The sequence below is a fragment of the Paracoccus lichenicola genome (assembly GCF_009708075.1).
In the GTDB taxonomy this organism is placed as follows: Bacteria; Pseudomonadota; Alphaproteobacteria; order Rhodobacterales; family Rhodobacteraceae; genus Paracoccus; species Paracoccus lichenicola.
The window spans coordinates 443,881-532,558 of record NZ_WMBT01000002.1; the positions used below are offsets into that span (position 1 = coordinate 443,881).

At 67.0% G+C, this 88,678-nt stretch carries 74 protein-coding genes, 1 tRNA gene and 1 CRISPR repeat array (1 of these 76 cut by a window edge); of the genes, 41 read left to right on the plus strand and 34 right to left on the minus strand.

Features of this window, described 5'->3' with window-relative positions:
• Positions 1-496 carry the 5' portion of an AGE family epimerase/isomerase gene (locus GIY56_RS05680; RefSeq protein WP_154763815.1) on the minus strand. Its footprint begins 737 nt before the window's first position, so only the first 496 of its 1,233 coding nucleotides appear in the window; it begins with the start codon at positions 494-496; its stop codon lies beyond the left edge, outside the window.
• 245 nt (positions 497-741) lie between these two features.
• Between GIY56_RS05680 and GIY56_RS05685 the strand changes: the two genes are divergently transcribed.
• Both GIY56_RS05685 and GIY56_RS05690 read left to right on the plus strand, forming a co-directional pair.
• A complete protein-coding gene (locus tag GIY56_RS05685) occupies positions 742-1,743 on the plus strand; it encodes a TerC family protein (protein WP_328288452.1) in 1,002 nt (333 codons plus the stop codon).
• Between the two features lie 135 nt (positions 1,744-1,878).
• A complete protein-coding gene (locus GIY56_RS05690) occupies positions 1,879-3,150 on the plus strand; it encodes a hemolysin family protein (RefSeq protein WP_154763817.1) in 1,272 nt (423 codons plus the stop codon).
• 4 nt (positions 3,151-3,154) lie between these two features.
• Here GIY56_RS05690 and GIY56_RS05695 read toward each other — a convergent pair whose 3' ends face one another.
• On the minus strand, positions 3,155-4,435 hold the full coding sequence (locus tag GIY56_RS05695) for a solute carrier family 23 protein (protein ID WP_154763818.1): 1,281 nt from the start codon (positions 4,433-4,435) through the stop codon (positions 3,155-3,157).
• A 129-nt stretch (positions 4,436-4,564) separates the two neighbouring features.
• Here GIY56_RS05695 and GIY56_RS05700 point away from each other — a divergent pair, with 129 nt between their 5' ends.
• Positions 4,565-5,764 (plus strand): acyl-CoA dehydrogenase, encoded by a 1,200-nt coding sequence (locus GIY56_RS05700; RefSeq protein WP_154763819.1) that lies wholly within the window; start codon positions 4,565-4,567, stop codon positions 5,762-5,764.
• Positions 5,757-6,902, plus strand: a complete 1,146-nt coding sequence (locus GIY56_RS05705) for a CaiB/BaiF CoA transferase family protein (RefSeq protein WP_154763820.1) — start codon at positions 5,757-5,759, stop codon at positions 6,900-6,902. Before GIY56_RS05700 ends, GIY56_RS05705 begins: the two co-directional genes overlap by 8 nt.
• A gap of 51 nt (positions 6,903-6,953) precedes the next feature.
• Here the strand turns inward: GIY56_RS05705 and GIY56_RS05710 are convergent, their stop codons facing one another.
• Together GIY56_RS05710 and GIY56_RS05715 are read right to left on the minus strand one after the other, a co-directional pair.
• Positions 6,954-7,700, minus strand: a complete 747-nt coding sequence (locus GIY56_RS05710) for a Bax inhibitor-1/YccA family protein (RefSeq protein WP_154763821.1) — start codon at positions 7,698-7,700, stop codon at positions 6,954-6,956.
• A 116-nt stretch (positions 7,701-7,816) separates the two neighbouring features.
• The gene (locus GIY56_RS05715; RefSeq protein ID WP_154763822.1) at positions 7,817-8,773 is read right to left on the minus strand and encodes an NADPH:quinone oxidoreductase family protein; all 957 of its coding nucleotides are present in this window, start codon (positions 8,771-8,773) and stop codon (positions 7,817-7,819) included.
• Positions 8,774-8,952: 179 nt separating this feature from the next.
• Here GIY56_RS05715 and GIY56_RS05720 point away from each other — a divergent pair, with 179 nt between their 5' ends.
• The 6 genes from GIY56_RS05720 (at position 8,953) to GIY56_RS05745 (ending at position 17,580) form a co-directional block, all read left to right on the plus strand.
• Complete coding sequence (locus tag GIY56_RS05720) at positions 8,953-9,312, plus strand: helix-turn-helix domain-containing protein (RefSeq protein ID WP_154763823.1); 360 nt, start codon at positions 8,953-8,955, stop codon at positions 9,310-9,312.
• A gap of 123 nt (positions 9,313-9,435) precedes the next feature.
• Entirely contained in the window at positions 9,436-10,224 is a 789-nt protein-coding gene (locus GIY56_RS05725; RefSeq protein WP_154763824.1) for an inositol monophosphatase family protein, read from the plus strand.
• Positions 10,221-11,612, plus strand: coding sequence for a magnesium transporter (gene mgtE, locus GIY56_RS05730; RefSeq protein ID WP_154763825.1), 1,392 nt, complete (start codon positions 10,221-10,223; stop codon positions 11,610-11,612). Before GIY56_RS05725 ends, mgtE begins: the two co-directional genes overlap by 4 nt.
• The gene (locus tag GIY56_RS05735) at positions 11,609-12,151 is read left to right on the plus strand and encodes a 5-formyltetrahydrofolate cyclo-ligase (protein WP_328288453.1); all 543 of its coding nucleotides are present in this window, start codon (positions 11,609-11,611) and stop codon (positions 12,149-12,151) included. Before mgtE ends, GIY56_RS05735 begins: the two co-directional genes overlap by 4 nt.
• A 456-nt stretch (positions 12,152-12,607) precedes the next feature.
• Entirely contained in the window at positions 12,608-16,195 is a 3,588-nt protein-coding gene (locus GIY56_RS05740) for a vitamin B12-dependent ribonucleotide reductase (protein ID WP_154763826.1), read from the plus strand.
• Between the two features lie 326 nt (positions 16,196-16,521).
• Positions 16,522-17,580: a glycosyltransferase family protein gene (locus GIY56_RS05745; protein WP_154763827.1), complete on the plus strand. Its 1,059-nt coding sequence runs from the start codon at positions 16,522-16,524 to the stop codon at positions 17,578-17,580.
• Positions 17,581-18,156: 576 nt separating this feature from the next.
• Positions 18,157-26,421: direct repeats of the CRISPR family, unit length 29 nt; unit sequence CGGTTCATCCCCGCGGGTGCGGGGAACAG.
• A gap of 56 nt (positions 26,422-26,477) precedes the next feature.
• Here GIY56_RS05745 and cas2e read toward each other — a convergent pair.
• From cas2e to GIY56_RS05790, 9 genes are all read right to left on the minus strand, one after another.
• Positions 26,478-26,768, minus strand: coding sequence for a type I-E CRISPR-associated endoribonuclease Cas2e (gene cas2e, locus GIY56_RS05750; RefSeq protein WP_154763828.1), 291 nt, complete (start codon positions 26,766-26,768; stop codon positions 26,478-26,480).
• A complete protein-coding gene (cas1e, locus tag GIY56_RS05755) occupies positions 26,765-27,700 on the minus strand; it encodes a type I-E CRISPR-associated endonuclease Cas1e (protein ID WP_154763829.1) in 936 nt (311 codons plus the stop codon). Before cas1e ends, cas2e begins: the two co-directional genes overlap by 4 nt.
• On the minus strand, positions 27,697-28,404 hold the full coding sequence (gene cas6e, locus GIY56_RS05760; protein ID WP_154763830.1) for a type I-E CRISPR-associated protein Cas6/Cse3/CasE: 708 nt from the start codon (positions 28,402-28,404) through the stop codon (positions 27,697-27,699). Before cas6e ends, cas1e begins: the two co-directional genes overlap by 4 nt.
• Positions 28,401-29,081, minus strand: coding sequence for a type I-E CRISPR-associated protein Cas5/CasD (cas5e, locus tag GIY56_RS05765; RefSeq protein WP_196053552.1), 681 nt, complete (start codon positions 29,079-29,081; stop codon positions 28,401-28,403). Before cas5e ends, cas6e begins: the two co-directional genes overlap by 4 nt.
• A complete protein-coding gene (gene cas7e, locus GIY56_RS05770) occupies positions 29,074-30,150 on the minus strand; it encodes a type I-E CRISPR-associated protein Cas7/Cse4/CasC (protein WP_154763832.1) in 1,077 nt (358 codons plus the stop codon). Before cas7e ends, cas5e begins: the two co-directional genes overlap by 8 nt.
• Entirely contained in the window at positions 30,147-30,668 is a 522-nt protein-coding gene (gene casB, locus GIY56_RS05775; protein WP_154763833.1) for a type I-E CRISPR-associated protein Cse2/CasB, read from the minus strand. Before casB ends, cas7e begins: the two co-directional genes overlap by 4 nt.
• The gene (gene casA / locus GIY56_RS05780) at positions 30,665-32,155 is read right to left on the minus strand and encodes a type I-E CRISPR-associated protein Cse1/CasA (protein ID WP_154763834.1); all 1,491 of its coding nucleotides are present in this window, start codon (positions 32,153-32,155) and stop codon (positions 30,665-30,667) included. Before casA ends, casB begins: the two co-directional genes overlap by 4 nt.
• A 259-nt stretch (positions 32,156-32,414) precedes the next feature.
• Positions 32,415-34,940, minus strand: coding sequence for a CRISPR-associated helicase Cas3' (gene cas3, locus GIY56_RS05785; protein WP_154763835.1), 2,526 nt, complete (start codon positions 34,938-34,940; stop codon positions 32,415-32,417).
• 680 nt (positions 34,941-35,620) lie between these two features.
• Positions 35,621-35,695: transfer RNA gene (locus GIY56_RS05790), tRNA-Glu, on the minus strand.
• A gap of 195 nt (positions 35,696-35,890) precedes the next feature.
• Between GIY56_RS05790 and gatC the strand changes: the two genes are divergently transcribed.
• The 4 genes from gatC to GIY56_RS05810 are packed head-to-tail and all read left to right on the plus strand — an operon-like array spanning position 35,891 to position 38,751.
• Positions 35,891-36,178, plus strand: coding sequence for an Asp-tRNA(Asn)/Glu-tRNA(Gln) amidotransferase subunit GatC (gene gatC / locus GIY56_RS05795; RefSeq protein WP_154763836.1), 288 nt, complete (start codon positions 35,891-35,893; stop codon positions 36,176-36,178).
• Entirely contained in the window at positions 36,175-37,656 is a 1,482-nt protein-coding gene (gene gatA / locus GIY56_RS05800) for an Asp-tRNA(Asn)/Glu-tRNA(Gln) amidotransferase subunit GatA (protein ID WP_154763837.1), read from the plus strand. The genes gatC and gatA overlap by 4 nt, the downstream gene beginning before the upstream one ends.
• A 10-nt stretch (positions 37,657-37,666) precedes the next feature.
• Positions 37,667-38,083 carry a hypothetical protein gene (locus tag GIY56_RS05805; RefSeq protein WP_154763838.1) on the plus strand — a complete coding sequence of 139 codons (417 nt, stop codon included), beginning with the start codon at positions 37,667-37,669 and terminating at the stop codon, positions 38,081-38,083.
• Complete coding sequence (locus tag GIY56_RS05810; protein ID WP_328288454.1) at positions 38,080-38,751, plus strand: N-acetylmuramoyl-L-alanine amidase; 672 nt, start codon at positions 38,080-38,082, stop codon at positions 38,749-38,751. The genes GIY56_RS05805 and GIY56_RS05810 overlap by 4 nt, the downstream gene beginning before the upstream one ends.
• On the opposite strand, the gene GIY56_RS05815 is transcribed toward GIY56_RS05810, so the two are convergent.
• Positions 38,724-39,143 (minus strand): acyl-CoA thioesterase, encoded by a 420-nt coding sequence (locus GIY56_RS05815; RefSeq protein ID WP_154763839.1) that lies wholly within the window; start codon positions 39,141-39,143, stop codon positions 38,724-38,726. The genes GIY56_RS05810 and GIY56_RS05815 overlap by 28 nt on opposite strands.
• A gap of 197 nt (positions 39,144-39,340) precedes the next feature.
• Between GIY56_RS05815 and GIY56_RS05820 the strand changes: the two genes are divergently transcribed.
• From GIY56_RS05820 to GIY56_RS05850, 7 genes are read left to right on the plus strand one after another with little or no spacing between them, the layout of a single operon-like run.
• Positions 39,341-41,617, plus strand: coding sequence for a bifunctional salicylyl-CoA 5-hydroxylase/oxidoreductase (locus tag GIY56_RS05820; protein ID WP_154763840.1), 2,277 nt, complete (start codon positions 39,341-39,343; stop codon positions 41,615-41,617).
• Positions 41,614-42,339, plus strand: a complete 726-nt coding sequence (locus GIY56_RS05825; protein ID WP_154763841.1) for an SDR family NAD(P)-dependent oxidoreductase — start codon at positions 41,614-41,616, stop codon at positions 42,337-42,339. Before GIY56_RS05820 ends, GIY56_RS05825 begins: the two co-directional genes overlap by 4 nt.
• Positions 42,336-42,761 (plus strand): RidA family protein, encoded by a 426-nt coding sequence (locus tag GIY56_RS05830; protein WP_154763842.1) that lies wholly within the window; start codon positions 42,336-42,338, stop codon positions 42,759-42,761. Before GIY56_RS05825 ends, GIY56_RS05830 begins: the two co-directional genes overlap by 4 nt.
• Positions 42,754-43,128, plus strand: a complete 375-nt coding sequence (locus GIY56_RS05835) for an acyl-CoA thioesterase (RefSeq protein WP_154763843.1) — start codon at positions 42,754-42,756, stop codon at positions 43,126-43,128. Before GIY56_RS05830 ends, GIY56_RS05835 begins: the two co-directional genes overlap by 8 nt.
• A gap of 26 nt (positions 43,129-43,154) precedes the next feature.
• On the plus strand, positions 43,155-43,577 hold the full coding sequence (locus GIY56_RS05840; protein ID WP_154763844.1) for a cupin domain-containing protein: 423 nt from the start codon (positions 43,155-43,157) through the stop codon (positions 43,575-43,577).
• Positions 43,578-43,587: 10 nt separating this feature from the next.
• Positions 43,588-44,427, plus strand: a complete 840-nt coding sequence (locus GIY56_RS05845) for a fumarylacetoacetate hydrolase family protein (RefSeq protein ID WP_154763845.1) — start codon at positions 43,588-43,590, stop codon at positions 44,425-44,427.
• Entirely contained in the window at positions 44,424-45,212 is a 789-nt protein-coding gene (locus tag GIY56_RS05850; RefSeq protein WP_230312295.1) for an SDR family NAD(P)-dependent oxidoreductase, read from the plus strand. The genes GIY56_RS05845 and GIY56_RS05850 overlap by 4 nt, the downstream gene beginning before the upstream one ends.
• A 16-nt stretch (positions 45,213-45,228) precedes the next feature.
• On the opposite strand, the gene GIY56_RS05855 is transcribed toward GIY56_RS05850, so the two are convergent.
• Positions 45,229-45,711 (minus strand): MarR family winged helix-turn-helix transcriptional regulator, encoded by a 483-nt coding sequence (locus tag GIY56_RS05855; RefSeq protein WP_328288455.1) that lies wholly within the window; start codon positions 45,709-45,711, stop codon positions 45,229-45,231.
• Positions 45,712-45,950: 239 nt separating this feature from the next.
• On the opposite strand from GIY56_RS05855, the gene GIY56_RS18465 reads away from it, so the two are divergent.
• Entirely contained in the window at positions 45,951-46,124 is a 174-nt protein-coding gene (locus tag GIY56_RS18465; RefSeq protein WP_154763846.1) for a hypothetical protein, read from the plus strand.
• A 191-nt stretch (positions 46,125-46,315) separates the two neighbouring features.
• On the opposite strand, the gene GIY56_RS18350 is transcribed toward GIY56_RS18465, so the two are convergent.
• Positions 46,316-46,711, minus strand: coding sequence for a DUF2147 domain-containing protein (locus tag GIY56_RS18350; protein WP_196053554.1), 396 nt, complete (start codon positions 46,709-46,711; stop codon positions 46,316-46,318).
• 268 nt (positions 46,712-46,979) lie between these two features.
• Here GIY56_RS18350 and GIY56_RS05870 point away from each other — a divergent pair, with 268 nt between their 5' ends.
• The 3 genes from GIY56_RS05870 (at position 46,980) to GIY56_RS05880 (ending at position 48,567) form a co-directional block, all read left to right on the plus strand.
• Positions 46,980-47,108, plus strand: coding sequence for a PNPOx family protein (locus tag GIY56_RS05870; RefSeq protein WP_196053555.1), 129 nt, complete (start codon positions 46,980-46,982; stop codon positions 47,106-47,108).
• A gap of 68 nt (positions 47,109-47,176) precedes the next feature.
• Positions 47,177-47,611 carry a DUF1810 domain-containing protein gene (locus GIY56_RS05875; protein WP_154763848.1) on the plus strand — a complete coding sequence of 145 codons (435 nt, stop codon included), beginning with the start codon at positions 47,177-47,179 and terminating at the stop codon, positions 47,609-47,611.
• A 62-nt stretch (positions 47,612-47,673) separates the two neighbouring features.
• A complete protein-coding gene (locus GIY56_RS05880) occupies positions 47,674-48,567 on the plus strand; it encodes a DMT family transporter (RefSeq protein ID WP_230312296.1) in 894 nt (297 codons plus the stop codon).
• A 241-nt stretch (positions 48,568-48,808) separates the two neighbouring features.
• Here GIY56_RS05880 and GIY56_RS05885 read toward each other — a convergent pair whose 3' ends face one another.
• The 8 genes from GIY56_RS05885 to GIY56_RS05920 all read right to left on the minus strand — a co-directional run bounded on the left by GIY56_RS05885 (position 48,809) and on the right by GIY56_RS05920 (position 57,475).
• The gene (locus tag GIY56_RS05885) at positions 48,809-49,756 is read right to left on the minus strand and encodes an ABC transporter substrate-binding protein (RefSeq protein WP_154763849.1); all 948 of its coding nucleotides are present in this window, start codon (positions 49,754-49,756) and stop codon (positions 48,809-48,811) included.
• Positions 49,757-49,781: 25 nt separating this feature from the next.
• Positions 49,782-50,771, minus strand: a complete 990-nt coding sequence (locus tag GIY56_RS05890) for an ABC transporter permease (protein ID WP_154763850.1) — start codon at positions 50,769-50,771, stop codon at positions 49,782-49,784.
• Positions 50,768-52,255 (minus strand): sugar ABC transporter ATP-binding protein, encoded by a 1,488-nt coding sequence (locus tag GIY56_RS05895; protein ID WP_328288456.1) that lies wholly within the window; start codon positions 52,253-52,255, stop codon positions 50,768-50,770. Before GIY56_RS05895 ends, GIY56_RS05890 begins: the two co-directional genes overlap by 4 nt.
• Complete coding sequence (locus GIY56_RS05900; protein ID WP_230312298.1) at positions 52,252-53,394, minus strand: Gfo/Idh/MocA family protein; 1,143 nt, start codon at positions 53,392-53,394, stop codon at positions 52,252-52,254. The genes GIY56_RS05895 and GIY56_RS05900 overlap by 4 nt, the downstream gene beginning before the upstream one ends.
• Positions 53,394-54,449, minus strand: a complete 1,056-nt coding sequence (locus tag GIY56_RS05905; protein WP_154763852.1) for a sugar phosphate isomerase/epimerase family protein — start codon at positions 54,447-54,449, stop codon at positions 53,394-53,396. The genes GIY56_RS05900 and GIY56_RS05905 overlap by 1 nt, the downstream gene beginning before the upstream one ends.
• A 12-nt stretch (positions 54,450-54,461) precedes the next feature.
• Entirely contained in the window at positions 54,462-55,766 is a 1,305-nt protein-coding gene (xylA, locus tag GIY56_RS05910; RefSeq protein WP_154763853.1) for a xylose isomerase, read from the minus strand.
• Positions 55,763-56,749 carry a LacI family DNA-binding transcriptional regulator gene (locus GIY56_RS05915; RefSeq protein WP_154763854.1) on the minus strand — a complete coding sequence of 329 codons (987 nt, stop codon included), beginning with the start codon at positions 56,747-56,749 and terminating at the stop codon, positions 55,763-55,765. Before GIY56_RS05915 ends, xylA begins: the two co-directional genes overlap by 4 nt.
• Before the next feature lie 78 nt (positions 56,750-56,827).
• Positions 56,828-57,475 (minus strand): GntR family transcriptional regulator, encoded by a 648-nt coding sequence (locus tag GIY56_RS05920; RefSeq protein WP_154763855.1) that lies wholly within the window; start codon positions 57,473-57,475, stop codon positions 56,828-56,830.
• A gap of 260 nt (positions 57,476-57,735) precedes the next feature.
• Between GIY56_RS05920 and GIY56_RS05925 the strand changes: the two genes are divergently transcribed.
• The 8 genes from GIY56_RS05925 to GIY56_RS05960 all read left to right on the plus strand — a co-directional run bounded on the left by GIY56_RS05925 (position 57,736) and on the right by GIY56_RS05960 (position 67,754).
• Positions 57,736-58,968: an NRAMP family divalent metal transporter gene (locus GIY56_RS05925; protein ID WP_154763856.1), complete on the plus strand. Its 1,233-nt coding sequence runs from the start codon at positions 57,736-57,738 to the stop codon at positions 58,966-58,968.
• A gap of 10 nt (positions 58,969-58,978) precedes the next feature.
• The gene (locus tag GIY56_RS05930; RefSeq protein WP_328288457.1) at positions 58,979-59,746 is read left to right on the plus strand and encodes a LamB/YcsF family protein; all 768 of its coding nucleotides are present in this window, start codon (positions 58,979-58,981) and stop codon (positions 59,744-59,746) included.
• A 61-nt stretch (positions 59,747-59,807) separates the two neighbouring features.
• Positions 59,808-61,349: a 5-oxoprolinase subunit B/C family protein gene (locus GIY56_RS05935; protein WP_154763858.1), complete on the plus strand. Its 1,542-nt coding sequence runs from the start codon at positions 59,808-59,810 to the stop codon at positions 61,347-61,349.
• Positions 61,346-63,112: an acetyl/propionyl/methylcrotonyl-CoA carboxylase subunit alpha gene (locus GIY56_RS05940; RefSeq protein ID WP_230312300.1), complete on the plus strand. Its 1,767-nt coding sequence runs from the start codon at positions 61,346-61,348 to the stop codon at positions 63,110-63,112. The genes GIY56_RS05935 and GIY56_RS05940 overlap by 4 nt, the downstream gene beginning before the upstream one ends.
• Before the next feature lie 236 nt (positions 63,113-63,348).
• Positions 63,349-64,065, plus strand: coding sequence for a septum site-determining protein MinC (minC, locus tag GIY56_RS05945; protein ID WP_154763859.1), 717 nt, complete (start codon positions 63,349-63,351; stop codon positions 64,063-64,065).
• Positions 64,062-64,910 (plus strand): septum site-determining protein MinD, encoded by an 849-nt coding sequence (gene minD / locus GIY56_RS05950; protein WP_154763860.1) that lies wholly within the window; start codon positions 64,062-64,064, stop codon positions 64,908-64,910. The genes minC and minD overlap by 4 nt, the downstream gene beginning before the upstream one ends.
• Positions 64,907-65,182, plus strand: coding sequence for a cell division topological specificity factor MinE (gene minE / locus GIY56_RS05955; protein WP_196053556.1), 276 nt, complete (start codon positions 64,907-64,909; stop codon positions 65,180-65,182). Before minD ends, minE begins: the two co-directional genes overlap by 4 nt.
• A gap of 283 nt (positions 65,183-65,465) precedes the next feature.
• Entirely contained in the window at positions 65,466-67,754 is a 2,289-nt protein-coding gene (locus tag GIY56_RS05960; protein ID WP_154763861.1) for an arginine/lysine/ornithine decarboxylase, read from the plus strand.
• A 75-nt stretch (positions 67,755-67,829) separates the two neighbouring features.
• On the opposite strand, the gene GIY56_RS05965 is transcribed toward GIY56_RS05960, so the two are convergent.
• Both GIY56_RS05965 and GIY56_RS05970 read right to left on the minus strand, forming a co-directional pair.
• Positions 67,830-68,873: an ATP-grasp domain-containing protein gene (locus GIY56_RS05965; RefSeq protein ID WP_154763862.1), complete on the minus strand. Its 1,044-nt coding sequence runs from the start codon at positions 68,871-68,873 to the stop codon at positions 67,830-67,832.
• Between the two features lie 6 nt (positions 68,874-68,879).
• The gene (locus GIY56_RS05970; RefSeq protein ID WP_196053557.1) at positions 68,880-70,265 is read right to left on the minus strand and encodes an oligosaccharide flippase family protein; all 1,386 of its coding nucleotides are present in this window, start codon (positions 70,263-70,265) and stop codon (positions 68,880-68,882) included.
• Positions 70,266-70,562: 297 nt separating this feature from the next.
• Here GIY56_RS05970 and GIY56_RS05975 point away from each other — a divergent pair, with 297 nt between their 5' ends.
• Positions 70,563-71,645: a cellulase family glycosylhydrolase gene (locus tag GIY56_RS05975; protein WP_196053558.1), complete on the plus strand. Its 1,083-nt coding sequence runs from the start codon at positions 70,563-70,565 to the stop codon at positions 71,643-71,645.
• A gap of 66 nt (positions 71,646-71,711) precedes the next feature.
• Here GIY56_RS05975 and GIY56_RS05980 read toward each other — a convergent pair whose 3' ends face one another.
• Positions 71,712-72,470 (minus strand): multidrug transporter, encoded by a 759-nt coding sequence (locus tag GIY56_RS05980; protein ID WP_154763865.1) that lies wholly within the window; start codon positions 72,468-72,470, stop codon positions 71,712-71,714.
• Positions 72,471-72,907: 437 nt separating this feature from the next.
• Here GIY56_RS05980 and GIY56_RS05985 point away from each other — a divergent pair, with 437 nt between their 5' ends.
• Positions 72,908-73,603, plus strand: coding sequence for a sugar transferase (locus GIY56_RS05985; protein ID WP_154763866.1), 696 nt, complete (start codon positions 72,908-72,910; stop codon positions 73,601-73,603).
• 34 nt (positions 73,604-73,637) lie between these two features.
• Here GIY56_RS05985 and GIY56_RS18840 read toward each other — a convergent pair whose 3' ends face one another.
• The 5 genes from GIY56_RS18840 to GIY56_RS06010 are packed head-to-tail and all read right to left on the minus strand — an operon-like array spanning position 73,638 to position 79,163.
• The gene (locus GIY56_RS18840; RefSeq protein ID WP_154763867.1) at positions 73,638-75,020 is read right to left on the minus strand and encodes an O-antigen ligase family protein; all 1,383 of its coding nucleotides are present in this window, start codon (positions 75,018-75,020) and stop codon (positions 73,638-73,640) included.
• Positions 75,020-75,820, minus strand: a complete 801-nt coding sequence (locus GIY56_RS05995; RefSeq protein WP_154763868.1) for a glycosyltransferase — start codon at positions 75,818-75,820, stop codon at positions 75,020-75,022. Before GIY56_RS05995 ends, GIY56_RS18840 begins: the two co-directional genes overlap by 1 nt.
• 1 nt (position 75,821) lies before the next feature.
• Entirely contained in the window at positions 75,822-76,841 is a 1,020-nt protein-coding gene (locus GIY56_RS06000) for a hypothetical protein (RefSeq protein WP_154763869.1), read from the minus strand.
• Positions 76,838-78,055 carry a polysaccharide biosynthesis/export family protein gene (locus tag GIY56_RS06005; protein WP_196053559.1) on the minus strand — a complete coding sequence of 406 codons (1,218 nt, stop codon included), beginning with the start codon at positions 78,053-78,055 and terminating at the stop codon, positions 76,838-76,840. Before GIY56_RS06005 ends, GIY56_RS06000 begins: the two co-directional genes overlap by 4 nt.
• 49 nt (positions 78,056-78,104) lie before the next feature.
• On the minus strand, positions 78,105-79,163 hold the full coding sequence (locus GIY56_RS06010; RefSeq protein ID WP_154763871.1) for a glycosyltransferase family 2 protein: 1,059 nt from the start codon (positions 79,161-79,163) through the stop codon (positions 78,105-78,107).
• 268 nt (positions 79,164-79,431) lie between these two features.
• On the opposite strand from GIY56_RS06010, the gene GIY56_RS06015 reads away from it, so the two are divergent.
• A complete protein-coding gene (locus GIY56_RS06015) occupies positions 79,432-80,367 on the plus strand; it encodes a glycosyltransferase family 2 protein (protein WP_196053561.1) in 936 nt (311 codons plus the stop codon).
• The gene (locus GIY56_RS06020) at positions 80,360-81,520 is read left to right on the plus strand and encodes a glycosyltransferase family 4 protein (RefSeq protein WP_154763873.1); all 1,161 of its coding nucleotides are present in this window, start codon (positions 80,360-80,362) and stop codon (positions 81,518-81,520) included. The genes GIY56_RS06015 and GIY56_RS06020 overlap by 8 nt, the downstream gene beginning before the upstream one ends.
• A 40-nt stretch (positions 81,521-81,560) precedes the next feature.
• Here the strand turns inward: GIY56_RS06020 and GIY56_RS06025 are convergent, their stop codons facing one another.
• Both GIY56_RS06025 and GIY56_RS06030 read right to left on the minus strand, forming a co-directional pair.
• Positions 81,561-82,946: a family 1 glycosylhydrolase gene (locus GIY56_RS06025; RefSeq protein ID WP_154763874.1), complete on the minus strand. Its 1,386-nt coding sequence runs from the start codon at positions 82,944-82,946 to the stop codon at positions 81,561-81,563.
• 460 nt (positions 82,947-83,406) lie between these two features.
• Entirely contained in the window at positions 83,407-84,441 is a 1,035-nt protein-coding gene (locus tag GIY56_RS06030) for a LacI family DNA-binding transcriptional regulator (RefSeq protein WP_154763875.1), read from the minus strand.
• Between the two features lie 142 nt (positions 84,442-84,583).
• Here GIY56_RS06030 and GIY56_RS06035 point away from each other — a divergent pair, with 142 nt between their 5' ends.
• The 4 genes from GIY56_RS06035 (at position 84,584) to GIY56_RS06050 (ending at position 88,535) form a co-directional block, all read left to right on the plus strand.
• Positions 84,584-85,558: a sugar ABC transporter substrate-binding protein gene (locus GIY56_RS06035; protein ID WP_154763876.1), complete on the plus strand. Its 975-nt coding sequence runs from the start codon at positions 84,584-84,586 to the stop codon at positions 85,556-85,558.
• Positions 85,559-85,663: 105 nt separating this feature from the next.
• Positions 85,664-86,707, plus strand: a complete 1,044-nt coding sequence (locus tag GIY56_RS06040) for an ABC transporter permease (protein WP_154763877.1) — start codon at positions 85,664-85,666, stop codon at positions 86,705-86,707.
• Positions 86,708-86,717: 10 nt separating this feature from the next.
• A complete protein-coding gene (locus tag GIY56_RS06045) occupies positions 86,718-87,713 on the plus strand; it encodes an ABC transporter permease (RefSeq protein ID WP_154763878.1) in 996 nt (331 codons plus the stop codon).
• 3 nt (positions 87,714-87,716) lie between these two features.
• A complete protein-coding gene (locus GIY56_RS06050) occupies positions 87,717-88,535 on the plus strand; it encodes an ATP-binding cassette domain-containing protein (protein WP_154763879.1) in 819 nt (272 codons plus the stop codon).
• Positions 88,536-88,678: the final 143 nt, after the last annotated feature.

Sequence of the window (88,678 nt, forward strand, 5' to 3'; positions counted from 1 at the left end):
GCAGCAGCCCGGCGGATTCGTCCCAGAACCGGTCCTCCAGCACCTGCGCGATGTCGGAAAGCAGCCGGTCGGCATCGGGATGGCCCGCCAGTTTCGCGCTGGAGGCCGCCAGCAGCACGAAGACATGGCCGTAAGCCAGCTTGGTGCCATCCGCCACCGCCCCGTCCCGCAGCGACCAGACATAGCCGCCATGCCGCGCGTCGCGATGCCCGCGCCACAGCAGGTCCATCCCCCGGTCGATGATCCCCGCCCGGTCCGCCCGCCCCGCCATCTGCCCGAGCGCATGGGAATGGACCAGCCGCGTCGTCACATGCAGTTCCAGCGGCGCGTCCGGCACGGGCCGGCCTGCCGGATCCAGCATCCGCAACCTCCCGCCCCCGGCGCTTGCGTCGAAGAAGTCCAGCGCGCGCCGGGCATCGCGGACCAGGAAACGGCGATGCGCCGGATCGTCCAGCCAATGCCCCGCGTCTTCCGCACCCAGACCTGCCCGTTCCATGATCACCCCCTTGCGGCTGAACGATGAAGGTGCCGATCCCGCGCCCGATCCGCAATCTTTTTGCCGCCCTCCCCCTTGCATCCGGCGCGGCGATTTGCCACGTCTGGACTCAGCGGGACCGGGCCCCTCTGGCGACAAGGCTTGTCGCGATGTCGGAACCGCATCGAGCGTGCCTCGATGCAAAGTGGCCCTTGTCCGACAAAGCCCTTGGCATTGATGCACATCCAGCAACGATGAGGGCAAACGTGGAACTGCTTCTTCTGTTATTCTTGGGCAAGCCGCTGTGGATGTGGCTGCTGTTCGTCGCCATCGTGATCGCGCTTCTGGTCTTTGACCTGGGCGTGCTGCACAAGGACGACCATGCGATCGGCGTGGCCGAAAGCCTCAAGCTGTCGGCCATGTACCTGACGATGGGCGTGCTGTTTTCGGGATTTGTCTGGTGGCAGATCGGGGCCGAGGAAAGCAAGCTCTACCTGACGGCCTTCGTGGTCGAAAAGACCCTGGCGATGGACAACGTCTTCGTCATCGCCATGATCTTCACCTATTTCGCGATCCCGCCGAAATACCAGCACCGGGTGCTGTTCTGGGGCATCCTGGGCGTGATCGTGCTGCGCGGCCTGATGATCGGCCTGGGCGCGACCCTGGTCGCCCAGTATTCCTGGATCCTGTATGTCTTCGCGCTGTTCCTGATCTTCACCGGCATCAAGATGATGATGGTGGGCGACAAGCCGCTGGACATTTCCCAGAACCCCGTCCTGCGCTTCATGAAGCGGCGCATGAACGTGACCGAGGAAATCCACGGCCACGACTTCTGGGTGAAAAAGCCCGACCCGGCGACGGGCAAGCTGACGCGCTATGCCACGCCGCTGTTCCTGGCCCTGGTGATGGTCGAGATCGTGGACGTGATCTTCGCGGTGGATTCGGTGCCCGCGGTCTTCGCGATCACGGCGGATCCGTTCATCGTCTATACCTCGAACATCTTCGCCATCCTGGGCCTGCGGGCGCTGTATTTCGCGCTGGCGGCGATCATCCACCGCTTCCATTATCTGAAATACGCGCTGTCGGTCCTGCTGATCTTCATCGGGTCCAAGATCTTCGTGGCCGACCTGCTGGGTTGGGAGAAATTCCCCGCCTCGTGGTCGCTGGCGATCACCTTCGCGATCCTGGGCGCGGGCGTGGCCTATTCGTTGTGGAAAACGAAGGACAACCGGCCCGAGCCGCAGATCGCCCGCGCCCCCCACGAATAAGCCGAAAACCGGCAAGGCGCCCCGCAACGGGCGCCTTGTCCCCGATTCTGTCCCGCAGGCGGCCTTCATGCCTTTGCACCGGCGCGCGCTTCGTGCAGACTGTGAACAGCCCGACTTGCTGGACAAAGTGAACTGATGCTTCTGGAAATCCTCATCGTCCTGCTTTTGACGATGTTCAACGGCGTCCTGGCCATGTCGGAACTGGCCATCGTGTCCGCCCGGCCCGCCCGGTTGAAGGTCATGGCCGCCGAAGGCAGCCGGGGGGCGGAAATCGCCCTGGACCTGGGGACCGAACCGGGCCGGTTCCTGTCCAGCGTGCAGATCGGCATCACCCTGGTCGGGGTGCTGTCGGGGGCGATCTCGGGGGCAACGCTGGGCGCGCGACTGTCGGCGGCGCTGATCGCCAACGGACTTTCGCCCGCGCTGGCCCAAGCCCTGGGCGTCGGCGGCGTGGTCGTGCTGATTACCTATCTGTCGCTGATCATCGGCGAACTGGTTCCCAAGCAGATCGCCCTGCGCGCGCCCGAAGGCGTGGCCGCCCGCATCGCGCCGCTGATCCTGTTCATCTCGCGCATCGCCGCGCCCATCGTCTGGATCCTGGACAAGTCGGGCAACGTGGTGCTGCGCCTGCTGGGCCAGTCGGGCGAATCCGACCGCGGCATCTCGGACGAGGAGATCCGGGTGATGCTGTCGGATGCCCGCACCGCCGGCGTGATCGAACCCGCCGAGACCGAGATGATCGCGGGCGTCATGCGCATCGCCGACCGATCCGCGCGCGGGCTGATGACGCCGCGCCACGAAGTCGAGGCGGTGGATGTCAACGATGCGGCGGCCGAGGTGCTGCAGAAATTCCGCGACAGCCGCCGCTCGCGCCTGCTGGTGCGCGAAGGCTCGGACGACGACATCATCGGCGTTCTCAGCCTGCGCGACCTGTTGTCCGAGGATGTCACTGACCTGCGCCCCCTGGTGCAAGAGGTTCCCGTGATCCGCGAGGGCCTGCCCGCCCTGAACGTGATCGAGGAATTGAAGGCCAGCCCCGCCCACATGCTGCTGGTTTACGACGAATACGGCCATTTCGAGGGCGTGATCACCGCCATGGACCTGCTGGAGGCGATCGCGGGCGACTTCCCCGAACCCGGCGACGACGAACCCAAGGCCGTGCAGCGCGAGGATGGCAGCTGGCTGGTCGCGGGCTGGATGCCCGCGGACGAGTTCGCCGAGATGATCGGCATCAGCCTGCCCGAGGATCGCGGCTATGAATCGGTCGCGGGCCTCGTGCTGGACCGCGCGGGCGTGCTGCCCGACGTGGGCGCGCGCGTCACGGTGTCCGGCTGGCAGATCGAGGTCGTGGACCTTGACGGGCGCCGCATCGACAAGCTGCTGGTCTCGCAGCTTGCCGAAGGCTGAGGGGTCAGGCCGTCCGGCGCCCGATCCCCAGCACCTGCCAGATCACCAGCGCGGCCAGCGTGGACGTGCCGATGCCACCCAGGGCAAAGCCGCCGATGGTGACGGTGAAATCGCCCGCCCCCAGGATCAGCGCGACCCCCACGGTGAACAGGTTGCGCGGGTCGGAAAAGTCCACGCGGTTGTCCACCCAGATCCGCGCCATGGCGCTGGCGATCAGGCCGAAGACCGACACGGCCAGACCCGCCAGCACCGGCGCGGGGATGGTTTGCAGGATCGCGCCGAACTTTGGCGACAGGCCCAGCAGGATCGCGATGACGGCGGCCATCGGAAAGATCAGCGTCGAATAGACCCGTGTCATCGCCATCACGCCGATGTTCTCGGCATAGGTCGTGACCCCGGTCCCGCCGCCTGCCCCGGCGATCATGGTGGCAAGCCCGTCGCCCAGAAAGCCGCGCCCGATATAGCGGTCCATGTTCCGCCCGGTGATCGCGCCAAGCGCCTTGATGTGGCCCAGGTTCTCGGCCACCAGGACGACGGCCACGGGGGCGATCATGCTGATCGCCGTCCAGTCGAAGCGCGGCGCGGTGAAGCTGGGGATGCCGAACCAGGCCGCCTGCCCCACGCGGGAAAAGTCGATGCCCGGCACGATGCCCGCGCCGTTGCCAAGGACCAGCACCAGCCCGTAACCGAAGGCCAGCGCGATCAGCACCGCGATCCGCCGCGTCGTGCGGGTGCCATAGGCCGACACCATCGCCATGCACAGCACGGTCGCCAGCGCGATGGCCAGATGCGCCATGGAACCCTTCAACTGGTTCACCGCCACGGGCGCCAGGTTCAGCCCGATGGAGACGCCGATGGCCCCGGTGACGGCGGGCGGCATCAGACGCTCCACCCATCCGGTCCCGGCGGCCATCACCGCCAGACCGATCAGCGCATAGACCAGCCCCGCCGCGATGATCCCGCCCAAGGCCACGCCGATGTTCGGATTGGCCCCGCCGCCCGCGAAACCCGTCGCGGCCATCACCACCGCGATGAAGGCGAAGGACGATCCCAGGTAACTGGGCACCCGGCCGCCGGTGATGGCGAAGAACAGCAGCGTGCCGATGCCCGAAAAGAACACCGCCACGTTCGGGTCGAACCCCATGATCAGCGGCGCCAGGATCGTGGATCCCGACATCGCCAGCAGGTGCTGCACGCTCATCGGGATGGCGGCGGCCAGGGGAAGCTTCTCGTCGGGAAGCACCGTTGCGCCGGTGGCCGGGCGCCAGGTCGGAAAATAGCCCATCGTCTTCTCATGTCGTGATTCTGGCGGCAGGCTTAGCCGATTGACGGACCAAGACCAATCGCCTGCGATTGGGTCTTTCGGGGGCGGCCTTCCTGCCGCTAATGTCGCCGCGACCTGACGGAGGAGCAGATGTCCACCACATCCCACAAGGGCGCGGCTTTCGACTGGGCCGATCCCTTCCTGCTGAACGACCAGTTGACCGAAGAAGAACGCATGATCCGCGACGCTGCCGCGGCCTTTGCCGCCGACCGGCTGGCCCCGCGCGTCACCGACGCCTATCTGAACGAGACGACTGACCCCGAGATCTTCCGCGAGATGGGCGCGGCGGGGTTGCTGGGCGTGACGGTGGACGATGCCTATGGCGGCGTCGGCGCGTCTTATGTGGCCTATGGCTTGGTCGCGCGGGAAATCGAGCGGGTTGATTCGGGCTATCGCTCCATGGCCTCGGTCCAGTCGTCGCTGGTGATGTTCCCGATCGAGGCCTATGGCAGCGAGGAGCAGAAGCGCCGTTACCTGCCCAAGCTCGCGACGGGTGAGTTCATCGGCTGCTTCGGCCTGACCGAGCCGGATGCGGGGTCGGACCCGGCAGGCATGAAGACCCGCGCGCGCAAGGTTGACGGCGGCTATGTGCTGAACGGCGCGAAGACGTGGATCAGCAACTCGCCCATCGCCGACGTGTTCGTGGTCTGGGCCAAGTCCGACGCCCATGGCGGCAAGGTGCGCGGCTTCGTGCTGGACAAGGGCACCAAGGGCCTGTCCGCGCCCAAGATCGAGGGCAAGCTGTCGCTGCGGGCATCCATCACCGGCGAGATCGTGATGGAGGATGTGGAGGTGAGCGAAGACGCCCTGCTGCCCGGCGTCGAGGGCATGGGCGGGCCGTTCGGCTGCCTCAACCGCGCGCGCTATGGCATTTCCTGGGGCGCGATGGGGGCTGCGGAAGACTGCTGGTTCCGCGCCCGCCAATACGGGTTGGACCGCCACCAGTTCGGCCGTCCCCTGGCCGCCACGCAGCTGTTCCAGAAGAAGCTGGCCGACATGCAGACGGAAATCGCCCTGGGCCTGCAAGCCAGCCTGCGGGTCGGGCGGCTGTTCGACGAGGGCCGGTTCGCCCCCGAGATGATTTCCATCGTCAAGCGCAACAACTGCGGCAAGGCGCTGGAGATCGCGCGCATGGCCCGCGACATGCACGGCGGCAATGGCATTTCCAGCCAATACCACGTGATCCGCCACGCCCAGAACCTGGAAACCGTGAACACCTATGAAGGCACGCACGATGTCCACGCCCTGATCCTGGGCCGCGCGCAGACGGGGATACAGGCCTTTGGCTGAGCCGCCGCTGAAGGGCCTGCGCGTCGTCGAACTGGCGCGCATCCTGGCCGGACCCTGGATCGGCCAGACCCTGGCAGACTTGGGGGCCGAGGTGATCAAGGTGGAATCGCCCGAGGGCGACGACACCCGCCGCTGGGGTCCGCCCTTCATCAACCGGCCCCGCGCGGACGGGACGACCGAACGGGTCGCCGCCTATTTCCACGCGGCGAACCGGGGCAAGACATCCGTGGTCTGCGACTTCAACGATCCGGCCGACCTGGACCGGCTGCGCACGCTGATCGACGGGGCCGATGTGGTGGTCGAGAACTTCAAGGTGGGGGGCCTGCGCCGCTTCGGGCTGGACTATGACAGCCTGTCGGCGCGCAATCCCCGGCTGGTCTATGCCTCGATCACCGGCTTCGGTCAGGACGGGCCGCGCGCCAGCCAGCCGGGCTACGACTTCCTGATCCAGGGCATGTCGGGGATCATGGACCTGACCGGCGCGCCTGACGGAGAGCCGCAGAAGGTCGGCGTGGCCTGGATCGACATCTTCACCGGACTGTATGGCGTGATCGCGGTGCAGGCGGCGCTGGCCGAACGCGAACGGTCCGGGCGCGGGCAGCATCTGGATTTGTCGCTGCTGGATTGCGGAGTGGCGGTACTGGCCAACCAGGCCACGAACTTCCTCCTGGGCGGCACGGTGCCGCATCGGCTGGGCAATGCGCATCCCAACATCGTGCCCTATCAGCTGTTCCCCGCATCCGACGGCCACCTGATCGTGGCCTGCGGCAACGACCGGCAATTCGCGGCGTTGTGCCGGGTGCTGGACCTGCCCGACCTGCCGGGCAATCCCGATTACGCCACCAACCCCGCCCGCGTGGCCCATCGCGGCCGGCTGGTGCCGATGCTGGCCGCGGCCACCGCGCGCCGCACCCGCGCCGACCTGATCGCCGCGATGGAGGCCGCGGGCGTTCCCGCCGGTCCCGTCAACGACGTGGCCGAGGCATTGGCCGAACCCCAGGTCGCCGCGCGCGGGTTGCGGATCGCGCCCGAAGGCATCGCGGGCCTGCGCACGCCCATCCGCTTTGGCCGCAGCGCGCTGGCCCATGACCGCGCGGCGCCTGCGTTGGGGGATGGGGACTGGCGCTTCACGCAATGAAAAACCCCCGCCGGTCGGGCGGGGGTCAAGACTGTCAGGCTGTCGCGGCAATCACTCGCGGTTGCCCATGAATTGCAGCAGGAACATGAACAGGTTCAGGAAGTCCAGATACAGCTGCAAGGCGCCCATGATGGCGGTCTTGCCGATGAAGTCGGCGTCCGAACCGGCCATGCGCAGATAGGTGTTCTTGATGTTCTGCGTGTCATAGGCGGTCAGGCCCGCGAAGATCAGGACGCCCAGGATCGAGACCACGAACTGGATCGCCTCAGATTGCATGAAGATGTTCACGATGGACGCCACGATCAGGCCGATCACGCCCATGATCAGGAAGCTGCCCCACCCCGAGATGTCCTTCTTCGTGGTATAGCCCCACAGCGACAGGCCCGCGAAGGCAATGGCCGTCACCAGGAAGGTCTGCACGATCGAGGTGCCGGTATAGACCAGGAAGATCGAGCTGAGCGACAGGCCCATCAGCGCGGCAAAGCCGTAGAACAGCATCGTCGCCGCCGAAACCGACAGCCGGTTGATCGCGGCGCCAAAGGCAAAGACCACCAGCAGCGGCGCGAACATGATCACCCATTTCAGGGGCGAGGCATAGATCGCCGTGCCAAGCTGGGTCAGTTGCCCCGACGCATCCACGGCGGCGGCGCTGATGCCATAGGCCGCGACGGCGGTTACACCCATGCCGACCGCCATCAGCCCATAAACCTTGTTCATGTAGGCCCGCAGCCCTTCGTCGATCACCGCAGGGCGGGTGCCGACGCGCTGCGTGGTGCGGTAAGTGTTGTAATCTGCCATCGATCTCTCCCTATGAGACAGGCCGGCGTTTGCCGGTTTATGGCCATCATATTGGCACGATACCGCCCCGATTCAATGCCGGTAAAGAGCCAGGCCGGTACAGTTTTACGCAGATGTTACAAGGTGACGACGATCTTGCCGACCGACCTGCGGCTGCGCAGCAGATCGAAGGCATCCGCGATGCGGTCCAGCGGCATCGCCTCGCCCACCACGGGGGCCAGGCGGCCATCGGCGAACATGCGGAACAGGTCGGCCATGCTGTCCGACATGGCGCGGGGGTCCAGCTTGGCGTAGCCGCCCCAGTAGAAACCGTGGATCGAGATGTTCTTGACCAGCGCGTGATTGAGCGGCAGCACCGGCGGCTTGCCCCCCGCAAAGCCGATCACCAGGAAATGCCCGCCTGCGTTCATGGCGCGGAACGCCGCCTCGCCCGCGCTGTCGCCCACCGCGTCATAGACGACATCGACGCCGCCCCCATCGCGCAGCGCGGTTTTCAGGTCGGGGCAATCCGCGCTGTCGATCACAAGCTGGGCGCCCGCCGCACGCACCACGTCCAGCCGGTCCCGGCCGCGCGCCACGCCGATCACGCGGGCACCCATGGCCCGCCCGATCTCGACCGCGGTCAGCCCGACGCCACCCGCCGCGCCCAGGACGGCCAGCGTCTCGCCCGCGCGCAAACCCGCGCGCCCGGCCAAGGCCAGGTGGCTGGTGCCATAGGCGATCTGGAAGCCCGCCGCCTGCTCGAAGCTCATCGCGGGCGGCAGGACCGTGCAGGCCCCGACGGGAACGCAGATCCGTTCGGCCATGGTCCCGGCGGCCAGGACGGCCACGCGGTCGCCCGGGCGAAAGCCGCTGCCTTCGGGCGCGGCGACCACCTCGCCCGCGCCCTCAAGCCCGGGGGCGAAGGGCGGATCCTGGCGTTCCTGGTATTCGCCCCGGGCCTTCAGCAGATCGGCGAAATTCAGCGCCGCCGCCCGCATCCGCACCAGGATTTGCCCCGGTCCGGGCTGCGGCACGGGGACCTCGCGCAGGACGGGATCCCCGCCCAGCCGTTCCACCAGGGCGATTCGCATCGTCCGGCCGTCCTCTGATCGGAATGTTTTCCCCAAGTCTCTCATCCCCTTATCCATTGGCCCCGTCCGCCTTGCAGGACCTGTCTTTTTGGTCAGAACCACCGCCATTAACCAGGTTAACACTCGAAAATTGAGAAAGGTTAAGATAGTGCTTCCTTAGATTGCATGAGGTGGTAACGATGAAACACGGTGTAGACGTTCATGTTGGCAAGCGCATCCGGCATCGTCGCTGGATGATCGGGATGACCCAACAGCAACTGGCCGACAAGGTCGGCATCAAGTTCCAGCAGATCCAGAAATACGAAACCGGCATGAACCGCGTCTCGGCGTCCCGGCTGTGGGACATCGCGCGCGCGGTGGATGTGCCGGTCTCGTTCTTCTTCGAGGGCCTGCACGAAACCGATGCGCCGTCCGAGGTCGCGGGCGATTTCCTGGCCGACAAGGAGGCGCTGCAACTGGTGCGCGCCTATTACACGATGCCGGTGGCGCAACGCCGCCAGATCTTCGAGCTGGCCCGCGTGCTGTCGGACGCCGCGTGACCTGCTGACGGCGCGGGCGATCCCCGCGCCGCCGCATCTTCGACGCATCACCCCCTTCGCCGCCACTGGCAGGACGCCCCTGTTCGGGTTAGTCCTGCCCTTGGATCGGAACAGGGGGCAGCGATGCGGGACGCGCAGGACATCATCGACACGGCGCACCATATGGCCGACGCCGCCCGCGCGGCCATCCTGCCCTTTTTCCGCACCGACCTGGCGGCGGACAACAAGTGGCAGACCGGATTTGATCCCGTGACCGAGGCAGACCGCGCCGCCGAACGCGCCATGCGCGACGTGCTGGCCCGCCGCCGCCCCGACGACGCCATCCTGGGCGAGGAATACGGGGCCACCCCTGGCACCAGCGGGCTGACCTGGATCCTGGACCCCATCGACGGCACTCGCGCCTTCCTGTGCGGCGCGGCCAGTTGGGGGGTGCTGATCGGGGTGTCGGACGGGCAGGACATCATCTATGGCCTGATCGACCAGCCTTACACCCGCGAACGGTTCGAGGGCGGCTTGGGCCAGGCGCGGCTTTTGTCGGATGCCGGGGAACGCCCCCTGGCGGTGCGCGACGCGCCCCTGTCCCGGGCCACGCTGCTGACCACCTATCCCGAGGTCGGCACCCATGACGAAGGCGCGGCCTTCCGGCGCGTCGCGGCGCAGGTGCGGCTGACCCGATATGGCCTGGACTGCTATGCCTACGGCCTGCTGTCCCTGGGCCAGGTGGATCTGGTGATCGAGGCCGGGCTGCAATCCTATGACATCGCCGGGCCGCTGGCCGTGGTCCGCGCGGCGGGGGGCATCGTCACCGACTGGCATGGCAGGCCTGCGCAGGGGGGCGGCCAGGTGATCGCCGCCGCCACCCCTGCCCTGCACAGCGCCGCGCTTGCCCTGCTGAACGGGGGCGCCGCATGACCGACCAGACCCCCATCCCCGACGACCAGGCCGCCGACGACGAGGACTTCCTGCCCCGGCGCGAGTTGCTGGACCGGATCGACGCGGCCATCCAGGCGGGCGACGCCGCCCTTCTGAACACGCTGCTGGACCCGATGCACGGCGCCGACATCGCCGACATCATCGAGCGCCTGACCCCGGCCGAACGCCGCGCCTTCCTGACCCTCTATTCCGGAGAGATCGACGGCGAGATCCTGTCCGAGATCGACGATTCGATCCGCGACGAGGTGATCGAGCAGCTGCCCCCCGAGGTCGTGGCCGAGGCCGTCCGCGAGATGGACAGCGACGACGTGGTGGACCTGGTCGAGGACATGGACGAACCGGAACGCCAGGAAATCCTGGCCGCCCTGGACGCCACCGACCGCGCCGCCGTCCAGCAGTCGCTGGCCTATCCCGAGAACTCTGCCGGGCGCCTGATGCAGTCCGAGGTCGTGACCGCCCCCGAGCACTGGACCGTGGGCGAGGCCGTGGCCTTTCTGCAATCCGAGGAATGGCTGCCCGAGCAGTTCTATCACATTGTCCTGGTCGATCCGCGCCGCCATCCGCTGGGCTATGTGACGCTGGGCCGGTTGCTGGCGTCCAGCCACGCCACCCCCCTGCACGACATCACCGAGGACAGCTTTCGCACCATCAGCGCCTTCGCCGACGAAGGCGACGTGGCCTATGTCTTCAACCAGTATCACCTGATTTCCGCCCCCGTTGTGGACCGCGACGACCGGCTGGTGGGCATCATCACCATCGACGACGCCATGTCCGTCCTGGACGAGGAACACGAGGAGGACATCCTGCGCCTGGCGGGCGTGGGCGACGAAAGCCACGTGTCCGACGGCCCGCTGGCCACCGCGCGGCAGCGCCTGCCCTGGCTGGTCGTCAACCTGTTCACCGCGTCCCTGTCGGCCATCGTGATTTCCCGGTTCGAGGATACGATCGCGGCGCTGGTGGCCTTGGCCGCCTTGATGCCCATCGTCGCCTCGACCGGGGGGATCGCGGGCACGCAGTCGCTGGCGGTGGCGGTGCGGGCGCTGGCCACGCGCGAACTGGGCCGGGCCAACGCGCGGCGGGTGGTCATGCGCGAACTGGTGGCGGGGATGCTGAACGGCGTGTGCCTGGCGCTGATCCTGGGGGTCGCGGGTTGGCTGATCTTCGGCGACGTCCGGCTGGGCATGGTCCTGGGGGCGGCGATGATCGTGAACCAGATCGTCGCGGCCCTGGGGGGCGTGCTGGTGCCGCTGACGCTGAACAAGCTGGGCCTGGACCCGGCGCTTGCGTCGGGCACATTCGTCACGACGATGACCGACGTGATGGGCTTCTTCGCCTTCCTGGGCCTTGCCACGCTGGTGCTGCTGTGAGCGAGGACAAGGCTGCATTGCGCAGCCGCGCCCTGGCCGCCCGCGCGGCGGGGGGCGACGGGGACGCGCTGACCCGCCACCTGGCCGCCGCCCTGGCGCCGCATCGGGGCAAGATCCTGGCGGGCTATTGGCCGATGCGCGGCGAACCCGATCCCCGGCCCGCGATGGCGGCCCATGACGGTCCGGTCTGCCTGCCGGTGGTGCCAGGCAAGGCCGTGCCGCTGGTCTTCCGTCGCTGGGACGGCGAAGCCTTGGTGCCCGGTCCCTTCGGCACGTCCCATCCCCCTGATTCGCAGCCCGTCCTGCGGCCCGACGTGCTGATCGTGCCGCTTGCGGGTTTCGACCGGGGGGGCAACCGCATCGGCTATGGCGGCGGCTATTACGACCGGACCCTGCAATTGCTGCGCGAAACAGGGGACGCGACCGCCATCGGCCTGGCCTTCGCGGTCCAGGAACTGCCCGCGATCCCCGCAGATCCCTTCGACCAGCCGCTGGATCTGATCGTCACCGACCGGGGTCTCATCCGCCCCCTGCGCTGATCCCGGGCGGCTTGTGGCAGATTTGCATCGGCTGTGCAAAAGCGGTGGACGAGTTGGGGACAAGCCTGTGGATAAACCGGGGACCGACCTCGCCAAGCCCCTGCCCCGGCCCGCGGAATCGCCCCCACGGCCCTGTTGACGACCGCGCCCCGCCCCTGTCTGTGAGCGAATCTTCCGGTCCCCGAAAGACCCCCGAGTCAAGCCGGATCGTGCAAGTTATCCCCAGATAAAAGACGTTGCATTGCTTGCCGAGCAGGATCAATCTTGTGATCTGCGGCGTTGGTCATACCAGATGTGGTGGCAGGTGGGTCCATAACCACCAAGACCCGTCGCTTCGTGATTTCGACCTGTCGGGCGGTGCCGCCGCCCGGACCCATCGTTGCGGCGATGGGGCGGCCGCTTGCCGCCTGGCGCAAGTCGCGGTTCGGGGACGACGAAAAGGAAAGGGCCACGGGCATGAAGATCGAACGGCGTTTTACCACCCCTCAGGGGGGCGCATACGGCGACATCGCCTTCGCGACGACCACCAGCGAGATCCGCAACCCCGACGGCACCGTCGTTTTCCGCAACACCTCGGTCGAGGTGCCGCAGGGCTGGAGCCAGGTCGCCAGCGACGTGATCGCCCAGAAGTATTTCCGCAAGGCCGGGGTGCCTGCCGCCCTCAAGCGCGTCAAGGAAAAGGACGTTCCCGAATTCCTGTGGCGCAGCGTTCCCGATGAAACTGCCCTTGCCGAACTGCCCGAAGACCGGCGCTACGGCGGCGAGACCAGCGCGCGGCAGGTGTTCGACCGCATGGCCGGGGCCTGGACCTATTGGGGATGGAAGGGCGGGTATTTTTCCACCGAAGAAGACGCCCGCGCCTATCACGACGAGATGCGCTTCATGCTGGCCCGCCAGATGGCCGCGCCGAACAGCCCGCAATGGTTCAACACCGGGCTGCACTGGGCCTATGGCATCGACGGCCCGTCGCAGGGGCACTTCTACGTGGACCACAAGACCGGCAAGCTGGTGAAATCCGACAGCGCCTATGAACATCCGCAACCCCACGCCTGCTTCATCCAGTCGGTCAGCGACGACCTGGTGAACGAGGGCGGCATCATGGATCTGTGGGTCCGGGAAGCGCGGCTCTTCAAGTATGGATCCGGCACCGGCACAAACTTTTCCTCGCTGCGCGGCGAAGGGGAACGGCTGTCGGGCGGCGGCAAGTCCTCGGGGTTGATGGGCTTCCTGAAGATCGGCGACCGGGCGGCGGGCGCGATCAAGTCGGGCGGCACCACGCGCCGCGCGGCCAAGATGGTGATCTGCGACATGGATCACCCCGACATCGAGGCCTTCATCAACTGGAAGGTCATCGAGGAACAGAAGGTGGCAAGCTTGGTCGCCGGGTCCAAGGCGCATGAAACGAACCTGAACGCCATCTTCGCCGCGATCCGCGACGGCGACGGCGAGACCGATCCCGCCCGAAACGACGGCCTGAAAGCCGCCATCCGCGCCGCCAAGCGCGCGATGATCCCGGAAACCTACATCAACCGCGTGCTGCAATACGCGCGCCAGGGCTTCGACAGCATCGAGTTCCCGACCTATGACACCGACTGGGACAGTGAGGCCTATGTCAGCGTGTCGGGCCAGAACTCGAACAACTCGGTCCGGGTGACGGATGCCTTCCTACAAGCGGTGCGCGACGACGCCCCGTGGGAGCTGCTGCGCCGCACGGATGGAAAGGTCGCCAAGACCATCAGCGCCCGCGAGTTGTGGGACCAGGTGGGCCACGCCGCCTGGGCCTGCGCCGATCCCGGCATCCAGTTCCACGACACGGTGAACGCCTGGCACACCTGCCCCGAGGACGGGCCGATCCGCGGCAGCAACCCGTGCAGCGAATACATGTTCCTGGACGACACGGCCTGCAACCTGGCCTCCATGAACCTGCTCACGTTCTTCGCGGATGGCCGGTTCGACGCCGACGCCTATGTCCACGCCACGCGGCTGTGGACGGTGACGCTGGAGATCAGCGTGCTGATGGCGCAGTTCCCGTCCAAGGAGATCGCGCAGCGCTCCTACGACTTCCGCACGCTGGGCCTGGGTTACGCCAATATCGGCGGCCTTCTGATGAACATGGGCCTGGGCTATGACAGCGACGGGGGCCGCGCGCTGTGCGGCGCCTTGACCGCGATCATGACAGGCGTGGCCTATGCGACCAGCGCGCGGATGGCGGCGGAACTGGGGGCCTTCCCCGGCTATGCGAAGAATGCCCAGCACATGCTGCGCGTGATCCGCAACCACCGCGCGGCGGCGCACGGCACCGGCGCCTATCAGGGCGTGAACGTCGCCCCCGTGGCGCTTGACGCCGACAACTGCCCCGACGCCCGCCTGGTCGCCATCGCGCGCCAGGCCTGGGACGAGGCGCTGGCCCTGGGCGAGGATCACGGCTTCCGCAACGCCCAGACCACGGTGATCGCGCCGACCGGCACCATCGGCCTGGTCATGGACTGCGACACCACCGGGATCGAGCCGGACTTCGCGCTTGTGAAGTTCAAGAAGCTGGCGGGCGGCGGTTACTTCAAGATCATCAACCAGTCGGTCCCCGCCGCGCTGACCAAGCTGGGCTACACGCCCGCGCAGGTCGAGGAGATCGTGGCCTACGCCGTGGGCCATGCCACCTTGGGCAACTGCCCGGGCATCAACCACACCGCCCTGACCGGCCACGGCTTCGGCCTGGCGGAAATCGAGAAGATCGAGGCCTCGCTGGCCACGGCCTTCGACATCCGCTTCGTCTTCAACCAGTGGACCCTGGGCGAGGATTTCTGCAAGGGCACCTTGGGCATCCCCGCCGACAAGCTGGCCGACCCGACTTTCGACCTGCTGCGCCACCTGGGCTTCACCCGCGCCCAGATCGACGCGGCCAACGACCATGTCTGCGGCACCATGACCCTGGAAGGCGCACCCTATCTGCGTGCGGAACACCTGTCCGTCTTCGACTGTGCCAACGCCTGCGGCAAGACGGGCAAGCGTTACCTGTCGGTCGAAAGCCATATCCGCATGATGGCGGCGGCGCAAAGCTTCATCTCGGGCGCGATTTCCAAGACCATCAACATGCCCAACAGCGCCACCATCGCCGACGCGCTTGCGGCCTACGAGCTGTCCTGGTCGTTGGGCATCAAGGCCAATGCGCTCTATCGCGACGGTTCCAAGCTGTCGCAGCCGCTGGCCTCGGCCCTGGTCGAGGATGACGAGGAGGCCGAGGAGATCCTGGCGACCGGCAATCCGCAGGAAAAGGCCGCCGTGATCGCCGAGAAGATCGTCGAGCGGATCATCGTCAAGGAGGTCGTGCGCAGCCACCGCGAGAAACTGCCGCAGCGCCGCAAGGGCTATACCCAGAAAGCTGTCGTGGGCGGGCACAAGGTCTATCTGCGCACCGGCGAATACGACGACGGGGCCTTGGGCGAAATCTTCATCGACATGCACAAGGAAGGCGCGGGCTTCCGGGCGATGATGAACAACTTCGCCATCGCCGTGTCGGTGGGCCTGCAATACGGCGTGCCGCTGGAGGAATTCGTGGACGCCTTCACCTTTACCCGGTTCGAGCCCGCGGGCATGGTGCAGGGCAACGACAGCATCAAGAACGCCACCTCGATCCTGGACTACGTCTTCCGCGAACTGGCCGTGTCCTATCTGGACCGCACCGACCTGGCGCATGTCAAACCCGAAGGCGCCCGCTTCGACGACATGGGCGGCGGCGAACGCGAGGGGCTGAACCTGGCCCCGGTCAGCGAGCAGTCGGAACTGAAGTCGCTGACCATGCTGAAGCAGATCAGCAGCGCGGGCTATCTGCGCAAGCGTTTGCCGCAGGATCTGATGGTGTTGCAGACAGGGGTGTCGGCCGCGGCGATCCTGTCGGCCGAGCCTGCGGCGATCGACCTGCGCGCCAAGGCCCGGATGCAAGGATACGAAGGCGATCCTTGCGGCGAATGCGGGAACTATACGCTGGTGCGGAACGGGACCTGCATGAAGTGCAATACGTGCGGGGGGACAAGCGGGTGTAGTTGAGGGGCCTCCCGCAAGCCAGGGCCGGTGATGTCGGCCAAACCTCGGCGCACGGGAATCGGCGATCTGTTCCCAAGGACGCGGATCTTCTTGCATCGCCCTGACGTGTCGTGAACCGCTTCTTGGCGAACATGCAGCGGCGCCATGACCGGCCGTTATGCCCACGCAGCATCTTGCCTTGCGGCACGATTGCTGAAAAAAGCGGGCTTGTAATGCCCGCGAACGGATTTTCGCCAGGGCGCTGACTTTAATTAGTAACCTTGTTCCATGTTGAGAAAGTAATGAGTTTCCCGAAGATCGCACTTATCTACGTTATCGATCCCCCCGCATTGACCATCGAAGCGATCCTGCTGTCGGCTTCGATTTGCCGGCACCTTCCGAATGCCGACATCATCGCATACTGCCCCGAGGAAAAGATCGACCGGCTACCTCCGCAACTGCGCGAGTATCTGGAACGCACCGGAACGCGCATCGCGACGATGCCCACCGAGGGCGCGTTCGCCCCTCGCTACAAGCAGGGCAACAAGCTGCTGGCGGCGGCGCAGCCCCGTGTCCATGATTTCACCATCTTCCTGGATACCGACATCGTCGTCTGGCAGCCGTTCGACCTGGCCGGAATGGTCGAAGCCGGCACGGTTTCAGCCGCGCCCGAGGGACGCTATACCTGGGGCAAGAAGGCGGGCTACTGGGAAACGGCCTATGGCGTCTTCGGCCTGCCTGTTCCCGAGGATCGCGTGAAGCTGGCCCGCACCGGCGTCATGTCGCCGCCCTACTTCAATGCAGGCGTGGTGGGTTTCCCGACCGGCTTCGGCAAGCTCTGGCTTGAAACGGCGCAGGAACTGGACCGCGACATCCATGCCGTCTCGGGCCGCCGTCCCTGGCTGGACCAGATCGCCCTGCCCATCGCCATGCGGCGGGCAGGCCTGGACCACAAGCACCTGGATGACCGGTTCAACCTGTCAACCTCGCACACGCCCGTCTCGGAAACCATGCCGGTGAACCGCAAGGCGAAGAAGCAAAGAGAGATCGACCGGCTGAATGCCATGGATCCCTTCCTGATCCACTATCATGCGATCGGTTCCTTGAAGGACCTGCGCTATGCCGGTTATGCGGACGACCTCCTGCAGGAGTTCACCATCTTCCGGTCCTTGGAAGAGCTGGACTGGAAGAAGCACATCGACTTCGATCCCAAGGCGGTGATGGCCGAATTCTGGGCGCTGAAGAAGATCCCCAGCAAGGAGCGCACGGCAGACCAGCGCAAGCAGTTCGCGGTGGTCCACAAGCGCAAGGAACAGTTCAAGGCAGCCGGCCGCCATCCCGACAAATTCGCCAATGTCTGGCCTGCCTCGATCATACCGGGCACGGAATCCCGCCGGAAGATCGGATAGGCACCCCTGTCCCGTCCGATCCATTTTGCTATCTGCATGTCCCGCCCGGACGGATACCGAGATGGACACCTTCCGCAAAAGGCGGTCTATCGGATCAATCCAGCGCCCGTGCTTCGAGTTGGTTCGTCCGGCCGGTCCGCGGATCAGCGATGCGGTCGAGACCGGCCTTGGCCTGACCGGCCGCGGCGGAGTCCTGCAGTTTACCCGGCAGAAGACGGGCGAGCCGGCATCTGTGCCTTGGACGTGCCCTCTGCCCACCTGTGCAGCGCGGATGATCATCCCCGCGGGTGCGGGGGAATAGTTACAGCAGTGCCAAAGGCCGGGTTTGCAAGGCGGTTCATCCCTGCGGGTGCGGGGAACAGGATTGCCACTCGGCATGGCTGTCCTTGATCGTCGGTTCACCCCCGCGGGTGCGGGGAACAGGGCAACTCGCACGGGTGCGTGCATCTGGGATGCGGTTCACCCCCGCGGGTGCGGGGAACAGAACTGACCGTGGCGACCGCCGTGGAAATAATGCGGTTCACCCCGCGGGTGCGGGGAACAGAATTACCCACGCTAGATGAACTGCGTCAACTGCGGTTCACCCCCGCGGGTGCGGGGAACAGTAATAATCATTAACCCTCTTTTTCTCGACAGCCGGTTCACCCCCGCGGGTGCGGGGAACAGTTGATCAAACGGCTCTCCATCCCGGCTGGCGCCGGTTCACCCCCGCGGGTGCGGGGAACAGACCGAAATGTTCCGTGCTGCGTTTGGTCAATACGGTTCACCCCCGCGGGTGCGGGGAACAGCCAACCTTGCCGCTTCCATTCAGGACATCGACCGGTTCATCCCCGCGGGTGCGGGGAACAGTGCCTCCAGGGTCATCGCCAGACGGATGATAGCGGTTCATCCCCGCGGGTGCGGGGAACAGCCCCACAAGGCGCAACCCGTCCGCCTCGGGATCGGTTCATCCCCGCGGGTGCGGGGAACAGGGGTCGATCTTGACCCCCACCGCATCCACGCGCGGTTCATCCCCGCGGGTGCGGGGAACAGGACGGGCGGGTGGGAAGCCCGCCATACCACATCGGTTCATCCCCGCGGGTGCGGGGAACAGGCCCACAAGCGCCGTGACCCGATAGCGATAGCCGGTTCATCCCCGCGGGTGCGGGGAACAGACGCGCAGGCCCGCGTCAAGCTCTTTCGTCTTCGGTTCATCCCCGCGGGTGCGGGGAACAGATGCGGTCAGGACGGGCGGCGTTGAAGCCGCGCGGTTCATCCCCGCGGGTGCGGGGAACAGTTATGGTCGCAACCCGGGGGTCTGACCTATGGCGGTTCATCCCCGCGGGTGCGGGGAACAGGTGCCCATGGCCGACCTGAACCCCCATCACCGCGGTTCATCCCCGCGGGTGCGAGGAACAGTTGCACGCGTAAAAGGCGAAAAATTCATTTACCGGTTCATCCCCGCGGGTGCGGGGAACAGACCTGCCGAGATGATGACCGAGCCGGGCGTGACGGTTCATCCCCGTGGGTGCGGGGAACAGATGGCCTGCCCCGCCTGGAACGCCGGTTCGGCCGGTTCATCCCCGCGGGTGCGGGGAACAGTGCGTGTGCAGCCACAGGCCCAGGTCGTCCATCGGTTCATCCCCGCGGGTGCGGGGAACAGCCATTCGCCTTGGCCTTTCTGCGGGCCTGCCGCGGTTCATCCCCGCGGGTGCGGGGAACAGCGCGCCGCCGCCCTTCGGCAGTGCATGGCAGACGGTTCATCCCCGCGGGTGCGGGGAACAGACCTCCTCCTGCTCGGCCATGACGGCCCTGATCGGTTCATCCCCGCGGGTGCGGGGAACAGAAGCGCCCGCATCGCGGTGAGCGTGAACTGTTCGGTTCATCCCCGCGGGTGCGGGGAACAGGACTATCTGATCGCCACCGCTTCCAATGAAGCCGGTTCATCCCCGCGGGTGCGGGGAACAGCTTACGCGTTCATCTTTGCTTTCCTGTGCGATCGGTTCATCCCCGCGGGTGCGGGGAACAGAGCGACTCGCCGATCTCGCTGATCACCTTGGCCGGTTCATCCCCGCGGGTGCGGGGAACAGGCTAACATGACCGTCCTCTACCGTCTGACCGTCGGTTCATCCCCGCGGGTGCGGGGAACAGCTGACCAGATCGAACCGCAGGTCCGACTCAGACGGTTCATCCCCGCGGGTGCGGGGAACAGATCCTGGAAATCACGCGGGCCGATGCGCAAGCCGGTTCATCCCCGCGGGTGCGGGGAACAGTCGTAGCGGGTGCCGTCTGCCCGCCATTGTGCCGGTTCATCCCCGCGGGTGCGGGGAACAGTTTCCATTCCTCCACAAAGGCAGCTTCGATGCCGGTTCATCCCCGCGGGTGCGGGGAACAGGCGAGATACCCGCCCGCGCCGTCGCTTGCCACCGGTTCATCCCCGCGGGTGCGGGGAACAGCGGTCGTGCCGGCCGTTGAACGAAAACACGAACGGTTCATCCCCGCGGGTGCGGGGAACAGCAGGTCAGGGACCATGGCGGGCGCGCCGTCTGCGGTTCATCCCCGCGGGTGCGGGGAACAGGGCATGATCGTCGTCATGCTCGGCCGTCCAGCCGGTTCATCCCCGCGGGTGCGGGGAACAGATCCACTCGGCGACCTGGGGAATGAACGACAGCGGTTCATCCCCGCGGGTGCGGGGAACAGAACGCCTCGGCAGACATTCCGCGCGGGACTGCCGGTTCATCCCCGCGGGTGCGGGGAACAGACCGCCCGCCTGCCCCATCCATCAGGGGATAGCGGTTCATCCCCGCGGGTGCGGGGAACAGGAAGGCCAGAACGTCGGCAAGCTGCCGATCACCGGTTCATCCCCGCGGGTGCGGGGAACAGTATTCCGAGCGGAACGCGATGGATGGGGCCAGCGGTTCATCCCCGCGGGTGCGGGGAACAGATTGAAGAAGGCCGGACGTTGGCGCGTCCGGCCGGTTCATCCCCGCGGGTGCGGGGAACAGAACCGGCACCTGGGTCGCAGGCGCGCCCTCACCGGTTCATCCCCGCGGGTGCGGGGAACAGACACGAAATGAATTGCCCGTTTTCAACGAATGCGGTTCATCCCCGCGGGTGCGGGGAACAGATACCACATGGAATAGGTGTTGGCCCCGACGTCGGTTCATCCCCGCGGGTGCGGGGAACAGCCACATGCGGCCCCATTGCACGGTGATCGCGCCGGTTCATCCCCGCGGGTGCGGGGAACAGCCAATATCGTCTCGATCTATTCCACGCCATACCGGTTCATCCCCGCGGGTGCGGGGAACAGATGAAATCTTGCCACTCAACGTTAGGCGTTTTCGGTTCATCCCCGCGGGTGCGGGGAACAGTTGTATCGAATTCCGAATTCGACTTTAGGAGCCGGTTCATCCCCGCGGGTGCGGGGAACAGTGCATCAGCCGTTCCATGTTCATGGCCGCTTTCGGTTCATCCCCGCGGGTGCGGGGAACAGTGGTCCGGGGGCGTCCCCCGTTCCTCACTCAGCGGTTCATCCCCGCGGGTGCGGGGAACAGGTTCAGGCCGTGGTGCTGGTGTCCGTGTACGCCGGTTCATCCCCGCGGGTGCGGGGAACAGGTCTTGATGCGCTTGGCGTCAGACACTTTTCGCGGTTCATCCCCGCGGGTGCGGGGAACAGAGGATTTGATCAGCACCCCGCCGCGCATCAAGCGGTTCATCCCCGCGGGTGCGGGGAACAGTCGATATTGGCAAGGGAGACGGTGATACCGTTCGGTTCATCCCCGCGGGTGCGGGGAACAGAAGGGCGATCACGGCGATGGTGAAGGCCACTGAGGTTCATCCCCGCGGGTGCGGGGAACAGGGCCCCCGTTAGTAAGCGCGGCGCCCAGGCCGCGGTTCATCCCCGCGGGTGCGGGGAACAGGGGCGGCGCGGGGGGCGGTCATTGTGCCTCCGCGGTTCATCCCCGCGGGTGCGGGGAACAGGTGCTGCAACCTGTAGATTAGCGGCGTTAACTCGGTTCATCCCCGCGGGTGCGGGGAACAGGACGAGATGGGCGGCCGCAAGAACCGCGTCGGCGGTTCATCCCCGCGGGTGCGGGGAACAGTGAGCGAGGCTGAACTGGATCAAGCGGGAGTGCGGTTCATCCCCGCGGGTGCGGGGAACAGGGCACCACCTGAGAGGTTCGCAATGGCTCTGCCGGTTCATCCCCGCGGGTGCGGGGAACAGTGGCCTTTTCGCTTCAATGTGTTTTTCAAAGGCGGTTCATCCCCGCGGGTGCGGGGAACAGCCTCGATGCGCTGCGGAACAACCCGCTGCGGCCGGTTCATCCCCGCGGGTGCGGGGAACAGGCTCGCGAAGCTTAGCGAAGGCAGCGGTTTTCCGGTTCATCCCCGCGGGTGCGGGGAACAGGTAACGATCAAGAAACATTTCACGCATACGGCCAGTTCATCCCCGCGGGTGCGGGGAACAGCGTCAGATCGTGCCCATTCGCGCGTCCACCATCGGTTCATCCCCGCGGGTGCGGGGAACAGTTGCGGTATTCCCTGTCGCTGGGCGGGTCGAACGGTTCATCCCCGCGGGTGCGGGGAACAGTTGACCCACTGGACCACTTCGTAGATGTCCCCCGGTTCATCCCCGCGGGTGCGGGGAACAGGGTATAGACGGTGATGGTGTTCATCAGATGCGCGGTTCATCCCCGCGGGTGCGGGGAACAGGAGGTGGAAGCGAAGCTGGCCCGCTCGAACATCGGTTCATCCCCGCGGGTGCGGGGAACAGTCAGGCTCCGTGACGGACGAACAGGTGACGCGCGGTTCATCCCCGCGGGTGCGGGGAACAGCTGCGCGGCTCGGGATCGACGGTTCTGGACGACGGTTCATCCCCGCGGGTGCGGGGAACAGCCGGGCTTGTCCGAGTCATGTCCTGCGCGCATCGGTTCATCCCCGCGGGTGCGGGGAACAGCCGCAAAGCGAGGGCTGTATTGCGTAATTCTTCGGTTCATCCCCGCGGGTGCGGGGAACAGGAGGGAACGGCGTGCGGCACACGGCCAGGATACGGTTCATCCCCGCGGGTGCGGGGAACAGCATCGCAAACCCCTGCGGACGGTCCTCTGCGCCGGTTCATCCCCGCGGGTGCGGGGAACAGGTCCGGCCTGGACAGTTTCACAGGGGCCGCGTCGGTTCATCCCCGCGGGTGCGGGGAACAGACTAGGTGCCATTGCACTACGAATATGGCTGACGGTTCATCCCCGCGGGTGCGGGGAACAGATCCGATCCGGTCACGGGGGCATGATGAGGCGCGGTTCATCCCCGCGGGTGCGGGGAACAGGAGGCGGTCGTTCAGTATCAGATGCTATAAAACGGTTCATCCCCGCGGGTGCGGGGAACAGTTGTCCGTCATGAAGTATTCTGCCGACACGATCGGTTCATCCCCGCGGGTGCGGGGAACAGCCCATCAATGGTGATCCCCACGTCCTGCACCGCGGTTCATCCCCGCGGGTGCGGGGAACAGGCCCGAGTGGCACCGGCGCCGATGAATGATGGCGGTTCATCCCCGCGGGTGCGGGGAACAGGCACCCGTTCAGCGTGCCAGCGGTTTCCACGGCGGTTCATCCCCGCGGGTGCGGGGAACAGGACCGCGCCCTGATGCACGAATCACTCAAGGCCGGTTCATCCCCGCGGGTGCGGGGAACAGAAGGCGCTGTGGCTGTGGGGGCGTCTCAAGGACGGTTCATCCCCGCGGGTGCGGGGAACAGGGGGCCGTCCTATTGGAATGACGCCTCGGTGGCGGTTCATCCCCGCGGGTGCGGGGAACAGTCCTTTGTATCCTCATCCGGGTTTTTCGGACGCGGTTCATCCCCGCGGGTGCGGGGAACAGGCGCGGGGGGTTCATGCCAGCAGATGCGCAAGCGGTTCATCCCCGCGGGTGCGGGGAACAGGACGGCAAGCCCAAGCACGGCTGGCAGGCCCGCGGTTCATCCCCGCGGGTGCGGGGAACAGAGCCTATATTCCTGCGCCGCTTCCTCATCCGACGGTTCATCCCCGCGGGTGCGGGGAACAGTAAGAAGCGCGTGAGAAAAGCAATCCGGGAGGCGGTTCATCCCCGCGGGTGCGGGGAACAGTCCCTTGAAGTGATGCCCCGCGTGACGGTCAACGGTTCATCCCCGCGGGTGCGGGGAACAGGTCATTCTCCTTGAAGCGCCGCCCAGGATGCCCGGTTCATCCCCGCGGGTGCGGGGAACAGATATCCCCGTCATGCACACGGGCAACCTTGCGCGGTTCATCCCCGCGGGTGCGGGGAACAGACGGTATGCTCTGCCCATCGAATAGCAGACGCCGGTTCATCCCCGCGGGTGCGGGGAACAGTCGTTAGTCTGCACGAGGGCGAGGCCATCACGCGGTTCATCCCCGCGGGTGCGGGGAACAGCCGGTTCAGGTTGTCCCGCACCCACGCCTCGGCGGTTCATCCCCGCGGGTGCGGGGAACAGTGGGGCGTTGTCGTCAAGCTGCCCATTGACGCCGGTTCATCCCCGCGGGTGCGGGGAACAGGTGTAGGCCGGACGCTGCACCCCGGCGCGGGACGGTTCATCCCCGCGGGTGCGGGGAACAGATTGGGAGTTACGCCGTAGCGTGGCCCTGCCCCGGTTCATCCCCGCGGGTGCGGGGAACAGCTGCTCAATTCCTCGACCTGCTTTTCATACACCGGTTCATCCCCGCGGGTGCGGGGAACAGGTCACATACGGATACGGGGCCGTTTCCGTCGCCGGTTCATCCCCGCGGGTGCGGGGAACAGTTCTCGGTGTCGGTCTGGTAGCGGTCTGCCAGCGGTTCATCCCCGCGGGTGCGGGGAACAGCGGTTCATCTCGCCTTGCGAAATGACGCCCTGCGGTTCATCCCCGCGGGTGCGGGGAACAGCAGCGATGCACCGACCTACCAGATCGGCCACCCGGTTCATCCCCGCGGGTGCGGGGAACAGTCGCTGCTGTCTTCGGAATAACCCTGATTTTCCGGTTCATCCCCGCGGGTGCGGGGAACAGCCCAATTCCCGCAGCCGCTCAAGGCTCATCGCCGGTTCATCCCCGCGGGTGCGGGGAACAGTTTGTATTGACGTGGACAAATGTCCATGACACCGGTTCATCCCCGCGGGTGCGGGGAACAGGGGACGGGCACGGCCAAGCTGGTCCTGGTCGCCGGTTCATCCCCGCGGGTGCGGGGAACAGGAGGCTGACGCCCTCGCCGCAATGCAACATCGCGGTTCATCCCCGCGGGTGCGGGGAACAGGCCAATATCGACATGGCCAGGAAAACTGCTGCCGGTTCATCCCCGCGGGTGCGGGGAACAGCTCACGCGGACGGCAAGAAACGTGCGGCCCTGCGGTTCATCCCCGCGGGTGCGGGGAACAGTCGGTCATCCCGATGGCCTCGCGCAGCTGCGCCGGTTCATCCCCGCGGGTGCGGGGAACAGCATTTGCATGCCTGCTTCAGCTGGCGGCGGACCGGTTCATCCCCGCGGGTGCGGGGAACAGTCGCGCAGGGTCAGGTCGCTGCGCAGCTTGGCCGGTTCATCCCCGCGGGTGCGGGGAACAGATCGGTTCGCCCGCAGGTCGGTCGTGTGTGGACGGTTCATCCCCGCGGGTGCGGGGAACAGGTAACCCCTGCGCTTCAATTCAGCGACCAAGGCGGTTCATCCCCGCGGGTGCGGGGAACAGTCGTGGCCGGTCCTGGAAAGCGCCTCGACCTGCGGTTCATCCCCGCGGGTGCGGGGAACAGTCTGAAACGCGGCCAGTAAGGGTTTCTATCGACGGTTCATCCCCGCGGGTGCGGGGAACAGTCGGCTTGCCGACATAGATACGCGCATTGACGCGGTTCATCCCCGCGGGTGCGGGGAACAGCAACTGGCAAACAGAGGAACCCTCATGTCCAGCGGTTCATCCCCGCGGGTGCGGGGAACAGTAACGTCTCGCCTCCAGAACGTCAGTTTCCAGCGGTTCATCCCCGCGGGTGCGGGGAACAGGGCATTGGCGCGGTCAGGCTGTCCGCAGGTGTCGGTTCATCCCCGCGGGTGCGGGGAACAGGCCATCGCGGGCCGCTACGTCCGCAACACCGGCGGTTCATCCCCGCGGGTGCGGGGAACAGGAAAAATCTGCGAATTGGAAGTCCATCGGTGACGGTTCATCCCCGCGGGTGCGGGGAACAGTCAGCCACCAGATTGCGGCTCTGCGTCTCCATCGGTTCATCCCCGCGGGTGCGGGGAACAGGGAAGATGCGGGACAGCCATCCCATGATCAGGCGGTTCATCCCCGCGGGTGCGGGGAACAGGTTGTCCAAGCCATCGAGGACGGCAAGTCCATCGGTTCATCCCCGCGGGTGCGGGGAACAGGCTTTGACCATCTGAACGATGGACTAGGCTACCGGTTCATCCCCGCGGGTGCGGGGAACAGAGCCGGGCAAGACGGACTACCTGAACGCCCGGCGGTTCATCCCCGCGGGTGCGGGGAACAGTCCTCACCGAAGCTGGCCATATCTAACGTCTGCGGTTCATCCCCGCGGGTGCGGGGAACAGGCCGCGCGGGAGGAGGGCGCGCGGATGCCTATGCGGTTCATCCCCGCGGGTGCGGGGAACAGGTTATAGACCAGCGGGGGACCGGCAGTCAGCCCGGTTCATCCCCGCGGGTGCGGGGAACAGTTTTGTCTATGCCGGAAATGCAGCGTCGGCAGCGGTTCATCCCCGCGGGTGCGGGGAACAGTGCGCCGACCGGAACAAGGGCCTGAAACCCGTCGGTTCATCCCCGCGGGTGCGGGGAACAGCGAATGAAGCCTTGGAAGAAGGTGAAAAACGTCGGTTCATCCCCGCGGGTGCGGGGAACAGTCTTGTTGCAGCTTATTGATCCACCAACGAAAACTCAATCGGCTCCAGCGTACCGATCATTTCGAGGAATTCGGGGGGTAAAACGACACCAGCTTCAGCCCGTCAAAATCGACAGGCATCCTGCGGTTCTTGCCGGTCGTGGCGAAGTCGTAGCCCTGATCGTTGGGGGCGCTCCAGATCATCACGGCGTCGCCCCCATCAATGCCGCCGGTGACCTGCGACCAGATCATCTCGCGCGTGCGGGCGGAATAGTCGCCGACATAGACGCCGGCGCGGACCTCGACCAGCCAGGCGGCGAGGCGGCCCCGCAGGCGCGGCGGGGCGTTCGTCACGACGACCACGATCATCCGCGGTGTCCGTCGTCGCCTGACCGGTCCTCGTCGAAGGCCGGGCCGATGGCATCGGCGGGCGGTTCGGGGCGCGGAAGCTCTCCGGCTTCCAGCACTTCCTCGATCCGGGGGATGATCTTGCCCAGAAGACCGGTTCTGCGGAAGGCGTCGCGGCAGGCCAGGCGGACGGCGCGGTCGGGCGCCATGTCCAGCTTGCCGCGCGCGGCAAGGCCGGCGATGCGGAACGCCTCGGGGACGACGGTGTCGATCTTCCACAGGTCGGCGATGTCGTAGACGAAGGACAGGGGCTTGCCGCTGTGCAGAAAGCCGATGGCCGGGGCGTAGCCCGCAGCCAGGACGGCGGCCTCGGTCAGGCCGTGCAGGCAGGCGGTCGCGGCGGACAGGCAACGGTTGGGGATGTCGCCGGCCTCCCAATCGCGGGGGTCATAGCTGCGGCGGGTCCAGGCGACGCCATGGGTCTGCGCCAGAAGCTCGTAGGACTTGCGCACGCGCACGCCCTCGATCCCGCGAAGCTGGTCGATGGACCGGCGCTGCGGCGCATCCTCGCCAAAGCGCAGGGCGTACATCTTGCGCACGACGCGCAACCGGGCGGCATCGTCCAGGGCCAGGCGGGCCTGCCACAACAGCCGGTCGGCGCGCGCACCGCCCGGCTGGCCCGCGGAATACAGGCGCACGCCCGCCTCGCCCACCCAGGTGATCAGGGTGCCGGTGCGCGCGGCCAACGCGATCGCCGCATGAGAGATGCGGGCGCCGGGTTCCAGCATCACCCCGGCCAAGCCGCCCACGGGGATCTGCGTCCGGGTGCCGTCGGCATTGACGGCGACAAAGGCGCCGTCGGCCACGTCAAGCTGCGCGCGTTCCACGAAGACCAGGGACGAGCGGTCCTTGATCGGGATGGGACGCGGCGGCGGCAGGCCCGGCAGGCTCATGCAGGACGTGCCCGGCGGATCATCATCAGCCCGTGGCCGAAGGATTTCGCGCGCCCGAACCCCTGCGCCATGCGGTCCAGAAACAGCGCGGGATCCTCAAGGCGGATCACCCCCGACAAATCCAGCACCCCAAATTGCGGCTGCCCCCGGCGCGGACCGCGATGATCGGGCAGCGCGACCACGGAGTAATCCGCCACCTCGGCGAGTTCGACGGCGAAACCGGCGCGCGTCCCCTGCCCCTCCAGCCAGGCGCGGCCCGCGGTTCCGGCGGCGGCCATGCGCGCCTCGGCCCGCGCGCCCTTGGGCAGGTCGCGGATGGCGTGCATGACCACGTCGTCATGCTTGCGGCGCTCCTTGCCCGATGCGGTCGTCTCGCCGGTCTTGCGGGTGCGGGTGGCGTTGGCGCGCAGCACGAAGTCCAGCCGGTCGCCGGGGGCAAGGGCGGGCGCGAAGTCCTTGACCTCGGGTTGGTCGAAGAAGGGGGAATCAGCCGGGCGGCGGCGCGACAGGACGAAGAAACGGCCGTTCCCCTCGGACCGCCACAGGAAATCGCGCGGGGCATCGGGATCGCCCGCGAAGGCCGACCACAGCAGGCGGTGATGGGCGTCCTGCGCGCGGCCGCGTTCCTCGGGGTCGATCAGGCGCTTGAGGGCCTCGACCGAGGGGGCGCGCGACAGCGTCAGGCGCGACAGATAGAGGCTCATGCAGACCTCGGCAGGTGGGTGACATGGACCTCGCGGCTGGTGAAGTGCCACCGGCTGCGGTCCAGCGGCACGTCGTTTCGCCGCTCGGTCCGGGCATCGGGGGACGGCGCGTCGGAATGGATCGCGAAAGCGGGTGGCACAGGCCGGAATTCCGGCATCTGCGCGGCCTCCAGGGCAGTCACGGCATCGTCGGCCTGCACCAGCCGGGGCGCGGGCGGGGCGGAAAGCGGGCAGGACTTGCGCCCCAGATAAAGCGTGAAGACCGGCCGCAGCAGCGCGTCGCGAAAGGGCGCCATGTCCAACCCCCAGACGGCGACCGAATACAGCACGCCGCATCGGTAATCGCGCTGCGTCAGCGTCGTGTTGACCGCCCGCCCTGCCTTGTGCAGGGCCGCGGCGCGGCTGTCGGGACGCCTTGCCGCAGCCGTGGGCACCGTCTGCACCGTGTGGTAATCGCGCAGCGGCTGGCCGATGTCGTGGACCGCCACGGCGACATGCAGGGGCGCCAGCGCCGCCTGCCCCCGGGCATCGTCGCGGCGGATGCCGCGCGCCGCCGCCAGCAGCCCCAGGATCGCCGACCGGCCCGGCCATGTCAGCGTGCCGCGCCGTTCATGCCCCGCCAGATCGCCGTTCGAGGCCAGGGTCGCCGCCAGAGTGAAGACCAGATGTTCAGGCATTCTGCCGTTCCAGCGCCGAGGCCGCGAAATCCTCGATTGCCGCAAGCGTGCCCTGCCCCTTCGGCACGTCCATGGTTTCCACCGCATCCGCCGCAGGGCCATAGGCGCGGTCGATGTCGGCCGCGGTCCTTTCAAGGGCGCGGGCCGATGCGTCGAACAGATCGTCGCCGCGCACCGGCGTGAAGAAAGCCCCCGTCAGATCGCGCGGGGCGGCCCCCCCGATCTCGGCCCGGACATAGCCCGCGCGGGGGTGGTGGGCATGGCTGTTCTGCTTGCCGGAAGGGGTGGCCGTGGCGATGGCGCGGACCAGCGACCGCAAACCCCGCGCGGCCAGTTCCTTGTCCCCGCCCAGGTTTTCCACCAGCAGGTCGCAGTTCACGCAGGCGTAAAGATAGTAAACACCCGACCCGAAGCCGTGTTCGCCCAGATGGGCGCCGCCCGTGTCCTCGCGCCTTTGCAGGTCATCGACGGCGGTGAAATAGTCGTCCTCGGCCTGGGCGCGGTGGGTGGTGATCGCGTGCGAGATCTGGACGGCGGCGTCGCGGTTGAAATCGGGATTGTCGGCCAGCATCCGTCCGAACATCGCGATGTCCACGGCGCCGTCGGCGGTGCGCAGAACGGTCCTGGCAAGTTCCTTGTCCGTCGGCAGCGCCTCGCCCGCCAATGCCTTGTCGGCCAGATCCAGCGCGAAGGCGCGTTCGTCAGGCGAGATGAAGGCCAGCGTCGTGCCCTGGACCGCCTCGGGGCGCTTCTTGTCCTGCGGTTCGATCTTGCCGAAGACCTTGGCGATCTCCTCGGCCTTGGTGCGGGCCTGTGCGGCGTCCATGCCTCCGGCCAGCAGGCGGTCCAGCAGCACCTTGGCCATCAGCTTCGTCCGCTGGCCCATATGCCCGGCCAGACCTTGCCGGAACGGTTCGGATACACGCAGGGCGCGCTTGATCGACTGGCTGGACAGGCGCAGCCGGGGGGCGCCGCCCACAGTGGCCTGCTTGGGGCGGCCTTGGTCGTCGCGGTTCGGGTTCGACGGCGGATAGGCGGTCAGCAGATGCAGTTGCAGAAAGGTCGTCATTGCGCAATGTCCTCGGTCTTGCCTTCGGCTGCGGCGTTGTCGCGCGCGGCGTTGAAATAGTCGAAATACCAGTTGCGGCGGATGTCCTCGCCCCGCTCGGGGTCGTCCCAGTTCAGCACGTCGCGGCCCAGCGTGGCGACGTTGCAGCCGCCCTCGGTCAGAACAATGGCGCGGCGCAGGGCGCGCGGCAGTTCGTCCGCCTCGGACCGGACCAGCCGTTCGAAACGCGCCCGCGACATGGCAGGGGGATCGCCGCTGCCAAGGACGCGCGCAAGGCTGCGCAGGTCGTTCCTTTCGACATGCGCCAGCACCTGCACCACGCGGATCAGCCCCTTGGGCCGGTGGCGCAGCCAGGGCGCGCGGGCCACCAGATCGTGAACCTGCGGCTGAGCCAGCGCCTCCAGCGCATCCGCCCGCCTCAGCCGGGCGCGCAGGGCGCGGGCGGCCGAGGTGTCGTCGGCAGGCCGCAGCGCCTCGCGCCACCACCCCGACAGCGTCTTTCCGATGTCTTCCGTCATGCCGCCTTCGCCTTCGCCTCCAACCCCAACTCGCCATAAAGCTTCGCGCCCGTCTTGCCCTGTCCGCGGAACATCGCGATCAGCAGGTTCCGTTCGCGCAGGATGGCTTCCACGTCCTTGATCGGCATCCCCGCCAGTCCCGGCATCGCCGCGTCGTCGAAAATCGCCAATGCCGTCTTGTGCATCTCGGCCAGCCAGCGGGCCATCGTGTCGTCATGGCCGGTCTCGCCCGCCAGCCGCTCGAACGGACCTTGCGTGCGCAGAAAGAACTCCTCGCGCAGCGCGTCCAGCGCGGTGCCGCCACTCGCCAACATCTTCAGAGCAGTAGCCAGCGTCTCGCCGCACATCTTGGCCGCAGCGATCATCCGCTGGATGCAGGTCAGTGCCTCGCCTTCCGGGATCAGCGGCTGGCGCGACAGGGTGAAATCACGGGGCTTCATGTTGTCCATCGCCCAACCGGCGACGATCACGCTGGCGCCTTCGGTGCTGTAGGCGCGGTCGGCATAGCCCGTCAGCGCAGCGGCCTGGCGGCGCAGATCGCTGGTTGACGCCGCATTGATCCCCAGCCAGTTGCGATAGCCAAAGGCGCCCGCGCGCGGGTGCTGGGGCAGCAGTTCCGCGCCGTCCTTCACGCGGTAATAAGGCGTCAGCGGGTGTTCCCACCCCGCATAGTTCGCGCCATAGGGCTTTTGCAGGACGCCCGTGACCTGATCGCCGTAGAAAATCAGGCGCAGGCGGCGGGGCATTCCGAAAAACGTCTCGGCCAGGTTGCCGTCCTCAGGCGGGTAGAGGGGATCGGGTCGGGGGGCGTCCTGCATCCAGGGCAGCGCCTCGGGCCCCTGCGGACGGCCAAGCGGGACATTCGCCCAGACCAGCGGCCACAGCCCCGGTTCGGGCGGCTCGACCAGCGTGATCATCGGCCCCCCGCCCCGCATCGAGGTGCGGTTGCCCGCGCCCCCCGCCGGAGCCTGCGATTGCAGCGTGTAAAGCGCCATCGCCGCCAGCGCGGGATCCAGGCGCGGATAGCGCCCGCGCCGCACCATCAGATCGGCATTGTTCTTGGCGGTGTTGCCGCCAGCCGAATCGATGAACAGCATGTCGGGCGAATTGATGTCCACCTTGGCATTCGCCGTCTCGAATCGCTCTCGGTCTTGCAGGAAGCGCGGCCCGTCCCCGCCAAGGTCGAAGGCCGGGGCCAAGGGCGCCAGGGCCGCGCGCAGCCGTTCGGGATCAGGTTTCCGGTCGGCCCAGTCCTCGACCTCCTCGACCGGGTCGGCCAGATGGACCAGGCCGATCAGCAGCTCCAGGCAGGCGATGTTCAGGTCGGCGCGCGGCCAGTCGGGGAACAGAACATCGGGTTCAGCGATCTGATCGGGGCGGATGATCCGGCGGCCATGGGTGCTGGACACGGGAATCCAGGCGTCGGAAATAAGATTGAGGGGCAATAGACATACTCCATGAAGGACAAAAGAAAAGGCCCGCGCCAAAGCACGGACCTTGCCCTCATCAGGAGAACGGCATAAGCTGTTCCTGTCCGGATGAGGGCTTATTCAGGTATTTTCAGCACTGGATTTGCCTCACTCCTTTGCTGCGCCAACAGCGGGTTGATGTTCGGGCCTACCAGCCTCGGGATTTGCAGTCCCGAGGCTCTTTCAATCTGCTATAAGGGTTGGCGCCCTGTCAAGAGCCATCTTTCTGTAGTCACTTATCCCCACCCTGCGGGGAACGTTCGAAGCCCTTCTGTAGTCACGGGCCATCCCCGTGCGAGGATCTTCCAAACAATAGCCCCAAATCCGTATCGTAGGCTAGCCCTTTGAAGATAGCGCTATCATCGCCCACGACACACAGCGTCACCGAAGCCTTGCGCCAGTCCGGCCAGTCCTTGCGGAAACCGGCCAGTTCCGGACCCTCCTGATCCGGCAGATCCAGCCCGGCCAGCCTCTTGGCGCTGGCGGACACCTCGCTCAGCGCCTCGGCTTCGGCGGTGGCGTGGGCATCGGCCGGATCCGCGTCTCCCGACCAGAACCGCAGCCGACCGCCCTCGCGGCGCAGCAGCAGCAGGGTCCGCGTCGGCTGCCCCAGCCGGGTCGGGTATTCGGCATCGTCGGAACCGCCGCCGCCGTCGCGATAGCCTTCCTCGATCCGTATCGTCGCCTGGCGCGCGTGGCTGCTGCGGGCGTGGCCTTCGCCGATGGTTTCCAGTTCGGCACCCTCCAGCGCGGGGGGCACCGGGCGGGCGTCGGGACCATGTACGGTCTCGATCAGGGCGCGCAGGTTGTCGGGCGCGCGGATGGCGCCCGTCTCGGTCAGAACCGCAGCGGTGCGCCATTGATCCGCCAGGGGATAGACCCAGGCCCCGCGATCAAGGACGCCGTGCAGCCAGCGGTCATCCGTGACCGTCTCGGGATCGGGCGCCACGACATGCAGCACCGGCCCCGGCACAGGTCGCAGGTTTGCCGGACGCAGATCCATGTGCCGCCACAGCCGCCCGGCCCGCTGGATCAGCGAGGCGATGGGGGCAAGGTCCGACACCATCACGTCGAAGTCGAGATCGAGCGAGGATTCCAGCACCTGAGTCCCCACCAGCACCCGCCCCTCGCGGCCCGTGCCGTCGCGGCCGAAACGGGCCATCATCCCCGCCTCGACCCGCTTGCGGTCGGCCAGCGTGAAGCGCGCGTGCAGAAGATCGGCGTCAATGCCCCGTGCCCGAAGTGCGGCCACGGCGGCGATCGCATCGTCCACGGCATTGCGCACCCAGACGCAGGCCGCGCCAGCGGCAGCATGGCGGGCCAGCAGGTCCAGCGCGGCATCCGCATCGGGCAGGCGGTTGACCGCGACATCGCCCTTGGTCATTTCCGGCGGGTCGAAGCTGCGGACCGATGCGCCTGCGGGGATCGACAGGCTGGGATAGGCGGGATCGCGATCCTCGGCAAAGGGTTGCCCGGTCCCTTCGGCAAAGGCGCGCGACAGCCGCGCCCGCAGATCCAGCGGCAGCGTCGCCGTCAGCAGGATGGCCGAGCCGCCCTGCATCGCATGAAGCCGCAGCAGGGTGGCCAGTTCGTGGGCCATGTAAGGCTCGCCCAGTTCATGCGCTTCGTCCACGATCAGGATCTTGCGCGACAGGCCCCAGTTGCGCAGCGTGGCAAACCGCGTGGGCAGCACCGCCAGCAGCGCTTGGTCGATGGTGCCCACGCCCACATCCGCCAGCAATGCGCGCCGCCTGCTGGCCGCCAGCCAGTCGCCGCAGACCGGATCGTCCGAACCGGGGGCCGTGTTGCGCACGTCCCGGAATTCGACCGACAGCCCCGCCCGGCCATGGGCCAGCGTCAGCGAGGGCACGTCTTGGAACAGGCCGCCGACGACCTTGCGCGCGCGGCGGAACATCGCGTCCGCCGTCGCCATGGTCGGCAGCGCGACATAAAGCCCCTGCCCCTTGCCCGCGCACAGCATCCGTTGCGCCAGGATGAAGGCGGCCTCGGACTTGCCGGCGCCGGTCTCGTCCTCGATGATCGCCAGCATCGGTCCGGGCGGCAGTTCTATGTCGCGCGCGGCCTTCTGCATGGGGCGCAGCCTGAAATCGAACAGCGGATCGGCCTTCGGAGAAGGCGGCAGCAAGCCGGCGGCGCGCAGGGCATCCGGTGCACGTTGTCGGGCATCGGCAAGGTATTCGGCCAGCGTCGGACCAGCGTTCCGCGGCGCGAACCATTCCGCGTTTGATCCGACCCAATCGGCAACCGTCGTGACCCCGGCCAGAAACCATGTCAGGGTCTTCGCCTCGCGCTGGCGCATCCCTTCCAGCGTGGCCCCCGGCCACAGATCGAGGCAGGCGCGCACGAAAGCCGTCGCATCCGCGCGCGCCTCGGCGCCGGCGCGGTCGCGCATCTGCCTCCAGTCATGGTCCATCGCTCTTGGCGGCCTGCCATGATGGCCGGCAGTGGCGGCCACGAGGGGGCGCAACGCATGAAAGCCGCCGCCCAGCCGATCTGCCAACAATCCCTCGATCTCGGGATCACGCAGCCAGGCTTCGGTCACTTCCCAGTGCCGTCTGTCCTGAACCGTGCCGTTCAAAAGCATGTCGCGGAACACGCGTCCGATCTTGCCCAGATCGTGCAACGCGATCAGCAGGCAGAACAGGTCGCGCCGAGGGTGATCGGCCAGCAGAACCTCGGCCACGGCCGCCACGTCCAGCATGTGATAGACTGCAGGATGCGCGGGCAGCCCCGGTTCGACAGGGCTTTTCCCCGGCCAGCGTTCGATCTGCGCAAGCTGCATGACATTTGTTCCTCTGACCTTGCAGAGCTTGCAACAGACGATCCATGATGGGCAAGAACAGGCCGCGCGGTTGCCGATCTCTTGCCATGCAAGCCATAGGGGCGTCGTCGCCCGGGTCCACATGGCAATGGGCGATGGCGGCCGGACGCGATGCTGCTCTTTGATGACGCACCCCAGCATGAAGCGATCACGCAGGCTCGGGGCATGGCTTGTGACGTGCCCATCGCGGGCCGTCGGCGTGAGCGGATGCCGGCGGCTCATCCCCAGGGCAGCATCAACAGCCTGCACGCCGATGGAAGGCGTTCGGCGGATACGCCCGGCACCCTGCATATCCAGATGGTTCCCCCGCTGTGTCAGCCAGGAGGCCGCGACCATGAACCGCTGGAAAACGGAAGCGCATGGGAGATGTCTGTCTGCTGGAATTGCCGCACTGTTCGTCCACGGATTGCGCAAGGCATGTGCCCACCGATCGGCGGAGGCTGGCGCAACTCTGCACGAGATCATGGTCGAGCGGGCATGAAACGCTGGCCGAAGTCAAGCGATACACCAAAAAGGTGCAGCTGCCCTGACCGGCAACGCGCTGGATCGGCTCGCCTGATCCGGGGTTTTGGCCAACCTCCCGAACAGGTTAGCCAGAGTTATGTAGAAAGACTTTAAAAAAAGTGGCTTTCTGGATTTCGTGGCAGCCCGTAGGGGAGTCGAACCCCTCTTTTCAGGTTGAAAACCTGACGTCCTAACCGATAGACGAACGGGCCACTTTCCGGCGCTGCCGGTCTTTCCCGGCGGCGTGGGGCGGTGTTTAGGCAAAGCCGCAGGGGGGCGCAAGGGGAAAAATCCACCCTTCGGACAAAATTTTCGGCAAGGCGGATGCGGGTCGGCCCTGCCCTGCCGCGCGGTTCTTGCAGGGGCGCGCCGGGGGCTGTAAACCCCGGCCAACGAAAGGAAACGTCATGTCGATCACCGAGGATCAGGCCCGCAAGGTCGCCCATCTGGCGCGCATCGCGGTCGATGACGCCGCTTTGCCGGCGCTTGCCCGCGAACTGAACGGCATCCTGCATTTCATGGAACAGTTGTCCGAGGTCGATGTGACCGGCGTCGAACCCATGACCGGCGTCACCCCCATGCGCCTCAAGCGGCGCGAGGATGTCGTGACCACCGGCGGCATGGCCGACAGGATCCTGTCCAACGCCCCCGACGCCCGCGAGGGCTTCTTTGCCGTCCCGAAGGTGGTGGAATGAGCAACCTGAACAGCCTGACCATCGCGGACGCGCGCGACGCCCTGCGCAAGGGCGACACCACGGCCGTCGAGCTGACCGAAGCCTGCCTGACCGCCATCGAGGGGGCGGGCGCGCTTAACGCCTTTGTCCACAAGACGCCCGAAATGGCGCGCGCCATGGCCCGGGCCGCCGATGCCCGTATCCAGGCGGGGGACGCGACCGCGCTGACCGGGATCCCCCTGGGCGTCAAGGATCTGTTCTGCGTGAAGGGCGTGCCCAGCCAGGCGGCCAGCCGGATCCTGGAAGGCTTCCGCCCGGAATACGAATCGACCGTCACGCGGAACCTGTGGGACGCGGGCGCGGTGATGCTGGGCAAGCTGAACCAGGACGAATTCGCCATGGGGTCCGCCAACGAAACAAGCTGCTATGGCCCGGCGGTGAACCCGTGGAAGGTCGATGACCGGCCCCTGACCCCGGGCGGAAGCTCGGGCGGGTCGGCGGCGGCGGTGGCGGCGGACCTGTGCCTGGCCGCGACCGCGACGGATACCGGCGGGTCGATCCGCCAGCCTGCGGCCTTTACCGGCATCGTGGGGCTGAAGCCCACCTATGGCCGGGTCAGCCGCTGGGGGGTGATCGCCTATGCCTCGTCCCTCGACCAGGCCGGGCCGCTGACCAAGACGGTGCGCGACGCGGCGATCATGCTGGGGGCCATGGCATCCGTCGATCCGCAGGATTCGACCAGCGCCGACGTGGCCGTTCCCGACTATGAATCCCTGCTGACCGGCGACATTCGCGGCAAGCGCATCGGCATCCCGCGCGAATACCGCGTGGACGGGATGCCGCCCGAGATCGACGCCCTGTGGCACAAGGGCGCGGACATGCTGCGCGACGCGGGGGCCGTCATCGTGGACATCAGCCTGCCGCACACGAAATACGCGCTGCCCGCCTATTACGTGATCGCCCCGGCCGAGGCGTCGTCGAACCTCGCCCGCTATGACGGGGTGCGCTATGGCCACCGCGCCAAGCTGGGCCAGGGCGACGGCATCACCGAGATGTATGAAAAGACCCGGGCCGAGGGTTTCGGCCCCGAGGTTCAGCGCCGCATCATGATCGGCACCTATGTCCTGTCGGCAGGATTCTATGACGCCTATTACAACCGCGCCCGCAAGGTCCGCGCGCTGATCAAGCGCGACTTCGACATGGCCTTCGCGGACGGCATCGACGCGATCCTGGCGCCGACGACTCCGTCCGCCGCCTTTGGCCTGGGGGCCATGGACGGCGGCGATCCGGTGCAGATGTATCTGAACGACGTGTTCACCGTGACGCTGAACCTGGCCGGGCTGCCGGGGATCGCGGTGCCGGTGGGGCTGGACAGGCAGGGGCTGCCGCTGGGCCTGCAACTGTTCGGGCGTCCCTTCGAGGAAGGCGAATTGCTGAACCACGCGCTTGTCCTTGAACGCGCTGCAGGATTTGTGGCCAAGCCCGATCGCTGGTGGTAGGGTCGCAAGCATGGCAGGTCATGGAGGCACGATGCGCGGCTGTCTGATCCTTTCGGTGCTGGCGCTTGCCGGCTGTGGCGAACACCTGGGCTGGAACCCGAACTACAATTTCGGCCCGACACGTTATGGCCAATACCGCGCCACGCGGGAAGCCGCGCTGGTCACGAACGTCGAATCGCCCAAGACCATTCCCGTGGCCCGGCCCTTCTATGCGCCGACGGGCGCGGACATCGCCGGGCGCAGCCCGGTGCCGATCCCGCCCACCATGGGGGTGGACCGCGTGCGGGTGGTCAAGAAGGTCCAGACGGTCCCCGTCCGGCCCGCCCCGGTCGTGACGATCCCCGCCATGCGCACCGTCCGCGATCCGAACGCGCCGGTCCTGATCGTGCCCCCCTCCATGCGCAGGGGCGACCAGCCGCCGCTGTGACCGGGGGTTTTCCCAGTCCCAACCATGGCGACCGCCGGGGCCAGCGCCCCGAACTGGTCGTGCTGCACTATACCGGCATGGCCGACACGGCCGAGGCGCGCGCGCGCCTGTGCGATCCCGGGGCCGAGGTCAGCGCCCATTGGCTGGTCCACGAGGATGGCCGCCTCGATCCCCTGGTCCCCGAGGATCGCCGCGCCTGGCACGCGGGCGCGGGATCCTGGCAGGGGCGCGACGACGTGAACTCGCGCAGCATCGGGATCGAGATCGCCAATCCCGGCGACCGCCCCTTCCCGTCCCGCCAGATGGATGCGGTGGCGGGGCTGCTGCGCGGCATCATGTCCCGCTGGCGGATCGGACCCGAGGGCGTGATCGGCCATTCGGACATGGCCCCCGACCGCAAGATCGACCCCGGTCCCCGCTTCGACTGGCAGCGCCTGGCCTGCGAGGGGCTGGCGCTGGCCGGCGGCCCAGGTGCGGATGCCCCGCTGGAGACCAGCCTGACCCGCATCGGCTATCCCCTTGTGGACCCGGCCACGCGCCTTGCCGCCTTCCGGCTGCGCTTCCGCCCCTGGGCGCAGGGTCCCGAGACCGAGGCCGACCGGCGCACCGCCGCCTTTGTCGCGGCGGCTGTCCGGTCGCGCTATTCGGCGGCGACCGGTTCCAGGTAACGTTCCAGGCCCGCGCGGATGTCGTCGGGCCAGGGCGTGGACTTGTGGTTTTCCAGAGAGGTCAGGACGATCTTCTGGCGGATGGTCCAGATCACGTCCGGGCCGACAGTCACCACCGTTTCCAGATCCAGCGAGGACCGCCCCACGTTGCGCACATGGACGTTGAAGGTCAGCACGTCGCCATAGACGGCGGGCTTGGTGAACAGGATGTTCATCGACAGCGTGGGCAGACCCAGCTTGCGCTCGAACATGATCTCTTTCCAGGTGATGCCGAAGGACGCGAACATCGCCTCGTTCACATCGACCAGCATCGACAGGTAGGCGGGGTGATAGGCGATGCCGGTCAGGTCGCAATCGCCGAAGCGCAGCGGCTTGGACAGGGTAAAGGGCATGGGGCGGTCCTTTGCGGGCAGTGGCGGCAGGCGCAAGCGCCATTGGTTTACGCTTGAAGCATATCGCTGCACGGTTTCCTGTCAACAACGGCAACTGACGGGCAACCAGTCGCAGAATACTGTTGACAGACGCGTGCCGCCATAATTTTATACCTAAAGCATCTGCCCCCGCCGCATCGATACAAGGAAGCCTGGACATGAAGATCGCCGTTCTCGGGGCTGGCCCTGCCGGCCTTTACTTCGCCATCACCATGAAGCTGCGCGACGCGGGCCACGACATCACCGTCTATGAACGCAACCGACCCGACGACACCTTCGGATGGGGCGTGGTGCTGTCGGACGAGACGATGAACAACTTTGCCGGCAACGATCCCGTCAGCGAGGCGATGATCCGCGACAGCTTCGCTTATTGGGACGACGTGAAGGTCGTGCGGGGCGACGACTCCATGACCTCGGGCGGGCACGGATTCGCGGGCATCGGGCGGATGAAGCTGCTGGTTCTGTTGCAGCAGCGCGCCCGGGATCTGGGGGTGGACCTGCGCTTCCAGGCGGATCTGGACGGGGCGGCGCTTGAGAACCTGCGCGCCACGCATGACCTGGTGGTGGCCGCCGACGGGCTGAACTCGCGCACGCGGCAGACCCATGCCGACCGCTTCGGCGCGCGGATCGACATGCGGCACAACCATTTCGTCTGGCTGGGCACCCGGCAGAAATTCGACGACGCCTTCACCTTCATCTTCGAGAAGACCGAGCACGGCTGGATCTGGGCGCACGCCTATCAGTTCGACGCCGACACCGCGACCTTCATCGTGGAATGCGGGCCGGAAACATTCGACGCCTTCGGGTTCGCCAACCTGTCCCAAGCCGACAGCATGGCGCTGTGCGAAAGGATCTTCGCGCGCCACCTGGGCGGCCACAAGCTGATGTCGAACGCCAACCACATCCGCGGTTCCGCCTGGATCCGCTTTCCGCGCGTGACTTGCGAAAACTGGCATTTCGACAATGTGGTGCTGTTGGGCGATGCCTCGGCCACGGCGCATTTTTCCATCGGCTCGGGCACCAAGCTGGGCATGGAAAGCGCCATCGCCCTGGCCGACGAGTTGAACGCGGGCAAGCCGCTGGACCAGGCCCTGGCCGATTACCAAACGGCGCGGCAGTTGCAGGTGCTGCGCGTGACATCCGCCGCGCGCAATTCGACCGAATGGTTCGAGGAGGTCGAGCGGTATCTGGACCTGGACCTGACCCAGTTCACCTATGCGCTGCTGACCCGCAGCCAGCGCATCGGGCATGAAAACCTGCGCCTGCGCGACCCCGAATGGCTGGCCCAGGCCGAGGCCTGGTTCCAGGCCAAGGCGGGCAGCCAGTCCACCCGCCGCCCGATGTTCGCGCCCTTCCAGCTGCGCGACATGCGGCTGACGAACCGCGTCGTCGTCTCGCCCATGGCGCAATACAAGGCGCAGGGCGGCCATCCGACCGACTGGCACTTCGTCCACTACGCCGAACGCGCCAAGGGCGGCGCGGGGCTGGTGTTCACGGAAATGCTCTGTGTCAGCCCCGAAGGCCGGATCACGCCGGGCTGCCCCTGCATCGGTCCCGATCAGGAAGCCGCGTGGCGTCGCCTGACCGACTTCGTCCATGCCGAGACGGATGCGAAGATCTGCGCCCAGATCGGCCATGCGGGGCGCAAGGGATCCACGCGCATCGCCTGGGAAGGCATCGACAAGCCGCTGGCGGACGGCAACTGGCCGCTGATGTCGGCATCCGCCCTGCCCTATCTGCCGGAAAGCCAGACGCCCAAGGCGATGGACCGCGCCGACATGGATGCCGTGAAGGCGCAGTTCGTCGAGGCGGTGAAGACCGCCGACCGCGCGGGCTTCGACATGCTGGAAATGCACGCGGCGCACGGCTATCTGCTGGCCTCCTTCATCTCTCCGGTGACGAACCGCCGGAGCGACGACTACGGCGGCAGCCTGGAAAACCGCCTGCGCTATCCGCTGGAGGTCTTTGCCGCCATGCGCGCCGCCTGGCCGGACGCCAAGCCGATGACGGTGCGGATCTCGGCCCATGACTGGGTGGATGGCGGCGTCACTCCGGCGGACGCCGTGCAGGTCGCCCACGCCTTTCACGACGCCGGGGCGGACGCGATCAACGTGTCCTCGGGCCAGACGGACAAGGCGGAACAGCCGGTTTACGGGCGCATGTTCCAGGCGCCCTTCAGCGACCGCATCCGCAACGACCTGGGCGTGCCGACGCTGGTGGCGGGCAACATCTATGAACCCGACCACGTCAATTCGATCCTGATGGCGGGACGGGCGGATCTGGTGCTGCTGGCGCGACCGCATCTGGCCGACCCCTATTGGACGCTGCACGCGGCGGTGGAGCTGGGCGATACCGAACAGGCCTGGCCCGCACCCTATGAAGGCGGGCGGCGGCAGGCCAACACCCTGGCCGAACGCGCAAGGGCCATGGCATGACGCTGGCGGGCCGCAAGGCGCTGGTCACGGGCGGCGGGTCAGGCACGGGCGCGGTCATCGCGCGCAGGCTGGCGGACGCAGGGGCCGAGGTCACGGTCTGCGGCCGCCGTCCCATCGACGCGGCCCCCGGCATCCGCGCGCAGATCTGCGACATCACCGATGAGGGTGCCGTGCAGGCGCTGTTCGCGACCGGTCCCTTCGACATCGTGGTGGCAAATGCCGGGGCGTCCGACAGCGCGCCGCTGACCCGCACCACGCTGGACCAGTTCCGCGCGATGATCGACGCGAACCTGACCGGCAGCTTCCTGACGATCCGAGAGGCCCTGCGCACCATGGAGGGCGATTGGGGCCGCGTGATCGCCATTGCCTCGACCGCGAGCCTGAAAGGCTATGCCTATGTCGCGCCCTATGCGGCGGCCAAGCACGGCGTCCTGGGCCTGGTCCGGTCGGCAGCGTTGGAGGTCGCGCGGAAGGGCATCACCGTGAACGCAGTCTGCCCCGGCTTCCTGGACACCGAAATGACCCGGCGGTCCATCGACACCATCGTCGCCAGGACCGGGCGCAGCCCCGATGAGGCCCGCGCGTCCCTGGCCGCGACCAACCCCATGGGGCGCCTGGTCCCGCCCGCCGACGTGGCCGAGGCGGTGCTTTGGCTTTGCGCGCCCGGATCAAGCATGGTCACGGGCCAGGCGATTTCCATTTCCGGCGGAGAAACACCATGAACCTGCAAAATCCCCCCCGCTCTCCGCATTCCTTCCTCAATCCCGAAGGCTGGGTGCCGGCCAAGGGCTATGCCAACGGCGTGATGGCCCAGGGCAAGGTGATCTTCACCGGCGGGTTGATCGGCTGGAACGGCCAGCAGCAGTTCGAGCATGTGGATCTGGTCGGCCAGTTCGAACAGACGCTGCGCAACATCGTCGCTGTCCTGGAAACGGCGGGCGCGCGGCCCGAACATCTGGTGCGCCTGACCTGGTACATCACCGACAAGGCGGAATACCTGTCCAACCTCAAAGAGATCGGCGCCGCCTATCGCCGCGTGATCGGCCGCCATTTCCCGGCCATGGCCGTGGTGCAGGTCGTGGCCCTGATCGAGGACGCCGCCAAGGTCGAGATCGAGGCGACGGCGGTGATCCCCCATGACTGACTGGCCCACGCCCGACGACCGCCCCGTCATCCTGACCGTCGCCCGCCCCGCGGACGCGGGCATGGGCATGACCGTCTTCGGCGGCTGGATCATGGCGCAGTTCGACCATGCCGCAGGCCGCGCGGGCCGCAGCGTGGCGGGTCCCTGCCTGATCCGGGCGGTGCACGAGATGGTGTTCCACGCGCCCCTGCCCGTGGGGTCCGACCTTGCCGTTCATGCCCGCGTGGCCCGGATTGGCCGGACATCCTTCACGCTGGACCTGGCGGGGATCGCGGACCCCGACGGCGCGCGCGTCCTTGTCGCCACCGCCCGCGTCGTCATGGTCGCCACCGACAAGGCGGGCAGCCCGCGCGCGCTTGCCGCCTGAACGAAACCCAAGGGAAAGGAAACATCATGGAAAAGGTCGTCCCCGTCGTCACCCGCGCCAGCGAGCTTGGCGAACAGACCGCGCAATCGGGCGATTGCGTGCGCAAGTCGGGCGTCAGCCCGCAGCACACCCCCGCCACCAAGATCTGGTTCGGGCGGGTCAGCAACGAACCCGGCCACCGCTCGCCCCCGCACCACCATGAGCATTGCGAGACCGGCGGCTATGTCCTCAAGGGCCACGGGCGCATCTATTTCGGCGAGGATTACCGGGAGTTCGTGGACATGCATGAAGGCGACTTCGTCTTCGTGCCGCCCTTCATGAAGCATGTCGAGGTGAACATGAGCACGACCGACGAACTGGTCTGGCTGACCTGCCGCACGCCCGACAACCTGGTCACGAACTTCGACGACGTGCCCGACAGCCAGCTTCAGGGCTATCGCCGCGCATAGGGACGGATCCATGAAACTTCTCCGTTACGGCGCCTCCGGCGCCGAAAGGCCCGGCCTGCTGGATGCCCAAGGCCAGATCCGCGACTTGTCGGCCTATGTGCCCGACATCGCGGGCGACGCGCTGGCGCCCAATGCCCTGGCGCGGCTGGCCACGCTGGACCCCGCCGACCTGCCGCCGGTCACGCCCGACCGCCTCGGCCCGCCGGTCGCGGGCGTGGGCAAGTTCCTGTGCGTCGGTCTCAACTATGCCGACCACGCGCGCGAAACGGGCAAGGAACCGCCCGCCGAACCCGTCCTGTTCGCCAAGGCCGTCAGCGCCATCTGCGGACCCTACGACGACGTGCAGATCCCGCGCGGGTCCGACCGCACCGACTGGGAGGTCGAGCTGGGCATCGTCATCGGCACCCGCGCGAAATACGTGGATCAGGCGCGGGCGCTGGATCATGTCGCGGGCTATCTGCTGGTCAACGATGTCAGCGAACGCCGCTTCCAGTCCGAACGCGGCGGGCAATGGACCAAGGGCAAAAGCCACGACACCTTCGGCCCGATCGGTCCCTGGCTGGTCACCAAGGACGAGATCGGCGATCCCCAGGCCATCGACCTGTGGCTGGACGTGGACGGCCAGCGCCGCCAGACCGGCAACACCCGCACGATGATCTTCGGCGTGGCGCATCTGGTCAGCTATGTCAGCCAGTTCATGACGCTGCTGCCCGGCGACATCATCGCCACCGGCACGCCGCCGGGCGTGGGCCTCGGCATGACGCCGCCCACCTTCCTGCGCGAAGGCCAGGTCGTCACCCTCGGCGCGGCGGGTCTGGGCGAACAGCGTCAAAGGATGGTGCAGGCATGAACGCGCAAGACACGCTGCGGGCGATGACCGACCTGACGGGCAAGACCGTCATCGTCACCGGCGGCGGGCGGGGCCAAGGCGCCGCCCACGCCGAACTGCTGGCCGCCGCCGGCGCCCATGTCCTGATCTGCGACGTGCTGGAAGCCGAGGGCGAGGCCCTGGCCGAACGCTTGGGCGAGAAGGCGCGCTTCCTGCGCCTGGACGTGACGGATGCCGAGGCCTGGGACGGCGCGGTCAGGACCGCCGTGGACTGGACCGGGCGGCTGGACGTGCTGGTCAACAACGCGGGCATCATCAACCGCAAGATCATCCGCGACATGACGCCGGACGAATGGCGCCGCGTGATCGACGTGAACCTGACCGGCGCCTTTCTGGGCATCCGCGCCGCAGCCCCCGCGATGCGCCAGGGCGGCAGCATCGTCAACATCGCGTCGAACAGCGCGTTCTCGGGGCACTACGACCCGGCCTATACGGCCAGCAAATGGGCCTTGCGCGGGCTGACCCGGACGGCGGCAATGGAATATGCCGAAAGCGGCATCCGCGTGAACGCCATCTGCCCCGGCCTGATCGTGACGGACCTGAACCGCAACTCGCCCCATCTGGGACCGATGATCGGCATCACCCCCATGGCACGGGCGGGCGAGGCCGATGAGGTCGCGCAACTGGTGCTGTTCCTGGCCTCCGACGCATCAAGCTTCATCACGGGCGAGGATGTCGTGATCGACGGCGGCTTCACCGCAGGCGCCGCCTATCGCCGCGTGGCGCGCGAGACCGGCATCCTCTAGCAGCGAAGGCCCGCCCCTATCGGCGGGCCTTGTGCCGGATGTCCAGCATGATCGAGATGCCGCGCGCCGCGTCCGCCTCGGTCACGTCGGCGAACAACTCGTTGATCCATCCCAGATGGCGGGCCGTCATCTCGCGCATCAGTGCCGCGCCCGTGTCAGAGATGCGGACCCGGAAGGCGCGGCGGTCGTTTTCCACCGTCTCGCGTTCGGCCATGCCGTCGGCCACCAGCCGGTCCACGATGCCGGTGACATTGCCGTTCGACACCATCAGCTGCTGCGACAGTTCCGTCATCCGCAACCCGTCCGGCGCGGCCAGCAGCGCGGCCAGCACGTCAAAGCGCGGCAGCGTCATGTCGTATCCCTGCCGCAGCCGTTCGCGCAGGTCGCTTTCCACATGGCGCACCGCCTTCAGCATCTGCAGCCACAACCGCAGGCGCTGACGCGCCGTTGCCGTGTCGGCCTGCGCACCAGGGGCCGCGCCCAACTCGTCCGGTTCCACCTGCCCTGCCCCTCGGTAAGCCGATCCAACGAAATTCGATCAAGAAATCATTTTGAACCCGAAATAATCCTTGACCAGATGCGGCCCCTTGTCAACCTGCGGACCAGGGCGGCGTCCATCATCGCGGCCCTGGCCGCCGCCCCGTCGCGGGCCTCCAGCGCGGCCACGATATAGTCTGCGGGCATAGCTAAGGGTTACATCCGCCTTGAAGATGTCGCTTCCGCCCGAGCGCGGGCAACGTGGCCGAGTTCCACTTGCCCTCGACCAGCGCCCCTCGTCGGTCAGGCAGCGCAGCGCTTCGCGCACCGAAGGTGACCGTGTCGGACGCGCAGAACCCCAAGCGCGACCTGTCCCGCATCGTCCTGCCCCCTGCCGTGTTCCTGCATGAGAAAGAAAAGGTGGACCGCCCCTGACCAAATGCGCTCACCCATATCCTGGACACCACCATCAACGAACACTTCGGCAACCCGGCCTCGACCATCGGGCTGATCGTGCAGGGCAGCACCCGTGACGGCGTGATCCGCGCGCTGAACAATGGCATCGCGTGGCAGCGGCGATGGCCGTCGCCAGATCGAAGGCCGTGCAGCGGTGATTGCCGATCCGCCTACTGCACCCGCTGCCAGGTGCCCGCGTTGCGGCAGATCATCATGATGCAGCCGCCCACGTCCAGCAGGTCGCCCCGCAGCGTCAGGCGGGCGGTATAGCTGCGCCCGGTCTCGGGGTTGATGATCCGGCCCTTGCCATAGCTTCCCCCGCCGGTCGCCACCACATCGGCCAGGATGGCCGCGCCCAGATCGCCGGCCTGGACCGCCTGGCCCTGCGCGTCGAAGGTCCGCACCACCGTTCCGCACAACCCGCCCCCGCAAGGCAGGATCTCGACATGCCCGAAGCCGCCATCGCGCCCTGGCTGGGTGCGCCAGATCCCGGCCAGGGGATCGGCGGCCAGGGCGGGCTGACCCAGAAAGGCAAGGGCGGCAAGGGCAAGCAGGGCGGTCTTCATCCCCCAAGCATAATGCGGGCGGGCCTTGCTGGCAAAGGAACAATCTTTCCATGCATCCCGCTTATGGACATCATTCCGACAATGCATTCGGTCGATACGCCGACGCGGTGTTTCGTGCCTGAAGGACCGACAGGAACCGCGCCCATGAACCGGCCTTTTTCCGGCAGCGGCCTTTCCGCCGCCCTGACCGAATCCGACCCTTCCCGCCTGACCGAGACGGCCAAGTTCCGCCGCCTGCTGACGGCCGCTCGCCTGCCTGTCCTGCCGCGTGCTGACCCAAGGCGACAGCGGCAGCCACCGCATCTTCGTGGGCAGGATCGAGGAAGCCCGCCTCGCCCCCGGCGGCGCGCTGGTTCATGCGCGCTCGCGGTTCCACAGGTTGCAGGCGGCGCAATAGCGTCGGCGGGGACGCGTTGACCCCATGCCCCGGCCATGATTGGCTGGCGGCATCGAAAGGACATCGCCATGGCCCGCCATTCCCCCGATCCTGACCGGCTTGACCGCTTCACCGAGGCGCAGGACGGTCCCTACGACATCGCGCTGGCGGAACTGCGGCAAGGGCGCAAGCAAAGCCACTGGATGTGGTTCATCTTCCCGCAACTGCGCGGGCTTGGCCGGTCGGCGATGTCGCACCACTACGGCATCGCGGATCTCGACGAGGCGCGGCGCTATCTGGCGCATCCCGTCCTCGGCCCGCGCCTGATCGCCTGCGCCGAGGCCGTGCTGGCCCATGGCAACCTTCCGGCCGAGCGGATCATGGGCGGGATCGACGCGGAAAAGCTGCGATCCTCGGCCACGCTGTTTGCGGCGGTCGAGAATGCCCCGCCCGTGTTCCGCCGCATCCTGGACACCTTCTACGATGGCCGTCCCTGCCCCGTCACGGTGGACAGGCTGTCCTGAGGCCCTTTCGTCTGCCCGGCGTCCGGCCTATGGTCCGACCGCTTGGGGCGAAGGGGGAAACCATGTCGGGCAAGATCGGGATTGCCGCCTCGGGCGGGCGCTCGGACTTTGGCCAGGGCCTGGCCTGGATGGCGCTGGCGATGGCGTCCTTTATCGCCATGTCGGTGGGGTCGCGCGAACTGGCCGCCACGCTGTCGATCCGGCAGGTGCTGTTCTTCCGGGCGCTGGTGGGGCTGTTCGTGATCCTGGCCGTCGGACGCAGCCTCTTTCCCGAGGTGCGCCGCGCCGCCCGGTTCCGCCTGCACCTGTGGCGCAACCTGGTCCATTTCACCGCGCAGTATTTCTGGACGGTCGGCGTGGTGCTGCTGCCGCTGGCCTCGGTCTTCGCGCTGGAATTCACCATGCCGATCTGGGTGACGCTGTTCGCCTGGTTGCTGCTGAAGGAACGGCTGAGCGGGCCGCGCCTGCTGGCCAGCGCGGGCGGGTTCCTGGGCGTCATGGTGATCGTGCGCCCGGGCTTCGGCATGGTCGATCCCGCCGCCATCCTGGTGCTGGTCGCGGCGGCGGGCTATGGCCTGTCGATGATCCTGGTCAAGCAGCTGACGCATCATGCCTCGCCCGGGGCCATCGTGGTCTGGATGATCCTGATCCAGTTGCCGCTGGGGCTGATCGCCGCGCTGACCGACTGGCGGCCCGTGGCGCTGACGGATGTGCCCTGGATGCTGCTGGCGGGCATGGGGGCGCTGTCGGCGCATTACGGCATGGCGCAGGCGCTGCGGCGGCTGGACGCCTCGGTCCTGGTGCCCATCGACTTCCTGCGCGTGCCGCTGGCGGCGCTGGTGGGTTACGCCCTTTACGCCGAGGCGATCGACCTGTGGGTGTTTTTGGGCGGCGGCATCATCCTGTTGTCGAACTTCCAGGCGATGATGGCGGAACGGCGCAGGGCTGTCGCGTGAGGGTCAAGGCCGGATTGGCGAAGGCCATCGCCTTCGCCACGTCGCGCCATATCAACCTGAACCGCCGGGCCTCGAAGGCCCGGCCAGCGCCCGCCCCGCCCCCGGCGGGCGCTTCTCGCCCCCCTGGGTCGGGCGCTGGCCTCTCGTGGTCGCGGGGCTGCACCGTCTTTGGTTGCACCGTCGCGTGGCGGTCGGGGGAAATGCTCGGCGCATTTCCTGATCCCGCCCGGCCAGCTTTGGATTAGAACGGACTGTCGGGATAGTAATAGCTTTCCGCATTCTCGGGCGTCACCAGCACCGAGCCGATGATGAAATCGCCCGACACCGGCGCTTGCGACACAAGGCCCACTGCCGTGATCTCGATGGCGGTGGCGATCATCGCGGGGGGATAGGTGACGTTGGCGGGGATCATCGCGTCGCCGTCCATGGTGCGCTTGATCATCTCCTTCATGCCCGCGCCGCCCAGGACGAACTTGATGTCGTCGCGGCCCGCCGCCTCGATGGCGCCCAGGACGCCCACGGCCATGTCGTCGTCGGACGCCCAGACCGCGTCGATCTGCGGATGCTTGGACAGGAAGTCCTGCATCACGGTGAAGGCCTTGTCGCGGTTCCAGTCGCCGTGTTCCATGCCCAGGATCTCGATGTTCTTGCCCTCGATGGCGGCCTGAAAGCCCTCGACGCGTTCGTTGTCGATGGTGGTGGGGATGCCGCGCAGCACGACGATCTTGCCGCCCTCGGGCAGGGCGCTGGCCATGTATTCGCCCGCCACGCGCCCGAAGCCGGGGTTGTCGCCCGCGACATACAGATCCTCGATCCCCTCCTGCGACAGGCCGCGATCAACCACGGTGATCCAGGCGCCGGAGGCCTTGACGTTCTGGACCGGGCCGGTCAGCGGTTCGGATTCGAAGGGCAGCACCACGAGCGCGTCGATGTTGCGGGTGGCCACCATGTCCTCGATGTCGTTGACCTGCTTGGCCGGGTCGGACGCGGTCGCCAGCACGAAGTCCAGCTGCGGATAGGTTTTCTCCAGCCGGTCCACGGCGGCTTGCGCGAAATAGTTCATGCCGCCCGCCCAGCCATGGGTCGCCGCCGGGATCGACACGCCGATCACCTTGGTTTCACCGTCCTGCGCGAACGCGGGCGCGCCCAGTGCCACGGCCAAGGCCAGTCCCGATACGAAATGCTTCATGGTTTCCCTCCCATATGAACCCGGCTCACGCGCGGGCCTTGCCTTCGCGCTGCAACACCACAGCGAGAACGATGATGGCCCCCTGAATCGCGCCGTTCAGGTAAGGCGATACGAAATCCGTCAGGTTCAGCAGGTTGCCGATCAGCGTCAGGATCAGCACGCCGATCACCGTGCCCCAGACCCGCCCGAAGCCGCCCTTCAGCACCGTGCCGCCGATGATCACGGCGGCGATGGCCTCCAGTTCCCACAGCATCCCCGTCGCGGATGAGGCCGACCCGAGGCGCGGCACGTACATGATGGTGGCGATGCCGACCAGCAGGCCAAGCGCGGCATAGGTCGTCAGCCGCACCCGGTCCACGCGGACCGAGGAATACTTGGCGACCTGTTCGTTCGACCCGATGGCCGCGCAATGGCGGCCGAACGCGGTGGACCGCATGACGATCTCTCCGATCACGACCACCACGGCAAAGACGATGATCGGCCAGGTGATGCCGAAGATGCCGCCGTAATAGACCGGCTGGTAGAGGCTGCGCAGGGTGAAATCCAGCGACAGCGTGCCCCCGTCGGCCAGCCATGTGACCAGGCTGCGATAGATGCCCATGGATCCCAGCGTGACGATAAAGGCCTCGATCCCCAGGCGTGTGATGAGGATGCCGTTCAGCAGCCCCGCCGCCAGTCCTGCCAGCAGGGCCACGGCCATGCCGACCAGGATCACGGTGACGCCCGCGCCCATCGTGGGCACGAGGCTGTTCATCACCAGGATCATCAGCCCGGCGATGAAGGCCGCCATGGATCCGACCGACAGGTCCAGGCCCCCCGCCGTGATCACGAAGGTCATGCCCACGGCGATGATGCCGATGAAGGCCGAGCGGGCCAGCACGTTGGTCACGTTGTCCCAGCCGAGGAAATTGGGGTTCATCAGCGCGCCCGCGACGACCAGCAGGACCAGGGCCAGGATCGGGCCGATCACGGTCATGCGGATGCGGCGGGGGGCGGTGGCGGTCGCGTCGCTCATGCGGGTTCCCCTTGCGTGGCCACGCCCATGGCCAGCTTGACGATGGCGTCCTCGGTCGCATCCGCGCCCAGTTCGCCCGTGATGCGGCCATGGCGCATGACCAGGATGCGGTCGGAGAGGCCGATCACCTCTTGCATTTCCGAGGAGATCACCACGATGGCGCGGCCCTCGGACGCAAGGCGGCGGATCAGGACATACATCTGCTGCTTGGTGCCGATGTCGATGCCGCGTGTCGGCTCGTCGATGACGATGATCCGCGGATCGGCCAGCAGGGTCTTGGCCAGCAGCAGCTTCTGCTGGTTGCCGCCCGACAGGTTGCCCACAAGCGCGCCGCGATGGCCGCGGATGTCGAAGTCGGCAATCGCCTGGTCCAGCGCGCGGTCCTCGGCCCCGGTGTCGATCAAACCCCGGTCGAACTTTGCAAGCGCCTGCAAGGTCAGGTTCTCGCGCAGCCCCTTGCCCAGCAGCAGGCCCCGCGTCTTGCGGTCCTCGGTCAGGTAGCAGAGGCCCAGTTCCTGCGCCTGCCAGGGGTGGTCGATGCGGGCGGGTCGGCCGAAGATGCGGACCTCGCCCGTGGCGGGGCGCAACCCGCACAGCCCCTCGAAGGTCTCGGTGCGGCCCGATCCGATCAGGCCCGCGACGCCCAGGATCTCGCCCCGGTGCAGGGTGAAGCCGATGTCGCGGGAAAAGCCGGGGACGGTCAGGTTCCTGACCTCAAGCGCGACCTCTCCGGGCGTCCCGGTCTTGGCGGGGAACAAATCCGACATCTCGCGGCCCACCATGGCGTTCGCCATCGCGTGCTGGTCCATGGCCGCCGCCTCGCCCGTCCAGACCACGCGGCCGTCGCGCATGACCGTCAGGTCGTCAGCGATCTGTTCCACCTCGTCCAGCTTGTGGGACGTGAACAGCACCGCCGTCCCCGCCTGCCGCAGCGCGCGGACCTGGCGCAGCAGGATCGCGGTTTCCGCGCGCGTCAGCACGGCGGTCGGTTCGTCCATGACCAGCACGCGGGTTTCGCGCAGCAGGGCCTTGGCGATTTCCACCATCTGCTTGTCGCTGTTGGACAGCGAGGACACCACGCGGTCGGGCGCCACGCGGCATTCCAGCCGGTCCAGAAGCTCGCGCGTCCGGGCGCGCATGGCGGGCTTGTCGAGAAACGGGCCGTGCTTCACCTCGCGGCCCAGGAAGATGTTCTGTTCCACCGTCAGCTGTTCGGCCAGGTTGAATTCCTGGTGGATCATGGAAATCCCCTGCGCCTCGGCCTGGCCCATGTCGGCGAAGCTGACCGGCCGGCCGTCCAGAGCCACCTGCCCCGACGAGGGCGGCTGGTATCCCGCCAGGATCTTCATGGTGGTCGATTTGCCCGCGCCGTTTTCCCCGATCAGCGCATGGACCCGGCCGGGGCGCAGCGCGATGTCCACGTCGTGCAGCACCTCGATCGGGCCGAAGCTGCGGCTGACGTTTTTCAGGGCAAGGACGCTCACGGCGTCACCCAGGCGGCATCGTCGCGGGACGAGCGGATGCAGGCGTCGATGAAGCGCATCCCGGCAAGGCCTTCCTCAAGCCCCGGCAGCAGGTCCAGATCCGGCGCGCGTTGACTGGCTTGCGCGGCCCGGATCGCCCGCGCGGCGCCGGTGTAGATGTTGGCGAATCCTTCCAGATACCCTTCCGGGTGGCCGCCCGGCGTGCGGCTGACGGCGTTGGCCGCATCCCCTGCCCCCGCGCCCTTGCGGGTCAGCAGGCGCTTGGGTTCACCAAAGGGCGTGTACCACAGGTAGTTCGGATCCTCCTGCCCCCATTCCAACCCGCCTTTTTCGCCGTAAACCCGCAGGCGCAACCCGTTCTCGTTGCCGGGCGCCACCTGCGAACACCACAGCATCCCGCGCGCGCCGTTGTTCAGGCGCAGCAGGATATGGGCGTTGTCGTCCACCCGCCGCCCCGGAACGAAGCTGTGCAGGTCCGCCGACAGGCTTTCGACCGTCAGGCCGGTGACGAAGCAGGCGAGGTTATGGGCGTGCGTTCCGATATCCCCGATGGACCCGCCCGCGCCGCTGCGTTCGGGATCGGTGCGCCATTCGGCCTGCTTGTTGGTGCCCGTGGCCTCGGCCGCCTCGGTCAGCCAGTCCTGCGCGTATTCGACCTGCACGATGCGGATCCGGCCCAGATCCCCCGCCGCGATCATGGCGCGCGCCTGCCGGATCATCGGATAGCCGGTGTAATTGTGCGTCAGGATGAACAGCGCGTCCGAGGCCCGGATCGCGGCTTCCAGTTCAGCCGCCTGCGCCATGGTCGCGGTCAGCGGCTTGTCGCAGATCACGTGGATGCCGCGCCGCAGGAAGGCCGCGGCGGCAGGACCATGGACGTGGTTCGGGGTGACGATGGCGACGGCTTCGATCCCGTCGGGACGCGCGGCCTCGGCCCCGGCCATCTCCTCGAAGCTGCCATAGCAGCGGTCGGGGTCCAGACCCAACGCCACGCCGCTGTCGCGCGACCGCTCGGGCGTCGAGGACAGGGCGCCTGCGACCAGATCATATTCCCCGTCGATGCGCGCGGCGATGCGGTGGACCGCGCCGATGAAGGCGTCCTTGCCGCCGCCGACCATGCCCAGCCTGATGCGCGCCATCACGAGATCCCCAGCATCCGGCGGTTCGCGGCATCATCCGTGCCGCCGCCCGCGAAGTCGTCGAAGGCGGTTTCCGTCACGCGGATGATGTGGCTGCGCACGAATTCGGCGCCTTCCCGCGCGCCATCCTCGGGGTGCTTGAGGCAGCATTCCCATTCGACCACCGCCCAGCCGTCGAAATCGTTGGCCGCCATCTTGGAAAAGATCGCGCCGAAATCGACCTGCCCGTCGCCCAGCGACCGGAACCGCCCGGCGCGGTCCACCCAAGGCTGGAACCCGCCATAGACGCCCTTGCGCCCGGTCGGGTTGAACTCGGCATCCTTGACGTGGAACATGCGGATGCGGTCCTTGTAGATGTCGATGTTGTCCAGGTAATCCAGGCATTGCAGGACGTAATGCGACGGGTCGTACAGCATGTTGGCCCGCGCGTGGCCCCCCACGCGGTCTAGGAACATCTCGAACGTGTCGCCGTCGTGCAGATCCTCGCCGGGGTGGATCTCATAGCAGATGTCCACGCCGCAATCCTCGGCATGATCCAGGATCGGGCGCCAGCGGCGGGCGAGTTCGTCAAAGGCGGTTTCCACCAGGCCCGCCGGGCGCTGCGGCCAGGGATAGACGAAGGGCCAGGCGAGCGCGCCGGAAAAGCTGCCCATGGCGGTCAGGCCCAGGTTGCGGCTGGCGGTCAGCGCCTTTGTCACCTGATCCACCGCCCATTCCTGCCGCGCCTTGGGGTTGCCGCGGCACTCCGGCACGGTGAAGCCGTCGAAGGCCTCGTCATAGGCGGGATGCACGGCGACAAGCTGGCCTTGCAGGTGGGTGGACAGTTCGGTGATCTGGACACCGTTGGCGGCAGCCACCCCCGCGATCTCGTCACAGTAATCGCGGCTTTCCGCCGCGCGGCCCAGGTCGAACAGCCGCCCGTCCCAGCTTGGCACCTGCACGCCCGCATAGCCGCAATCGGCCGCCCATCGGGTGATGCCGTCCCAGGTGTCGAAGGGCGCGGCATCGCCCGCGAACTGCGCCAGGAACAGCCCCGGCCCCTTGATGGTCTTCATGGCCGTCCCCCTTCAGACATAGCGATTGACCAGGTTTTCCAGGATTTCCTGCCGTCCCGACACCGGCTGCGGGTCCAACCCCGCTGCTGTCGCCCGGTCCGCGATCCCGTCCAGCGTCGCGCCGGGCGCCAGCATCGCCTGCGCCTCGGCGCGCTGCCAGCCGGCGTAGCGGTCGCGGCGCGCGGCCTCCAGCCGGTCGTCCTCCAGCATCCTGGCCGCCGCCTTCAGGCCCCGCGCGCAGACATCCATCGCGCCCGCATGGGCCATGACCAGATCCAGCGGGTCCAGCGACTGCCGCCGGATCTTGGCGTCGAAATTGGTGCCGCCGGTGGTGAATCCGCCGCCCCGCAGGATCTCGTAATAGGCCAGCATCACATCGGGGACGTTGTTGGGGAACTGGTCGGTGTCCCAGCCGGATTGCGGGTCGTTGCGGTTCATGTCGATGGACCCGAAGATGCCAAGGGCATTGGCAAGCGCGATCTCGTGCTCGAACGAATGGCCCGCCAGGATCGCGTGGCCCTGCTCGATATTGACCTTCACTTCCTTTTCCAGGCCATGGCGCATCAGGAAAGCGTAAACCGTCGCCACGTCGAAATCGTATTGGTGCTTGGTCGGCTCCTGCGGCTTCGGCTCGATCAGGATGGTGCCCTTGAAACCGATCTTGTGCTTGTAATCCACCACCATCGACAGGAAGCGGCCCATCTGGTCCAGTTCGCGCAACATGTCGGTGTTCAGCAGCGTCTCGTACCCCTCGCGCCCGCCCCACAACACGTAATTCTCGCCCCCCAGCCGGTGCGTCACGTCCAGGCAGTCGCGCACGGTGGCGGCGGCATGGGCGAAGACATCGGGGTCGGGGTTGGTCGCCGCGCCAGCCATGTAGCGGCGGTTGGTGAACAGGTTGGCCGTGCCCCACAGCAGGCGCGGGCCGCCGTTCTCCATCTTGGCCCCTATCAGGTCGGCGATGCGGTTCAGCCGGTCGCGGCTCTCCGACAGGCTGGCGCCTTCGGGCCGCACGTCGTGGTCGTGGAAACAGAAGAACGGCGCGCCCAGGATGCGGAAGAAGTCGAAGGCGGCATCGACCCGCTGTTCGGCAAGGTCCATCGTGTCGGCGGGGAACCAGGGGCGGTCGAAGGTGCGCCCGCCGAAGGGGTCGCCGCCCTCCCAGCCGAAGCCATGCCACCAGGCCACGGCAAAGCGCAACTGATCCTCGGCCCGCTTGCCCATGACCATCTCGCCAGGGTCGTAATGGCGAAAGGCCGGGCCGTCGGCGTCGGGATCGAAGGACAGCGGCGGGATGGCGTCGAAATAGCCGGTCATGCAGACACTCCGGGCAGGTTTTCCTTGAAGAAGATGGCGGGCGTGATCACGGCGACCGGCGGCTCCTCGCCATCGGCGATGGCGCGCATCGCGTCGAGCGCCCGGGCGGCCTCCTCGGACGGTTTCTGGTCGATGACCACGTCGATCAGGTCGCGCTCCAGCGCGGCGCGGGAATGGGGCGTCAGTTCGTGCAGGACGACGAAGGGGCGGGCTTCGCCCAGGGTCTCCATCAGGGCGATCAGGCCGCGATTGCCCGCGCCGATGGAATAGATCGCGGTGATCCCGTCATCGGCGCGCAGGGCCGTAGCCAAGGCATCGCGCATCCGGTCGGGGTGGTCATGGACCTCGACCGGGGGCAGCAGGGTGAGGCGCGAAGCCTCCAGGATCTCGGCCGCGCCGTCCAGGCGCTCGCGGTGATCGCGCAAGGACAGCGAACCTAGCACCGGCAGGACCCGCCCCGCCCCCCGGCCATGGGCCAGCCGCACCAGCCGCCCGGCCGTGCGTCCCGCGACGGCGTTGTCGATGCCGACATAGCTGCGCCGAGGCCCGGCGATGTCGGACACCAGCGTGATGGCGGGGATCCCCCGGTCAGCCAGATCGGCGATGACCTGCGCCAGCCCCTCGGATTCCGCGCCGACCAGGGCCACGCAGTCCCAATCGCCCGCATCCCGCTGGCCAGGATCGCAGAGCGTCACGGAAACCCGGTCCGCCGCCCGCGCCTCGGCCTGGGCCAGCAGGGCACGGCCCAAGGCCGAGAAGAAGCCGTGGTCGCCCCGCGGCAGGAACACCGCGAAACGATAGCTGCGGCGGCGCGACAGGTTCGCCGCATGGATGTCGCGGCGATAACCCAGGTCCTGGATGGCGCGCTGGACACGCTGGATCGACTTCGCGGCCACCCCACCGCGTTCGTTCAGAACCCGGTCGGCCGTCGAATAGCTGACGCCAGCCGCCCGCGCCACATCGTGCAGCGTGGGGTTTCGCATGGACGGATCTCCTCCTGCCGCCAGCATTTGGCGGAAAAAGAAATACGTCAATCATTTTCTTGCGGCCTCTCCGAAGGGCTAGCCCAGGCGGGCGAAGGCGGCCAGCACCACGCGTTCGGATTCGTCCAGGTATTGCGCCAGCAGCGCCGCCGCCCGGGCCTGCTCGCCCCCCGCCAGCAGATCCAGGATCTGGCCGTTCCGGTCGATATAGGGTTCGTGCAGCCGTTCGGGGCTGTCCAGCAGACCGAAGGCCAGGCGCAGTTCCGCGATGATCTGCGCAAAGAAGGCCTGCAACCGGGCGCTGTCGGTCAGGGCGACGATGGCCGCGTGAAATTCCATGTTGGCGCTGCCCACGCCGCGCCAGTCCTGCGCCTCGCGCGCGGCGCGGGCCTTTTCGACGGCAAGGCGCATGAGGGCCACGGCCTCGTGCCGGGGCCAGGCATGGGACAAGGCGGGCACCTCGATCAGGCGGCGGACGCGGTAGATGTCCACGATGCCCGCCATCGAGGGCACGGCCACGAAGACGCCCCGGTTGGGTTCGTGGCGCAGCAGGCCTTCGCGCGTCAGCAGCCGGAACACCTCGCGCAGGGTGTTGCGCGACACGCCCAGATCGGCGGCCAGCCGGGTTTCCGACAAACGCTGACCCGGCGGCAAGGCGCCGCCGATGATGTCGTTGCGCAAACGCGAGGCCGTTTCCTCGGCCAGGCCCGGCGGATCGGTGGTCATGTCTGGTTTCCTGTGTTCCGGGCGGCAGAATGGACGGCGCCTTGGCCCAAGGCAAGCGAATCGCCCCTGTGGGAACAGGGATCGAAGGAACAAACCCCTGCCCCGATGCCCATCAGAGCGGCTGATGATCCCCGCTCATCAGCTATTTTGTTCAACAATCAATATCACCCTGTCACATAATTGTTGACAGACTGCGCGGCGACCTTCACCCTTTCCCCATTCCGAAATCGCCGCCCTCCCCTGCAGCAGGAGCATGACTGATGAGTGCAACAGCCGTTCCCACGGCCGCCAATGCCACCCTGCGGGGCGGGTTCCTGGCGGCGATCTTCCTGATGGCGACATCGGCCATCGGGCCGGGCTTCATCACCCAGACCGCGACCTTCACCGCCAAGCTGGGTGCGGCCTTCGCCTTCGCGATCCTGGCCTCGATCCTGATCGACTTCGTGGTGCAGCTGAACATCTGGCGCATCACCGCGCTGACGCGGCGGAACGCGTCGGAAACCGCCAATGCCGCAATCCCCGGTTCGGGCTATCTGCTGGCGGTGCTGGTGATGGTCGGCGGACTGGCCTTCAACGTGGGCAACATCGCGGGCGCAGGCCTGGGGATGAACGCCATGTTCGGCCTGGACCCCAAGATCGGCGGCGCGATCTCGGCCCTGCTGGCGATCGGCGTGTTCCTGTCGAAACGCGCGGGGCTGCTGCTGGACCGGTCGCTGATCGGGCTTGGCATCCTGATGATCGCCATGACGCTGATCGTGGCCGTCACCTCGAACCCGCCGGTGGGCGAGGCGCTGCGCCAGACGATCTTTCCGGCCATGATCGACTTTCCGACCATCACCACCATCGTGGGCGGCACGGTCGGCGGATACATCACCTATTCCGGCGCGCACCGCCTTCTGGACAAGGGCCTGGTGGGCGAGGAGAACCTGGCCGCCGTCACCAAGGCCTCGCTGACCGGGATCGCGGTCACGGGCGTGATGCGCTTCGTGCTGTTCCTGGCGATCCTGGGCGTCGTGGCGTCGGGCGTGACGCTGGATCTGTCCAGCCAGGCGGCGAACCCCGCGGGCCAGGCCTTCGCCTTTGCCTTGGGCGACTTGGGGATGCGGATCTTCGGCGTGGTCCTGTGGGCCGCGGCCATCACCTCGGTCATCGGGGCGGCCTATACCTCGGTCAGCTTTCTGGTGGCCTTCATGCCCATGCCCGAACGCAGCCGCAACATCGCCACCGTGATCTTCATCGCCGTGTCGCTGGCGGTCTTCCTGTCCATCGGCACCGCGCCCGCCGCCCTGCTGGTCTTCGTGGGCGGCTTCAACGGCTTGATCCTGCCCATCGGGTTGACGATCTTCACCTATGTGGGCTTCGCGCGGCCCGACCTGATGGGCGGGCACCGTTACAACCGGCCGCTTCTGATCCTCAGCGCCATCGTCTGCGCGCTGACCTGGTACATGGGCTATCGTTCCATCGGCCCGATCTTTGCCTTCCTGGGCCTGTAAGGGGGATCCCGTGCGAACCATCGACCTGAACAGCGACCTGGGCGAGGGCTATGGCGCCTGGACCATGGGCGACGACGCCGCCATGCTGGGCATCGTCAGTTCCGCCAACATCGCCTGCGGCTTTCACGCGGGCGATCCGCTGACCATCCGCGCGACCGTCACGCAAGCGGCGGCGCGGGGCGTGGCGGTGGGGGCGCATGTGTCCTATCCCGACCGCGTGGGCTTCGGGCGGCGTCCGATGGACGTGACTTCGGCGGAACTGACCGCCGACGTGATCTATCAGATCGGCGCCTTGCAGGGCATCGCGAAGGCGGCAGGGACGCGCGTGAGCTATGTGAAGCCGCACGGGGCGCTCTACAACACCATCGCCACCGACGCGCGGCAGGCCGATGCGGTGATCGCGGCGATCAAGGAGATCGATCCCTCGCTGGTGCTGATGGCGCTTGCCGGGGCGCCGATCCTGTCCCGCGCGGCGGATGCCGGGCTTGCCACCGTGGCCGAGGCTTTCGGCGACCGCGCCTATACGCCGGACGGGCAACTGGTGTCCCGCCGCGACAAGGGCGCGGTGCTGCACGACGCCGATGCCGTCGCCGCCCGGATGCTGCGGCTGGCCACCGAAGGCGTGATCGAGGCCATCGACGGCACCCCCCTGCGCCTGAAGGCGCAAAGCATCTGCGTGCATGGCGACAGCGCGGGCGCAGTGGACATGGCGCGGCGCATCCGCGAGGACCTGGTCGCAGGCGGCGTCGCCGTCGCCCCCTTCGCGGGGGCCGCGTGATGCGTGCCGAACTGGACACCGCCCGGACCGACATTCCCGACAGCCGGTGGCAGTTGTGACGATGCGCTTTCTGCCCGTCGGCCCGCGCACGCTGCTGGTGGAACTGGCCGATCTGGACGAGACGTTGGCGCTGTTCGACGCGCTGCTGGCCGATCCCCTGCCGGGCGTCACCGAGATCATCCCCGCCGCCCGCACGCTGATGGTCCGCGTGGCCCCCGGCCTTGCCGCCGATGGCGCGCTGGCCGGGGCGATCCAGGCCCGCCAACCCGCGCCGGGCACGGTTCGTCAGGCAGGCCCGCTGGAAACCGTCGAGATCCCCATGACCTATGATGGCGCGGATCTGGCCGATGTCGCCGCCTACATGAGCCTGACCGTGGCCGAGGTCATCGCCGCCCACCAGGCCGCGACCTGGCAGGTGGCCTTTTGCGGCTTCGCGCCCGGCTTCGCCTACATGACCGGTGACGACCCGCGCTTCGATGTGCCCCGCCGTCCCGCGCCGCGCACGCGGATCCCGGCGGGGTCGGTGGCGCTGGCCGCGCGCTTCTGCGGCATCTATCCGCAGGACACGCCGGGCGGCTGGCAACTGATCGGCACGACGCGGGTGCCGATGTGGGATTTGTCGCGCGACCCGCCTGCGCTTCTGCATCCCGGCGTCAGGGCGCGATTTGTCGAGGGGGTGGCGCAGATCCATCCCTCGGTTGCCATTCCCCAACCGCAGGGCCAGCCTGCGCTGACGGTGGTGCAAACCGCCTTTCCCATCGTCTTCCAGGATGAAGGGCGTCCGGGACAGGGCGGGCAAGGCGTCTCGGCATCCGGCGCGCTGGACAGGGGGGCAATGCGCCGGGCGAACCGCGCGGTTGGCAATCCGTCCGACGCGCCGGTCCTGGAAATCACCCTCGGTCCCGTGCGGCTGCGGGCGGACCGGCCGGTGACGCTGGCCCTGACCGGCGCGGGGCAGGCCACGGTTGCGGGGCACGCCATGCCCACGGCCTTCGCGCTCGATGCGGGGGACGAGGTGCTGATCCCGCCCCCCGCCGCCGGGATGCGCAGCTATCTGGCGCTGCGCGGCGGCTTTGACGTGGCCCCGGTGCTGGGATCGGCGGCGACCGACACCCTGGCCTTCGTCGGTCCCGATTCGCTGACCAGCGGCGCCCTCCTTTACGCCGCGAACAACCCTGCGACAGCCATTGCAGCGCCCGAGGATCAGCCCGCCTTGCCGAAACCGGGTGATGTCGTGGACCTGCCCGTCACCCTCGGCCCCCGCGCCGACTGGTTCTCGGACAACATGATTGCGCACTTCCTGTCCCAGGACTGGCTGGTCACGCCGCAATCGTCCCGCGTGGGCATCCGGCTGGAAGGCGCACCCGTCACCCGCGAGGACGCCCGCGAACTGCCGTCCGAGGGCACGGAGACCGGCGCCATCCAGATCCCCCATTCCGGCCAGCCGGTGCTGTTCCTGGCCGACCACCCGCTGACCGGCGGCTATCCGGTGATCGCCACGCTGCGCCCCGAGGCGCTGGATCTGGCGGGCCAGATCCCCCCCGGCGCGCGCATCCGCTTCACCGCCGCCGCCCCCTTCCAGGACATCGAGGCAAAGCCATGACCCTTTTCGCCACCGGCCCGACCCTGCCCCTGAACCGCCTGCTGATCGCCAACAGGGGAGAGATCGCCGTCCGCATCATCCGCGCCTGCCGGGACGAGGGGATCGAGACGGTGGCCGTCTATGCCGACGCCGACCGCGACGCCCCCTTCGTCGCCATGGCCAACCAGGCCTTCGCGCTTGGCGGCGATAGCCCGGCGGACACCTATCTGGACGGGCAAAAGATCATCGCCATTGCGCAGCGTGCGAGCGCCGATGCGATCCACCCCGGCTATGGCTTCCTGTCGGAAAACGCGGGCTTCGCGGCAGCCGTGGAGGACGCGGGCCTGATCTGGATCGGCCCGGACCCCGCCGTCATCACCGCCCTTGGCGACAAGATCGAGGCCCGCCGCATCGCCCAGGCCGTCGGCGCCCCCCTGGTCGCGGGCACCCCTGGCCCGGTGGAAACCCCTGCCGACGCCCTGGCCTTCGCCCGCGAACATGGCCTGCCCATCGCCATCAAGGCGGCCTTCGGCGGCGGCGGGCGCGGCATGAAGGTCGCCTGGCGCCTGGGCGAGGTCGAGGAACTGTTCCAGTCCGCCACGCGAGAGGCGATGGCCGCCTTCGGCCGCGGCGAATGCTTCATCGAGCAGTTCCTGGACCGCCCCCGCCACATCGAGGCGCAGGTGCTGGCCGACCGCCACGGCACCGTCAAGGTGCTGGGCACGCGGGACTGCTCGCTTCAACGCCGCAACCAGAAGCTGGTCGAGGAAGCGCCCGCGCCCTTCCTGACGGACGATCAACGCCAGCGCATCCACGACAGCGCCCGCGCGATCTGCGCCCATGCGGGCTACAGCGGCGCGGGGACGGTGGAATACCTGCTATCCGCGAACGGCACGATTTCCTTCCTCGAGGTGAACACGCGCCTTCAGGTCGAACATCCCGTGACCGAGGAAACCACCGGCATCGACCTGGTGCGCGGCATGATCGCAGTGGCGCGCGGGGCAAAGCTGGCGGACGACAGCGTGCCCGCCCCGCGCGGCCATTCCATCGAGTTCCGCATCAACGCCGAGGACGTGGCGCGCGGCTTTCTGCCCACCCCCGGCCCCATCGACCGCTTCGACGCCCCCGCCGGTCCCGGCATCCGCCTGGACAGCGGCGTCGTGGCGGGATCCGTGATCCCCGGCAGCTTCGATTCGATGATGGCCAAGCTGATCGTGACGGGGGCCACCCGCACCGAGGCCATCGCCCGCGCCCGCCGCGCCCTGGCCGAGTTTCGCATCGACGGCGTGGCGACCGTCCTGCCCTTCCACCGCGCGGTGCTGGACGCGCCCGATTTCCGCGCCGAGGACGGCACCTTCCGCGTCCACACCCGCTGGATCGAGACCGACTTCGCCGAGACGCTGGCCGCCGCCGTGGCTCCGCACGCCCGCGTGACGCCCGCCCCTGCCCCGGCCCTGCTGCGCCTCGCCATCGAGATCGACGGCAAGCGCCACGAACTGGGCCTGCCCGCCGGGATCATGGCCGCCGCCCCCGGCGCGCCCGCGCCCGAAGCCACACCGGCACCCGACGAGGCGACCGTCACCGCCCCTGTTCCCGGCACCCTGACCGCCTGGCAGGCCGAGGATGGCGCGACCGTCGAAGCCGGCCAAGTCATCGCCGTGGTCGAGGCCATGAAGATGGAAACCCGCGTCGAGGCGCATCGCGCAGGCCGCCTGAAGCATCTGCGCGAGGCCGGGGCATCGGTCGCCTTCGGGGATGCCTTTGCGCAAATCCTGCCGGACTAGGGCGCAGCGCCATCGGGGTCGGCAGGCGGGACCCGCATTTTCTGTTCCGGTTGTGACTCGCCGGGCTTTACAAGTGGGCGGGTTCCTGCTGAACACTCAGGCGGCTTCTTCCGTCCGGCCCCCGGTCGTGAGAAACGGACCCCAATAAGGTGGCGCGGCCCGAATCGCGATCCGCCACAGCGCAGGAGCAGAGTTTCGACGTGTCCGAACGACCCGCCCGGGCCCGGCATGGCTCCATGCCGGCAAAGCTGGCCTCTTTCCAGGTGCGCGGCCGCTTCCTGACCGTGCTGGCGCTTCGCATCGACACCGACAGCCCGGATGATCCCTTCTACGCGCAACTGGACGAACAGTTGCACAAGACGCCGCAGTTCTTTTCGGGCGCGCCGGTGGTGCTGGACCTGGCCAATGTCCCGGGCCTCAGTGACCAACCGGACCGCCTGCGCGACCTGGTCGGGAACCTGCGCGGGCGCGACCTGCGGGTGTTCGGGGTCCAGAACGCGGCAGGCTTCGACGCGGCGGCGTTGCAGGCCCTGGGCCTGGTTCCCGTCAGCACGGGCCGCGACGCCCCCTTGCCCCGCGAAACCGCGCCCGTCCCCGCCCCTGTCGCCGCCGCGCCCGTGGCGGTCGAGAACAAGGTCATCCACGCGCCCGTCCGGTCGGGCCAGCGGATCGTGGCCGAGCATGGCGACCTGACGGTGATCGGCTCGGTCGCATCAGGCGCGGAACTGGTCGCGGCGGGCAACATCCACGTCTATGGTCCCTTGCGCGGCCGCGCCATCGCGGGCTGTCACGGCGACGAGCGGGCGCATATCTTTTGCCAAAGCCTCAACGCCGAACTGGTCGCCATCGCGGGCCTGTACCAGACCAGCGAGATGCTGGAAGACGCCGCCCGCCAACGCTGCACCCATATTTACCTGGAGGACGAGAAACTTCGCATGGAGGTGATCGCATGACGACGGAACCCAAGACGACCGCGCCCCTGGGGCGGGTCATCGTGATCACCTCGGGCAAGGGGGGCGTCGGCAAGACGACCTCGGCCGCGGCGATCTCGGCGGGGCTTGCCAAGCAGGGCTTCAAGACGGTGGTAATCGACTTCGACGTGGGCTTGCGCAACCTGGACATGATCATGGGCTGCGAACGCCGGGTGGTCTTCGACTTCATCAACGTCATCCAGGGCGACGCCAAGCTGAAGCAGGCGCTGATCAAGGACAAGCGGCTGGACACGCTGTCGATCCTGCCCACCTCGCAGACCCGCGACAAGGACGCCCTGACCAAGGAGGGCGTCGAGCAGATCCTGACCGAGCTGAAGGCCGAGTTCGACTATATCGTCTGCGACAGCCCCGCGGGGATCGAGCGCGGCGCCCAGATGGCGATGTATTTCGCCGACGAGGCGGTGGTCGTCACCAACCCCGAGGTTTCGTCCGTGCGCGACAGCGACCGCGTGCTGGGCCTGCTTTCCAGCCAGACCCGGCGGGCCGAGACCGAGGGCGCCGAGCCGATCAAGGCCCAGGTCCTGCTGACGCGCTATGACCAGGAGCGCGTGGACAAGGGCGAGATGATGACCATCGAGGACGTGCTGGAAATCCTGGCCGTGCCGCTTCTGGGCGTCATTCCCGAAAGCAAGGCGGTGCTGAAGGCGTCGAACGTGGGCACGCCGGTCGTGCTGGACGAACCCTCGGCGGCATCCCGCGCCTACGAGGACGCGGTGTCGCGCCTGACCGGCACCCAGGTCGAGATGCGCATCGTCGGCGAGCGCCGCCCCGGCCTGTTCCAGCGGCTGTTCGGGCGCGCGTCATGAGCCTGTTCAGCTTCATCCGCAAGCCGCACCCCGCCAAGACCGCGCAAACGGCCAAGGACCGGCTGCAGATCCTTCTTGCGCATGAACGCAGCAGCGGCGCGGCGGAAGCCGATTATCTGCCGATGCTGCAACGCGACATCGTCGCGGCGATCCGCAAGCACGTCCCCATCGGCGAACAGGATGTCGAGGTCCGCATAGAGCGCGGCGACCAGATGTCGAGCCTGGAGATCAACATCGAGCTGCCCGCGACCGTGCCGTCGAAGGCGGGCTGAGGACGGCGGCCGGTTTGCGGTCCTCTCCGGTCCCCTCATCCGGGACCGGACACGCTGCGGCATCATCCGCTGTCGCCGAAGCCGGGACCGCGTGATGACGAAAAACTGACACGCCGCCGGGACTTTCCCGATTGCGCCCGCCGCCGCCTTGGCCCAAGCACGCAGGGCCGTCACGCGGGCTGGCAGCCGTCCTTGCGCCTGCCGGGCCGGCCCCCTTGGCCTTGACGGCGCGGCCTGCACTGGAAAGAACGGGCACCGGCGTTGCTGATCAGAAGGACAGCCCATGAAATTCCGCTTTCCCATCGTCATCATCGACGAGGATTTCCGGTCCGAAAACACCTCGGGCCTGGGCATCCGCGCCCTGGCCGACGCCATCGAGCGCGAGGGGTTCGAGGTTCTGGGCGCCACCAGCTATGGGGATCTGTCGCAGTTCGCCCAGCAGCAAAGCCGCGCCAGCGCCTTCGTGCTGTCGATCGACGACGAGGAGTTCAGCCCCGGTCCCGACCTTGACCCCGCCGTCCTGAACCTGCGCTCCTTCATCGAGGAGGTGCGCTGGAAGAACGCCGACGTGCCGATCTTCCTGCATGGCGAGACCAAGACCAGCCGCCACCTGCCCAACGACATCCTGCGCGAATTGCACGGCTTCATCCACATGTTCGAGGATACGCCGGAATTCGTGGCCAAGCACATCATCCGCGAGGCCAAGACCTATCTGGAGGGCATCCAGCCCCCCTTCTTCAAGGCGCTGCTGGATTACGCCGAGGACGGATCCTATTCCTGGCACTGCCCCGGCCATTCCGGCGGCGTGGCCTTCCTGAAATCGCCCATCGGCCAGATGTATCACCAGTTCTATGGCGAGAACATGCTGCGGGCCGATGTGTGCAACGCGGTCGAGGAACTGGGCCAGCTGCTGGACCACAACGGCGCCATCGGCGCGTCCGAACGGAACGCCGCGCGGATCTTCAACGCCGACCACTGCTTCTTCGTGACGAACGGGACCTCGACCTCGAACAAGATGGTCTGGCACCACACGGTCGCGCCGGGCGACGTGGTGGTCGTGGACCGCAACTGTCACAAGTCGATCCTGCATTCGATCATCATGACCGGCGCGATCCCGGTCTTTTTGCGCCCCACCCGCAACCACTGGGGCATCATCGGTCCCATTGCCCACGCCGAGTTCGAACCCGAATCCATCCGCGCCAAGATCCGCGCGAACCCGCTGCTGGAGGGCGTGGATGCCGATGCGGTCAAGCCCCGCATCATGACGCTGACCCAGTCCACCTATGACGGCGTGCTCTACAACACCGAGGAAATCAAGCGGATGCTCGACGGCTATGTCGAGAACCTGCATTTCGACGAGGCCTGGATTCCCCACGCGGCCTTTCACCCCTTCTACGGCACCTATCACGCCATGGGCCGCAACCGCGACCGCACCAGGCACGCCGTGACCTATGCCACCCAGTCGATCCACAAGCTGCTGGCGGGGATCAGCCAGGCCAGCCACGTCCTGGTCCAGGATTCCGAGGAAACGAAGCTCGACCGGCACCTGTTCAACGAATCCTACTTGATGCACACCTCGACCAGTCCGCAATATTCCATCATCGCCAGCTGCGATGTGGCCGCCGCGATGATGGAGCCGCCGGGCGGCACCGCCCTGGTCGAGGAATCCATCCTGGAAGCCCTGGATTTCCGCCGCGCCATGCGCAAGGTCGATGCCGAGTTCGGCGACAAGGACTGGTGGTTCCAGGTCTGGGGACCGGACGCGCTGGAAGAGGAAGGCATCGGCCGCACCAAGGACTGGGTGCTGCGCCGCACCGACAGCGAGGGCGTGCAGCGCGATGGCGAGGACAGCTGGCACGGTTTCGGCGACATGGCGCCGGGGTTCAACATGCTGGACCCGATCAAGGCCACCATCATCACCCCCGGCCTGGACATCGAGGGGCGCTTCGATGCCACGGGCATCCCCGCGTCCATCGTGTCGAAATACCTGGCCGAACATGGCGTGGTGGTGGAAAAGACCGGGCTTTACAGCTTCTTCATCCTGTTCACCATCGGCATCACCAAGGGCCGCTGGAACACGCTGGTCGCGGCGCTGCAGCAGTTCAAGGACGACTATGACCGCAACCAGCCCTTGTGGCGCGTGATGCCGGAATTCTGCGCCAAGCATCCCCGCTACGAAGGCATGGGCCTGCGCCAGCTTTCCCAGCACGTCCATGCGCTTTACGCGAAATACGATGTCGCGCGCCTCTCGACCGAGATCTACCTGACCGACCACTACCCGGCGATGACGCCGACCGAGGCCTTTTCCCACATCGCCCGCCGCAAGACCGAACGGGTGCCCATCGACGATCTGGAAGGCCGGATCACGACCAGCCTGGTGACCCCCTATCCGCCCGGCATCCCGCTGCTGGTCCCGGGCGAGACGTTCAACGCCAAGATCGTGGACTACCTGCGGTTCAACCGCGACTTCGCGCGCGAATGTCCCGGGTTCGAGACGGACATCCACGGGCTTGTGCTGGAAACGGGACCGGACGGCGTGGTGCGTCACTATGCCGACTGCGTGGCAAGCTGAACGACCGGCCTGCGCGGCAGCCGCCTTGCAGCCGGACGGCGGGCCGCAAGGAAGGCCGCAGCCGGGCCGGGCCTTTCAGATCAGCTTGAAGCGGCGCATCAACTGCATGGCCTGCGTTTCGTTGTGAAGCTGGTTCAACCCGCGCAGGATCGAACGGGCCAGGCCGCGGCGCGACAATCCCCGCGGGACCTTGCCTGTCGCCTTGGGAACATCCAGCCAGGTCACGGGCGCGGGTGCGCTGTCGGCCAGCTGCGCAAGCGCGTCGATCCAGGCCTGGACGATGTGTTCGGCACCGGCGCGCGCCTCGGCCGGCACCTGCTCGGGCGGCTCCAGCCAGGGATTGCTGTTGATCTCGAAGATCTGCGGGCGGCCATCGACCAGGGCGTAATCGGCACGCCCGTACTGGAGATGCGCCGCATCGAAGGCCGCGCGCAGCACCTCGATGTCCGCATTGCTTTGCAGGAACGCCAGTTCCCGTTGGGGATCGGGCCTGGTGTTGGGATCGGTATATTCGCCCTTGCAGACCCAGTCCTGGCTTTGATCCAGCGCCGAAGGGAAAAGCCGGTCATGCACGCGCGTATAGGACCGCTTTTCGTGCAGGCCCAGGTGGTTGCGGGCATCCACGTATTCGGTGATGGCGAAGCGGTCGCCCTGCCGGTCCGCCGGATCGAGGGCCGCGACTGCCTCGCGCAGGGCTTGCGGGGTTTCGATCAGGGCGGACTTCGGTCCCTCGTGATCGTCCGCCCGGCGCAGGAACACCGGATAGCGGAACGCCTCGGGCGGGGTGGTGACCGGCAGCATCCGGAAGTCGTTGATCCCGGCCTCGTGCAGCCGCCGCATCACGTCCAGGCGGGTGCCGACCCGGTCGGGCCGGTTCAGCACCTTGCAGTCGGGGCAGACCTTCTGCAAGGCCTCGATCCGGTCCACGACCTGCCGCGCCGCCGCGGCGTCCAGGCGTTCGAGATCGACAAAGACATAGATCGAACGAGGCAGGCGCCGGAAGGCCAGGAACTCGGCATAGCCGAGGATCATAATACGCCCATGCAGGGGGTGGTCGCGGGTTTCGAGCACGTCGCGCACCGTGTACTGATGGTCGTCCGTAGCGACAAAGGTGATCATGAATTCTCACAAGCCGCGATTGCGAAGCAGGGATATCAGTTCCCTGAAGCATGGACGACATGTCACCCACAGCGCAATAGGATAAGTGATCGCGCCCGTGGCGATGATGGCCAGCAGATTGGACGGCGAGATGTCGGGAACATCCTTGCGGAAGTAGACTGCGGTAATGACCCCGGCCATCACCAGCGCCGCCAGCCAGATCCGCCCGATGCGCAGCAAGGCTGACGCCGCGCCCCCGCGGACAAGACGCTGCGCATAGACCAGGGCCACGAGGGTCGCGGCGACCTCATAGGTCAGAAAGGCGACCGGCGCGGCGATGTGGCCGTCGAACCAGGCGGTCAGCACGAAGCCCGCGACCATGAAGACCAGTCCGACGGTGCTGCCGATCAGCCCGTATTCCGGCCGCCCAAGCGCCGAATAGGACGAATAGTAGAACCGGAAGGGCAAGGACAGGCCCACGGCCAGGCACAGGATCTGCGACAGCGGCACGGCAAGTTCCCAACCCGGCCCGACCAGCAGCGGAAGCAGCACGGGCGCGCTGGCGGCCAGTCCGACAAAGGCCGGAACCGCCAGAACCGCGACGCCTGACGCGATGTCGCCGGCCTTCTGGACAAGCCGCGGCGGATCGCCTTGCAGCCGCACCAGGACCGAGAAGGCAAGATTGTGCCCGACCCCCATCAGCGCCATCCGCAAGGGATCGACGATCCGCAACGCGATGTTCAGCTGGCCCAGCGTGACTGCGCCGAACACGGCGTTGACCAGAAAGGCCAGCGCCGCCGGAGCGGCGGAGGTGACGCCCACATCGGCCAGATGCAGCCACGAGAACCGGAAGATTTCCCGGAACCGTTCGCCGTGCCAGCGCACCGGGATCCAGATCCTCTGGCCGCGCCACCACAGGAACACGACCGCCAGCACGGGATAAAGGACATTCGGCAGCAGGCGCTGCAGCAGCAGCGAATAGACGCCCCAGCCTGCCATGGCAGCCAGGACCGACACGACGGAGGCGATGACGGTGCTGAGGGCCTGGCAGGTCGAGATCTCGACGAACCGCCGGGACCGCCGCGCCACCGCCTTGGACACGGCGCCCGGTCCCTGCCACAACAGCAGCAGGCTGGAAAAGATCAGGCAGGCCGCGAAACCCGGCGCATCCACCCAGTGTTCGATCAGCGGACCCATCAGGATCGACAGCACGATCGCGGCGCCCGTCAACAGCATCGACGCGAACAGCGACGTTTCCAGATGCGACGTGTAAAGGCGCCGCCGCTGGGTCAGGGATTCCTCGAAGGGCAGTCCGATAAAGGCGCCCATGATGGTGTTCAGCCCCAGCACCATTGCCGCCAGGCCGAATTCGGCTGGCGACAGGATGCGGGCAACGACCATCGTGCTGGCCATCTGCGCAGCAAGACGCACGACCGCATCCGCGGTCGAAGCTCCGATCCATATTCTGAACATTGGGGTCTTGCGTTGTTGTTGTCTGCCGACTGGTATCGGGGCAATGTGCCAATCACAAGAAACCTGCAGCCTCCCAGGCAGCTTTTCCCCGATCAGATGCACCGCCTGCCCCACCGCCAGACAGGATGTCCCATGAACTCACCCACCCGGCCGCAATCCCGGATCATGCCCAGAATGGCTTTTTTCCCCAGATTTCCGCGTTCCGCACGATCTGGCGGGGCTGATGTCGCGCGCCGCGTGGCGCACAGGCTGCATCACGACATTGTTGCCGGGCTGGCGGCATTTGCTTTCGTTCTGGGCACCCTGGCAGGGGAAAGCGCCGCCCAGCCTTCCGCCATCCCCGACGACACCCTGGGCCTTGCCGTGGCGCTTGACACCTTGCGCTGGCAGGACAGCCTGGATCTGCGCGCCGAGTTCGCGGATTACGCGTCGATGGGGGTGCGCTGGCTGCGCACGGATCTTTACTGGGCTTCCGTGCAGGCCGACGGGCCGGACAGCTATGACTGGCGCGACATGGACCGGATCATCGACCTGGCCGGCGTTTTCGGCATCAGGGTGCTGCCGGTCGTGGGTTCGACGCCGGAATGGGCCTGGCAGGATCCCGAACGCCCTTCTCCGCCCCGGGATCCGCAGGACTTCGGCCGCTTCCTGAAGGCGGCTGTCGCCCGCTACGCGCCGCGCGGCATCCACACCTGGGAAATCTGGAACGAGCCGAACCTGGAAGGCCCCTTCCCGCCCCGCCCCGACGCGGCCGCCTATGCGGCCCTGCTGAAGGAAGGATCCGCCGCGATCCGTGCGGCCGACCCCGGCGCGACCATCATCCTGGGCGGGCTGGCCGCCGCCACCCGGACCAATCTTTGGGGAGAGCCGCCGGCGATTGCCGCCGTCGAATTCCTGGAAACCGTTTATGCCGAAGGCGCCGGGGACAGCTTCGACGCGGTCGCCTTTCATCCCTATACCGGGGCGGACCTGCCGGATCTGCGGGCAAGGGGGAATTCGTGGGGCTTGATGGCCGGACCGCTTCGGGCCGTCATGGCCGAGCATGGCGACGAGGCCAAGGCGATCTGGATCACCGAATACGGTGCCCCGACGAACGAGGCCAATGGCGGCGTGTCCGAGGCCCGGCAGGCCGAGCTGCTGGCCGCCAGCGTCGCGCTGGCGCGCGAAACCCCGTGGCTGGGACCGCTGTTCTGGTACAGCTATCGCGACCGGGGGACCGATCCCGAGGACCGCGAGGACTGGTTCGGCCTGATCGCCGGGGACGACCGCCCCAAGCCCGCCCGCGAGGTCCTGGAAAGCATCCTTTCCGAACAGCCCTGAACGGGACACCGGGAAAGCAGGGCCAGCGCCCGGCATTCCCGACCGCCCTGCGGACCGGGCGGGGCTTCACACGTCCCCGCCCCCGCCGCGCCGGACCTCGAAGCGCAAGGATCCGCCGGGTCCGGAAAGAACGCCCAGCGTCGCATGAAGAAGAACGATCAGCCCGGTCATCTCGAGCGTTTCCTCGAGCGTGGCCAGAAGGCTGTAGGCCACGTTGTCCCAGCCATGGCTCCACCAGAGATTCGCCCCGATCATCTCGACCCCGATAGCGCCGCCCACATACAGCACGCCGGCCAGAAGAAACCCCCTCGCGCTGCGCCCGGGAAGGGCCAGCAGGAAGCGGCCGAACGCCAGCCCGATCGCAAGCACGACCGCGATGCCGGGAACGACCCAGGCAAAGGCAAGAAAGCCGCTGGCATCCACGACGCCGTCCATCACCCTGTTGAGGCCTTCATGGACTTGCGCCGCCTCGTCATAGGCCAGGAACAGGAAGAACAGGGCAAGGAAAAGCCAATGCCAGCGCCACCTGTCGTTGCCTCCGAAGGCGAAGACGGCGACGGTCCCCAAGGCGACCATGTTCGCCACCAGCAGGGTGAAGTTGAACAAGGTCGGCAGGTTCCGTTCTTCCTCGAACAGGAACAGCGCGGCAATCCTTTGCAGCGCCGGGTTCGCGCTGGAATAGGTCAGCGCCGTGCCCAAAAGGCTGAGAAGAAGCACCAGCAGGAAGATGCCGCCCATGACCGCGTCGATCCGCGCGATGCGAATGCTTCGGGTCGTTTGGCCCACCGCGCGCGCGGGGACCGGCGATTGCCCGATCCTGTTCATGTCCCTCTCCCGGTTTTTCCGGGCACGGTGCCCCAAGGGGTGAATGTCGTCAATCTGTCATCAATGCTTTACACGAATTGCCCGTCATGAATCAGGCAGGTCCGAAGACGGAATCCCGCGTCCGACGGGCGAACGGATGCCCGTGAATCGCTGGTCAAGGTCCGCTCTGTCGCCCGTGACTTATCAACCTGCCCTTTGAGACATCGCTTGCCCGCTGTCGGTGACCAGAAAGAGGCGTGAATCCGCCGTCTTGCCGGCGGCGATCCGGCGCGGAAATTCAATATTCCCCATGTTTTCGGCAGTTAAACAACACTCCCCAGAAATTTCCCCAAATGGTTGTGTTTATAATAATTGCTCAACCAAAGACAATTCGTTTAATTTTAGGCAAAGTTTAGGGATGCCTTCATCCTGTTAGTCGTCATTGGGGTTAAATGGTCATGGAAGACATCAACAATATCGTCCTTCGTTCGGATCGCCATGCGGGTGCGATCTCTGGAAATTTCCATGATGCCGGGCAATCCCTGTATTCGCGCCATTTCAAGAGGGTGTTCGACAGCGCGGTGGTCCTGGCTGCCCTTCCGGTCGTCTTGCCGATCGTTCTTCTGCTGGCGGCAGCGATTTTCCTGACCGAACGGCAGAATCCTTTCTTTTCCCACAAGAGGGTGGGCCGCGACGGCCGGATCTTCGGCTGCCTGAAGCTGCGCACCATGGTTGCCGGGGCGGAAACCATGCTGCCCAAGCTTCTGGAAGGCTCCCCTGACAAGCAGGAGGAATGGGCCGAATCCCAGAAGCTGACCGACGACCCCCGGGTCACCAGGCTGGGCGCGATCCTGCGCAAGACCAGCCTGGACGAGCTTCCGCAACTGCTGAACGTCCTGCGCGGCGACATGAGCCTGGTCGGGCCGCGTCCGATCGTCATGGACGAGCTGCGCCGCTATGGCCAGGACGCCGCGACCTATCTGCGCCTGCGCCCCGGCCTGACCGGCATGTGGCAGACGACGGGACGAAATGACGTGTCCTATGCCGAACGCATCCGCATGGACGTGGAATATGAACAGAACGTCATGCTGTGGACGGATATCAGGATCATGGCGATGACGGTCGTCGCCATGCTCCAGAAGACCGGACGCTGAGGATACCCCCTGCCGGTCGGGGGTTTCCGCAGGTCTAGCGTTCCGCCTGCCGGGACGGGGATCGCCAGAGCGCCAGGCCGACCCCCAGGGCGATCCACCCCCCGAAAAAGCGGAAGCTGTCGATGCTGGCCCCCAGCATGACCCAGCCGGTCAGCGTCATGGCCACCGCCAGGTGAAGCCGGCCCACATAGGTCGCACCGGTCGAACGCGACAGCGACCGCAGCAGCAACGGCACGATCATCGCCAGCCAGAGCAGATAGCCGATCAGGCCCGTCTCGGCCAGCAGCCGGACATGGAGCGAATAGGCGGGCGGCCAGGCATTTGCGGCATCGCCCGAAGTCGCATAAGCGCGGACCTCGTAGCTGCGCAGATCCTCGGCCCGGATGTGATAGGGATAGTTAAATCCGTATTGGCCAAGCCCCACCCCCAACAGCGGACGCTCCTCGAACATCGACAGCCCTGCGCGGATGGCCGCCAAGCGGGTGACGTTGGACACGTTCTCGGTGACGCCCGCCGTCTGGTCGATCAGCCCGTTCATGCTGCCATAGCGGACCAGGTTGCTGCCCTTTTCCATGACCGATGTCTGGACGCTGGGGATCATCATCATCGTCAGCGCGGCCAAGCCCGCAACCGTGGCCGCATGAACGATGATGTCCTTGCGATGCCGGAAGAAGCCCGCCAGGAACAGGATGAACTGCACCGCGATCACAAGCATCCCGGTGCGCGACTGCAACAGCAGCACCAGCAGCACGACAAGTCCGGCGACCAGCGCCACCCTGCGCCTGCCCCCCAGCGTGATGGCGAAGGGAAAGATGAAGGTCAGCATGACCGCGGCCCAGGATGCCTCGAACGCCGTCATGCGCAGCCGTGGGGGATAGAAGGTGCCGCTTTCGGCATGGATGATCAGGGACAGGGCCTCGTGAACCTGGGTCAGCCCCGGGATGTTCAGCCAGGACGCGACCTCGAACACCGCCACCCCGGTCATCAGCATCAACGCGATCCAGGCGCCGCGGGAGATCGCGGGCAGCGCGCCCCGGACCGCGAAGTTGAAGAACATCAGCGCCACCACCGGCCCAAGGGCGACCGCCATGCCCTGCGTGATGACCCGGCTCATCCCCGAGCGTCCCTTGTACCAGACGGTCGCGATCTCGTCGAAGTTGATGGCGACGCCCAGGACGATCACCAGCAGAAAGGCGAGCGTCAGCACGAAGAAGACCCTGGGGACCATGAAGCCCCCGGGCTGGCGCAGGAAATGAAGCAGCGCGAAGGGCACGACATAGATGAAGGCATCGTTGGCCATCTCGCCCGCGGGCAGCAGCGGCTTCAGGTCGTTGAACACCGTGGCGACAACCATCACGATGATCAGCGCCGGCGCCTGTGCCGCCGCGAGTGGCATCCTGCCGGCAGCAACGGTCACTATTTCCAGGCCCTTTTCTTGACCGCCGTCAGCCAGTTGAAGGGAATCGCCATGAACAGCGCCGTGCGGGCCAGTCCCGCCCAGGCGTGCGGGTCGGTCAGGGCGAAGTTGTCCTTCTGGATCCGCAGCCGCGCCACCAGGTTGCGCTTGCGCTTGGCCGCCGTGGTGCCGGTGTCGCTGACGATGTACTGGGTCAGGACCTCGGGGATGTTGGCCAGGCGCCAGCGCCGGCCCATGCGGATGAACAGGTCGTAATCCTCGGCGGTCTTGTAGCGGTCGGAATAAAGCCCGACCTCGCGCAGCGCCTTGGCCCGGATCATGATCGTCGGATGCAGCAGCGCGGGGACATAGCGCTGATGGCGCAGGATCCTGTCATGGTCGGTCGGGAAGCGCAGCGTGAACAGATAGTCCCCGTCGTCGTTCACGCAGCGCGCCCAGGTTCCCACCATGCCGACCTCGGGATGGGCATCCAGAAACGCGACCTGCCGCTCGAACCGGCCCGGCAGGGGCAGATCGCCGCAATCCAGGCGGGCGACATGGCGGTATCCGCGCGACAGGATCATCTCCAGCCCCGCGTTCAGGGCGTGTTCGATCCCCCGGTTGCGGTCCAGCCGATGCAGCGTGACGGGGTGGCTGCCATAACGCGATGCGCAGCGGATGGGTTCGGGCGAGCCGTCGTCCACCACGACGATGTCGAAGGGATGGCTTTCGGCGCCCAGGACCTCCAGCGTCTCGACCAGCCCGGCCTGATCCTTGAAGACGGGAATCAGCACGCAAAGATCCGGCAAGGGTTCAGGCATGTCAGGTCCTCCGAGCAAGGCGGCGGCGGCGCCATGCGTCGCGCAGGATGGCAAGCGAGGCGCCCAACAGGAACCCTGCCACCAGCCCCAGGGCCAGGATCACCGGCTTGGCGTTGAACCCCGAGGGACTCAGGGGCACGACCGCGGGCGCGAACAGCTGCACGGTCAGTTCGGGCGCGCCGATCCGGCTCTGGATCTGGCGGTGTTCCAGCAGCATCCGTTCGTAAACCGCCGCCGTCGCCTCGACCTCGCGTTCGGCCTCGCGCTGCTGGGCATAGACGCCCGCGCTGGCGTCGATCGCCTCGTCCTGCTTCTGTCCGGTCAGGGTCTCGAACCGCATGGACAGCAGCCGTCCCCTTTCGCGCGTGGTCTGGGCGCGGCGCTCGGCCAGTTCCAGATTGTTGGTCAGCTCCTCGATCTCGTGTTCCAGGTTGGTCAGCATCTGCCGATAGACGTTCAGCCGCAGGTCCGAACGCAGCTTGAGATAGCCGGCGGCAACCGCGTTGGCGACGCCCGCCGACAGTTCGGGGCTTTCGGAGCTGTAGCTGATCTGGACCACATAGGATCTGCCGCTGTTGCTGACCTCCAGGTTGCGCGACATGTGCCGGATCAGCATCGCCCGCTGCAACGCCTCGTCCCCCGCAGCCTCGGGGGGAAACTCCACCGCCGCCGCCAGTTCGGCGCGCAGTTCGGGCGTCAGGCCGTCCAGCGCGTGACCAAGCGCAACGGGGGTGGCGATGGTCTCGACAATGGTCGCGGTGGCGGAATCCTCGGCCGTGGCCACGGTTTCCGGCGCGGCCAGAGAGATGAGACCCGACCGGTCCGCATCCGAGATCAGCTTGGCCGTCGCCGAATAGGTGTCCGGCATGACCTTGGCGGCCACGAAGGCGCCGCCGCCGCCAAGCGCGGTCAGCAGGATCACCAGGAACGGGCTGCGCCGGACCGCGTTGAACACGTCCCCCAGGGTAAAGGCCGCCGCGGGCCTGGCCGCCGTCAGGTCGGAGGTGTTGATGTGGTTCATGGAGTGGCCCTTTGCAGGATGCGGCCCTGAAGCTGTTCGGACCGGCCGGACGACTGCGAGACAACGGTCGATCCGCTGCTTGCCACGCCCAGGAAGCTGTCCGGCAGCTCGACCTCGACCAGATCGCCGGGCTGCAACGCGGTGCCTTGCGTCGCGATGATCGGCACCTCCTGCCCGTCGGTCACGCGATACACCGTCACCGTCACCGCATCGTTTCCGGCCAGCCCAAGCTGCGCCAGCCGTGCCGTGGCACCCTTCAGCCGGGCCTCCAGGGCGCCGATCTCGGCCAGGACGGTCTGGATTTCCCCCTCGAGCGCCGCATTGCGGCGCGCGTCATGGCGGTTGATCTCGTGCAGCACGCTTTCACGCTCGCGCGTGACATCGGCGATATAGGCCTCGGTCTCGGACAGGTTGCTGCGCAACTCGTTCAGCGTCCTGTATTCCTCGGACACGCGGGTCTGCGGGGTCAGTCCGCGGCTTTGCATGTCGGTATAGCGGGCGACCTCGGCGGTCTGCTGGTCAACCAAGGCCTTCTGATGCTGGCCCTGCTGGACCAGCCGCTCGATCCGGTTCCGGACGATCTGCAGGTCGCGGTCCAGATACGCCTTCTGGGCGTCGCTTTCGGCGCGGGCCGCATCCAGCAGGCTGTTGGCCAGGGCCAGAACGGCATCCCGCTCGCCCTCGGCAAGGCCGGGAAGATCGGACGGGGTCAGATCGGCCTGGCCGGCCAGTTCGGCCCGCGCGCGCGCCAGGGTCGCGCGCCGTCCCAGCAGTTCGGCGGCCGTGGCATCCCGTTCCGCGCGAATCTCGATCGCGGTCCCCATTTCGGGGCGCAGGGTCCCAAGCCCCCCGGCCAGGGCGATGGCGCGCCGCACCGTCATCCCGCCTTCATGGGGAATGGCTCCCGGCTGGGCGACATCGCCCCCGACCACGACCGGCCGGACCGCGACAAGCCCCACGGTCACCTGCGCATCCAGCATGATGTCCATCCCGGCCAGCCGTTCCTGGATCAGGGACGCGACCTCGCCCACGGTCTTTCCTGCCGCCGGGATCTGCCCCAGCGGCGGAAAGGCGATCTGGCCGTCGATATCGACGACCACCTGCTGCGTCAGTTCGGGCACGCGGAACGTGAAGATTTCCAGCGTCTCGCCCGAGGCGATCCTGTGTTCCGCACTGGCGGGCGCCGCAAGGAACAGAAGTCCGGCAAACAGCATTCCCAGAAATCCGAGGGTTCGCTTCATGGCTTCGACCGAGAACCCCATGTCAGGCCGCCTCGACTGCCGCGGATGCAGGTTCCTGCCCCCGCTGACCGAACCCGGACTGCGCCACGGCGCAAAAGCTGTGCGCCCGGGCGTCCAGGACGCGCCATGTCTCGCCCGCCGCCTTCTGGACGGCATCGACCGCCCGGGGCACCTGCACCCGGGCGCGATAGCTTTCGCGGAGCCGTTCATAAAGCTGCGGTCGCACCGTCATGCAAAGCGCCCGCCGCAGGGTTTCCCGCAAGGACACCGGCGGGCACAGGCTGCGGGCCAGGGCCGCGAAGGCTTCGCGGCGGCGGCCGGAATCGGCCAGCCGCCAGACGCGGTCCTGCAGGTGATAGCCGCTTCTGGCGGCGGGCGACCAATCCGCCGATTCGCGCCGGTACCAGGCATGGGACAGGTCGGCTGTCTCGGTTCCGGTGGTCAGCCGGCCGGGGCAGATGCTTTCCTCCTTGATGATGCCGGGTTCGGAATCGATGTGAAAGCCGATCCCCAGCCGGTCCAGCCGCATCGCCAGGTCGGTATCCTGGTTGACCCGCAAGGTCTCGTCCCAGGGGCAGGCGCGGGCGATCTCGATCGGCAGGGTCATCATGGATGTCTGGACCCGGCCCATGTCGCGGTAAACGTAATCGACCAGCGCGCTGCCGGGCCGCCACAAGGGCTGATGCGGCTTGCGAATCTCTCCGTTCACATGAAGCAGCGCACCGCTGACCAGAACGGTCCGCTCTGTTCCGGGCACGCCATAGAACCGGCGGATCCGGTCGTGCCGTCCGGGCATCCAGACATCGTCCGAATCAAGAAAGCTCACATGCGTCCCGGATGCATGGCGGACACCCCGGTTGCGGGCCGCGCCGCCGCGCCTGCGAACCTCCTGCCGGAAGACGCGAACGCCGATGTCCTGCAAACAGGCATATTCGGCGGAAAGATCGGCATCGGAACAGTCATCCACGACAATGATTTCCGCATCCGGGCTGTCGTCGCGCACCGACAGCACCGCGCGCACCAGGGAAGACGCCCTGTTCAGGTTGGGGATCACAACAGAAAGTTGAAAAGGATTGGCCATTTTAACGAAAACTCATCACGGGTTGATCAACATAATCATTGCCATTAGCAGATATTTCCAGATTACAATACCGGCTAAGAACACGATGTGATAGAGCATCTTTGCGCGGCAGGGCGTTGTCTGTTCACAATCCGGTTGAGCCGCGGGCCTGAATGGATTTTTATGCGGGTTGATGGTGGATTTGGTCAAGAAAGACGCAGCCGGAATCGGGGATGACGGCCTGGACGGATCCGCACGCCTGAACAAACCGGACAGCGGTTCCGCCCACGTGCCGGAGGCGGACCGGGCGCCGCAGTTTTCGGTCATCATTCCCGCCTACAACCGGGTGGATCAGATCGGACGGGCCATCGCGTCCTGCCTTGCCCAGACCTGCCCCGATTTCGAGATCATCGTCGTGGACGACGGGTCGCGCGACGGCACCGCGGACGCGGTCGAAGCCATGGACGATCCGCGCATCCGCTGCATCCGCCAGGCCAATGCCGGCGCTTCCGCCGCCCGGAACACCGGGGCACGCGCAGCCCGCGGGTCTTACCTAGCCTTCCTGGATTCCGACGACGAATTCCTGCCCTCCAAGCTGGAGCGGCTGAGCGCGGCGATCCAGGCGGATGGCCAGGCAGAGGGCCAGGCGGACCGGACGGTCTGGTATTCGCCCCTGTTCTTCGACCGGGGTCCCGGAAACCGGATGATCAAGCCCGACCGCGCCATCGGTCCCGACGAACCCGTCGGCGATTACCTGTTTGCCGACGACGGGCTGATGCAGACCTCGACCCTGGTCATTCCGCGCGCCTTGTTCCTGCAGGTGGGCTTCGACACCGGCCTGCGCTGCCTCGAGGATCTCGACCTGTGCCTGCGGCTCGAGGAGGCGGGGGCGCGCTTCCGAATGCTGCCCGACCCCGAGGTGATCTGGTATGACGACCGGCCCAGCGGCCGGCTCAGCTATACCACGTCCCAGTCCGAAGTGCGCGAATGGGCGGCGCGGCAGGCCGGCCGGCTTACCCCGCGCGCGATGCACGGCTATCTGGCCCGCTTCCTGGTGCCGCAGATCGCGCGCCAGCAGCCGTTCCGCTCTCTCTCGCTTCTGGCCTCGGCCGTCCGGCATGGCGGCCTGGCGCCGCGGCGGGCCGCCATGCTTCTGGCCCGAGGGGCGGCGCCCGGCCTTTATGGCCGGGTCCGCGACACCCTGACCCGGACCCGCCATGGCTGAAACGCCGCGCGCCGGGTCCCTGCGCCGGGTAACCCATGTCACCGAGGCCCCGCTGGGCGGGGTCGTGTCTTATCTGGACGAACTGGTGGGAGCGCAGTTGCGCAGCCTGCCGGATGTCCACATCGACCTGCTGACCCCGGAGATCAACCGCGAGGCGCTGGCGGATCTGTCGGGGCCGCGCTTCACCCTGATCGCGTTCCGCCATCGCCGCAGCCGGTCGCCCATGGCCCTGCTGTCGATGGCCATGCAGACCCTGCGGCATGTCCGCCGCACCCGGCCCGACATCCTGCATATCCATTCGACCTTTGCCGGCGCCGCGATCCGGGTCCTGGCGCCGCTGTTCCCGAAGGAAACGCAGGTCATCTATTGCCCGCATGGCTGGGCATTCTCACGGCAGGGATCCCGCAGATCGCAGGCGGTGATCGGGGCGGTGGAACGCTGGCTTGCCACAAGCAGCGACCGAATCGTCTGCATCTCGGATTACGAACGGCGCGAGGCGGCGGCCTTCGGCATCCCCGAGGACCGGCTGGTCGTGATCGAGAACGGCATCAGCCCCCGGGGTGCGGCAGGCCAGCCTGAACCGGACCCGCGGTCCACGCCCGCGGTCCCGGACCGGCGGCCCGGCCGCAGGCTGATCGCCTTTGCCGGACGCTTCGACCGCCAGAAGGGCTTCGACACCTTCCTGGAGGTCATGCGCCGGTTGGAAGACGAGGCGGACGGCATCGCCATCGGCAGCAGCATCACCTCGAAGGAGGCGCTGCCGGATTGCCCCCCGAACGTGCAGATCCTGGGGTGGCAGGACCGGACAGCGGTTTTCGATCTGTATCGCAGGGCCGACCTTCTGCTGGTTCCCTCTCGCTGGGAAGGCTTCGGCCTGGTCGCCGCCGAGGCCATGCAGGCCGGTCTTGCCGTGTTCGCAAGCCGGGTGGGCGGATTGCAGGACATCGTCGTGGACGGGGACACCGGCCGCCTGTTCCAGCCGGACGACGTGGACGGGATCGTGGCGCTGATCCGCGCCGCCTCGGACGCCGACCTGGTGCGGTTCGGAAGGAACGGGCACCGCCGCTATCTGGCGCGCTACACGGCCGAGCGGATGTCGAAGGACATGACCGCGCTCTACAACCGGTTGGTGAATGAAAACACCGGACGCTGACGCGCCCGGTGCCGCTTTTAATTCGGCCTGAAACCGCCGATCAGAAAACGAAGTCCGCCGCATCCAGCTGATGGACGCCGTTCAGCACGATGCTGATCTCGAATTCCTTGTCGCCGTCCAGGTTGGCCTGGACATAGGTCTTGTTGTGGGCCGTGCTGGCATAGACGCCCAGGTCGCCCGCGGCGCTCAACCATTTCGAGCCGACAAGCCTGAAGTCCTGGGTGCCGGACCAGTCCGTGTTGGCGTCGATGCCGCTCAGGTCGATCTTGTCGCCGTCGTTCCAGTCGATGATGCGGTCCCAAAGACCCGTCTGTCCGAAGACGAAGGCATCCGCGCCCGCACCGCCGCCCAGGGTGTCCTGCCCGCCGCCCGCGTTCAGCACGTCATTGCCCGAGCCGCCCTGCAGCACGTCGTTGCCGTTGGTGCCCTGGATGGTCTTTCCGACCGTCACGTTGCTGGTTTCCCGGCTCATCAACTGGCCGCTGCCGGCATCCTTGTTCGCGAGGTCCTTGAACACGTAATAGGCCTCGCGCCCGTTGCCGTTCCCGTCGCGCAGGCCGAAGCCCGGCTCGTAGGTGGAGTCCTGATAGGAAAACCACATGATCGGTCCCGCCCAGGCGTTGTCCTGGGCCAGATCGACGGCCTCGCGCAGCATCTGCGCCGCGTCCGCCGCGCTGACGGTGACGCCGCCGCCGGTGGTCTTGGCGCCGAACTCGGTCATCCAGATCTGCTTGTCGCCGTCGCCGTTGTTGACCATGGTCTGGCGGATGCCGTCCTCCATGATCTGCCAGCCGTTCCAGGCCGCGTTGTTGCTGGGCATCAGCGGGAAGGTATAGGGATGATAGCCCACCGCGTCGAAATAGCCCTTGGCGCCGGCGGCATACATCTGCTGGAGGTAATCGACCGCGCCCCACATGCCGTTGCCGGTCGAGGGGACCGCCGCGGTCCCCCCGGTGATGACCACGTCGTCGGCGTCCACCGCCTTGATGGCGGTATAGGCCTGCTTCAGCATCTCGGTATAGGCTTGCGGCGTGATCCCGGCCTTGTTCTGCTCGTTGAAGATTTCCCAGTGGTCCACCACGGTGTCATAGCGGGCCGCTGCCGCCGCGGCAAAGCGCCCGAACGCCTGCTGATCCGACCACGAGGACAGGTTGTCGTTCACCCAGTCGGGCGTGTCGTTCAAGACAGCCGTGATCTTGATGCCCTTGGCCTCGATCGCGTTGAAGACCCGGTCGACCAGGGTCCAGTTGAAGCCGCCATTGGCGGTCGGCTGGACGAGGTCCCAGTGGATGTCGATGCGGATCCAGTCCACGCCCATCTCGACATAATCCTGAAGCTCTCTTTCCATTTCCGCCGTCGAGTTGCCCAGCAACTCTCCGAAAGGCGTCGCAATTCCCAACTGTCCCGGTTTTACTTGAACTACCATTCATACAGGTCCTTGTTCGATTTTTCGTGGGCAAGGGCTACGCCATCAACCGGCGGGCGTCAGCATCTTCAGGATCAAGGCGGCAGCAATCTGCCAAGGCATCGGCAAATGCACGCTTACAGGCTATTTTGCATGTTCAATTGGAACAATCTTCGGTTGATTAAAATCGTCGCGGTAAGACGGATTGCCCCGGGGAAACGCGCATTGCGGAACGGCGCAGGTCAGGAAGATCGCGGGCCTTCCTCAAGCCATCGGGGATGGCGCTGAAGACCGGGATGCAGGCACCAAAGGCTGCGAGGACGCGCCTGCCAAGGGAGCTGTCGAAGACCCCGGAACCGCGCCCGCACCCGGGCCTGCAGCAGGCCGGGAACGCCGGCCGGTGCGCGTCCTGGCGATGCGGCAGGCCGCAGGCCTGCGGGACCCGGCACGGCGCTCCATCAAAGCGGATTTCCGCCGCCCGTCAGATGTTTTCCTGCGTGATGATCTCGAACGGGACGTTGCGTTGCAGGATCGTGGTGCTTTCCGGCTGGCCGATGGAATCGATCATGGTCTGGACCAGGGCGGCGGACATGTGTTCCAGCGGATGCGCCAGGGCCGCCGTGATCAACCCTTCGGACAGGCCCTTGCGGGTTTCGGGTCCGATGTCGCGGCACACAAGCCGGATGCCCCGCCGGCGTTCGGCCGGCGTTTCCCGCAAGGCTTGCAGGACGCCCGAAACGCCGCCCCCGACGATCAGGATCCCCGCCAAGTCGTCGGTGCTGTCGATCAGGTGCTTGACCATCCGATAGGCTTCCCGGGCCTCCTCGTGGGTGGGCCGGCTGTCTTCGACCAGCAGGTTGGGCGCATGTTCCCGGATGAAGGACCGGAACCCCGCATCCGCCACGTCCTGGCATTGGTAGCGGTGGTTGCCCAGAAAGACCGCGATCCGCCCCGGCCGGGAGGTCATCTGGGTGATCAGCCAGGCGGCAGTGCGTCCCAGCTTCCAGTTGTCCGTGCCCACGTAAGCGGCCCGTGCGGGCGCGGACTGATCCGAGATATAGGCCACCACCGGGGTTCCTGCCTCTTTCAGCTCGCCGATGGCCTGCGCGATGACGGGGTGGTCGGCCGCGATCACGGCCACGGCGTCGTTCGCCGCGCCCAGCGATTTCAGCCGGGCCGCGATGTTTTCGGGCGTCAGCAGATCGACGAACTCGACCGTGGGATGGATCACCTCGTCGCGCCGTTCATGGCAGGCCGCGACGATCCGGCGGCTGAAAAGCTGGTACAGTTCCCGCTTGGATTGCTGGAGCAGAAATCCCAGGCGAAAGTTCGGGGCCGACTTGCGGACCCGATCCTCGATGGTCGCGATTCCGTAGAAGCCGATCTTTTCGGCAGCGGCCTGCACCCGCTGCATCGTCGTGCCCCGCACCGATGCCGATCCCGCGATGATGCGGTTCACCGTCGAGACGGACACATCCGCCGCCTTTGCCAGATCGGCGATTGTCGGGCTTTTCATGGGTGGGTCCGTCGATGTCAGAATGAATGATATGGTTTGATACAATCATTCATCAGCACGCATCAAGCGGTTTCAAAACTTTCTTCATTGAGGTAGGAAATGCGCCAGTGGAACCCGTCGGTGATGGGATAGGGAGGAAAGAATGTCCAAATTAAGCCGTTTCGCGGCCATGGCCTCGACTGCGATCGTGGCCGCCTGCGCTGCCACCGCCGTCATGGCGGCCGACATCTTCGTCGTCGGCGGCAAGCCCGACGATCCGTTCTGGTCGATCGTCAAGCGCGGGGCCGAGGACGCCGGGATCGTCGCCGAGAAGGAAGGCGGCTCGGTCACCTGGCTTGGCCCGCAGAACTATGACAACCTTGGCGTCGATGCGGCCGAACTGATCCGCCAGGCCATCGACCAGGGCGCGGACGCCGTCGTGGCGCCGAACTGGGTGCCCGAGGCGATGGACCCCGCGTTCCAGGCCGTGCGCGACGCCGGAATTCCGATGGTCATCATCAACGCGGGCGGGCTGGCCGCGGCCGATCGGCTGGGCGCGCTGAACTATATCGGCTCGGACGACTACAAGGCGGGCGCCGCCGGTGGCAAATACCTGGCCGAGAAGGGCCAGAAGAACGGCCTGTGCATCAACACCCTGCCGGGTGCGGCCAACGTGGAAGCCTTCTGCAAGGGCTTCATCGACGGCATCACCGAGGCCGGCGGGTCGGGTTCGGCCCTGCCGCTGCCCGCGACCTCGTTCGGCTCGGCCACAGCGGTCGCCCAGGCGGTGCGCGCGCATCTGCTGCAGAACCCCGACATCAACGCGCTGTTCGCCGTCGGCAACGTCGATGCGAACTCGGCCATCTCGGGGATCGCGCAGGCCGGAAAGGCCGGCCAGGTCCAGCTGTGCGGCATCAACTTCGACGAAACGATCATCGAGAACATCCGGACCGGCAAGCAGGCCTGCGCCATCGACCAGCAGGGCTATCTGCAAGGCTTCCTGGCCGTTGCGCTGCTGAACGGCCATGTCAATCACGGCCTGCAGGTCCCGACCCGGGAAATCCTGACCGGTCCCGGCATCGTCGATGCCGCCAATGTCGAGGCGACCGCCGCCGGCATGACGGCCGGCACCCGCTGATCACAGCCTGAACGCTTCGGATCGGCCGGCCACGGACGCCGGGCGATCCGCCACGCCGTGTTGTCGCTCAGGGGCAGCATATCCAGGCTCATGGGAGAACATCAGATGGCAGCAGCCGTTTCCACGAACCCCAAGACGCCAAGCACGGGCCGGTCCGGCGCGTGGCTGGGCCAGGCCGTCAGGCGCCCCGAGATGGGCTCGCTTCTTGGCCTGATCGCGGTGTTCGTCTTTTTCGCGGTCTTCGGCGGCCAGGTCTTCGTCTCGCCCGCGGGCTTTGCCAGCTGGCTGAACGTCGCGGCCGAGATCGGCATCATCGCCCTTCCCGTCGGGCTGCTGATGATCGCGGGCGAACTCGACATGTCGGTGGGCGCGATCATCCCGGCATCGTCGATGACGCTGGCGATCATCACCGGCTTTTACGGCCTGCCCGAGATCGTCGGCATCATCGCCGCCCTGGGGGTGGGACTGGCCGTCGGCTTCGTCAACGGATTTGCCGTGAACCGGACCGGGGTGCCGTCGCTGATCGTCACCATCGGCACCATGTTCGCCGTGATGGGGCTGACGCTGGGCCTTGCGGTGATGCTGACCGGATCGACCAGCACCTCGATGGCGCCCACCGCCGTTTCCAAGACGATCCTGGGCAGCTTCATCGGCGGCATGTTCCAGGTCACGGTGTTCTGGTGGGCCGCCTTCATCGTCGTGATCGGCTGGCTGTTGCACGTCTCGCCGGTCGGGAACTGGATCTATGCCCTTGGGGGCGACCGCATTTCCGCCCGCAACGCGGGCATCCCGACCGACCGGCTGACCATCGGCCTGTTCATGATGTCGGGCTTTGCCGCCGCCTTCGTGGGCGTGGGTCAGGCCATGGTCTATCAAAGCGCGCAGGTGGCGGGCGGACAGTCCTTCATCTTCAACTCGATCATGTGCGTGGTGATCGGCGGCGTGCTGCTGACCGGGGGCTTCGGTTCGGTCCTGGGGATCGTGCTGGGCACCATCACGTTCTCCATGGTGAACCAGGGCATCTACTTCACCGGCTTCGATCCCAACCTGGGATCGGTGATCATCGGCGCGCTGCTGCTGGTGGCGGTTCTGATGAACGACACCTTCCGCAACATGTCGCTGAGCTATTCGGCGCGGAAACGGAAATAGGGGAAACGCCATGTCCTTCGGAACCTTTCTTCGCAAGCCTGAATCCGGCGCCGTTCTCAGCCTGGTCGCGGTCGCGCTGTTCTTTGTCCTTTTCGCGGGCGCAGACCTGGGACGCTTCTCGGGGGCGGCCAGCTGGGTGAACTTCGCGGCGAACCTCGGCATCGTCGCCCTGCCCGTGGGGCTGCTGATGATTGCGGGCGAGCTTGACATCTCGATCGGCGCGATGATCCCCGCCGGGTCGATGACGGTGGCCATCGTGTCGGGCCACTACGGTATGCCCATCGCCGTGGGCATCCTGGCCGCCCTGGCCCTGGGCGTGGTGGTCGGGCTGATCAACGGCATCCTGACCGTCCGCACCTCGGTGCCGTCGCTGATCATCACGCTGGCCACGCTGGTGGCGATGCAGGGGATCGTGCTGTCGGCCTCGGTGCTGCTGACGGGCAACGCATCGGTGGCGCTTGACGCCCCTGCCTGGGCCAAGACGCTGTTCGGCACGCTGATCGGCGGCAACTACCAGAACATCATCCTGTGGTGGCTGGGCTTCACCGCCATCTATTTCGTCGCGATCCACAAGATGCCCATCGGCAACTGGCTGTTCGCCCTGGGCGGCGACAAGGACAGCGCGCGCAACGCGGGCATTCCGACGGACCGGCTGACCATCGGGTTGTTCGTGCTGTCGGCGACCTCGGCCACCTTCGTGGGCATGTGCGGCGCGATCCTGTTCAACTCGGCCCAGGTGTCGGGCGGCATGAACTACATCTTCAACGCCGTGGTCTCGGTGGTGGTCGGCGGCGTGCTGCTGACCGGGGGGTTCGGATCGGTGCTGGGCATCTTCATCGGCACCCTGACCTTCGCCATCGTCAGCCAGGGCATCTACTTCACCCAGATTGACCGCAACTGGTCCAGCCTGATCATCGGCGTGATGCTGCTGGTCGCCGTCCTGATGAACAATGCCTTCCGCAAGATGGCGCTGAGCTATGCGCCCCGGAAGAAGAGCGAGGATTGAAACATGACGACACCTGTTCTGGAACTGCGCAACGTCAACAAGTCCTTCGGACCCATCGACGTGCTTCACGACATCTCGCTGACGGTGAACGCGGGCGAGGTCCTGTGCCTGCTGGGCGACAACGGCGCGGGCAAGTCCACGCTGATCAAGACGCTGGCGGGGGTGCACCGGCCCACATCGGGGCAGATGCTGATGGACGGGCAGCCGGTGCTGTTCGAAAGGCCCAAGGATGCGACCGACCGGGGCATCGCCACCGTTCACCAGTTCGGCGGCACCTTCCCGCTGATGACCATCGGCCGGTCCTTCTTCGTGGGGATGGAGCCGACCAAGGGTTGGGGTCCGTTCAAGGTCTTCGACCGCAAGACCGCGAACGAGGTCGCGGTCAAGGCCGTGCAAAGCTTCGGCATCACCCGCATCGACGACGGCGACCGGCTGATCGGCGGGTTGTCGGGCGGGGAACGCCAGTCGCTGGCCATTGCCCGCGCGGTCCATTTCGGCGCCCGCGTGCTGATCCTGGACGAACCGACCGCCGCCCTTGGCGTGAAGCAGGCCAGCCACGTCCTGCGCATCGTGCTGGAGGCCAAGCGGCGCGGCATCGCGGTGATCTTCATCACCCACCAGGTGACGCACGCCATGGCCGTGGGGGACCACTTCGCGGTGCTGATCCGCGGCGCCCTGGCCGCAAGCTTCAAGAAGGGCGAGCGGTCGCGCGAGGAGATCACCGACCTGATGGCAGGCGGCGAGGCGCTGGCCGATCTGGGCGCGGAAATCGAGACCTACATGGAAACCCACGACGGGCATCCGCCGCAACCCGTCCACTGATCCCGGTTTCACCCGACCATCCAGCCCCGCCCGACGCCTCGGGCGGCCCTAACCCTGCACGCCCACGAGGACTTCATGCGCATTGCCATCGACCCCTTCATGCACCGCCATCTTCCGCTGGAGGCGATCCCGGCCAAGGTCAA

Coding starts and splice junctions, on each gene's coding strand:
- GIY56_RS05690 (WP_154763817.1), top strand. CDS start 1,879: ATGCTTCTGGAAATCCTCATCGTCCTGCTTTTGACGATGTTCAACGGC.
- GIY56_RS05695 (WP_154763818.1), bottom strand. CDS start 4,435: ATGGGCTATTTTCCGACCTGGCGCCCGGCCACCGGCGCAACGGTGCTT.
- GIY56_RS05700 (WP_154763819.1), top strand. CDS start 4,565: ATGTCCACCACATCCCACAAGGGCGCGGCTTTCGACTGGGCCGATCCC.
- GIY56_RS05710 (WP_154763821.1), bottom strand. CDS start 7,700: ATGGCAGATTACAACACTTACCGCACCACGCAGCGCGTCGGCACCCGC.
- GIY56_RS05715 (WP_154763822.1), bottom strand. CDS start 8,773: ATGCGAATCGCCCTGGTGGAACGGCTGGGCGGGGATCCCGTCCTGCGC.
- GIY56_RS05720 (WP_154763823.1), top strand. CDS start 8,953: ATGAAACACGGTGTAGACGTTCATGTTGGCAAGCGCATCCGGCATCGT.
- GIY56_RS05725 (WP_154763824.1), top strand. CDS start 9,436: ATGCGGGACGCGCAGGACATCATCGACACGGCGCACCATATGGCCGAC.
- mgtE (WP_154763825.1), top strand. CDS start 10,221: ATGACCGACCAGACCCCCATCCCCGACGACCAGGCCGCCGACGACGAG.
- GIY56_RS05740 (WP_154763826.1), top strand. CDS start 12,608: ATGAAGATCGAACGGCGTTTTACCACCCCTCAGGGGGGCGCATACGGC.
- cas2e (WP_154763828.1), bottom strand. CDS start 26,768: ATGATCGTGGTCGTCGTGACGAACGCCCCGCCGCGCCTGCGGGGCCGC.
- cas1e (WP_154763829.1), bottom strand. CDS start 27,700: ATGAGCCTGCCGGGCCTGCCGCCGCCGCGTCCCATCCCGATCAAGGAC.
- cas6e (WP_154763830.1), bottom strand. CDS start 28,404: ATGAGCCTCTATCTGTCGCGCCTGACGCTGTCGCGCGCCCCCTCGGTC.
- cas5e (WP_196053552.1), bottom strand. CDS start 29,081: ATGCCTGAACATCTGGTCTTCACTCTGGCGGCGACCCTGGCCTCGAAC.
- cas7e (WP_154763832.1), bottom strand. CDS start 30,150: ATGACGACCTTTCTGCAACTGCATCTGCTGACCGCCTATCCGCCGTCG.
- casB (WP_154763833.1), bottom strand. CDS start 30,668: ATGACGGAAGACATCGGAAAGACGCTGTCGGGGTGGTGGCGCGAGGCG.
- cas3 (WP_154763835.1), bottom strand. CDS start 34,940: ATGCAGCTTGCGCAGATCGAACGCTGGCCGGGGAAAAGCCCTGTCGAA.
- gatC (WP_154763836.1), top strand. CDS start 35,891: ATGTCGATCACCGAGGATCAGGCCCGCAAGGTCGCCCATCTGGCGCGC.
- gatA (WP_154763837.1), top strand. CDS start 36,175: ATGAGCAACCTGAACAGCCTGACCATCGCGGACGCGCGCGACGCCCTG.
- GIY56_RS05805 (WP_154763838.1), top strand. CDS start 37,667: ATGGCAGGTCATGGAGGCACGATGCGCGGCTGTCTGATCCTTTCGGTG.
- GIY56_RS05815 (WP_154763839.1), bottom strand. CDS start 39,143: ATGCCCTTTACCCTGTCCAAGCCGCTGCGCTTCGGCGATTGCGACCTG.
- GIY56_RS05820 (WP_154763840.1), top strand. CDS start 39,341: ATGAAGATCGCCGTTCTCGGGGCTGGCCCTGCCGGCCTTTACTTCGCC.
- GIY56_RS05825 (WP_154763841.1), top strand. CDS start 41,614: ATGACGCTGGCGGGCCGCAAGGCGCTGGTCACGGGCGGCGGGTCAGGC.
- GIY56_RS05830 (WP_154763842.1), top strand. CDS start 42,336: ATGAACCTGCAAAATCCCCCCCGCTCTCCGCATTCCTTCCTCAATCCC.
- GIY56_RS05835 (WP_154763843.1), top strand. CDS start 42,754: ATGACTGACTGGCCCACGCCCGACGACCGCCCCGTCATCCTGACCGTC.
- GIY56_RS05840 (WP_154763844.1), top strand. CDS start 43,155: ATGGAAAAGGTCGTCCCCGTCGTCACCCGCGCCAGCGAGCTTGGCGAA.
- GIY56_RS05845 (WP_154763845.1), top strand. CDS start 43,588: ATGAAACTTCTCCGTTACGGCGCCTCCGGCGCCGAAAGGCCCGGCCTG.
- GIY56_RS05850 (WP_230312295.1), top strand. CDS start 44,424: ATGAACGCGCAAGACACGCTGCGGGCGATGACCGACCTGACGGGCAAG.
- GIY56_RS18350 (WP_196053554.1), bottom strand. CDS start 46,711: ATGAAGACCGCCCTGCTTGCCCTTGCCGCCCTTGCCTTTCTGGGTCAG.
- GIY56_RS05875 (WP_154763848.1), top strand. CDS start 47,177: ATGGCCCGCCATTCCCCCGATCCTGACCGGCTTGACCGCTTCACCGAG.
- GIY56_RS05880 (WP_230312296.1), top strand. CDS start 47,674: ATGTCGGGCAAGATCGGGATTGCCGCCTCGGGCGGGCGCTCGGACTTT.
- GIY56_RS05885 (WP_154763849.1), bottom strand. CDS start 49,756: ATGAAGCATTTCGTATCGGGACTGGCCTTGGCCGTGGCACTGGGCGCG.
- GIY56_RS05890 (WP_154763850.1), bottom strand. CDS start 50,771: ATGAGCGACGCGACCGCCACCGCCCCCCGCCGCATCCGCATGACCGTG.
- GIY56_RS05900 (WP_230312298.1), bottom strand. CDS start 53,394: ATGGCGCGCATCAGGCTGGGCATGGTCGGCGGCGGCAAGGACGCCTTC.
- GIY56_RS05905 (WP_154763852.1), bottom strand. CDS start 54,449: ATGAAGACCATCAAGGGGCCGGGGCTGTTCCTGGCGCAGTTCGCGGGC.
- xylA (WP_154763853.1), bottom strand. CDS start 55,766: ATGACCGGCTATTTCGACGCCATCCCGCCGCTGTCCTTCGATCCCGAC.
- GIY56_RS05915 (WP_154763854.1), bottom strand. CDS start 56,749: ATGCGAAACCCCACGCTGCACGATGTGGCGCGGGCGGCTGGCGTCAGC.
- GIY56_RS05920 (WP_154763855.1), bottom strand. CDS start 57,475: ATGACCACCGATCCGCCGGGCCTGGCCGAGGAAACGGCCTCGCGTTTG.
- GIY56_RS05925 (WP_154763856.1), top strand. CDS start 57,736: ATGAGTGCAACAGCCGTTCCCACGGCCGCCAATGCCACCCTGCGGGGC.
- GIY56_RS05935 (WP_154763858.1), top strand. CDS start 59,808: ATGCGCTTTCTGCCCGTCGGCCCGCGCACGCTGCTGGTGGAACTGGCC.
- GIY56_RS05940 (WP_230312300.1), top strand. CDS start 61,346: ATGACCCTTTTCGCCACCGGCCCGACCCTGCCCCTGAACCGCCTGCTG.
- minC (WP_154763859.1), top strand. CDS start 63,349: ATGCCGGCAAAGCTGGCCTCTTTCCAGGTGCGCGGCCGCTTCCTGACC.
- minD (WP_154763860.1), top strand. CDS start 64,062: ATGACGACGGAACCCAAGACGACCGCGCCCCTGGGGCGGGTCATCGTG.
- minE (WP_196053556.1), top strand. CDS start 64,907: ATGAGCCTGTTCAGCTTCATCCGCAAGCCGCACCCCGCCAAGACCGCG.
- GIY56_RS05960 (WP_154763861.1), top strand. CDS start 65,466: ATGAAATTCCGCTTTCCCATCGTCATCATCGACGAGGATTTCCGGTCC.
- GIY56_RS05965 (WP_154763862.1), bottom strand. CDS start 68,873: ATGATCACCTTTGTCGCTACGGACGACCATCAGTACACGGTGCGCGAC.
- GIY56_RS05970 (WP_196053557.1), bottom strand. CDS start 70,265: ATGGCCAGCACGATGGTCGTTGCCCGCATCCTGTCGCCAGCCGAATTC.
- GIY56_RS05980 (WP_154763865.1), bottom strand. CDS start 72,470: ATGAACAGGATCGGGCAATCGCCGGTCCCCGCGCGCGCGGTGGGCCAA.
- GIY56_RS05985 (WP_154763866.1), top strand. CDS start 72,908: ATGGAAGACATCAACAATATCGTCCTTCGTTCGGATCGCCATGCGGGT.
- GIY56_RS05995 (WP_154763868.1), bottom strand. CDS start 75,820: ATGCCTGAACCCTTGCCGGATCTTTGCGTGCTGATTCCCGTCTTCAAG.
- GIY56_RS06000 (WP_154763869.1), bottom strand. CDS start 76,841: ATGAACCACATCAACACCTCCGACCTGACGGCGGCCAGGCCCGCGGCG.
- GIY56_RS06005 (WP_196053559.1), bottom strand. CDS start 78,055: ATGCTGTTTGCCGGACTTCTGTTCCTTGCGGCGCCCGCCAGTGCGGAA.
- GIY56_RS06010 (WP_154763871.1), bottom strand. CDS start 79,163: ATGGCCAATCCTTTTCAACTTTCTGTTGTGATCCCCAACCTGAACAGG.
- GIY56_RS06020 (WP_154763873.1), top strand. CDS start 80,360: ATGGCTGAAACGCCGCGCGCCGGGTCCCTGCGCCGGGTAACCCATGTC.
- GIY56_RS06025 (WP_154763874.1), bottom strand. CDS start 82,946: ATGGTAGTTCAAGTAAAACCGGGACAGTTGGGAATTGCGACGCCTTTC.
- GIY56_RS06030 (WP_154763875.1), bottom strand. CDS start 84,441: ATGAAAAGCCCGACAATCGCCGATCTGGCAAAGGCGGCGGATGTGTCC.
- GIY56_RS06035 (WP_154763876.1), top strand. CDS start 84,584: ATGTCCAAATTAAGCCGTTTCGCGGCCATGGCCTCGACTGCGATCGTG.
- GIY56_RS06040 (WP_154763877.1), top strand. CDS start 85,664: ATGGCAGCAGCCGTTTCCACGAACCCCAAGACGCCAAGCACGGGCCGG.
- GIY56_RS06045 (WP_154763878.1), top strand. CDS start 86,718: ATGTCCTTCGGAACCTTTCTTCGCAAGCCTGAATCCGGCGCCGTTCTC.
- GIY56_RS06050 (WP_154763879.1), top strand. CDS start 87,717: ATGACGACACCTGTTCTGGAACTGCGCAACGTCAACAAGTCCTTCGGA.